This window comes from Rhodoblastus acidophilus (assembly GCF_009720655.1).
Classification (GTDB): domain Bacteria; phylum Pseudomonadota; class Alphaproteobacteria; order Rhizobiales; family Beijerinckiaceae; genus Rhodoblastus; species Rhodoblastus acidophilus_A.
Genome location: NZ_WNKS01000001.1, coordinates 55,120 through 168,429 on the forward strand (window position 1 = coordinate 55,120; position 113,310 = coordinate 168,429).

General features: G+C 63.6%; 101 protein-coding genes and 1 pseudogene (2 of these 102 cut by a window edge). 53 read left to right on the forward strand and 49 right to left on the reverse strand.

Annotated elements, in window-relative coordinates:
- Positions 1–328: the final stretch of a type II secretion system F family protein gene (locus GJ654_RS00285; protein WP_155444098.1), read on the forward strand. 653 nt of this gene lie to the left of the window's left edge; only the last 328 of its 981 coding nucleotides appear in the window; its start codon lies beyond the left edge, outside the window; its stop codon occupies positions 326–328.
- Positions 329–487: 159 nt separating this feature from the next.
- On the opposite strand, the gene GJ654_RS00290 is transcribed toward GJ654_RS00285, so the two are convergent.
- Positions 488–1,288 (reverse strand): tetratricopeptide repeat protein, encoded by an 801-nt coding sequence (locus GJ654_RS00290; RefSeq protein WP_264586073.1) that lies wholly within the window; start codon positions 1,286–1,288, stop codon positions 488–490.
- A 96-nt stretch (positions 1,289–1,384) separates the two neighbouring features.
- Here GJ654_RS00290 and GJ654_RS00295 point away from each other — a divergent pair, with 96 nt between their 5' ends.
- The 3 genes from GJ654_RS00295 to GJ654_RS00305 all read left to right on the forward strand — a co-directional run bounded on the left by GJ654_RS00295 (position 1,385) and on the right by GJ654_RS00305 (position 5,639).
- Entirely contained in the window at positions 1,385–2,779 is a 1,395-nt protein-coding gene (locus tag GJ654_RS00295) for a leucyl aminopeptidase family protein (RefSeq protein ID WP_155444099.1), read from the forward strand.
- A 40-nt stretch (positions 2,780–2,819) separates the two neighbouring features.
- Positions 2,820–3,668 carry an NlpC/P60 family protein gene (locus GJ654_RS00300; protein WP_155444100.1) on the forward strand — a complete coding sequence of 283 codons (849 nt, stop codon included), beginning with the start codon at positions 2,820–2,822 and terminating at the stop codon, positions 3,666–3,668.
- Positions 3,669–3,941: 273 nt separating this feature from the next.
- On the forward strand, positions 3,942–5,639 hold the full coding sequence (locus GJ654_RS00305) for a methyl-accepting chemotaxis protein (protein ID WP_155444101.1): 1,698 nt from the start codon (positions 3,942–3,944) through the stop codon (positions 5,637–5,639).
- 526 nt (positions 5,640–6,165) lie between these two features.
- Here the strand turns inward: GJ654_RS00305 and GJ654_RS00310 are convergent.
- From GJ654_RS00310 to GJ654_RS00330, 5 genes are all read right to left on the reverse strand, one after another.
- Positions 6,166–7,149 carry a branched-chain amino acid ABC transporter permease gene (locus tag GJ654_RS00310; protein WP_155444102.1) on the reverse strand — a complete coding sequence of 328 codons (984 nt, stop codon included), beginning with the start codon at positions 7,147–7,149 and terminating at the stop codon, positions 6,166–6,168.
- Entirely contained in the window at positions 7,146–8,033 is an 888-nt protein-coding gene (locus GJ654_RS00315; protein WP_155444103.1) for a branched-chain amino acid ABC transporter permease, read from the reverse strand. Before GJ654_RS00315 ends, GJ654_RS00310 begins: the two co-directional genes overlap by 4 nt.
- A gap of 238 nt (positions 8,034–8,271) precedes the next feature.
- Entirely contained in the window at positions 8,272–9,477 is a 1,206-nt protein-coding gene (locus GJ654_RS00320) for an ABC transporter substrate-binding protein (protein ID WP_155444104.1), read from the reverse strand.
- A gap of 43 nt (positions 9,478–9,520) precedes the next feature.
- Positions 9,521–10,225, reverse strand: coding sequence for an ABC transporter ATP-binding protein (locus GJ654_RS00325; protein ID WP_155444105.1), 705 nt, complete (start codon positions 10,223–10,225; stop codon positions 9,521–9,523).
- Positions 10,218–10,982, reverse strand: a complete 765-nt coding sequence (locus tag GJ654_RS00330) for an ABC transporter ATP-binding protein (protein WP_155444106.1) — start codon at positions 10,980–10,982, stop codon at positions 10,218–10,220. The genes GJ654_RS00325 and GJ654_RS00330 overlap by 8 nt, the downstream gene beginning before the upstream one ends.
- A gap of 394 nt (positions 10,983–11,376) precedes the next feature.
- Here GJ654_RS00330 and ccoN point away from each other — a divergent pair, with 394 nt between their 5' ends.
- From ccoN to GJ654_RS00385, 11 genes are all read left to right on the forward strand, one after another.
- A complete protein-coding gene (gene ccoN, locus GJ654_RS00335) occupies positions 11,377–13,044 on the forward strand; it encodes a cytochrome-c oxidase, cbb3-type subunit I (protein ID WP_425540364.1) in 1,668 nt (555 codons plus the stop codon).
- Between the two features lie 11 nt (positions 13,045–13,055).
- The gene (gene ccoO / locus GJ654_RS00340; RefSeq protein ID WP_155444107.1) at positions 13,056–13,784 is read left to right on the forward strand and encodes a cytochrome-c oxidase, cbb3-type subunit II; all 729 of its coding nucleotides are present in this window, start codon (positions 13,056–13,058) and stop codon (positions 13,782–13,784) included.
- A gap of 9 nt (positions 13,785–13,793) precedes the next feature.
- Positions 13,794–13,943 carry a cbb3-type cytochrome c oxidase subunit 3 gene (locus GJ654_RS00345; protein WP_155444108.1) on the forward strand — a complete coding sequence of 50 codons (150 nt, stop codon included), beginning with the start codon at positions 13,794–13,796 and terminating at the stop codon, positions 13,941–13,943.
- Between the two features lie 3 nt (positions 13,944–13,946).
- Positions 13,947–14,828, forward strand: a complete 882-nt coding sequence (gene ccoP, locus GJ654_RS00350) for a cytochrome-c oxidase, cbb3-type subunit III (protein ID WP_155444109.1) — start codon at positions 13,947–13,949, stop codon at positions 14,826–14,828.
- Between the two features lie 232 nt (positions 14,829–15,060).
- Positions 15,061–16,533 (forward strand): cytochrome c oxidase accessory protein CcoG, encoded by a 1,473-nt coding sequence (ccoG, locus tag GJ654_RS00355; RefSeq protein WP_155444110.1) that lies wholly within the window; start codon positions 15,061–15,063, stop codon positions 16,531–16,533.
- A gap of 19 nt (positions 16,534–16,552) precedes the next feature.
- Positions 16,553–17,056: a FixH family protein gene (locus tag GJ654_RS00360; RefSeq protein WP_155444111.1), complete on the forward strand. Its 504-nt coding sequence runs from the start codon at positions 16,553–16,555 to the stop codon at positions 17,054–17,056.
- Positions 17,057–17,061: 5 nt separating this feature from the next.
- Positions 17,062–19,269 carry a heavy metal translocating P-type ATPase gene (locus GJ654_RS00365; protein ID WP_155444112.1) on the forward strand — a complete coding sequence of 736 codons (2,208 nt, stop codon included), beginning with the start codon at positions 17,062–17,064 and terminating at the stop codon, positions 19,267–19,269.
- Complete coding sequence (ccoS, locus tag GJ654_RS00370; RefSeq protein ID WP_155444113.1) at positions 19,266–19,418, forward strand: cbb3-type cytochrome oxidase assembly protein CcoS; 153 nt, start codon at positions 19,266–19,268, stop codon at positions 19,416–19,418. The genes GJ654_RS00365 and ccoS overlap by 4 nt, the downstream gene beginning before the upstream one ends.
- On the forward strand, positions 19,415–20,599 hold the full coding sequence (locus GJ654_RS00375; RefSeq protein ID WP_246664515.1) for an MFS transporter: 1,185 nt from the start codon (positions 19,415–19,417) through the stop codon (positions 20,597–20,599). Before ccoS ends, GJ654_RS00375 begins: the two co-directional genes overlap by 4 nt.
- The gene (thiD, locus tag GJ654_RS00380; protein WP_155444114.1) at positions 20,596–21,399 is read left to right on the forward strand and encodes a bifunctional hydroxymethylpyrimidine kinase/phosphomethylpyrimidine kinase; all 804 of its coding nucleotides are present in this window, start codon (positions 20,596–20,598) and stop codon (positions 21,397–21,399) included. Before GJ654_RS00375 ends, thiD begins: the two co-directional genes overlap by 4 nt.
- Positions 21,396–22,490 (forward strand): alpha/beta fold hydrolase, encoded by a 1,095-nt coding sequence (locus GJ654_RS00385; RefSeq protein WP_155444115.1) that lies wholly within the window; start codon positions 21,396–21,398, stop codon positions 22,488–22,490. The genes thiD and GJ654_RS00385 overlap by 4 nt, the downstream gene beginning before the upstream one ends.
- Position 22,491: 1 nt before the next feature.
- Here the strand turns inward: GJ654_RS00385 and hisG are convergent, their stop codons facing one another.
- The 4 genes from hisG to hisS all read right to left on the reverse strand — a co-directional run bounded on the left by hisG (position 22,492) and on the right by hisS (position 26,476).
- Positions 22,492–23,454, reverse strand: a complete 963-nt coding sequence (gene hisG / locus GJ654_RS00390) for an ATP phosphoribosyltransferase (RefSeq protein ID WP_155444116.1) — start codon at positions 23,452–23,454, stop codon at positions 22,492–22,494.
- Between the two features lies 1 nt (position 23,455).
- Positions 23,456–24,529 (reverse strand): ATP phosphoribosyltransferase regulatory subunit, encoded by a 1,074-nt coding sequence (locus tag GJ654_RS00395; RefSeq protein WP_155444117.1) that lies wholly within the window; start codon positions 24,527–24,529, stop codon positions 23,456–23,458.
- An 82-nt stretch (positions 24,530–24,611) separates the two neighbouring features.
- Complete coding sequence (locus GJ654_RS00400; protein WP_155444118.1) at positions 24,612–24,965, reverse strand: DUF4087 domain-containing protein; 354 nt, start codon at positions 24,963–24,965, stop codon at positions 24,612–24,614.
- A 17-nt stretch (positions 24,966–24,982) separates the two neighbouring features.
- On the reverse strand, positions 24,983–26,476 hold the full coding sequence (gene hisS, locus GJ654_RS00405) for a histidine--tRNA ligase (RefSeq protein WP_155444119.1): 1,494 nt from the start codon (positions 26,474–26,476) through the stop codon (positions 24,983–24,985).
- Between the two features lie 110 nt (positions 26,477–26,586).
- Between hisS and GJ654_RS00410 the strand changes: the two genes are divergently transcribed.
- The 4 genes from GJ654_RS00410 (at position 26,587) to GJ654_RS00425 (ending at position 31,203) form a co-directional block, all read left to right on the forward strand.
- Complete coding sequence (locus GJ654_RS00410) at positions 26,587–27,489, forward strand: TIGR01459 family HAD-type hydrolase (protein ID WP_155444120.1); 903 nt, start codon at positions 26,587–26,589, stop codon at positions 27,487–27,489.
- 69 nt (positions 27,490–27,558) lie between these two features.
- On the forward strand, positions 27,559–27,996 hold the full coding sequence (locus tag GJ654_RS00415) for a MaoC family dehydratase (RefSeq protein ID WP_155444121.1): 438 nt from the start codon (positions 27,559–27,561) through the stop codon (positions 27,994–27,996).
- 76 nt (positions 27,997–28,072) lie between these two features.
- Positions 28,073–29,068, forward strand: coding sequence for a bifunctional riboflavin kinase/FAD synthetase (locus tag GJ654_RS00420; RefSeq protein WP_155444122.1), 996 nt, complete (start codon positions 28,073–28,075; stop codon positions 29,066–29,068).
- A 38-nt stretch (positions 29,069–29,106) separates the two neighbouring features.
- Positions 29,107–31,203 carry an ABC transporter ATP-binding protein/permease gene (locus GJ654_RS00425; protein WP_155444123.1) on the forward strand — a complete coding sequence of 699 codons (2,097 nt, stop codon included), beginning with the start codon at positions 29,107–29,109 and terminating at the stop codon, positions 31,201–31,203.
- Between the two features lie 14 nt (positions 31,204–31,217).
- On the opposite strand, the gene GJ654_RS00430 is transcribed toward GJ654_RS00425, so the two are convergent.
- From GJ654_RS00430 to GJ654_RS00440, 3 genes are all read right to left on the reverse strand, one after another.
- Complete coding sequence (locus GJ654_RS00430; protein WP_155444124.1) at positions 31,218–31,784, reverse strand: NnrU family protein; 567 nt, start codon at positions 31,782–31,784, stop codon at positions 31,218–31,220.
- Between the two features lie 180 nt (positions 31,785–31,964).
- Positions 31,965–32,870, reverse strand: a complete 906-nt coding sequence (locus tag GJ654_RS00435; protein ID WP_155444125.1) for a hypothetical protein — start codon at positions 32,868–32,870, stop codon at positions 31,965–31,967.
- A 101-nt stretch (positions 32,871–32,971) separates the two neighbouring features.
- Positions 32,972–33,724 (reverse strand): OmpW/AlkL family protein, encoded by a 753-nt coding sequence (locus GJ654_RS00440; protein ID WP_155444126.1) that lies wholly within the window; start codon positions 33,722–33,724, stop codon positions 32,972–32,974.
- A 410-nt stretch (positions 33,725–34,134) separates the two neighbouring features.
- On the opposite strand from GJ654_RS00440, the gene dnaK reads away from it, so the two are divergent.
- From dnaK to GJ654_RS00475, 7 genes are all read left to right on the forward strand, one after another.
- Positions 34,135–36,036 (forward strand): molecular chaperone DnaK, encoded by a 1,902-nt coding sequence (gene dnaK / locus GJ654_RS00445; RefSeq protein WP_155444127.1) that lies wholly within the window; start codon positions 34,135–34,137, stop codon positions 36,034–36,036.
- Between the two features lie 209 nt (positions 36,037–36,245).
- Positions 36,246–37,379 (forward strand): molecular chaperone DnaJ, encoded by a 1,134-nt coding sequence (gene dnaJ / locus GJ654_RS00450; RefSeq protein ID WP_155444128.1) that lies wholly within the window; start codon positions 36,246–36,248, stop codon positions 37,377–37,379.
- Positions 37,380–37,561: 182 nt separating this feature from the next.
- The gene (locus GJ654_RS00455; RefSeq protein WP_196305384.1) at positions 37,562–38,335 is read left to right on the forward strand and encodes a class I SAM-dependent methyltransferase; all 774 of its coding nucleotides are present in this window, start codon (positions 37,562–37,564) and stop codon (positions 38,333–38,335) included.
- A gap of 360 nt (positions 38,336–38,695) precedes the next feature.
- Positions 38,696–39,385 (forward strand): orotidine-5'-phosphate decarboxylase, encoded by a 690-nt coding sequence (gene pyrF / locus GJ654_RS00460; RefSeq protein ID WP_155444129.1) that lies wholly within the window; start codon positions 38,696–38,698, stop codon positions 39,383–39,385.
- Between the two features lie 123 nt (positions 39,386–39,508).
- Positions 39,509–39,796 carry a DUF1330 domain-containing protein gene (locus tag GJ654_RS00465; RefSeq protein WP_155444130.1) on the forward strand — a complete coding sequence of 96 codons (288 nt, stop codon included), beginning with the start codon at positions 39,509–39,511 and terminating at the stop codon, positions 39,794–39,796.
- Between the two features lie 49 nt (positions 39,797–39,845).
- Positions 39,846–40,652 carry a 4-hydroxy-tetrahydrodipicolinate reductase gene (gene dapB, locus GJ654_RS00470; RefSeq protein ID WP_246664516.1) on the forward strand — a complete coding sequence of 269 codons (807 nt, stop codon included), beginning with the start codon at positions 39,846–39,848 and terminating at the stop codon, positions 40,650–40,652.
- Between the two features lie 15 nt (positions 40,653–40,667).
- Positions 40,668–41,300 carry a 2,3-bisphosphoglycerate-dependent phosphoglycerate mutase gene (locus GJ654_RS00475; protein WP_155444131.1) on the forward strand — a complete coding sequence of 211 codons (633 nt, stop codon included), beginning with the start codon at positions 40,668–40,670 and terminating at the stop codon, positions 41,298–41,300.
- A 35-nt stretch (positions 41,301–41,335) separates the two neighbouring features.
- On the opposite strand, the gene GJ654_RS00480 is transcribed toward GJ654_RS00475, so the two are convergent.
- The 7 genes from GJ654_RS00480 to GJ654_RS00510 form a co-directional block, all read right to left on the reverse strand.
- The gene (locus GJ654_RS00480; RefSeq protein ID WP_155444132.1) at positions 41,336–41,875 is read right to left on the reverse strand and encodes a hypothetical protein; all 540 of its coding nucleotides are present in this window, start codon (positions 41,873–41,875) and stop codon (positions 41,336–41,338) included.
- Positions 41,876–41,902: 27 nt separating this feature from the next.
- Positions 41,903–42,508, reverse strand: coding sequence for an alpha-ketoglutarate-dependent dioxygenase AlkB family protein (locus GJ654_RS00485; protein WP_264586074.1), 606 nt, complete (start codon positions 42,506–42,508; stop codon positions 41,903–41,905).
- A gap of 156 nt (positions 42,509–42,664) precedes the next feature.
- Positions 42,665–43,240, reverse strand: a complete 576-nt coding sequence (gene grpE, locus GJ654_RS00490) for a nucleotide exchange factor GrpE (protein WP_155444134.1) — start codon at positions 43,238–43,240, stop codon at positions 42,665–42,667.
- Between the two features lie 88 nt (positions 43,241–43,328).
- A complete protein-coding gene (locus GJ654_RS00495) occupies positions 43,329–43,772 on the reverse strand; it encodes a CopD family protein (protein ID WP_155444135.1) in 444 nt (147 codons plus the stop codon).
- A gap of 18 nt (positions 43,773–43,790) precedes the next feature.
- The gene (locus tag GJ654_RS00500) at positions 43,791–46,589 is read right to left on the reverse strand and encodes a [protein-PII] uridylyltransferase (protein ID WP_246664517.1); all 2,799 of its coding nucleotides are present in this window, start codon (positions 46,587–46,589) and stop codon (positions 43,791–43,793) included.
- Positions 46,586–47,551, reverse strand: a complete 966-nt coding sequence (gene gshB, locus GJ654_RS00505) for a glutathione synthase (protein ID WP_155444136.1) — start codon at positions 47,549–47,551, stop codon at positions 46,586–46,588. Before gshB ends, GJ654_RS00500 begins: the two co-directional genes overlap by 4 nt.
- Before the next feature lie 130 nt (positions 47,552–47,681).
- Positions 47,682–48,953, reverse strand: coding sequence for an acyltransferase family protein (locus tag GJ654_RS00510; protein ID WP_155444137.1), 1,272 nt, complete (start codon positions 48,951–48,953; stop codon positions 47,682–47,684).
- 147 nt (positions 48,954–49,100) lie between these two features.
- Between GJ654_RS00510 and GJ654_RS00515 the strand changes: the two genes are divergently transcribed.
- From GJ654_RS00515 to GJ654_RS00525, 3 genes are all read left to right on the forward strand, one after another.
- Entirely contained in the window at positions 49,101–50,366 is a 1,266-nt protein-coding gene (locus tag GJ654_RS00515; protein ID WP_155444138.1) for an O-antigen ligase family protein, read from the forward strand.
- Positions 50,367–50,523: 157 nt separating this feature from the next.
- Positions 50,524–51,966 carry a lipopolysaccharide biosynthesis protein gene (locus GJ654_RS00520; RefSeq protein ID WP_155444139.1) on the forward strand — a complete coding sequence of 481 codons (1,443 nt, stop codon included), beginning with the start codon at positions 50,524–50,526 and terminating at the stop codon, positions 51,964–51,966.
- Between the two features lie 86 nt (positions 51,967–52,052).
- Positions 52,053–54,392 (forward strand): Orn/Lys/Arg decarboxylase N-terminal domain-containing protein, encoded by a 2,340-nt coding sequence (locus tag GJ654_RS00525; RefSeq protein ID WP_155444140.1) that lies wholly within the window; start codon positions 52,053–52,055, stop codon positions 54,390–54,392.
- A 303-nt stretch (positions 54,393–54,695) separates the two neighbouring features.
- Here the strand turns inward: GJ654_RS00525 and GJ654_RS00530 are convergent, their stop codons facing one another.
- Positions 54,696–55,205, reverse strand: coding sequence for a DUF721 domain-containing protein (locus GJ654_RS00530; protein WP_319802116.1), 510 nt, complete (start codon positions 55,203–55,205; stop codon positions 54,696–54,698).
- A gap of 17 nt (positions 55,206–55,222) precedes the next feature.
- On the opposite strand from GJ654_RS00530, the gene mutY reads away from it, so the two are divergent.
- From mutY to ypfJ, 3 genes are all read left to right on the forward strand, one after another.
- Positions 55,223–56,320, forward strand: a complete 1,098-nt coding sequence (gene mutY, locus GJ654_RS00535) for an A/G-specific adenine glycosylase (protein ID WP_264586075.1) — start codon at positions 55,223–55,225, stop codon at positions 56,318–56,320.
- Between the two features lie 21 nt (positions 56,321–56,341).
- Entirely contained in the window at positions 56,342–56,611 is a 270-nt protein-coding gene (locus tag GJ654_RS00540; protein WP_155444142.1) for an Imm74 family immunity protein, read from the forward strand.
- A gap of 63 nt (positions 56,612–56,674) precedes the next feature.
- A complete protein-coding gene (ypfJ, locus tag GJ654_RS00545) occupies positions 56,675–57,583 on the forward strand; it encodes a KPN_02809 family neutral zinc metallopeptidase (protein ID WP_155444143.1) in 909 nt (302 codons plus the stop codon).
- 42 nt (positions 57,584–57,625) lie between these two features.
- Here the strand turns inward: ypfJ and minE are convergent, their stop codons facing one another.
- From minE to GJ654_RS00565, 4 genes are all read right to left on the reverse strand, one after another.
- The gene (gene minE / locus GJ654_RS00550) at positions 57,626–57,922 is read right to left on the reverse strand and encodes a cell division topological specificity factor MinE (RefSeq protein WP_155444144.1); all 297 of its coding nucleotides are present in this window, start codon (positions 57,920–57,922) and stop codon (positions 57,626–57,628) included.
- Positions 57,919–58,737: a septum site-determining protein MinD gene (gene minD / locus GJ654_RS00555; protein ID WP_155444145.1), complete on the reverse strand. Its 819-nt coding sequence runs from the start codon at positions 58,735–58,737 to the stop codon at positions 57,919–57,921. Before minD ends, minE begins: the two co-directional genes overlap by 4 nt.
- Before the next feature lie 13 nt (positions 58,738–58,750).
- Positions 58,751–59,491 carry a septum site-determining protein MinC gene (minC, locus tag GJ654_RS00560; RefSeq protein ID WP_155444146.1) on the reverse strand — a complete coding sequence of 247 codons (741 nt, stop codon included), beginning with the start codon at positions 59,489–59,491 and terminating at the stop codon, positions 58,751–58,753.
- Positions 59,492–59,713: 222 nt separating this feature from the next.
- Positions 59,714–59,992: a hypothetical protein gene (locus GJ654_RS00565; protein ID WP_155444147.1), complete on the reverse strand. Its 279-nt coding sequence runs from the start codon at positions 59,990–59,992 to the stop codon at positions 59,714–59,716.
- Positions 59,993–60,228: 236 nt separating this feature from the next.
- On the opposite strand from GJ654_RS00565, the gene GJ654_RS00570 reads away from it, so the two are divergent.
- Together GJ654_RS00570 and GJ654_RS00575 are read left to right on the forward strand one after the other, a co-directional pair.
- Positions 60,229–62,076, forward strand: coding sequence for an acyltransferase family protein (locus GJ654_RS00570; RefSeq protein ID WP_196305385.1), 1,848 nt, complete (start codon positions 60,229–60,231; stop codon positions 62,074–62,076).
- Positions 62,073–63,131 carry a glycosyltransferase family 4 protein gene (locus GJ654_RS00575; RefSeq protein WP_155444149.1) on the forward strand — a complete coding sequence of 353 codons (1,059 nt, stop codon included), beginning with the start codon at positions 62,073–62,075 and terminating at the stop codon, positions 63,129–63,131. Before GJ654_RS00570 ends, GJ654_RS00575 begins: the two co-directional genes overlap by 4 nt.
- A gap of 4 nt (positions 63,132–63,135) precedes the next feature.
- On the opposite strand, the gene GJ654_RS00580 is transcribed toward GJ654_RS00575, so the two are convergent.
- Both GJ654_RS00580 and GJ654_RS00585 read right to left on the reverse strand, forming a co-directional pair.
- The gene (locus tag GJ654_RS00580; RefSeq protein ID WP_155444150.1) at positions 63,136–63,576 is read right to left on the reverse strand and encodes a cupin domain-containing protein; all 441 of its coding nucleotides are present in this window, start codon (positions 63,574–63,576) and stop codon (positions 63,136–63,138) included.
- A complete protein-coding gene (locus GJ654_RS00585) occupies positions 63,576–64,100 on the reverse strand; it encodes a transposase (RefSeq protein WP_155444151.1) in 525 nt (174 codons plus the stop codon). The genes GJ654_RS00580 and GJ654_RS00585 overlap by 1 nt, the downstream gene beginning before the upstream one ends.
- 104 nt (positions 64,101–64,204) lie before the next feature.
- Here GJ654_RS00585 and GJ654_RS00590 point away from each other — a divergent pair, with 104 nt between their 5' ends.
- Positions 64,205–65,296, forward strand: coding sequence for a PA0069 family radical SAM protein (locus tag GJ654_RS00590; RefSeq protein ID WP_155444152.1), 1,092 nt, complete (start codon positions 64,205–64,207; stop codon positions 65,294–65,296).
- Between the two features lie 535 nt (positions 65,297–65,831).
- Here the strand turns inward: GJ654_RS00590 and GJ654_RS00595 are convergent.
- A pseudogene (locus tag GJ654_RS00595) lies at positions 65,832–67,271 on the reverse strand (NAD-dependent succinate-semialdehyde dehydrogenase); the annotation flags it as partial.
- 8 nt (positions 67,272–67,279) lie between these two features.
- A complete protein-coding gene (locus tag GJ654_RS00600) occupies positions 67,280–67,648 on the reverse strand; it encodes a hypothetical protein (RefSeq protein ID WP_155444154.1) in 369 nt (122 codons plus the stop codon).
- 144 nt (positions 67,649–67,792) lie between these two features.
- Between GJ654_RS00600 and GJ654_RS00605 the strand changes: the two genes are divergently transcribed.
- Together GJ654_RS00605 and GJ654_RS00610 are read left to right on the forward strand one after the other, a co-directional pair.
- A complete protein-coding gene (locus tag GJ654_RS00605; protein ID WP_246664518.1) occupies positions 67,793–68,473 on the forward strand; it encodes an HAD-IA family hydrolase in 681 nt (226 codons plus the stop codon).
- Between the two features lie 134 nt (positions 68,474–68,607).
- Complete coding sequence (locus GJ654_RS00610; protein ID WP_155444156.1) at positions 68,608–68,952, forward strand: hypothetical protein; 345 nt, start codon at positions 68,608–68,610, stop codon at positions 68,950–68,952.
- Position 68,953: 1 nt separating this feature from the next.
- Here GJ654_RS00610 and purD read toward each other — a convergent pair whose 3' ends face one another.
- A complete protein-coding gene (gene purD, locus GJ654_RS00615; protein ID WP_155444157.1) occupies positions 68,954–70,213 on the reverse strand; it encodes a phosphoribosylamine--glycine ligase in 1,260 nt (419 codons plus the stop codon).
- Positions 70,214–70,264: 51 nt separating this feature from the next.
- Positions 70,265–70,546, reverse strand: coding sequence for a hypothetical protein (locus tag GJ654_RS00620; protein WP_155444158.1), 282 nt, complete (start codon positions 70,544–70,546; stop codon positions 70,265–70,267).
- A gap of 88 nt (positions 70,547–70,634) precedes the next feature.
- Here GJ654_RS00620 and xseA point away from each other — a divergent pair, with 88 nt between their 5' ends.
- The 3 genes from xseA to GJ654_RS00635 all read left to right on the forward strand — a co-directional run bounded on the left by xseA (position 70,635) and on the right by GJ654_RS00635 (position 73,698).
- Positions 70,635–72,209 carry an exodeoxyribonuclease VII large subunit gene (gene xseA, locus GJ654_RS00625; RefSeq protein WP_155444159.1) on the forward strand — a complete coding sequence of 525 codons (1,575 nt, stop codon included), beginning with the start codon at positions 70,635–70,637 and terminating at the stop codon, positions 72,207–72,209.
- A 1-nt stretch (position 72,210) separates the two neighbouring features.
- Positions 72,211–72,954, forward strand: a complete 744-nt coding sequence (locus GJ654_RS00630) for a metallophosphoesterase family protein (protein WP_155444160.1) — start codon at positions 72,211–72,213, stop codon at positions 72,952–72,954.
- 102 nt (positions 72,955–73,056) lie between these two features.
- The gene (locus GJ654_RS00635; RefSeq protein WP_155444161.1) at positions 73,057–73,698 is read left to right on the forward strand and encodes an HAD-IA family hydrolase; all 642 of its coding nucleotides are present in this window, start codon (positions 73,057–73,059) and stop codon (positions 73,696–73,698) included.
- Here GJ654_RS00635 and GJ654_RS00640 read toward each other — a convergent pair.
- Positions 73,652–74,401: a sulfite exporter TauE/SafE family protein gene (locus tag GJ654_RS00640; RefSeq protein WP_210350789.1), complete on the reverse strand. Its 750-nt coding sequence runs from the start codon at positions 74,399–74,401 to the stop codon at positions 73,652–73,654. The genes GJ654_RS00635 and GJ654_RS00640 overlap by 47 nt on opposite strands.
- Positions 74,402–74,516: 115 nt before the next feature.
- On the opposite strand from GJ654_RS00640, the gene GJ654_RS00645 reads away from it, so the two are divergent.
- Entirely contained in the window at positions 74,517–74,855 is a 339-nt protein-coding gene (locus GJ654_RS00645; protein ID WP_155444163.1) for a Rieske (2Fe-2S) protein, read from the forward strand.
- Here the strand turns inward: GJ654_RS00645 and GJ654_RS21385 are convergent, their stop codons facing one another.
- From GJ654_RS21385 to ubiT, 7 genes are all read right to left on the reverse strand, one after another.
- Positions 74,856–75,563 (reverse strand): DUF2147 domain-containing protein, encoded by a 708-nt coding sequence (locus GJ654_RS21385; protein WP_196305386.1) that lies wholly within the window; start codon positions 75,561–75,563, stop codon positions 74,856–74,858.
- A gap of 56 nt (positions 75,564–75,619) precedes the next feature.
- A complete protein-coding gene (locus tag GJ654_RS20715) occupies positions 75,620–75,847 on the reverse strand; it encodes a hypothetical protein (RefSeq protein WP_196305387.1) in 228 nt (75 codons plus the stop codon).
- A gap of 64 nt (positions 75,848–75,911) precedes the next feature.
- Positions 75,912–78,515, reverse strand: a complete 2,604-nt coding sequence (locus tag GJ654_RS00655) for an MMPL family transporter (protein WP_155444165.1) — start codon at positions 78,513–78,515, stop codon at positions 75,912–75,914.
- Positions 78,516–78,669: 154 nt separating this feature from the next.
- The gene (locus GJ654_RS00660; RefSeq protein ID WP_155444166.1) at positions 78,670–80,211 is read right to left on the reverse strand and encodes an acetolactate synthase large subunit; all 1,542 of its coding nucleotides are present in this window, start codon (positions 80,209–80,211) and stop codon (positions 78,670–78,672) included.
- A gap of 158 nt (positions 80,212–80,369) precedes the next feature.
- The gene (ubiV, locus tag GJ654_RS00665) at positions 80,370–81,278 is read right to left on the reverse strand and encodes a ubiquinone anaerobic biosynthesis protein UbiV (RefSeq protein ID WP_155444167.1); all 909 of its coding nucleotides are present in this window, start codon (positions 81,276–81,278) and stop codon (positions 80,370–80,372) included.
- Between the two features lies 1 nt (position 81,279).
- On the reverse strand, positions 81,280–82,278 hold the full coding sequence (gene ubiU / locus GJ654_RS00670; protein ID WP_155444168.1) for a ubiquinone anaerobic biosynthesis protein UbiU: 999 nt from the start codon (positions 82,276–82,278) through the stop codon (positions 81,280–81,282).
- A complete protein-coding gene (ubiT, locus tag GJ654_RS00675; RefSeq protein WP_210350790.1) occupies positions 82,275–82,844 on the reverse strand; it encodes a ubiquinone anaerobic biosynthesis accessory factor UbiT in 570 nt (189 codons plus the stop codon). The genes ubiU and ubiT overlap by 4 nt, the downstream gene beginning before the upstream one ends.
- Positions 82,845–83,030: 186 nt before the next feature.
- On the opposite strand from ubiT, the gene GJ654_RS00680 reads away from it, so the two are divergent.
- Together GJ654_RS00680 and GJ654_RS00685 are read left to right on the forward strand one after the other, a co-directional pair.
- Complete coding sequence (locus tag GJ654_RS00680) at positions 83,031–84,545, forward strand: UbiD family decarboxylase (RefSeq protein WP_155444169.1); 1,515 nt, start codon at positions 83,031–83,033, stop codon at positions 84,543–84,545.
- Positions 84,542–85,117 (forward strand): UbiX family flavin prenyltransferase, encoded by a 576-nt coding sequence (locus GJ654_RS00685; RefSeq protein WP_155444170.1) that lies wholly within the window; start codon positions 84,542–84,544, stop codon positions 85,115–85,117. Before GJ654_RS00680 ends, GJ654_RS00685 begins: the two co-directional genes overlap by 4 nt.
- Here GJ654_RS00685 and GJ654_RS00690 read toward each other — a convergent pair.
- Positions 85,114–85,779 carry a DUF2161 domain-containing phosphodiesterase gene (locus tag GJ654_RS00690; RefSeq protein ID WP_155444171.1) on the reverse strand — a complete coding sequence of 222 codons (666 nt, stop codon included), beginning with the start codon at positions 85,777–85,779 and terminating at the stop codon, positions 85,114–85,116. The genes GJ654_RS00685 and GJ654_RS00690 overlap by 4 nt on opposite strands.
- Positions 85,780–85,929: 150 nt before the next feature.
- On the opposite strand from GJ654_RS00690, the gene GJ654_RS00695 reads away from it, so the two are divergent.
- From GJ654_RS00695 to GJ654_RS00740, 10 genes are all read left to right on the forward strand, one after another.
- Entirely contained in the window at positions 85,930–86,103 is a 174-nt protein-coding gene (locus GJ654_RS00695; protein WP_155444172.1) for a hypothetical protein, read from the forward strand.
- Between the two features lie 23 nt (positions 86,104–86,126).
- Entirely contained in the window at positions 86,127–87,188 is a 1,062-nt protein-coding gene (locus GJ654_RS00700) for an HlyD family secretion protein (protein WP_246664519.1), read from the forward strand.
- Positions 87,189–87,363: 175 nt separating this feature from the next.
- Entirely contained in the window at positions 87,364–90,102 is a 2,739-nt protein-coding gene (gene rbbA, locus GJ654_RS00705) for a ribosome-associated ATPase/putative transporter RbbA (RefSeq protein ID WP_155444174.1), read from the forward strand.
- A complete protein-coding gene (locus tag GJ654_RS00710) occupies positions 90,102–91,241 on the forward strand; it encodes an ABC transporter permease (RefSeq protein WP_155444175.1) in 1,140 nt (379 codons plus the stop codon). Before rbbA ends, GJ654_RS00710 begins: the two co-directional genes overlap by 1 nt.
- A gap of 539 nt (positions 91,242–91,780) precedes the next feature.
- Positions 91,781–92,719, forward strand: coding sequence for an ABC transporter ATP-binding protein (locus GJ654_RS00715; RefSeq protein WP_155444176.1), 939 nt, complete (start codon positions 91,781–91,783; stop codon positions 92,717–92,719).
- The gene (locus GJ654_RS00720; RefSeq protein ID WP_155444177.1) at positions 92,716–93,936 is read left to right on the forward strand and encodes an ABC transporter permease; all 1,221 of its coding nucleotides are present in this window, start codon (positions 92,716–92,718) and stop codon (positions 93,934–93,936) included. The genes GJ654_RS00715 and GJ654_RS00720 overlap by 4 nt, the downstream gene beginning before the upstream one ends.
- 463 nt (positions 93,937–94,399) lie before the next feature.
- A complete protein-coding gene (gene crtY / locus GJ654_RS00725) occupies positions 94,400–95,602 on the forward strand; it encodes a lycopene beta-cyclase CrtY (RefSeq protein ID WP_155444178.1) in 1,203 nt (400 codons plus the stop codon).
- Positions 95,603–95,635: 33 nt separating this feature from the next.
- Positions 95,636–96,355, forward strand: coding sequence for a fatty acid desaturase (locus GJ654_RS00730; protein WP_155444179.1), 720 nt, complete (start codon positions 95,636–95,638; stop codon positions 96,353–96,355).
- A gap of 1,005 nt (positions 96,356–97,360) precedes the next feature.
- Positions 97,361–98,641, forward strand: a complete 1,281-nt coding sequence (locus tag GJ654_RS00735) for a glycosyltransferase family 4 protein (protein ID WP_155444180.1) — start codon at positions 97,361–97,363, stop codon at positions 98,639–98,641.
- Positions 98,642–98,672: 31 nt separating this feature from the next.
- The gene (locus GJ654_RS00740) at positions 98,673–99,434 is read left to right on the forward strand and encodes an ABC transporter ATP-binding protein (RefSeq protein ID WP_155444181.1); all 762 of its coding nucleotides are present in this window, start codon (positions 98,673–98,675) and stop codon (positions 99,432–99,434) included.
- 33 nt (positions 99,435–99,467) lie between these two features.
- Here GJ654_RS00740 and GJ654_RS00745 read toward each other — a convergent pair whose 3' ends face one another.
- The 9 genes from GJ654_RS00745 to GJ654_RS00785 form a co-directional block, all read right to left on the reverse strand.
- On the reverse strand, positions 99,468–100,616 hold the full coding sequence (locus tag GJ654_RS00745) for a polysaccharide biosynthesis/export family protein (RefSeq protein WP_155444182.1): 1,149 nt from the start codon (positions 100,614–100,616) through the stop codon (positions 99,468–99,470).
- Between the two features lie 166 nt (positions 100,617–100,782).
- On the reverse strand, positions 100,783–101,988 hold the full coding sequence (locus GJ654_RS00750) for a hypothetical protein (RefSeq protein ID WP_155444183.1): 1,206 nt from the start codon (positions 101,986–101,988) through the stop codon (positions 100,783–100,785).
- 4 nt (positions 101,989–101,992) lie between these two features.
- Positions 101,993–102,820 carry an ABC transporter permease gene (locus GJ654_RS00755; RefSeq protein WP_246664520.1) on the reverse strand — a complete coding sequence of 276 codons (828 nt, stop codon included), beginning with the start codon at positions 102,818–102,820 and terminating at the stop codon, positions 101,993–101,995.
- Positions 102,817–103,974, reverse strand: a complete 1,158-nt coding sequence (locus GJ654_RS00760) for a hypothetical protein (protein ID WP_155444184.1) — start codon at positions 103,972–103,974, stop codon at positions 102,817–102,819. Before GJ654_RS00760 ends, GJ654_RS00755 begins: the two co-directional genes overlap by 4 nt.
- Positions 103,964–105,382 (reverse strand): glycosyltransferase family 4 protein, encoded by a 1,419-nt coding sequence (locus GJ654_RS00765; RefSeq protein ID WP_155444185.1) that lies wholly within the window; start codon positions 105,380–105,382, stop codon positions 103,964–103,966. Before GJ654_RS00765 ends, GJ654_RS00760 begins: the two co-directional genes overlap by 11 nt.
- 132 nt (positions 105,383–105,514) lie before the next feature.
- Positions 105,515–106,555, reverse strand: a complete 1,041-nt coding sequence (locus GJ654_RS00770) for a hypothetical protein (protein ID WP_155444186.1) — start codon at positions 106,553–106,555, stop codon at positions 105,515–105,517.
- A 19-nt stretch (positions 106,556–106,574) separates the two neighbouring features.
- Complete coding sequence (locus tag GJ654_RS00775; RefSeq protein ID WP_155444187.1) at positions 106,575–107,594, reverse strand: SAM-dependent methyltransferase; 1,020 nt, start codon at positions 107,592–107,594, stop codon at positions 106,575–106,577.
- A gap of 1,313 nt (positions 107,595–108,907) precedes the next feature.
- Positions 108,908–112,687: a hypothetical protein gene (locus GJ654_RS00780; protein ID WP_155444188.1), complete on the reverse strand. Its 3,780-nt coding sequence runs from the start codon at positions 112,685–112,687 to the stop codon at positions 108,908–108,910.
- 41 nt (positions 112,688–112,728) lie between these two features.
- On the reverse strand, positions 112,729–113,310 hold the 3' portion of the coding sequence (locus GJ654_RS00785) for an FkbM family methyltransferase (protein ID WP_155444189.1). Its footprint extends 378 nt past the window's final position; 582 of the gene's 960 nt are visible here — the last part of the coding sequence; its start codon lies off the right edge, out of view; its stop codon occupies positions 112,729–112,731.

Consider the following 113,310-nt stretch of genomic DNA (forward strand, 5'->3'; position numbering starts at 1 on the left):
CGCGGAAGAATTCACCCTGACCACGGCGGAATTGTCCTATCTGCCCGACCGGCGCACGGCCTATGACAATTTTTACGCGCGCACCGGTCTCGACGACGTGAAGAACGTGGTGACCTCGCTGGTCCAGGCGGAAAAATACGGCACGCCGCTCGGCACGGCGCTGCGCACGGTGTCGCAGGAAGCGCGCGACACCCGCATGATGGAGGCGGAGAAGAAGGCGGCGTCGCTGCCGCCCAAGCTGACGGTGCCGATGATCATCTGCTTCCTGCCGGTGCTGTTCGCGGTGATCATGACGCCGGCGGTCATTCAAGTGATGGCGGTGCAATAGGGGGGCGACCCTTGGACCGCCCTCGTCCTTCGAGACAGCCGCCATAGGGCGTCTGAAGACGCCCTATGGCGGCTTCCTCAGGATGAGGGCTTTGTTGTTCCAAAAAAAGAAGGGGCCGAAGCGATCTGCTTCGGCCCCTTTTGTGTGAGTGCGAGAAGATCAGCGGACGGCGGTCTTGCCGCGCGTCGCGGCGGCCTGGATGTCGCGCCAGCCGTTGTTTTGCGAAATCATCTGGCGGATCGACGCGACATTCTCGCGCGCCTGCTGGGGCGAGAGGTCGCGCTGCGAAACCTGCTCGGCTTCCGCAAACTTGCCTTGCAGCGCCAGCACCAGCGCGAGATTCTGGCGCACCCGCATGTCGGCGCGCGGACTGGCGGCGGCTTCGCGCAAGACTTGCTCGGCCTGTCGCAGGTTGTTCGACAAAGCGTAGGACAGGCCGAGATTGGAGAGCACGGAGGGCTCGTCGGGGGCCAGTTTCAGCGCCGTCTCGTAGAGCGCCTGCGCCTGACGGTGATCGCCCATCTGGTCGGCGATCGAGCCGCGAGTCGAAATCACCGACCAGTTCGGGCTGTCCGGGGCGTCGGCGTTCTCCAGCGCGGCGCTGGCCTCCTGGAGCCGGCCGGCGTCGGCGAGCGCCTTGCCATAGGCGGCGAGCACCTCGCGGTCCCTGGGATATTTGATCGCGGCGTTTTGCAGCACCGCCGCCGCCTGGTCGTTCAGTTCGCGGGAGCGCAGCGCGCGCGCATAGGCCAGCGCCACCGTCTTGTTTTCGGGATGGGCCTCGTAGCGCGCCTGCAGGCCCTCCGAATAGCGGCGCAGGTCTTCCGGCGAATGGGAGTCGGGCGCGGAGGGCATGCCGATCGAGCTGGTGACGTCGCCCATGCTCTTGCAGCCGCCGAGGGCGACGAGGACGCTCAGGGCGATTCCGGCGAGAAAACGCTGAGATGATCGGCTGTGCACGGCGCATCCCCACAAATTTCGGACTTCTAACGTAACGAATAATTCGTTAACCCTAACGGACTGTTAATGCCCGCCTGCTTCGTCGAAAGACCGTTCATGCCCCAGCTTCCCGAACTCACATTCGCCGGTGACGACGAGGCCGCCACGCCGGTCTGGATCGCGCCCGTCGCCACGGTCAAGGCGGCGTTGGCCGGGGAGGGGGGCGGCTTGCCCGCCGAGGCCGTGGCGCTGGCCGGCGCGACGGGATTTGAGCCGCGCGCGGGAAAACACCTGTTTTTCGTCCAGGACAGCGGCGTCGCCGCCGTGCTGTTCTGTGTGGAGGAGGACGGCGAGCCCTTCCAGCTCGGCGCCTTGGCGGGACTGCCCGAAGGGGTTTATCGGCTGGTCGGGCCGCTGGACAACGCCGCGCTCGCCTCGTTGGGCTTTCTGCTCGGCTCCTATCGCTTCACCCGCTACAGGACGGCGAAACCGGGACCGCGCCTTGTCGCGCCCGAAGGGGTTTTGCGCACGGAGATCGAGGCCGTGGCTTCCGCTGTCGCGCTCGCCCGCGATCTCGTCAACACGCCCGCCAATGACCTTGGCCCGGATGAGCTTGAGTTTTTTGCGCGCGCGGTCGCCGAAAAATTTGGCGCCGGGATCAGCGTGATTCGAGGCGAGGCGCTGGAGCGCGAGTTTCCGCTGATCCATGCGGTCGGCAAAGGCTCGCCGCGGGCGCCGCGCCTTGTCGAATTGCGCTGGAAGCCCGAGCGGGTTCGAAAACTGTCCCTGGTCGGCAAGGGGGTTTGTTTCGATTCCGGCGGACTCGACATCAAGCCCGAGAGCGCCATGGGGCTGATGAAAAAGGATATGGGCGGCGCCGCGGCGGCTTTGGCGGCGAGCGCCATGATTATGGCCGCCGACCTCGACGTTTCGCTGCGCCTGCTGCTGCCGATCGTGGAAAATTCGGTGTCCGGCGAGGCTTTTCGCCCGGGCGACGTCTATCGCAGCCGAAAAGGGCTGACCGTCGAGATCGGCAACACCGACGCCGAGGGGCGCCTGATTCTGGCCGATGCGCTGGCGCTCGCCGATGAGGAAAAGCCGGATTTGCTTGTCGACTTCGCCACGCTGACCGGGGCGGCGCGCGTCGCGCTCGGCCCGGATCTGCCGCCTTTTTATACCGAGGACGAGGGGCTCGCCGAGGCCATCGCCCGCCACGGCGTCGCCAGCAACGATCCGGTCTGGCGGCTGCCGCTGTGGAAGGCCTACGACCAGAAACTCGACAGCAAGATCGCCGATCTCAACAACGCCCCCGCCGGCGGCATGGCCGGGTCGATCATGGCGGCCTTGTTCCTGAAGCGATTCGTTTCGCCGGGCGTCTCCTGGGCGCATTTCGACATCTACGCCTGGACCCCCGCCGCGCGGCCCGGCCGTCCCGAGGGCGGCGAAGCGCAGGCGGCGCGGCTGATCTACAGCCTCGCCCGCGAAAAATTCGGTTTGGCAAAGCTTTTGTAATGCCGCAAGGTTAGATTGGGATCGCAACACGAGCCGAACCTTGACCTACGATACGCGACTGACTCCGGCGCGGCCCGATCTGGCCGCGGAACATCTTCGGGAGACCATCCAGGCCGACGCCTATGCGCCGGGCCGGCGCATGCAGGTCGTGCGCTCCTTCGTCGACGTGAAGCGCGCGCCCGCCGACAGCGCGCCGACCGACACCCAGGCGCTGTTTGGCGAGACGCTGATCGTCTATGAGCAGAAGAACGGCTTTTGCTGGGGGCAGCTCGATCGCGACCGCTATGTCGGCTATATCGACGAGACGGCGCTCGCGGAAAAGAGTTTCAAGCCGAACCATCGCGTGCGCACGCGGCACACGATGGTCTATCCCGAGCCCAGCATCAAAGCGCCGCCCGTCGAGGCGCTGCCGTTCGGCGCGGAAGTGAATGTGGTCTCGGCGAGCAAGGATTTTTCGGAAATTCAGGGCGGCGGGCACATCTTCAGCCGGCACCTCGCGCCGACCACGCGCCCGCTGAGCGATTTCGTCGGCCTCGCCGAAATGTTTTTGCACACGCCCTATCTGTGGGGCGGCAAGACCGACATGGGCATCGACTGCTCGGGGCTGGCGCAGCTCGCGCTGAACGCCATCGGCGTTCCCGCCCCGCGCGACACCGACATGATGGAGGCCGCGCTTGGCCGTCCCGCCGACATCGACGACCGCATGCGCGGGCTGCGCCGGGGCGATCTGGTGTTTTGGCGCGGCCATGTGGCGATCATGCGGGATGAACACACCATCATTCACGCCACCGCGCATTCGATGACGGTGATGATCGAGCCGCTGCAAACGGCGCGCGACCGCATCAGGTCGAACAATTTTTCCGAGATCACGGCGGTGCGGCGGGTTTAGGCGACGCCGCCAATCAACCGCCCGTCGTGGGGGGCGCGCCCCCCTCATCCGGCCCCTTCCACCTTCTCTCGCCGCAGGGCGTTCGTCAGAACGCCCGTCTGACGACGGGCTATGGGGAGAAGGAGTAGGCGCCCCATTCGGAAAATCAACTTCTGCGTATAAGCCGCAGCGCTTGCGGGGGCATGCTTAAGCCTCGGTCAAGGCTTCAATCGGAAGTTGTCTTTAGTCAGCAGCAAACTTGCGACGAAAGCCAACCGGTTGGGAGACGAATCCATGAATGCCTGGCGCGACATGAAAATCGGCGCGAAAATCGTCGCGGCGCTCGCCGCTCTGCTCTTGCTGGCGGCGGCCGTTGGTGGCGCGGCCTTCGTGCAAATGAGCGAAATGAACGCCCGAGCGGCCGAAATTCGTGACAATTGGCTGCCATCGGTCGCCCGACTCGCGGATATTCGGGTGGGAATGGCGCGTCTCTATCGCGCGCAATCCGATCTGTTGGTCGCCACGGCGATCCAAAGCGGCCAAACCGAAGCGCAGGCCATGCTCGACCAAACCATGCAGGAAGTCGAGCAGGCTTATCAGGGTTACAAGCCCTTGATCACGCCGAACAGCGAAGACGTCATCCTGATGAAGCAGTTCGCGCAGATTTGGTCCGAAATTCGCGACGCGCAGCAGCGCTTGCGCGATGTCGCCCAAAAAGGCGACGCCACTGGCGCGGTCAAGATTTATCGGGATGAGCTGGCGCCGCTGCGGCTGAAAATGGGCGAGGTCCTTGTCAAGGATTCGGCCTTCAATGAAGACGGCGGCAAGAAATCCGCAGCGGCCGGCGAAGCCGCCTACAATTCCGCAAAACTGGTCCTCGCGGTCGTCCTCCTGCTCGCCGCCGGACTGGGCGTGCTCGCGGCGCTCGCGCTGATCGGCGGCGTGTCGCGGCCCCTGGGCCGCGCGACCGAAGCGGTCGACACCCTCGCCCGCGGCGACCTGAATGTCGAAATCGTCGATGACGGCCGCAAGGACGAGGTCGGCGCCTTGATGAAGGCCCTGGCGGTGTTCAAGGCCAAAATGCTGCAAGCCCGCACGCTCGAAGCCGAGGCCGCCGCCAGCCAGGCGCGCGCGCGAGAACAGCGGCGCGCGGAAGCCCTGACCTTGGCCAATGAATTCGACCGCAACGTCAATTCCATTGTCGCCGAAGTGGCCAAGGCCGCCGCCGAATTCCAGGGCGCGGCGCGCATCCTCAGCGATTCCGCCGTCGAAACCGCGAGCCAGGCCAAGGTGGTCGCCGAAGCCTCGGAGAGCTCCTCGGCCAACATCGGTTCGGTCGCCTCCGCGACGGAGCAGCTCACCTATTCGGTGCAGGAGATCAACGGTCAGGTCGATCAGTCCAGGCAAATCGCCAGCGAGTCCGCGACGCAGGCGGAAAAGACCGACGCGCAGATGCGCGAACTCGCCGTCGCCGCGGAAAAAATCGGCGGCATCGTCAGCCTGATCTCCGACATCGCCGGACAGACCAACATGCTCGCCCTGAACGCGACCATCGAGGCGGCGCGCGCGGGCGAGGCGGGACGCGGCTTCAATGTGGTGGCGCAGGAAGTGAAATCGCTCGCCGAACAGACGACGAAAGCCACCTCCGAGATCGCCGGCCAGATCGGCGACATCCAGGCCACCGCCCAGCGCGCGGCGCAGAACATTTCCGCCATCGTGCGCACCACGGAGGAGACCAACCGCGTCGCGCAGACCATCGCCGCCGCCGTCTCCCAGCAGGGCGAGGCCACCTCCGAAATCGCCCGCAACGTGCAGCAGGCGTCGAAAGGGGCGCAAGCGGTGACCGAAAACATCGGCGGCGTGCTGTCGGCGGCGCAGCATTCCTCCGCCGCCTCGACGCAAATGCTCGCGTCCGCGCAGACGCTGTCGCAGCAATCGGATCGGCTGCGCAGTGAGGTTGATTCGTTCCTGGCCTCTGTCCGCGCCGCGTGAAACCCAGGTCTCGGGCCGGTTCGGCGAACGGAGGTTCGTCGATCCGGCTCTCGCCTCCATCCTCGCGGCGTTTCGCGAAACGTGCGACCTGAGGTTGTAATCGGGGCGATCAAACCGTCAAAAAGGCGTGAAATTTGTGTGATTTTCGCACGAATTCACGCAAATTTTCATGCGATTCTTGCCGGTGCAATCGCGCGGTTGCGTACGAAATACGGTGGGGGCGCCGGCGTCCGCTGGCGCCGCGTCGCCGTCGAGAGAGCTATTAGTGTTTAAAATCAAGATTTTGAGGACGGGTGTGGCGCCCCGGCGTTTCACGTGGAACATAGCATGAACAATATCTTGTGCGCGCCGCGTTTTCACTTTTGACCGCGACATGAACGCCGCTCGGGAAGGGGACAGGAACGCATCGCGCTCCTTTGGCCCAGTTGGCTTATGCTGTCGGGGCGCGTCGAGGCTCATCTCGGAGTCCCCCTCACCCTAACCCTCTCCCCGCAAGCGGGGCGAGGGGACAGGTCCGTCGCGCGCCCTACAGAGTTCGCCTCAGCCGCGCCGCGATCTCGCCGATCAGCCCGCGCCGGAAGGCCAGCACGCAGACGACAAAAATCGCGCCCTGGATCACCGTCATCCACTGGGCGAAATCCGGGCCGCCGATGCGGTTCAAGACTTCCGGGATCGCCACGACGAAAATCGCGCCGATGACAGGCCCCGTCATCGTCCCCATGCCGCCGAGCAGGACCATCAGGATCACTTCGCCCGACATCGACCAGTGCATGTCCGTGAGCGTCGCGCTTTGCGTCACCAGCGCCTTGGTTCCCCCGGCGAGGCCGGCGAGCGCCGCCGACAGGCCGAACGCCGCCAGCTTGTAGGAGTCCACGCTGTAGCCAAGCGAAATCGCGCGCGGCTCGTTCTCGCGGATCGCCTTGAGCACGGCGCCGAACGGCGAATGCACGATGCGGTAGATGGCGAACAGCCCGGCGAGGAAAATCGCCAGCACGAAATAATACATCACGCGGTCGTCGCTGAGCGGAATCAGCCCGAAAAGCTTGCCGCGCGGCACGCCCTGGATGCCGTCCTCGCCATGGGTGAACGGGACTTGCAGCGCGATGAAATAGCCCATCTGCGCCAGGGCGAGGGTGATCATGGAGAAATAGATGCCCTGGCGGCGGATCGACAACATGCCGGCGCCCAGGCCCAGCAGACCGGCGAAGGCGGTCGCGGCGAGCAGGCTGAGCTCCGTCGGCCAGCCCCACACTCTGGCGGCATGGGCGGCGACGTAAGCCGCGCCGCCGAAAAACAGCGCATGGCCGAAGGACAGCAAGCCGGCATAGCCGACCAGCAGGTTGAAGGCGGCGGCGAACAGCGCGAAGCACAGGGCGGTGGCGAGGAAGAACGGATAGAGGGCGAAGGGCGCGACGACGAGCAGCGCCGTCAGCACGGCGAAGGCGATGAACTCGGCCGGTTTTGGCCGGGCCGCTGTGGGCCCCGAGGCTGAGAGCGCTTGGGCCTTCATAGCTTTTTCCCAAAAAGTCCGGTCGGCTTGACCAGCAGGACCGCCACCATGATGACGAAGACGACGATGTTCGCCGCCTGCGGATAAAACACCTTGGTCAGGCCCTCGACGACGCCGAGCATGAAGCCGGCGCCGATGGCGCCGAGGATCGAGCCCATGCCGCCGATCACCACCACCGCGAAGACGACGATGATGAAATCGGCGCCCATCAGCGGACGCACCTGGTAGATCGGCGCCGCCAGGACGCCGGCGAGCGCGGCGAGGCCGACGCCGAACCCGTAGGTGAGCGTGATCAGGCGCGGCACGTTGATGCCGAAGGCGCGGGTGAGTTCGGGATTCTCCGTCGCGGCGCGCAAGACGGCGCCGAGCCGGGTCTTCTCGATCATGAACCAGGTGAACAGGCAGACACTGAGCGAAAACACGACCGCCCAGGCGCGATAGGTCGGCAGGTACATGAAGCCGAGATTGGTGCCGCCCTTGAGCTGCTCCGGCAGCGGATAGGGCTGGCCCGAGGCGCCGAACTGGTTTTGGAACACCCCCTGGATGATCAGGGCGAGGCCGAAGGTGAGCAGCAGGCCGTAGATGTGGTCGAGCCCGGCGAGGCGTTTCAGCATCGTCCGCTCGATGATCATGCCGAACAATGCGACGCCGAGCGGCGCGAGGATCAGCGCCGGCCAATAGCCGATGTGGAAGGCGGAGAGCAGGAACCAGGCCGCGAAGGCGCCGACCATGTAGAGCGCGCCATGGGCGAAATTGACGATGTTCAGCATGCCGAAGATCACGGCGAGGCCGAGGCTCAGCATGGCGTAGAAGGCGCCGTTGATCAGCCCGAGCAGGAGCTGGCCGAACAGGGCTTGGGTCGAAATGCCGAGCAGGGGGATCATCTCCCTCTCCCAGTCTTAGGGCTGTCCGGGCAAACGGCCGATTCCACAATCACGCGAACATCCCGCTGGCCATGCAACTTGATGTCGTCATGGCCGGGCTTGTCCCGGCCATCCACGCGGCGCCGCAGCGCGACTTCTCGGGAGATGATCTCTTGCGGCTCGGCGTGGATGCCCGGCACAAGGCCGGGCATGACGTCCGTGAGCATCTTCCCGCTTGCGGGGAGATGGAACCAGTCTGTCACTTCTTCACCAGCGGGCATTCGCTTTGGGACAGGGGTCGAAAAGCCTCGTCGGCGGGGATGGTGGCGATCACCTTCGCGTAATCCCACGGATATTTCGATTCCGCCGGGGTCTTCACCTGCAACAGGTAGGCCGGGTGGATTTTGCGGCCGTCCTCGCGGATCGACCCCTTGCCAAAAGCCTGGTCGTCGGTGGGCGTCGCCTTCATTTTCGCGACCACCGCCGCGCCGTCCGCCGGCGAGCCCAGCCCGTCCACCGCCTTGAGATAATGGAGCACCGAGGAATAGACGCCGGCCTGCACCATGGTCGGCTTGGCGTGATTCTTCGCCTTTTGCGAGAAACGGTCGGCGAAGGCGCGGGTGTCGTCGTTGAGGTCCCAGTAATAGGTCTCGGTGAACTCCAGGCCCTGGGCGACGGGAAGGCCGAGCGCGTTGACGTCGGAAATGAAGATCAGCAGCGCCGCGAGTTTTTGGCCGCTCTGGGTGATGCCGAATTCCGCCGCCTGCTTGATGGCGTTGGCGGAATCCGCCCCGGCGTTGGCGAGGCCGATCACCTTGGCCTTGGACGACTGCGCTTGCAGCAGTTGCGAGGAGAAGTCGGCGTTGTTCAGCGGCGCGTAAACATTGCCGATGATCTTGCCGCCATTGGCGCTGACGACCGCCGTGGTGTCGCGCTCCAGCGCCTTGCCGAAGGCGTAGTCGGCGGTGATGAAATACCAGCTGTCGCCGCCGGCCTTGGTCATGGCCTTGCCCGTGCTGTTGGCCAGCGCGTAGGTGTCATAGGTCCAGTGAATCTGGTTCGGCGTGCAGGCCTTGCCCGTCAGGTCGGAGGACGCGGCGCCGGAGTTGAGAAAAACCTTGTTCTTGTCCTTGACGATCTGGCCGACCGCAAGCGCGACGCCGGAATTCAGCGTGTCGACGATCACGTCCGCCTTGCCCTGGTCGAACCATTCGCGGGCGATGCTGGTGCCGACGTCGACCTTGTTGAGATGGTCGGCGTAAACAAGTTCGACCTTCCAGCCTTTTCCGGCCATCCCGGATTCGTCGATGGCCAGTTGCGCGGCGATCTGCGAGCCGACGCCGCCGACATCGGCATAGGGGCCGGAACCGTCGGTGAGCACGCCGACCTTGACCACCTTGTCGGCGGCAAAGGCGTAAGCGGTCATCACTCCCAGCGCCACGCCGGCCAAAACAATCTTTTTCATAAGCTTCCTCCCATTCCATGCCCGTTCCGGGCTATTTGAAAATTCAGACGCCGAGATAGGCGTGGAGCTTGTCCATGTTGTCGGGCAATTCGGCGGCGGCGAAGGCGTCGATCACCTGGCCGTGCTCCATCACGTAGAAACGGTCGGCGAGCTGCGACGCCCAACGGAAATTCTGTTCGACCAGCAAAAGGGTGAAGCCGCGCGGCTTGAGCTTTTGGATGGCGTGGCCGATCTGCTTGATGATGATCGGGGCCAAGCCTTCGGTCGGCTCGTCGAGCATGAGCAGGCGGGCTCCGGTGCGCAGGATGCGGGCGATCGCCAGCATCTGCTGCTCGCCGCCGGACAATTTGCCGCCCATGCTGGTCGAACGCTCGCTGAGGTTCGGGAAAAGCTCGTAGATTTCGTCGAGCGACAGGCCGCCGTCGGCGATTTTCGGCGGCAACAAAAGATTTTCCAGCACGGTGAGGCTGGCGAACACGCCGCGCTCCTCCGGGCAAAGCGCGACGCCGCGCCGGGCGATCTTGTCGGACGACAGCGCGATGGTCTCGTCGCCGTCATAGATGATCGAGCCCTGGCGCTTGCCGATCATGCCCATCACGCATTTCAGCGTCGTGGTTTTGCCGGCGCCATTGCGGCCGAGCAGGGTGACGACTTCGCCCGGGCGCACCTCGAAATCCACGCCATGCAGCACATGCGATTCGCCGTACCAGGCCTGGAGCCCGGACACTTTGAGCAGAGGCTCAGCCATGCGGAGTCTCCTGAGTCTCGCCGAGATAGGCCTGCTGGACCGCGGGATCGGAGGACACGGCGGCGTAATCGCCTTCCGCCAGCACCTTTCCGCGGGTGAGCACGGTGATGACCTCGCACAGGCTGGCGACGACGTTGAGATTGTGCTCGACCATCACCACCGTGCGCCCCTGGGCGACGCGTTTGATCAAAGCGGCGATGCGCTCGATGTCCTCTTGGCCCATGCCGGCGAGCGGTTCGTCGAGCAGCAGCACTTTCGGGTCGAGGGCGAGGGTGGTCGCCAGCTCCAGGGCGCGCTTGCGGCCGTAGGGCATTTCGCCTGCTGGCGTCTCTTCCCAGCCGGCGAGGCCGACCTCGTCCATCAGCGCGCGGGCGTCGGCGTCATATTTGCGCAGAACGCGGTCGGAGCGCCAGAAGTCGAAGCTCTCGCCGCGCTTGCGCTGCAGGGCGGCGCGCACGTTTTCAAGCGCGGTCAGGTGCGGAAAGACGGCGGAAATCTGGAACGAGCGCACCAGCCCCATGCGCGCGACCTCGGCGGGCCGGGCCCTGGTGATGTCCTGGCCCTCGTAAAGGATGGTGCCGCGCGTCGGGACCAGAAACTTGGTCAGCAGATTGAAGCAGGTGCTCTTTCCCGCTCCATTGGGACCGATCAGCCCGTGAATCGTGTTCCGCCGCACGCGCAGGCGGACATCGCTCACCGCTGTGAAGCCGGCGAATTCCTTCGTCAACCCGGATGTTTCCAGGGCATAAACCGTCATAAGGCGGCATTCCTCCCACGGAGCGTTCGCCCCGCATTCCATTAGGTCCCTTTGGCGGGACTCTGTGGGGCGAAGTGTAGGCGCCGCGGCGTCAGGGAATCAAGCGGCGATCAAGGTTTTTCTCGTTCTTTAGTCCAAAGTCGCAGGAACGATTTTTCGTATTTCAAGCCCAAAGCTCCGCCAATTAGGCGAAAGTCGGCGTGACACTTTGACGCATATTCTCGGTCTGTGCCCTTCCTGGCTCTCGCCACAGCCTCCGTTTGGCGCTATGGGAGGCGCCTGCATGGTTTATTTGACATTTGTCAATGAACGCACGGCAGGAGCGGGCAATGGCCCGCGCAATGGCAATCTGGTAGGCTTTGTGGCGCCGGATTGATTTCATTGGGGCGAAAACATGGCGCAAGCAGACTCCTTCACGACAGCGCCGCCCGAGGGCGGCAAATCCATTACCTTGGGCGAAGTGACGATGATCGTCGTTTCCCTGTTCGGCGCGATCGGCGCGCTGTACATCGCGGCGAACGCCTACACGGCGCCCTACGCGTTCCACATGGTTCTCTTCGCCCTCGCCGGCTTTGGCGGCGTGATCGCGACCCTCAAGCGCTACAAGAACCGCCCTGCGGTCATCCCTCAGGAAATCAACGGCAAGCCCAACTACAACTACGGCCCGATCAAGTTCACCTCGATCGCGGCTGTGTTCTGGGGCATAGCCGGGTTTCTGGTCGGCCTGATCATCGCCACCGAACTGGCCTTCCCCGATTTGTCGATGGGTCTGTCCTGGCTTAACTTCGGCCGGCTGCGTCCGTTGCACACCTCGGCGGTGATTTTCGCCTTCGGCGGCAACGTCCTGCTTGCGACCTCGTTCTACGCCGTGCAGCGCACCTGCCGCGCCCGTCTCGCCGGCGAGATCGCGCCCTGGTTCGTGGTGCTGGGCTACAACCTGTTCATCGTCATCGCCGGCACCGGCTATCTGATGGGCATCACCCAGGGCAAGGAATACGCCGAACCCGAATGGTATTCAGACCTCTGGCTGACCATCATCTGGGTGGCCTATTTGCTGGTGTTCCTGGTGACGTTGTGGAAGCGCAAGGAGCCCCACATCTACGTCGCCAACTGGTTCACCCTGGCGTTCATCATCACCATCGCCATGCTGCACCTCGGCAACAACGCCTCCGTTCCGGTGTCGATCTTCTCGCCGAAATCCTACATCGTCTGGTCCGGCGTCCAGGACGCCATGTTCCAGTGGTGGTACGGCCATAACGCCGTGGGCTTCTACCTGACCGCGGCCTTCCTCGCGATCATGTATTATTTCGTGCCCAAACGCGCGGAGCGGCCGGTTTATTCCTACCGCCTGTCGATCATCCACTTCTGGGCCCTGATCTTCATGTACATCTGGGCCGGCCCGCACCATCTGCACTATACGGCGCTGCCGGACTGGACGCAGACGCTGGGCATGACCTTCTCGATCATGCTGTGGATGCCCTCGTGGGGCGGCATGATCAACGGCCTGATGACGCTTTCGGGCGCCTGGGACAAGCTGCGCACCGACCCCGTCCTGCGCATGCTGGTCGTGTCGATCGCCTTCTACGGCATGTCGACCTTTGAAGGTCCGCTCATGTCGATCAAGGTGGTCAACTCCCTGTCGCATTACACCGACTGGACCATCGGCCACGTGCATTCCGGCGCCTTGGGCTGGGTGGGCTTCGTCTCCTTCGGCGCGCTCTACTGCCTGATCCCCTGGGTCTACAACAAGAGGCTCTACTCGCTGAAGCTCGTGAACTGGCACTTCTGGATCGCGACCATCGGCATCGTGCTCTACATTTCCGCCATGTGGGTGTCCGGCATCCTCCAGGGTCTGATGTGGCGCGCCTATACCGCCAACGGCTTCCTTGAATATTCCTTCATCGAGACCGTCGAAGCCATGTTCCCCTTCTACGTCATCCGCGCGGTGGGCGGCGGCCTGTTCCTCGTGGGCGCGCTGATCATGGCCTTCAACTTCTACAAAACTATTCGTTCGCCTGAACTGGCGGCCGCGTCCGAAGCCGCCCTTGCGCCGGCCGAGTGAGGAGATCGAACATGTCCCTGTGGAGCAAACACGCGATCTTCGAGAAGAACTCCCTGGTTCTTCTGATCGGCATCCTCATCGTGGTCGCCATCGGCGGCCTCGTGGAGATCGGCCCGCTCTTCTACCTGAAGAGCACCATTGAGACCGTCGAGGGCGTGCGTCCCTACACGCCCCTCGAACTCGCCGGACGCAACATCTACGTGCGCGAAGGCTGCTATCTCTGCCACTCGCAGATGATCCGCTCGCTGCGTGACGAGGTTGAGCGCTACGGCCATTACTCGGTGGCCGCGGAGTCGAAATACGACCATCCCTTCCAGTGGGGCTCCAAGCGCACCGGTCCCGATATCGCCCGCATCGGCGGCAAGTATTCGGACGACTGGCAGCGCGGCCATCTGAACAACCCGCGTTCGGTGGTGCCCGGCTCGGTCATGCCGCGCTACGGCTTCCTGGAGAACGCGCCGCTCGATTTCACGCACATTCAGGACGACATGAAGGTGCTGCGGATCGAAGGCGTCCCCTACAGCGACGACATGATCGCCAAGGCCAAGGACGACCTCAAGGCCCAGCTTGGCGACGAGACGACGGTGGCGGATCTCGCCAAGCGTTATCCCAAGGTGGTCGGCCACGTCAGCAATGGCGCCAACGGTCCGACCGAACAGGATGCGCTCGTCGCCTATCTGCAGATGCTGGGAACGACGGTCGACTTCAAACTCTACAATGAAAAGGCCAACTGGCGCTGAGAGGGCGACATGGACGTCGAGACTTTCTTCACTCAGATGAAAATCGTGAGCATCCTTTCGGTCGTGGTCGCCTTCCTCGGCGTCATCGCCTACGCGCTCTGGCCATCGAAGAAGAAAAGCTTCGACGAAGCAGCTCGCCTGCCGCTCAACGAGGATTGAACGATGGTTGATCACACGCACCAAGACATAGATGCGGCCACGGGCACACCGACCACTGGCCACGAATGGGACGGAATCAAGGAACTGAACACGCCGTTGCCGAGATGGTGGCTCTGGCTGTTCTACGCCTGCATCGTCTGGGCTTTCGGATACTGGATTTTCTATCCGGCGATTCCGCTTCCCGGCGGCCACACGCCGGGTATTCTCGGCTGGACGTCGCGCGGCGCGGTGAACGCGGACGTGCAGGATTTGGTGCGCCAGCGCGCCGAGTTCGTCAGCAAGATCGAAAAGGCGTCGCTGCAGGAAATCAGCGCCGATCCGAAGCTCGCTGAATTCGCCCGCGCCTACGGCCGGTCGGCGTTCGGCAACAATTGCGCGCCGTGCCACGGCTCGGGCGGCCAGGGCGCCGTGGGCTATCCGAACCTCGCCGGCGACCGCTGGCTGTGGGGCGGCTCGCTCGACCAGATCGCCGCGACCATCACCCATGGCGCGCGCAGCGGCGATCCCGAGGGACACGATCCCACCGGCGCGGCGGGCATGCCGGCCTGGTCCAAGATGGGCCTGAGCTCGCAGCAGATCGAGGAGGTCGCCGCCTATGTGGCGTCGCTTGTCAACCCAACCAACGCCGACGTTTCGGCGGGCCAGAAAATCTTTGCCGAAAACTGCGCCGCCTGCCATGGCGAAAACGCCAAGGGCAATGCCGAGATGGGCGCGCCCGACCTGACCTCCAAGTCCAAGTGGCTCTACGGTTCGGACAAGGCGACCATCGTCGAGACCGTCGCCAACGGCCGCGCCGGCCAGATGCCGGCCTGGGGCGCCAAGCTCGACCCCGCGACCATCAAGTCGCTGGCGATCTTCGTCCACTCGCTGGGCGGCGGCAAGTGAGCGTGGCCTGATGGCCTGAGTCAAAACGGCGAAGCTCATTGGCTTCGCCGTTTCCTTATGCGCCTTTGCGCGCCTACCACCTGGGCCTTGATTTAAATCAAATGAAATCGAAATAATCATCGACTCCGCAGGTTTCGGGGCCATATAGACAGGCGATGCTCCCCCCAAACTTCGACGTCCGCGCCAAGCCCGCCATGGGTTCCGCGCCGGGGCGATGCAACGGACAAGCGACATGACGCTCAGCGTGGAAAAAACTCCCAAGGCCAGACATCCGCTTCCGGAGCCGGAGGAATCCGACGCGCTCTATGAGGCGCGCAAGCAGATCTATCCGCAGAGTGTGTCGGGCACATTCCGCAACATCAAATGGGGCCTGCTGGTCGGCGGCATGCTGCTCTACTATTTCCTGCCCTTCGTGCGCTGGGACCGGGGCCCCGACCAGCCGGGACAGGCGGTGCTCATCGATCTCGCCAACGGTCGCTTCTATTTCTTCGGCATCGCCATCTGGCCGCAGGAAGTCTATTACATCACCGGCCTGCTGATCCTCGCCGCCTTCACCCTGTTCCTGATGAACGCGCTGGCGGGCCGGGTCTGGTGCGGCTATCTCTGCCCGCAGACGGTGTGGACCGACCTCTACCTCCTGATCGAACGCTGGACCCAGGGCGAGCGTCGCGAGCGCATGAAGAAGGCCGGGCTGCCGTGGACTCCGCGCACCCTGGCCGAAGCGGGCGCCAAACATGCCTTGTGGCTGCTGGTCGCGTGGTGGACCGGCGGCGCCTGGGTGCTCTATTTCGCCGACGCGCCGACCCTGGTGAAGCAGCTCGCCACCTTTGACGCGCCTGCGCAGGCTTACATCTGGATCGGCATTTTCACCGCCACCACCTATGTGCTGGCCGGCTTCGCCCGCGAGCAGGTCTGCCTCTACATGTGCCCCTGGCCGCGCATCCAGGCGGCGCTCACCGACGAATGGGCGCTCAACGTCACCTATCGCGTCGACCGCGGCGAGCCGCGCGGTTCCTTCAAGAAAGCCAGGCTCTTGCGCGAGGCGGGTCAGCCCGCCGGCGACTGCGTCGACTGCAACCAGTGCGTCGTCGTTTGCCCGACCGGCGTCGACATCCGCAACGGCCTGGACATGGGCTGCATCCAGTGCGGCCTGTGCATCGACGCCTGCGACAGTGTCATGACCAGGATCGGCCGACCCAAGGGCCTGATCGGCTATGACACCGACCTCAACGTCGACCGGCGCGCCCAGGGGCTGGCGGCGCTCAAGCCACGAGTCTTTCGCGCCCGCACCATCGCCTACATGGTGCTGATCCTGGGCGTCGCGGCGGCCATGGGCTACAGCCTCGCCACCCGCCACACTCTGGGCGTGGACGTGATGCACGACCGCAATCCGATCTATGTCGCGCTGTCCGATGGCTCGCTGCGCAACGGCTACACCATCCGCGCGCTCAATAAGACCGGTTCCGCGCGCGATTTCAAATTGACCCTCGACGGCTTGCCTCGGGGGCAGTTGGAAGTTTTGGGACGGAAAAGCAGCGGCGCCCTCGACGTTCGTGTGGAAGCTGACCAGACGCTGGAACTGCGCGTGATGGTCACCACGCCGCCGGACGCGACGCCGCCACAGAGCACGCCGATAAAATTCGTCCTGACCGACCCGAAGACGGGCGAGCAGGCCTCGCGCGCGGATTTCTTCAAGGGACCGTGACTTCATTGAGGAGAGATCGATGACTGAAGACAGCGACTACCAGCCCAAGGGCCGGCCCCTCACCGGGCGCAAGGTGCTGGTCATGCTCCTCGGCTTTTTCGGCGTGATGGCGGCGGTCAATTTCTACATGGCGCGCGAGGCGATCGCGACGCATCCGGGCCTCGACCACAAGAACCCCTACGACGCGGGCGTCGCCTACAACAAGGAAATCGCCGCCGCCAGGGCGCAGGACGCGCTGGGATGGTCAGTGGGCTTGACCCGCGCGAAAAACGGCGCGGCGACGGAGGTGACCGCGAGCGTCAAGGACAAGGCGGGCCAGCCGGTGACCGGCCTCGAGGCGGCGCTGCATTTCGACCATCCCTCCTCCAGCAGGCTGGACGTGGATGTCGCCGCGCCGGCCAAGGCCGCCGGCGTCTATGCTGGCGCCGCCGACCTGCCCCCCGGCCACTGGCAGGTGGAGATCGAATTCAAGCGCGCCGGCGAGATTGTGTTCCGCTCCAAAAACACGCTCAACGTCGAGTAAGCGTCATGGGCGCGGCGCCAGATTTTTCGCATTTCGTCAGGACCGACGAGGACGGACGGTCGCGGCTCGACCTCGCGATTGACGGCATCACCTGCGCCGCCTGCCTGCCCGACATCGAGACGGCGATGAAACGCCTGCCGGGCGTAAAACTGGCGCGGCTCAATCTCACCAGCCATCGTCTCGCGCTCACCTATGACCCGAGCCAGGTGGAGCCGGCCCGCTTCACCGGCGTGCTGGAGGCGATCGGCTACCGCGCCTATCCCTACGAGCAGCGGCAGGTCGAGGCCGACGAGCAGGCGCGCTTCACCCTGCTGCTCAAATGTTTGGGCGTCGCGGTGTTCGCCGCCATGAACATCATGCTGTTGTCGATTTCCGTTTGGTCGGGGCAATCGACGTCGCTGCCGCCCGAAACCCGTGACTTTTTTCACCTCGTCTCGGCGGTGATCGCGCTTCCCGCCGCCGCCTATGCGGGACAGCCGTTTTTCACTTCGGCCTGGGCGGCGATCCGCCAGCGCCGGCTCAACATGGACGTGCCCATCACCATCGGGGTGACGCTGGCGCTGGGCCTGTCGGTCTATGAAACCCAGCATCACGCGGACCATGCCTATTTCGATTCCGCCATCATGTTGCTCGCCTTCCTGCTGGCGGGGCGCGTGGTCGATCAGGCGATGCGCCGCCGCACCAAGACGGCGGCGGGAAATCTCGCCGCGCTCAAGGGCGAGAACGCGCTGCGTTTTGACGGGGCGGAGTGGGGGCTTGTGCCCGTCGCGGCGCTGGCGACGGGCGACCGGCTGCTGGTGCGCGCCGGCGAGCGGGTGCCCGCCGATGGCGTGATCGTCGAGGGGAAAAGCGCCGTCGATGAAAGCGCCATCACCGGCGAAACCGATCCCAAGCCTGTCGAAGCCGGCGACCACGTTTACGCCGGCACGGTCAACGGCGAGGGCGCGCTGACCGTCGATGTCACGGCGGCCGGCCATTCCGCGCTGATCGACGAGGCGGCGCGGCTGATCGAACAGGCGGGCGCCGCGCGCTCGCGCTACATGCAGCTTTCGGATCGGGTGTCGCAACTCTATGCGCCCGCTGTGCACCTCACGGCGCTGGTCACCGGCCTGAGCTGGTGGCTGTTTTTCGGAGCCTCCGCGCATGATGCGCTGGTGATCGCCATTTCGGTGCTGATCATCACCTGCCCCTGCGCGCTGGCGCTGGCGGTGCCGACCGTGCAGGCGATGGCCTCCGGCGCCTTCTTCCGCTCCGGCCTGTTTTTGAACGACGCGCGCGGCTTGGAAAAACTGGGCGAGATCGACACGGTCGTGTTCGACAAGACGGGCACGCTCACCCTGCCGCAGCCCGGCGTCGCCAATGCCGACGAGATCCCGGCCGACCTGCTTGAACTCGCTGGCCGTCTGGCGCGCTCCAGCCATCATCCTCTCGCCCTGGCGCTCGCGCGCAGCCTGCGCGCCGGCGCGCCGCTGCCGGATGCGCGGGAAACGCCGGGGCAGGGGGTGTCCGCTCCGCACGAGGGCGGCGAGGCGCGGCTGGGCTCCGCCGCGTTCTGCGGCGCGGAGCCTTTGGCGACGGAGACCGAGGCCAGCTCCATTTACATCCGTGCGGGCGGGCGCGTGGCGCGCCTGTCGATCCGCCAAAACCTGCGGCCCGATGCTGTGAAGATCATCGAGCATCTGCGCGGGGCCGGTCTCGGCTTGCACATCCTTTCCGGAGACCGCGCCGAGGCCGTGGCGCCGGTGGCGGAAAAACTTGGCGTCGCCGATTGGAGAGGCGGGCAAAAGCCGGCGGAAAAGATCGCGTTTGTGGAAGCCCTGAAGGCGCAAGGCAAAAAGGTTTTGATGGTCGGCGACGGGCTGAACGACGCCCCGGCGCTGGCCGCCGCCCATGCCTCGATTTCGCCCATTGACGCGGTGCATCTCACTCAAGGACAGGCCGACGCCGTGTTTTTGGGAGACCGACTGCTGCCCGTCGCCGCCGCACTGGCGATCTCGAAACATGCTCGCGCCCTGATGACCCAAAACCTCACCTTCGCCATCGTCTACAACGCCATTGCGGTTCCTGTCGCCATGGCGGGGCAGGCCTCGCCCCTGTTCGCCGCGCTCGCCATGTCCGGCTCGTCGATCCTGGTGACGCTGAACGCCTTGCGCTTGCGCGGACCGGGCAAAACCGTCAATCTGCTGGCCAAACCTTTGCGAGATCAGCCATGAACGTTCTGGTCTTCCTCATTCCCCTGGCCATCGCCCTCGGCCTTCTCGCTCTCTACGGGCTGTTCTGGTCGCTCAGGCGCAACCAGTACGAGGACATGGAAGGCGCGGCCTACCGCATCCTGCTCGACGACGACATCGAGAAGAAATGACGGCGATCGAGGATAGCAGCGGGCCGGAGCCGGAGGGCATGGGGGTGGCCCGCGCGGGGCGGCTTGCCTGCTTTTGCCCGCCCGGCGCGCCTTCGCCGGGTTCGGCTGGTCTCGAGGTCGAGGGGCGCTGGAGCCCCGGCGTGCTCACGTTGGCGGCGGGCTTCGCGCTGTCGGTTCTGTCGCAAAGCCTGACCCTTGGCATGCTGCCTCTGGCGGGCCGTTTGCTGGCGCCGTCGCCGCACCTCATGTCGGCTCCTTATATCGCCATGCTGCTCGGCGCGGCGTTGGCGACCTTTCCCGCTTCCTTCCTTCTCGACGCTTTTGGCCGACGCGCGGCGCTGGCGCTGGGCGCGAGCCTCGGCGTCGCCGGCGGGCTGATCATGGCCTGGGGCCTGAGCTTTTCCCAGTTCGCGCCGTTCTGCCTCGGGGCGTTCTGGCTCGGCGTCGCCCAGGGGTTTTCGTTCTTTTATCGCCACGAGGCCGCGCTGGGATCGAGCCCCGGCGGTCGCGCGGGCGCAGCTCTGCTCGTGTTCGGCAGCGGCGCGCTGGCGGGCCTGATCGGTCCGGCGCTCGCGGGCTTCGTCGCCCAGCACGCGCCCGAAAAACTGTTTGCCGCGACGGCGCTGGCGGCGGCGGCGACACAAGTTTTGGTTCTGGTCCTCGCCGTGCTCACCACGGCGCGCGCGCCCATCCTGCCTTCGGCCGCGCCACGTGAAAGCGCCGCGCCGGACTGGGGCGCGTTTATCGCGCCCAGCCTTATTGCCGCTCTGGCGTGGTTCGGCATGACGCTGGCGATGGTCGGCGCGCCCGGCGCCATGGCGGGCTGCGGCATCGCCGTTTCCGATATTTTCTCCGCCGTGTCCTGGCACATCATCGCCATGTACGCCCCGGCCTTTTTCGCCGGCGCGCTGGCGCGGCGTCTGGGCGCCGATGCGACCGCCGGACTCGGCCTCGCGCTGATCGCGGCGGCCTGGGCCATTGAGGCCTATGCCGGCGACTACTGGCGTTTCGCCGCCGCGCTGATTGTGGTGGCGGTCGGCTGGAGTTTGGCGACGGCGGGCGCATCGTTGCGCCTTTACCGCGCAAAACCCTCACGGGCGATGCTGGCCGCTCACGACGCGCTGCTGTTCGTCTCCGCCATGGGCGGCGCCTTCGCCGCCGCGTTTTTGCCTGTCTCATGAGGGCGGGGGGCGCCAAAATCCTGTCGATCGCGGGCTCGGACCCCTCCGGCGGCGCCGGAATCCAGGCCGATCTGAAAACGTTTGCGGCCTTCGGTTGCTACGGCATGGCGGCGATCAGCGCGCTCACCGCGCAAAACACCCTTGGCGTGCAGGCGGTGAGCGTGGTTCCCGCCGATTTCGTCGCAAAGCAGATTGAGTCCGTCTTCGCCGACATTGCGGTGGATGCCGTGAAAATCGGCATGGTCGGCGCGCCGGAGAACGCAACCGCCATCGCCGAGGCGCTCTCCCGCGCCAAAGCGCAAAACATCGTGCTCGATCCCGTGCTGGTGGCGACCAGCGGGCATGAACTCGGCGGCGATGTCATGGCGGCGCCGCTTCGAAAAATATTTTCGCTGGCGCGAGTCGTGACGCCCAATTTGATCGAAGCCGCGCGTCTGGTGGGCGGCGGAGAGGCGCGCGGCTTGGAAGACATGCGGAATTTGGCCTTGCGGCTGCACGCCCTCGGCGCCCCGACGGTGCTTGTCAAGGGCGGACATTTGGATGGCGACGCGCTCGACCTGCTCTATGATGGCGCGCAGTTTCACGAATTCACCGCGCCGCGTGTTCCCACCCGCAACACCCATGGCACCGGCTGCGCCTTGTCCTCGGCCATTGCGGCGCTGCTGGGGCAGGGTTTCCTGCTCGCGGAGGCGGTCGGCGGCGCCAAGGCCTGGCTGACGCGCGCGCTGCAAGCCGGCGCGGAGATTCACATTGGCGCGGGCCACGGCCCGCCGCATCACTTTTGCGATTTATGGACATGATCGTCGAAAAACAACGCATCACCATTCCCGAGCTTCGGCTGCTCTGCGGTGCGACGCTCGAAAACGTGCCGGCCGGCTACGAGACCTACGGGCGGCTCAATGCCGCGCGCGACAACGCCATTCTCGTCTGCCACTATTTTTCGGGAACCAGTCACGCCGCCGGGCGCTACCGCGAAGACGACGCCAAGCCGGGCTATTGGGACGAGATCATCGGCCCGGGCAAGGCGGTCGATACGGACAGATTTTTCGTCATCTCCGTAGACAGCCTTTGCAATCTCAACGCCTTCGACCCGAATGTGGTCACGCTGGGCCCGGCGAGTCCTGACCCCTCGGGCAAACCCTATGGCTTGCGTTTTCCCGCGGTCGCCATCGCCGATTTCGTCCGGCTGCAAAAGGCCGTGATCGACGCGCTCGGCATCGAGCGGCTGCATGCGGTGATGGGGCCGTCGATGGGCGGTTTGCAGACTTTTGAATGGGCGGCGTCCTACCCGGAAAAGGTCGGGCGCATCATTCCGGCGATCGCCGCGCCGAATTTCGGCGCCTGGCTCACCGGCTGGCTGTCGCTATGGGCGCAGCCGATCCGGCTCGACCCCGCTTGGCGCGGCGGCGATTACTATGCGACCGGAGCGCCGCGCGCGGGACTTGAGGCGGCGCTCAAACTGATCACGCTGCACGCGCTCGACGCGGAATGGGCGGAGAGCATCGGGCGGGGTCTTGCGCCCGGCGGCGATCCCGCCGACCTCGCCAGCGCGCCCTATGCCATCGAGCAGGCGCTGACCGAGGCCGCTTGCGATCGGGCGGCGTTGGTGGACGCCAATCATCTGCTCTATCTCGTTCGAGCCAACCAAAGCTATATCCCCGGCGCGGGCGCCGGGGCGCGTGACGCCGATGAGGGCTTGAGCCGCATCACGGCGCCGGCGCTGATGCTTTACGCGCCTCTGGATCAGGTTTTCCGCGCCGAATGGATCGCGGCCGCCGCGCGCAAAATTGGCGCGGAAACGTTTCCGCTTCACGGCCCCTACGGCCATTACAACGGCATCCAGAACATCGCCGACGCGGCGGAGCGCATCAAAACTTTTCTGGAACGATAAACTACGCCCCCAGGCGCGCGATCAGTTTTTCGTAGAGCGGGTTTTTCGCCGTGAACACGTAATCGCTCTGGCGAATGATCACATCCTCGGCGCCCTGGCCGATCAGCCAATCGGCGAGCGCCGGCGCCTGCGCCTTGGCGGCGAACATGGTGATGCGGCCGTCGGCGTTGCGGCGACGCAACCGAGCGCCAAAACCGTCGAGTTTGGCCGCAAAGCCCTCGGGCTCCGCATGCAGGGTGGCGATCAATTCACGGGTGGTGCGCGCCTCTTCCTCCGCCGCGATTCGGGCGAGGATTTGCCGGGCGGTTTCGCGCAGGGCCGGGCTCCAGGGCGCGGCGAGCGAAGCCACCAGATTGGCCTCCGAGCGCAGGATCACGCCGTCTTCCAAAACCTTTAAACCGTTGGCCACTAGCGTCGCGCCCGTCGAGGTGATGTCGACGATCACCTCGGCCTGTCCGGCGGCGGGCGCGCCTTCGGTGGCGCCCAGGCTCTCGACGATGTGGTAGTCGGTCACTCCCTTTTCGCGGAAAAAGGCGCGCGTCGTGTTGACGTATTTCGTCGCCACCCGCATCCGCGCGCCGCGCCGGGCGCGAAACCCCATGGCGACATCGTCGAGATCGTCCATGTCGCGCACGTCGATCCAGGCCTGCGGCACGGCGACGACGACATTGGCGTGGCCAAAGCCGAGTTTGGTCAACAGCTCGACCTTGTCCTGCGCTTCCGCCTCGACGACGAGGTCTTCGCCGGTGACGCCGAAATGTGCGGCGCCGGAGGCGAGATTGCGCACGATTTCGGAAGCCGAGAGGAAGGCCACCTCGACATTGTCCACGCCGGCGAGCACGCCGCGATAATCCCGGGCGCCGCGCGCCTGCTGCACGGAGAGGCCGGCGCGGGCGAAAAAGGCGTTGGCGTTTTCTTGCAGGCGGCCTTTCGAGGGAACCGCCAGGACGAGTTTGTCGCTCATGTCACAGCCGCTCCATCCAGATCGCCGCGCCGACCGCGGGTATGTCGTTTTGTGCGCCCAGAATTTTCAACAGACGGTCGTAACGGCCGCCGGCGATCACCGGCCGTCCATTCGCCTGATCGGCTTTGAAAGCCTCGAACACGAAGCCGGTGTAATAATCGAGATTGCGAGCGAAACCGGCGGAAAACTCGAGGCTGTTCAGGTCGATGCCTCGCGCGGCGAAAAAATTCAGGCGCTGATCGAAGGCGTCCATGGCCGCCTGGAGATCGAGCTGTGCGGCGGCGAACAGGGCGCGCAATTCCGCGGAGGCCTGGTCCGGCTGTCCCGATATGGCGAAGAATTGTTCGAGCAAGCCGCGCTTGGCGGCGTCGAGGCCCGCGTCCGAGCGCAATTCCGCCTGTTCCAGAAAACGTTCGGCGATTTCGTTCGCGGTGCGGCCGCCGAGCGCGGAAATATCGGCGATTTTCAACAGGTCTTCGACCAGGGCGCGCGCGCCGGCCTTGTCGGCGCCATCGAGCGCCGCCAGCACGCCGGAGTGATCGGCCCGGCCCTGTTTGGGCGTCAAAATTTCGGCGATGGGCTGGCCCTTGATCAGGCCGGAATGGATGCGCCGCAGCCAGACGGCAGGCAAGTCGAGTTTTTCAAGCAGCGCGGCGACCAGCGCGGCGTCGCCCATGCGCACGATCCAGGGGCCGGGACCGGCGGTCTCCAGCGCCAGGGCCAGGATTTCGGAATCGGCCGCCTCACGGTCGGTGCGACCAAAATTTTCCAGGCCGGTTTGCAAGAATTCCGTCTTCTTGCCGGGGGACAGCCGGAACACCGGGCCTCCGGCGCACATCGCGGAGGGTTCGCCGGCTTCGGGCGAGGCCAGATAGGCGAGCGACAGCGGAATGGTGAATTCCGGCCGCAGGCAATATTCGCGCGCGCCGTCGGAGGCGAGCATCAGGTTGCCCCGCATGTCCTCGCCGGACAGGTCGAGAAAGACGGAAGCCGGCTGCAGAATGCCGGGGTCGCAGATGCGATAGCCCGCGCCCTCGAGTCTGTGCAAAATGTCCTCGTCCTGACCGGCGCTCATGCCACGCTCCGCGAATTTTGCCTCGCTTTAGCAAGTTCGCGTCGCGAAAGCACTTGCTTTTGCAGGTCAGGGTGAAGGGCGCTCATTCCGGGACCTTCAGCTTCTTGTCCTTGCGGCAGGCCGACAGCACTTTCTGCTTGAACGTGTCGATCTTCACCACCTGCATGGACTTGACATCGAAGGCGCCGCCGATGCAGCCGCAAGCATAGCCGTATGCGCCGTTGGTCTTGACGTAATCATGTTCGGAGAGGTCGGGAACCTGGTCCATGCCGGGGTCGCGGTCATCGCCCTGCGTGGTCATGATCCAGTCGCCCTGGCCGTCGGTGAGCCAATAATTTCCCGGCGTCGGGTTGACCACATAGCCGCAGCGGGTTTCGGCGAGCGCCGAGCCCGCGCAGGCCTGGACGACGCCAAGGGCGAGGACGATGCGGCGCATGAAAATTCTCCCAAAGCTCACAGCCCGTGGCGCTCCAGGATTTCCTGCACGCCGGCGACCATGTTCTCCTCGCTGACGGAAATCTGCGCGGGACGCGCCGCCTTCCATTCCTCGTTGGAGGCGATGGCCGCCGCCGCCTGGGCGCCCTCGATCAAATCCTTGATCTGCACCTCGCCCTTTTCGCGCTCGTTGGAGCCCTGGATGATCACGCAGGGGCTTTGGCGGCGGTCGGCATATTTCATCTGCGCCTTCATGCCGGCGCCGCCGAGATAGAGTTCCGCGCGAATGCCGGCCCCGCGCAATTGCGCGACCAGGGTCTGGTAATGCGCGAGATGGTCGCGGTCCATCACCAGCACCACGACGGGGCCGCGATGCGGCTTGGCCGCCACCAGCGGCGAGTTGATCGCCTTCAGCGCCGCGAACAGGCGCGAGACGCCGATGGAAAAGCCGGTGGCCGGCACATCCTGGCCCCGGAAGCGGGCGATCAGGCCGTCGTAGCGGCCGCCGCCGCCGATGGAGCCGAAGCGGATCGGCTGGCCCTTGTCGTCCTTGGCGGCAAACGTCAGTTCGGCCTCGAACACCGGGCCGGTGTAATATTCGAGCCCGCGCACCACCGAGGGGTCGATCAGCAGCCGGCTTTCATTGTAGCCGCAGGCTTTGGCCAGTTCGTCCATGGCCCGGAGCTCGTCGACGCCTTCGGAGCCGCGGGGCGAATGGGCCACCAGGGCGGCGAGCGCCTCGAGGGTTTGCGCATTGTTGCCGCGCCGCGATTCGGTGAAGGCGATCACGGTCTCGATGGCCTCGGTGGGCAGGTTGGCCCCCTTGGTGAAATCGCCGGATTCGTCCTTGCGCCCGGCGCCGAGCAGGTCGCGCACGCCGGCGCCGCCGAGCCGGTCGAGCTTGTCGATGGCGCGCAGCACCACGAGGCGGCGCGCGGCCTGATCCTCGCCGCCGAGCCCGATGATATCCATCACGCCGTCGAGAATTTTGCGATTGTTGATCTTGAGAAGATAGTCGCCGCGGGCGATGCCGAGCTTTTCCAGCGTGTCCGCCGCCATCATGCACAGTTCGGCATCGGCGGCGGGGCTGGCGGCGCCCACCGTATCCGCGTCGAACTGCATGAACTGGCGGAAGCGACCCGGTCCCGGCTTTTCATTGCGGAACACGAAGCCCGAGCGATAGGAGCGGTAGGGTTTTGGCAGGCTTTCGAAATTTTCGGCGAAATAGCGGGCGAGCGGCGCCGTCAGATCGTAGCGCAGCGACAGCCATTGCTCGTCGTCGTCCTGGAACGAGAACACGCCGGCGTTGGGGCGGTCCTGGTCCGGCAAGAATTTGCCCAAAGCCTCGGTGTACTCGACCGCCGGGGTCTCCACCGCCTCGAAACCGAACAATTCGTAGGACTCGCGAATGGCGTCGAGCATGGCGCCGACGGCGCCGATCTCGTCGGCGCCGCGATCGACGAATCCGCGCGGCAGTCGGGCTTTTACGAGCGTGGGCTTGGCTTCGGTCATCAAAAACTTTCCTGTTTGGCGGTTTCATAGGCGGCGCGGCCTGTCGAGACAAGCCTGCGCGTCAAGCGCCCAAGCTTGACTTGATCCCGCGCGCGCTTTAGCCGCAGTCCATGACTGAATGCGCCGCGCCCCAAACGCCGAAAACCCTTGTTGGGCTCTCGGAGATCATCGACCGCTACGATGCGGTTCTGTGCGACATCTGGGGCGTGCTGCACGACGGCGCCCGGGCGTTCCCGGCGGCGGCCCAGGTTTTGCGCGCTTTGCGCGACGCTGGCAAGGCGGTGGCGCTGGTCACCAATGCGCCGCGCCCGGACTATGAAGTGGCGGCGCAGCTCGAATTTTTAGGCGTAGAGGCGGCGTGTTACAACGCCATCGCCACCTCCGGCGACGTCTGCGCCCGCCTGATCGTCGCCAAGGCGCCGCAAAAACCGTTTCAGATCGGTCCGGAGCGCGACTTTCCCGTTTATGACGCGGCCTCGGCCATGGCCGGTTTTGATATAAAACCGGTGGCGCTGGACGAGGCTGGTTTCGTCGTCTGCACCGGACTGGTCGAGGACACGATCGAGACCCCTGCCGATTACGAGGCGATTCTGCAGGCGTGCCGTTCGAAAAATCTGCCGATGATCTGCGCCAATCCGGACCTTATCGTCTATCGCGGGGATCAGCTGGTCTATTGCGCTGGCGCGCTCGCCGAACGCTACGAGCAGCTGGGGGGCTTGGTCGAGCAGGCCGGCAAACCCTACAAGCCGATCTATCACGCCGCGCTGGCCGTGCTCGAACAGGCGGGCGGCGCCCCTTTGGCGCCGTCGCGGGTGCTCGCCATCGGCGACGCCATGCACACCGACATTGCGGGCGCGCAGGGCATGGGCCTGGATTGCGTTTGGATCACCACCGGCATCCACCGCGAGGAATTGCATGGCGTCGGCGGCGAAATCGACGCGGATGCTCTCAAACAGTTCTTCGAGGACCATGCGCAGCCGCCGACCTGGCGCATGGACCGGCTGGTCTGGTGAGCCCTTCGGCCAATGGACATTCGGTCGCGCTCGCGCTTTCTGGTTGCTTCAGCAAAGAAAGGGAGCGCGATGACCGCCAAGTGGAAAATCCATTATCTTGAGGATCTCAGCCTCGGCATGCGGGCGACCATCACCCGGACCTTGACCGAGGAAGATGTGGTGAAGTTCGCGGAGGTTTCGGGCGACCACAATCCGATTCATCTCGACAAGGATTTCGCCGCCGGAACCCTGTTCGGCCAGCGCATCGGCCATGGCCTGTTCACCGCCAGCCTGTTTTCCGCGGTGATCGGCACGTCCTTGCCCGGTCCTGGCGCGGTCTATCTGAACCAGACCTTGAGCTTCAAGGCTCCGGTGCTGATCGGCGACGAGATCGTTGTCACCGTCGAAGTGGCCGAACTGACCGAGCGGGGCAATCGCTGCAAGCTGCATTGCCAGGCGAGCGTCGCCGGAAAGATTGTCCTCGAAGGCGAAGCGCTGGTGAAGGTTCCCTCGCGGGCAAAAGCCTGACGCGCCCCAGGACTTGACGGCCATAGCCCGGCGCCGGTTTAAAGGCGCCGGCCCAAAATCGTGGCCGGATGGAACAATGGCGACTTCAAGATTCATTCTCAGCGTCGACCCGAAGGCGCCGCCGCCGGGTCTCGCCGGCGCCGTGGTCGCCATCGGCAATTTCGATGGCGTGCATCGCGGCCATCGCGCGGTGATTTTTCGCGCCAAGGCGCTGGCGCAAAAACTCGGGCGGCCCTGCGCCGTGCTCACCTTCGAGCCGCATCCCGCCGATTTCTTCGCCGGGGTTCCCACCATTTTCCGGCTCACCTCGCGCGACGCCAAGGCGCACCGACTGCGCGAACTCGGCCTCGACGGCATGGTCGTGCTGAGTTTTGACGCGGGGCTGGCCGCGCTCGACGCCGAAAATTTCCTTGAGGACATTTTGCTGCGCCGGCTCGGGGCGGCGGGTGTGGTGGTCGGCTATGACTTCCATTTCGGCGCCAAACGCTCGGGAACGCCGGACTTTTTGAGGCGGCGCGGCGCCGAACTCGGGCTTTTCGTCGAAATCGTCGAAAAGGTCACGGCCGATGAGGAAGGCTCCATCGAAGCCGTGTCCTCGACAGCGATCCGCGAGGCGCTCATTGCGGGCGACGTCGAGACCGCCGCCGCGCTGCAGGGCCATCCGTGGTCGGTGACCGGCGAGGTGGTCCACGGCGCCAAGCTCGGCCGGACGCTCGGCTATCCCACGGCGAATCTCGCCCTCGACCAGAACTGCGGCTTGCGCCACGCCATCTACGCGGTCGGGGTCGAACTCGACGGCGCGCTGCTGAAGGGCGTGGCCAGTTTCGGCCGGCGCCCGACGGTGGAGGATAACGGGCCGCCGCTGCTCGAAATCCACATCTTCGACTTCGACGGCGATCTCTACGGCCGGGAGATCGAGGTCTATTTCATCGCCTTCCTGCGCCCGGAAGAGCACTTTCCCTCGCTCGACGCGCTGATGGAGCAGATCCGCCGCGACGAGGCTGAAGCACGTCGAATCCTTGACGCGCATGACCAAAATTTAAGTCGCAATTTCGCCCCGCCCCTGCGCTAATCGGCGCCTCCCCCCTTCGATCCGATGCAAGGACAGCCATGAAAATCCTGGGCCTCGCCGTCGCCGTTTTCGCTTTCCTCGCCTTCGGCATCGGCATCCAGCAAGGCGACACGATTCTGGAACTGCTCGGCGGTTTCAGCCTGGTCGCCGCCCTGTGTTGCTGGCGCAGCGAAAATGTCTCCGTCTTCCTGAAGATTTTCATTGCCTTATTCTGCGTCGAAATCATCGCCTTTGGCCTGGGCGATTTCGCCGCCCGTTTCGGCTATTGGCCGCAGGCTCTGGCCGACGCCAAATTCCCGCCGACCCTGCCGCTCACCGTCGCCGTCTTCGCCATTCTGGTGTTCGCGGTTTCGCATGTGCCGGTGGTCCGCAAACTGACCCGGATCGCCGACCGCTTCTTCCACGCCACGAGCGCGACCGTCGCCAAATACGGCCCGTTCCAGTTCAGGGCCACGGAGCGGCGGCTGGCGACCGGCATGGTGGTGTTCCTCGTCCTGATCAACCAGGCGCAGGTGGCGATCACCGTGCGGCTGAATTTCTTCAACCGCGACTGGTTCAACGCCATCCAGGAGAAGAACGCGCCGGAATTCTGGAACCTGCTGCTCTACGTTTTCATGCCCTGGGCCTTCGTCTATGTGGCCAGTGCGGTGATCGAATTTGTCGTCACCAGCTATCTCGTCATCCGCTGGCGCCGCTGGCTCACCCAGTTCTACATTTCCCACTGGCTGGCCGGGCACGCGCATTACCGTCTGTCGCTTGCCGGCGGCGGCGCCGACAACCCCGACCAGCGTATTTCCGAAGACGTGGCGCGCTTCATCGACGGCGGCGCCGAGGGCGGCACTTACGGTTTCGGCGTCTACAATTATTCGATCATGCTGATCGCGACGCTGTCGTCGCTGGTGTCCTTCGCTTTGCTGCTCTGGGGGCTCTCCGCCAATTTCACTGTTCCCGGCACCGATATCGCCATTCCCGGCCTGCTGTTCTGGGTGGCGTTGCTCTATGCGGGCGCCGGCACGCTGATCACCCACCTGATCGGCCGTCCCCTGGCGCGCATCCTGTTCGCGCGGCAGAGGGTGGAGGCGGATTTCCGCTTCTCGCTCGCCCGCTTGCGCGAATATAGCGAGCAGGTGGCGCTGCTGAAGGGGGAGAAGGCCGAGGCCTCGAGCCTGAAGGACAAATTCGGCGCGCTGATCGCCAACTATCTGGAACTGGTGGACCAGCGGAAAAAGCTCACCGCCTTCACCAGCCTCTACGGCCAGATCAGCCCGATCATTCCTTACATCTTCGCCGCGCCCTATTATTTCTCCGGCAAGATCGCGCTGGGGGTGATGACGCAAACCGCCTCCGCCTTCGGTCGGGTCGAGGGCGCGCTGACCTTCTTCATCAACTATTATACCTCGCTCGCCGGTTTCGGCGCGGTGCTCGAACGTTTGTCCGGTTTCGACGCGGCCATCGAGGCGGCGCAGACGCCGGGGGGATTCAAGGTCGCGCATACGCAGACGCCCGGCCTGCGCGGCGCGGCGATCCGTCTGCCGGACGGCCGCGTGCTGCTCGACAAGGTCGATCTGGTTGTGCAGCGCGGGAAAAACCTGCTGGTGACGGGGGCGTCAGGCTCGGGAAAATCCACCCTGTTCCGGGCGATGTCGGGTCTTTGGCCCTATGGCTCAGGCGAGGTCGACCTGCCCGCGGACAAGATGATGCTGCTGCCGCAAAGGCCCTATCTGCCCGTCGGCCCTTTGCGCGACGCCGCCGCCTATCCGGCCGAGCCGGAGAAATATGGCGACGAGGCGATCAAGGCGGCGCTCATCGACGCGCAACTGCCGCAGCTCGCGGACAAGCTGGATGAAAGCGACAATTGGGGGCAGCGGCTGTCTGGCGGTGAGCAGCAAAGGCTCGCCATCGCCCGCGCGCTGCTGGCCAAGCCCGAATGGCTGCTTCTGGATGAGGCGACGGCGGCGCTCGACGAGGACACCGAGGCCGCCATTTACAAGATGCTGGCCGAACGCCTGCCGCAGACCACGCTGGTGTCGATCGGCCACCGCTCGACGCTCAACGCCTGGCACACGGAACGGGCCAAGGCGCAGAGCGACGGGGTGCTGGTCGTTTCACACGCCGGGAAAGACGCGGCGCTCTGAGAGAAGCGCCGCGTTTACAGCAGCGGCGCCCCCGCAAGGCCATGCAGCCAGAATACGGTCGCGATCCACAGGATGGCGCCGACGACGATCGCCTTGATGTCGCCGCCGAAGCCTGTCGCCGGCGCCCTGAGCGGGACGCGGCGCACGGCGAGTGAGATTCGGTCGAAGATCGCGAACAGCAGCAGCCCGCCGAACAGCAGCAGGGCCAGCAGGTCTCCGTTGGAGATGAGATGCGCCAGCGCCCAGACCGCGAGCGCGGTGACCTGCGGATGCTTAACCGCGTCCCGGATTTTTGAGGGAAAATTGGCGGCGGCGAACAGCACGAAGGCGATGAACATCAGCACGAAGGAGAGGTGGCGCGCCCCCGCCGGCGGCGTCCAGAGTTTTATGTCGCCGGGCGCGCCGCGAAACGCCGAGGTCCCGACAACGATCAGGATCATGCCAATGAGGGAAGGCAGCGCGACGAAGCCGGCATAGCCGTTGAGCCCGAACCGCGCGATCAACTTGTCGCGAAGGCCGGGAACGCTCGGAATGAGATGGCCGCCGATAAAGAAAATCAAACCAAGGATGAGCCAGACCATGTGTGCGTCCTTTAGTGTGACGATGGTCCCACTCTAAGCAAACATTCGTCGGTCGCCCAACGAATGTTTGCTTAGGTTTCTTTGTCTTGCAGGATTTTCATCCGAAAACCGGCGGCCACTTTTCGGAAATCCTGCTTAGCGGAAATCATGCAAGGGGGAGACCCCTTTCGCGGGGGCTCCTCAATCCGCTCCCGGTTGCGGCGTCGGGGCGGGCGCGGGGGCGGCGGCCGGGCGCGGCGTTGCAGGCTTGCGCTTTTTCGTCTCGGCCTTGCGCGCCTCTTTGTCCTCGCCGGCGTCCGCGATCCGCGTCTGGAGCGCGAGGTCGCGCGCCTCGGTGAGACGCAGGGCGCAAAACCCGTGCGTCTCCTCCCTGTCATAGTCGCGGCAGGTCCGCGCGCGCATGGCGCCGAAATCGGCCTGATCCTTCACCAGGTCCTTTGCGAGGTCAGGCTGCTTCTTGTATCTGGCCAGCAGCGCCCGGAAGCGCGCCTGCGCCGATTTTTCCAGTCCGGCGCGCTCGCGGTCGAAGGTCTTGTTCTGGCTGTCGCTGAACGCGCTTCCGGGGGGACCCCAGAGGCCGGCGACATCGGCGCGGCAATCCGCCGCGAAAAAGACGCAGGCGCCGAACGGCGTGGTGACGCGCAGCGCGCCGCCGAGCACATCGATCAGCATCGGACAGGCGGAGGATTGCAGTTCGAAGCGGTTCGCGCCTTCCGGCGCGCCGAGCGCTTTCAGCTTGATCGGCCCGTCGTCGCCCATCGAGACTTCGCAGGACTGATTCGGATGGGAGACCTTGGCGCCACTCAGGACCAGACGCGTCACCCGCAATTCGTCGCCGACCTTGTCGAGGGTCAGGGCGCCGCGCGCCCCGTTGAGGCCAAAGGTCTGGCCGAGCACGGCGCTCTCGGCCGGGGGCTTCGGCTTGACCGGCGCGAAGTGCTCGCGCGGTTTGGCGGGCGCGGACGGCTTCGGCGCCGCCAGCGCCTGTCCTTCAGGAGTCGGCGCCGTAACGGCTCCAGGGAGGGCGAGTTGCGCCGACGCCGAAACGGGGATCACGAGGGCAAGGAGAAGGAGACAGGCGCGCATCGGAAAAAATTTCAATCGATTTGACCTTCATACCCCACGCGGCCCCAGAAAAAAAAGCCCCCCGGTCGTCCGGAGGGCCTGGTTTTCGCCGGCTGCGCGGCTCAGTAGCTGGCGACGACGGGAGCGGCGTCCGCGCCGCCGAAGCGGTAGACGATGCCGGTCGAAAGCAGCCAGGGATTGAAGTGGGCGTGCTGGTCGACGGAAATCAGCGCCCCCGGGTAGAACTGAGTCACGTAGCCATGGCCTGTGACGTAGGAGAACGCCTTCTTCACATCGAAGCTCAGGCCCCAGCGCGGGGTCAGCATGTAATCGGCGCCGAACTGGATCACGGTGTTCATGGTGCCGCTGACCTTCACGTTGGTGAGGAGGGCGTCCTTGTTCGAGAACGAGAAGCCGGGGGCGAGGCCGACGCCGACATAGGGCTGGAAGGCGCCGAAATTGTCGAAGTGCCACACGACCGTGACGGGAACGATTCCGGGGTACAGCTTGGTCAGGACGAGGCCGTTGTAAGGGCCGTTCTTGATCCTGTCGTTGGCGCTCAGCGGAATTCCGCCGGACACATTGATCGAAATGTTCTTGGTGAAGAAGACGCCCGCTTCGAACCCGACGGTGGCGACGTCGGAGATCGTCGCGTTCCAGCCGGTGTCCATGCCCCTCTCGTAGAGGTGCGAGCTCGACTCGTTGATCGCGTAGGTGAAGCCGAGCTTCAGGAACATCGGCTGGAAGGTGTCGACGACCGGCGGCGGCGCGAGCGGCGCCTTGTCGGAGGGCAGGTCGCCGGCCTGGGCCGTGGCGGCGCAGGCGCAGATGAGGGCGGTGGTTCCGAGCGCTGTGCTCAACAGATTGAATTTCATTGTTGGTCTCCCCAGTTCAGTTGTGAACTTTTTTGTTGAAGGTGTCGTTCGGAGCCAAAAAAGTCAACGCAACATAGCACCGTTCCTGTTTTGCGCGCGGCCATGCCCGAATCCCGCGAATTCAGTGCAACTTATTGTGTAAAAATACAAAAATGCCGTTTTGACTTCTCTGCGGGCGCGCAAGCTTCAGCAATTTGCCGCGCGCGTGGCGGAATTGTCACAATTTCGAGGCGGCGCCGGCATTTCCGGCCTTCCGTCTTGCGGGCAAAAATCCGCGCCCCTATATCAGCCACGCTCTTGCATAAGCGCGTCGCGCTCCCAATCTCACTCATCGTCGGGGACCGGGCGAATCAGACGCCCAGGCCGGACCGCTCCGGGGTCCGGCGGTTCTGCGAGGAAAGGACAAACACATGGCTAAAGTTATCGGCATCGATCTCGGCACCACCAATTCCTGCGTTGCGGTGATGGAGGGTTCGACTCCCAAGGTGATCGAAAACGCCGAGGGCGCGCGCACCACGCCGTCGATCATCGCCTTCACCGACGATGGCGAGCGCCTCGTCGGCCAGCCCGCCAAGCGCCAGGCGGTCACCAATCCCGAAAAGACCTTCTTTGCGATCAAGCGCCTGATCGGCCGCACCTTCGCCGATCCGATGACGCAGAAGGACATGGGCCTCGTTCCCTATCACATCGTCAAGGCCGGCAACGGCGACGCCTGGGTCGAGGCCGCGGGCAAGACCTATTCGCCCTCGCAGATCTCCGCCTTCACCCTGCAGAAGATGAAGGAGACGGCGGAGGCTTACCTCGGCCAGACCGTCACCCAGGCGGTCATCACCGTTCCCGCCTATTTCAACGACGCCCAGCGCCAGGCCACCAAGGACGCCGGCAAGATCGCCGGCCTCGAAGTGCTGCGCATCATCAATGAGCCGACGGCGGCCGCGCTGGCCTATGGCCTGGACAAGAAGGGTTCTGGAACGATCGCGGTCTACGACCTCGGCGGCGGCACTTTCGACGTGTCGATCCTCGAAATCGGCGACGGCGTGTTCGAGGTGAAGTCGACCAACGGCGACACCTTCCTCGGCGGTGAAGATTTCGACATGCGCCTCGTCGAATATCTGGCGGACGAGTTCAAGAAGGACAACGGCATCGACCTGAAGAAGGACAAGCTCGCCCTTCAGCGCCTCAAGGAAGCGGCGGAAAAGGCCAAGATCGAACTGTCCTCCGCGACCCAGACCGACATCAACCTGCCCTACATCACCGCCGACGCCTCCGGCCCGAAGCATTTGACGCTGAAGCTGACCCGCGCCAAATACGAGGCGCTGGTCGACGACCTGATCCAGCGCACCGTCGAGCCCTGCCGCAAGGCGCTCAAGGACGCGGGTCTTTCGGCCGGAGAGATCAACGAGGTCGTTCTCGTTGGCGGCATGACCCGCATGCCCAAGGTGCAGGAAGTCGTAAAGCAGTTCTTCGGCAAGGAGCCTCACAAGGGCGTCAACCCTGACGAAGTCGTGGCCATCGGCGCGGCGGTCCAGGCCGGCGTGTTGCAGGGCGACGTCAAGGACGTTCTGCTGCTCGACGTGACCCCGCTGTCCCTCGGCATCGAGACGCTCGGCGGCGTGTTCACCCGCCTGATCGACCGCAACACGACGATCCCGACCAAGAAGAGCCAGGTGTTTTCCACTGCCGAAGACAACCAGACGGCGGTGACCATCCGGGTGTTCCAGGGCGAGCGCGAAATGGCCGCCGACAACAAGGCGCTCGGCCAGTTCGATCTCGTCGGCATCCCGCCGGCCCCGCGCGGCATGCCGCAAGTGGAAGTCACCTTCGACATCGACGCCAACGGCATCGTGTCGGTGACGGCGAAGGACAAGGCGACCGGCAAGGAGCAGCAGATCCGCATCCAGGCTTCCGGCGGTCTGTCGGATTCCGACATCGACAAGATGGTGAAGGACGCCGAGGCCCATGCGGCCGAGGACAAGGCGCGCCGCGCCCTGGTCGACGCCAAGAACGAGGGCGAAGCCATGGTCCATGCGGCGGAGAAGTCGCTGGCCGAATTCGGCGAAAAGGCCTCCGAAGCCGACAAGAGCGCGATTCAGGCGGCGGTCGCCGCGCTGAAGACCGCGCTCGAAAGCGACAATGTCGACACCATCAAGGCCAAGACCAACGAACTGGCTCAGGCGCAGATGAAGCTCGGCGAGGCCATGTACAAGGCCGAACAGGCGGCGGCTGCGGCCGGCGGCGGCGCGGCCAAGCCTGAAGAGGACGTGATCGACGCCGACTTCAAGGAAGTCAAGGACGACAAGAAGGGTCACTGAGACCTGGGCCGGCGCGCGAAAAAGGCGCGCCGGCTTTTTCATTCCCTGAAACGGCGCAGCTTGCTTTTCGTGCGCGCAAGATTTAGCTCGCCGCAAACCTGCATAGCGTTTTCAAGCGAAGTGGTTTTCGGTTCGCGTGAAGAAAACGCGCAAAACGCAAAACGCAAGGCGTCACCGCGCGCCGCGAAAGAAATCTGGATCACGCCGATATGGCCAAGCGCTGTTACTACGAAGTCCTTGGAGTTTCCCGCACCGTTACGGAAGTCGAGCTGAAAGGCGCCTTCCGCAAACAGGCGATGCAATATCACCCGGACAAGAACCCGGGCGACCATACGGCGGAAGCCAAGTTCAAGGAAGTCAACGAGGCTTACCAGGTCCTTTCCGACGCTCAGAAACGCGCCGCCTATGATCGCGGGGGACACGCGGCCTTCGAGCAGGGCGGCGGCGGGTTCGGCGGCTTTGGCATGGGCGAAGGATTTGCGGCCTCCATGGCCGACATTTTCGACGACCTGTTTGGCGACGTCATGGGCGGCCGGCGCGGCGGCAGGGGCTCGGGACGCGAGCGCGGCGCCGACCTGCGCTACAACATGGAAATCACGCTGGAAGAGGCCTATCGCGGCAAGTCGGCGGCGCTGAAAATTCCGACCTCCGTCACCTGCGAAACGTGTTCCGGCAGCGGCGCCAAGACCGGCTCCAAGCCCAAGACCTGCACGACCTGCGCCGGCCACGGCCGCGTGCGCGCGCAACAAGGATTTTTCTCCATCGAGCGCACCTGCCCGACCTGCCAGGGGCGCGGCGAGGTCATCGACAATCCCTGTCCCGCCTGTTCCGGCGGCGGCCGCGTCACCAAAGAGCGCGCGCTTTCGGTCAACATCCCCGCCGGCGTCGAGGACGGCACCCGCATCCGGCTGGCCGGCGAGGGCGAGGCGGGCTTGCGCGGCGGGCCTGCGGGCGACCTCTACATCTTCCTGTCGATCAAGCCGCATCCGTTCTTCCAGCGCGAGGGCGCGGACCTCTATTGCCGCGTGCCGATCTCCATGGTGCAGGCGGCGCTCGGCGGCGAGGTCAAGGTGCGCGGCGTCGACGGCGTCGAGATCAAGATCAAGGTGGACGAGGGCACTCAGTCCGGCCGCCAGTTCAAGATCAAGGGCCGGGGCATGCCGGTTTTGCGCGCACGAGACTACGGTGATCTGTACATTCAGGCCAATGTCGAAACGCCGCAGAATCTGACCAAGCGCCAGAAGGAGCTTCTGGCCGAGTTCGACCACGAGTCGACCAACAAGACCCATCCGGAATCCTCTGGCTTCTTCGCCAAGATGAAGGATTTTTTTGATCTGGCCTGATCGCTGACAGGGAAACGCCGCTCCCGCTCAGAACGGCGGCGCGCGGCGCCCTGACGTGGCGTCGCAGGGCTGGGAGATCAGCGTAAATCCGCTTGCAATATGTTGCGGATGACGCTTTCTTGACGCTGCCTGCTTTGTCACTATTTAATGACAGGCTTGTAGTCCAATTGATAGGCATCGCCGTGAACGCGCAAAAAAGTCCGGTTTCGAAAAACGGGACGCGGTCCAAGAACTCTCTGGACGCGCATCTGGGCGACGAGGCGCGGTTCATCCGCTCTTGGCTGGAAAATCCCAAGATCGCCGGCGCCATCGCGCCGTCCGGACGCTTTCTGGCGCGCGCGCTGGCGCAATGCGTCAATCCCGTCGCGCCGGGCCCGATCATCGAACTCGGCCCCGGCACTGGGCCCGTGACTCAGGCGCTTTTGGCGCGCGGCGTGCCCGCGTCAAAACTGATCCTCGTCGAATACGAAAAGAGCTTTTGCACGCTTCTCGCCCGCAAATTTCCGGGCGTGAAGATCGTGCGCGGCGACGCTTATCGTCTCGCCGACACGCTCAAGGGGATCTTGACCGAAAAGCCCTCGGCGGTCGTGTCCAGCCTGCCGCTGCTGACCGCGCCGGAGCATGATCGTCTCATGCTGGTGCGCCAGGCCATGGAGCTGATGGGCGAGAATGGGCGGTTCGTGCAGTTCACCTATGGGGTGAAATCGCCGGTGCCCACGCATCTGGGCGACAGCCTTCATGTCCGCATCCAGGCGCTGGCGCCGATCTGGCTGAACATTCCTCCGGCGCGCATCTACATCTATCGTCCCGCCAACGGCCCGACGAGCTTCAAGGAGCCGCCGGACGTGATCGACGAATTGCTGCGCAAGTCGCGCCGGGCCGCCCAGGAAATCCGCGCCGAGTTTTTCGAGGCGCGGGCGCGGATCGTGTCCAACGGGCGCAGGGCGGGGCGGTAAAGCAGGTCCGTCCATGACCGGGCTTGTGCCGGTCATCCGCGCTGTTCGGCGCGACGGCGGGCGTCGGCTCCGCGCAAACCCTTGCCGAAAACACTCAAACCCTTGGCGAAGACATCTGCGCGGCGGCTTGGCGCGGCTGGCCGGGACGACGCCGGGCCGTGACGGCTGATACGATTTCCGAAGGATCAGTTCGGAAATCGTATTCCGCTCGCGCGGAAATCCGCCCTTCGCTTGAAGGATTTCCGCGCGATTTCGTTTTCGCGGATCGCGAAGCGATCTTGCGGAAACCGTATGAAACACATTTTGCGCTTGCGGCCGCCGGAGCTATAACGCCCGGCAAACAGAAACCGGACGCCGCCAATGCCCCAAACCGACCGCCTGATCGTCGCCCTCGATCTTCCCGATGTCGCGCAAGCCCGCGACATGGTCGCAACGCTTGGCGACGCCGTGTCCTTCTACAAGATCGGCATGGAGCTGGCCTATGGCGGCGGGCTCGCCTTGGTCGAGGAATTTTCGAGGGCCGGGAAGCAGGTCTTCGTCGATCTCAAACTGCACGACATCGGCGCCACCGTCGAAAAGGCGACCGGGCAAATCGCCAAACTCGGCGCGCGATTTCTCACCGTGCACGCCTTTCCCCAGACGCTTGCCGCGGCGAAGCGCGGCTCGGAACATTCGCGCCTGCAAGTGCTGGGCGTCACCGTGATGACCTCTTACGACGACGCCGACCTCGCCGCCTGCGGCTACCGGCTCAATGTCCGCGACCTCGTCGCCCTGCGCGCGCAACAGGCAAAGGTGGCGGGCATCGCCGGGCTGATCCTGTCGCCGGACGAACTTTTGGCGACACGCGAAGCGGTCGGAGGGTCGCTGTTGCTGGTCACCCCGGGCGTGCGCCCCGCCGGCGCGGCGCTGGGCGACCAAAAACGGGTGGCGACGCCCTCGGAAGCTTTCGCAAGAGGCGCAGATTACATTGTCGTGGGCCGGCCCATCCTGGCAGCGGACGATCCGCGCCGCGCGGCCCTCGCCATACAGGCGGAGATCGCAAAAAAGTAACGCCGGGCGTACCTCCGGCCCGGCGTCCATCCGCTGGACTGTGGGGGACAGCGCCCGCGGACACATGAACGGTAACGCTACATTGTGAATTGCAATTGACGGAATAAGGACGAGAACAAGACAATGCCCAAGGCCTATATCATCGCCAGCGTGACCGTGAACGATTCCGAGGCTTACGCGAAATATGCGGCGCTCGCCCCCGAAGCGATGAAGAAGTTCGGCGCGCGGGTGCTGGCGCGCGGCGGCCGCTCGGAAGCGCTCGAGGGCACGGCGCGCGCGCGCAACGTCATTCTGGAATTCGACGATTACGAGACCGCCAAGGCCTACTATCATTCGGTCGAATACCAGCATGCGCGCTCGCACCGCATCGGCGCCGCCGACTTTCATATGACCTTGGTTGAAGGCGCCTGACGCTTTCGGAGCCGGGCCAAACGGCCTATAGCACGCGCAGGAGTTTTCCATGGAACAGATGCGGCTTGTCGTGGTCGGCGCCGCCGGCCGCATGGGGCAGATGCTGGTCAAGGCGATCGCGGCCACTGAAGGCGCGACGCTCGGCGGGGCTTTGGAGCGGCTGGGGTCGCCCGCGCTCGGCCGCGACGCCGGCGAGGTGGCGGGGATTGGGCCGCTGGGGGTCAAAATCACCGACGATCCCTTAAACGCCTTGCTCAACGTCGATGGCGTGATCGATTTTTCGGTTCCCGCTGTGACGGTGGAGATCGCCGCGCTCGCTGCGCAGGCGCGTATTGTTCACGTCATCGGCACGACGGGGCTTTCCGCCGCTGATTTCGAAAAACTCGACGCCGCCGCGCGCCATGCGACCATCATCCGTTCCGGCAACATGAGCCTCGGTGTCAATCTGCTCGCGGGTCTGGTGAAAAAAGCGGCCACCGAACTCGGCGCCGACTGGGACATCGAAATTTTGGAGATGCATCACCGCATGAAGGTTGACGCGCCCTCCGGCACCGCTCTGCTGCTCGGCGAGGCGGCGGCGGCGGGGCGCCAGGTGGCGCTGGCCGAGCACAGCGTGCGTGTGCGAGATGGCCACACCGGGGCGCGCAAGGCGGGCGACATCGGTTTTGCAACCCTGCGCGGCGGCACGGTGGTCGGCGATCACAGCGTCATTTTCGCCGGCGCCGGCGAGCGCATCGAACTGGTTCATCGCGCCGAGGATCGCAGCATCTTCGCCAATGGCGCGGTGCGCGCGGCCCTGTGGGGGCGCGGCAAAAAGCCCGGGATCTATTCCATGGCCGACGTGCTCGGCCTGTAAGCCAAGGAGTTTTTCATGTCCGAACGTCTGCTGGTTCTGGTCCGTCACGGCCAGAGCGACTGGAACCTCAAAAACCTGTTCACCGGCTGGAAGGACCCTGACATCACCGAACTCGGCGTGTCCGAGGCCAAAGCGGCGGGACAGCGGCTCAAGGCGCTCGGCCTGACCTTCGATACGGCCTTCACCTCCGATCTCACCCGCGCGCAGAACACGCTCAAACTGATTCTCGGTGAACTCGGTCAGACCGGCCTGCATGTGGAGAAGGATCAGGCGCTGAACGAGCGCGACTACGGCGACCTCTCCGGGTTGAACAAGGACGAGGCGCGGAAAAAGTGGGGCGAGGAGCAGGTGCACCTGTGGCGCCGCTCCTATGACGTGCCCCCGCCCGGCGGCGAGAGCCTGAAGGACACCGTGGCGCGCGTGCTGCCCTATTACAACCAGCACATCCTGCCGGCGGTGCTGCGCGGCGAGCGTGTGATCGTCGCCGCGCATGGCAATTCGCTGCGCGCGCTTGTCATGGTGCTCGACGGCCTGACCCCCAAGACCATCCCGAGCATGGAGCTGGCGACCGGCGTGCCGCTGGTCTATCGCCTCAAGGCGGATTCGACCGTGGAGTCGAAGCAGGTTCTGGAGCCGGTGAAGGCGTGAGTTTTCTTGGACGGGCGCGCTCGCGCGCCCGTCCGTCAGGCGACGGGCTCGGGCTCCGGTTCGAAGGCGTCGAGCAGATCGGTCTTGACAAAACCCAGGGCGGTCGCGCGCGTCGACTCCAGGCCCGGGTGGAACACCCAATAGGTGCGGCGGTCCTCGGGGTCGCGTTCGAGCCAGAGATTGATCTGGCCTACGGCGGTCGCGACAAACGCCTTCAGCGGCGTCTGCGCGTGCGGATGCGGCGTCGCGGGATAGCGCAGGGTGGACAGGTCCGCGATGAGCGCGGCGACGTCGACGTGCTCGCCATTGACCACGGCGGAATGGGGCTTTCGCGCGAGCACGCGCATGATCTCGCGGCGCGCCGCCCAGGCGACGCCTTGAGGGTCGGCGCCCTCATACGGTTTCAAGCCAACCGGTCTCAACGAATCGAGCTTGTCCGCGTCGCGGGCGGCGGCGGCGGCGCGCTCGGCCTTGCGGCGCAGGTGCAGATTGTAACCGGCGCTGACAAAAAACAGCAGGGCGACGAGGCTCAAGACCGTCGTGATCACCGCGCCAAGATTATCGAATGAAAACATGACCGTCCCGCATCAAGTTGGCGCTTTTTATCGCGCGCGTCGCAACGTCAGATTAATCCGTCCGGGCGGGTCCAGCAAAGTCGAAGTTTTGGGAAGGATGCGATCGACGCCGTGAAACATTTTTCGCGCGGGGCCGCCGAAAATCAGGACGTCGCCGGATTCGAGGATCAGCGACTGCGTCGATCCGCCGCGCGTGTCGCCGCCGAAGCGGAAGCGGCAGGAGTCGCCGAGTGAGACCGAGAGGATCGGGGCGTTGAAGTCCTGCTCGTCGATGTCCTGATGTGCGCCCATTTTGGCCGTGGCGTCGTAATAATTGATGAGGCAGGCGTCGGGGGCCTTGGCGTAGGCGGCGAGATCGCGCCAGAGCCGCAGCAGCGTCTCCGGAATGGGCGGCCAAGCCTGGCCAGTGTCGGGGTGGTCGGGCTGGTAGCGGTAGCCGGCGCGGTCCGAAACCCAGCCGAGCGGGCCGCAATTGCTCATGCGCACGGAGAACGGTTTGCCGGTGCGCGGCATCACCGGTTGAAACAGCGGCACGGCGCGCAAAATTTCGCGGACTTGGTCGCGCAGGCTTTCTTGCGCGGCCCGGTCCAACGCCGTTTTGTAAAGACGCAGGCCGGGGCGAATCTCAACCACCGTCAAATCAGCCTCGCACTTCGTCCTCTCCCCGCGGGCGGGGAGAGGGGGAGCCAAAGCACTAGCTTGGCGGGTTCGTCGAGGTCAGCGCCCGAGTCCCCCTCACCCTAACCCTCTCCCCGCGAGCGGGGAGAGGGGATGGATTGCGGCCTTCACTCAGTTCTTGGGGCCGCCTCGGGCGACGCCGACTTTTGCCGGGCGCAGCACGCGCTCGCCGATCGCAAAACCGTCTTCGACCACTTGCGCCACCGTGCCGGTGGGGACGCTCTCGTCGGGAATTTCGAACAGGGCTTCATGGAAATTCGGGTCGAATTTCTGGCCCTTGGGCTCCAGCTTGCGCACGCCATGGCGTTGCAGGCGCGAGAGGAAGTCGCGCTCGGTGAGTGCGATGCCCTCAACAAAAGTCTTCAGCGCGGGATCGCTCTCCATCACGTCCTTGGGCACATTGTCCAGGGCGCGGCGCAGGTTGTCGGCGAAGGTCAGCATGTCCCGGGCGAAGGAGGTCACGCCATAGACCTTGGCGTCCGCGACTTCCTTCTCCGTGCGTCGCCGCAGGTTTTCCATTTCCGCCATGGTTCGCAGCAGCCTGTCCTTGAAACTGGCGTTCTCGGCGATCAGGGCCTGAACGGCGGCGGCGTCGCGCTCGGCGTCGGACTGCGGCGCGGCCTCGGCGGGCGTCTCGGTCGCTTTCGGCGATTCTGCCTCGGTCTGCGGGGTCTGTTCGTCGCTCATGGGTCTCTCATTTTCGAAATCTGGCCTGCATTTGGGACGGGAGGTCCCAAAAATCAAGCCAAGTCCAAGGGGGCGGCGCGTGTCGCGGTCAGAATGGCCGCACGATCACGAAAATCACAATGGCGATTGTCGCCAGCGCCGGCGCCTCATTGGCGATGCGCAGGGTTTTCTCCGCGACGGGACGCTGGCCCAGGCTCATCTTCTTGCCCAGGCGCACCATCCACATGTGGTAGATCGACAGCAGCACGACAATCCCGATCTTCCAGTGCAGCCAGATGTTGCCGGAAAAACCGATGTTGAAGGCCAGCGACAGGCCAAGGATCCAGGACAGGATCAGCGCCGGCGTCAGGATGATGTTGCGCAACCGGTTGCAGCGCGACGTCCATTGCGCCTCCTCCGCCGAGCCCGGCTTGGTCGAGTGCATGTAGATGAGATAGCGGGGCAGGGCGAACAGCCCGGCGATCCAGAAAAACACAATCGCAACATGCGCGGCCTTCACCCAAAGATAGCCGTCACCCAACCAACCGATCATTTCGAACTCCAGTCATTCCTATGCCGTCTTCACGGCGCGCGTTTTTGGGGCGAACACCTCGATCAGGTGTCGCCGCAAGGCCGCTTGCCGGGCGGGATTGGTCACCTTCGCCCCCGTCAGGTCCGTGACATAGAAGGTGTCCACCGCCTTTTCGCCGAAGGTGACGATATGGGCGGAGGCGATGTTCAAATTCAACTTCGACAGGGCGAATGTCAAATCGTGCAGCAGGCCGACGCGGTCGAGGCCGGAAACCTCCACCACGCTGTATTTCCGCGACAGGCTGTTGTCGATGATGACGTCCGGCGGCACCGAAAACGTTTCGGCGCGGTTGGGCGCGGTCTTGGCCTTGTCAGCGAGCAGTTCGGTGACGCGAATCTCGCCGCGCAGCGCCTGCTCGATGGATTTCGCCACTCTTTTCGCGCGGCGCAGCTCGTCCTCGTCGCGGTCAAAGGCGCGGCTGACGCTGATCGTGTCGAGCGCGAGGCCGTCGGCGGTGGTGAACACCTGGGCGTCCACGATATTCGCGCCGCAGACGGCGCAGGCGCCGGCGATGATCGACAGCAGGCGCGGATGGTCGGGCGCGACCACGGTGAGTTCGGTGACGCCCCTGAAGGCGTCGGTGGTGTATTCGGTCGCCAGCGAATTCAGCTCGACCGCCGAGGCGTAGAGCAATTGCGCGTGCTGGATCTTGTGGGCTAAGTCGACCTTCAGCCAATAGGCCGGATAATGCCGCGCGACATAATCGGCGAATTCCGGATCGGACCAGGCCGGTAGCTTTTCGCGCAGTTCGCGTTGCGAGCGCTCCACCCGCGCCTTGCGATCCACCGAGGAATGGCCGCCGGCCAGCACCAGCTCGGTTTCCCAGTAAAGGGTGCGCAAAAGCTCGCCCTTCCAGCCGTTCCAGACGCCGGGTCCGACGGCCCTGATGTCGCATACAGTGAGAATCGCAAGCATCTTCAGCCGCTCGATGCTCTGCACCTTGTCCGCAAAAGCCTGGATCGTGCGGGGGTCGGCGAGGTCGCGGCTCTGCGCGATGTTCGACATGGTGAGGTGTTCTTCCACCAGCCAGGCGCAGGTCTCTGTCTCGGCGTCGTCGAGGCCCAGGCGCGGCCCGATCTTGCGCGCCAACGCCGCGCCGGCCACCGAATGGTCTTCCGGGCGGCCCTTGGCGATGTCGTGCAGCAGCACCGCCAGATAGAGCGCGCGACGGTGGGTGATGGTCGGCATCAGCTCGCTGGTGAGCGGCAGCTCCTTCTTGTGGTGGCCGAGCTCCACCGAAGCCAGTTCGCGCAAAGCCCGCAATGTGTGCTCGTCCACCGTATAATGGTGGTACATGTTGAACTGCATCATCGCGACGACGCGGCCGAATTCGGTGATGAAGCGGCCGAAAACCCCGGCTTCGTTCATCAGCCGCAGCGCCCGTTCGTTGGACTGCGGATTGACGAGGATTTCCAGAAACAGCCGGTTGGCCTCGGGATCGGCGCGCAGTTTGGCGTCGATGCGCGGCAGGCTCTGCGTCACCAGCCGCAGCGCGTCCGGGTGGATCGGCAGCTCGTTGTGCGCGGCCACCCAGAACAGGCGGATGAGGTTGACGGGATCGCGCTCGAAAATGTCGTTGGCGGCCACGGTGACGCGGTCGGTCTCGATGGCGAAGGGGCCGAGGTCGCGCGGCTTTTTCCGGCGCAGCGAGCCGAACACGCGGTCGAACATGGCGCGCGGCTTGGCCTGACGCTCCTCCAGCGCGGCGCAGACAATGTTGGTGAGGTCGCCGACATGTTTGGCGGTGACGAAATAGCGCTTCATGAAGCGCTCGACGCCGGGGACGCCGGCCGCCGGCTTGAAGCGCATTTTTTCCGCCAGCACCCGTTGCAGGTCGAAGCTCAGCCGCTCCTCGGCGCGGCCGGTGTAAAAATGCATGTGGCAGCGCACCGACCACAGAAAATTCTCGCAGCGGTGGAACAGGCGCAACTCCTGCTCGCTGAACAGGCCGGCCGCGACCAGGGAATCGACGTCGCGGACCCGATAGGTGTATTTGCTGATCCAGAACAGGGTGTTGAGGTCGCGAAGGCCGCCCTTGCCCTCCTTGACGTTGGGCTCGACCAGATAGCGGGACGAGCCGGCGCGGCGCACACGTTCCTCGCGCTCGGTCAGTTTGGCCTGGACGAATTCCGGCGCGGTGTTGCGCACGATCTCCTGGTCGAAACGCGCGCTGAGCTGGTCGAGCAGGGACTCGTCGCCGAGGACGTAGCGGGTTTCAAGCAGGGTGGTGCGGATCGTCATGTCGGCGCGGGCCTGCTTCAGGCACTCTTCGACGCTGCGGGTGGCGTGTCCGACCTTCTGCTTGAGGTCCCAGAGGAAATAAAGCATGGCCTCGACCACGCCCTCGGCGCGGGCGCGCCCCTTGCCGTCCAGCAGGAACAGCAAATCGATGTCGGAACCCGGGGCCAGCGCCCCGCGTCCGTAGCCGCCCACCGCGACGACGCAGAGTTTTGAAGTCGAAGGCGCGATATATTTGACCACGCAGTCGTGGATGGCGCGCAAAACCTCATCCTCGACAAAGGCGAGATGCGCGCCGCAGGCGAGGCCGCCGCCGCCGGCTTCCAGCTCCGCGCGCGCCACGGCGGCGCCCTTGGCGAGCGCGTCGGCGAATACGTCGACCGCCGCCTTTCGAAGGCTCTGCGTGTTGTCGCCGTGAAGCCCCGCCAGCCCCGCGATTTTCACTTCGATTTCGGCGCGGTCGATCAGCGCCTTCATCGGCAGGTCCATGCGGGGCCCGTTCCATTTGCCGTGGGCGGACGGCGCCGTCTGCACGTTCATTGTCCCTTCCTCACCGCCGCTTTCCTGGCCGCGATCGCGTCCCAGATCGCCGCCGCGAGGTCGGGGCCGCCGGTGCGCTTGATCGCCCTGACGCCCGTGGGCGAGGTCACGTTGATTTCCGTGAGCCAGCCGTCGATCACGTCGATGCCGACGAAAACCAGGCCGCGCCGCTTCAGTTCCGGGCCGATGGTCGCGCAAATCTCCTGTTCGCGCGCGGTCAGTTCGGTCGCCTCCGCCGCGCCGCCGCGCACCATGTTGGAGCGGATGTCGTTTTCGGCGGGCACGCGGTTGATCGCGCCGCGCGGCTGGCCATCGACGAGGATGATGCGCTTGTCGCCTTTTTTGACCTCAGGCAGGAATTTCTGCACCACCCATTGCTCGCGGAACGATGTGGCGAACAGGTCATAGAGCGAGCCGTAATTGGCGTCCTGACGTTGCAGACGGAACACCGCCGCGCCGCCGTGGCCGTGCAGCGGTTTCATCACCACTTCGCCATGCTCTTCGCGAAACGCGTCGATCGCCGCGCGGTCCCGGGTGATCAGGGTGGGCGGCATCAGCTCCGGGAAATCCATGACGAACAGTTTTTCCGGGGCGTTGCGCACGCTCGCGGGATCGTTGACGACAAGGGTTTCGCCGCCCACTTTTTCCAGAAGATGGGTGGAGGTGATGTAGGAGAGGTCGAAGGGCGGGTCCTGGCGCAGCAGCACCACGTCCATGTCGCGCAGAAAAATTTCGCGCGGCGTGCCCAGGGTAAAATGGTCTCCGGCGATGTCGCGCACGGCAAGCGTCTGCGCGGTCGCCACGACATCGCGGCCGCGCAGCGAAAGCTTTTCGGGCGTGTAGTAGAGAATCTCAAAACCGCGCGCCCGCGCTTCCAGCAGCAGGGCGAAGGTGGAGTCGCCGGCGATGTTGATCCGCTCGATCGGGTCCATCTGTACGGCGATGCGGGCGATCTCAGCCATTTAATTCCCTCGTCAGGGTCAGTCATTCCCAAGTCCAGGCGCTGAAACATGGCTATGGCGCCGGCCTTTTTCGAACCGCGACTCTCGCGCGGATCCCGAACCGCGCACCCTATCCGATATTCGTTACCGATCAACCGTTGCCGGCGACCGTGACATTTTCACGCGACCGATTCGCCCGCAGCGCACGCCTGAACCGGGACGGCCAGTCCTTGATCATGAACGTGCGTTCGATCACCGCGTAATAGGCGAGGCCGACCACAAGAACCACGAGCATTTCCCCCGCGCCGAACAGGGCCACGGCCGCGACCGGGCTGCCGGCGGCGTGTTTGGCGATCTGGCTGGTCAGGAACTGGATGGTCTGCAAATGGGTCAGGTAGATCGAATAGCAGGCGCCGCCGATCAGGCTGATCCAGGGATTTGCGCAGAATTCGTGGAATGAGGTGGGCGCGAACACGCAGGCGAACATGGTCGTCGTCGCCAGAAGGGCGAGGCCGCGCAAGGCCAGCGCGCCGGCGAGACTTCCGGCTGTGGACGGATTGTCGAGGGGCGCGGGGGCCGCGATGAACACAGCCAGCGCCAGAAAACCAGCCGCGCCGACCAGCGTCCGGGGCAGGCGGCGCATCGCCGCGGCTATGGTCTCGCGGCCGTCGGCCAGCAGGATGCCGAGCCAGAAGAAATGGAAGAAGCGCAAAATGCTGTCGAACACGTACACTCCGCCCAGCCGGTGCGGCGTGTAAAGCGACAGGAGAACGCCCAGCGCCAGCAGCGCCCCGCCGCACAGCCGGCGCCACCAGCCGCGAAGGCGGAAATAAGAGAAGAACAGCACGGGCGCGAGCAGGTAGAACTGCACCTCGATCTCGAGCGACCAGCCCGGCGGGAACAGGCGCGGACTCGTCCCCCACAGCAAGCCGTGCGCATAGACGACGGAGCCGAGCAGGCTCACGGTCAGCGAGTCCGGTCGTGTGGCGAAATGGTTGGTGTGCTCCGGATGATAGCCCGAAACCATGAGCGCCGCCCAGGTGGCGACGAGCAGGATCAGGTAGGGCGGCTCGATGCGCAGGACGCGACGGGCGAAATAGCTGCGCAGAAAAGCGCCGCTGAGCGGACTGTTCGAAGACCGCATCGCCTGGCTGGCGAGGATGAAGCCGCTGACCGCGAAAAACAGCATGACGCCCAGGCCCGGGCGGGTGAGCAGGTCGGCCGCGAGGGAGTCGCGGTGGTCGGCCACATTGGGGAAAAAGCGCAGGGCGCGTTCACAGAAATGGCCGACGACGACAATGGCGATGGCGATGAAGCGCAGGCCGTCCACTTCCGGCCGATAGGTCCCGCCCGACAGCCGCCTTTGCAGGCGCGTGGGGAGGGAAGCGGCCAAAGCCGCCAATCGACCGGGAAAGGAAGGCATGACGCGGCGCCCATCGGATAAAAAATCGACGCATCATCCCACAAAACCTTTATCGATCCCGGAACATTCCGCATCCAGGCTTAATGGCGGAATGTTAACCTTTACTCTTTAGAGTCTCTTCACTTTCATTGATGCTCGACCGGACTCATGAGCGAAACAGCCGCCGCACAAGGTTTTGGGGGCGCGCCGTCGGCGCGGCGTTTCACGTTCGAATACGCCAAGCTGCTCGACGTCGTGTTCTGGCTCACCATGTTTTCCGGCTCGGTGGTGTTCATCGAGCCTTCGCCCTACGACTTCCTGATCCTGATCACGCTGGTGCTTTGGGCGATCCGCGAGTTTTATGTCCCGCGCTCCGTCCTGCCGTTCCTGCTCGTGCTGTCGCTGTGGGTGGTCGGCGGCCTGTTCTCGCTCATCCCCTACTGGAACGAGCCGGACCCGGTCACCTATACCTATCACACGCTGTTCATCACCGCGACGGGCATGTTTTTCGCGCTTTTCACCGCGCGGCGCACCTCGCGGCGGCTCGATCTCCTGCTGAGCGGCTATGCCGCGAGCTGCGTCTTGGCGGCGGCCATCGCGGTGACGACCTGGGTGCTGGGCTATGGCGAGGACGGAGAATGGACCCTGAGCGGCCGCGCCATGGCGCCGTTCAAGGACCCCAACGTGCTCGGCTCCTATCTCGTCACCGGCGTGCTCTATCTCGCTCAGGGGATCATTCTGGGGCGCTGGCGCTATCTCTGGCTGACGCTGCCGAGCCTCGCCCTGATCCTCACCGCCCTGTTCCTGTCGTTCTCGCGCGGCTCCATGGGCGCCTGCGTGATCGCGCTGGTGATGATGGTCGCCTTCCTGTTCTGGACGGCCGACACGGCGCGGATGCGCCGGACCATCATGGCCGGCGCGGTGGCGTTCGTGCTCATGGCCGGCGCGGGCCTCGCCGCCGCCCTGTCCATCGACAGCGTGCGCGAATTCTTCTTCCAGCGCGCCGCCGTGCAGCATGACTATGACGAAGGCCCGACCGGCCGGTTCGGCAACCAGATTCGCGCCATCCCCATGCTGCTGGAGCGTCCCAACGGCATGGGACCTCTGCGCTACCGGCTCACCTTCGATCTCGACCCGCACAGTTCCTATGTCAACGCCTTCGCCTCCAACGGCTGGCTGGGCGGCTTCTCCTTCATCGCCATGGTGGTGCTCACGACCTTTTTGGGATTTCGCCAATGCCTGACCCGCCATCCCTGGATGCGGCAGGCCCAGATCGTCTTTCCCGCGACCTTCGTGTTTTTCCTGCAGGGCTTTCAGATCGACATCGACCACTGGCGCATGTTCTATGTGACGCTCGGGGCGGTCTGGGGCATAGAGGCGGCGCGGCGGCGCTGGCTGGCGGATCGCCCCGCGCGTGACGCCCGTTCGGCTTAAACCTTCCCACAACATCTCGGCCTAAGCAGGATTTTCGAAAAGTGGCCACCGGTTTTCGGATGAAAATCCTGCGAAAACAAAAGAACCTAAGCAAACATTCGTTGGGCGACCAACGAATGTTTGCTGAGGGTTTTGCGCGCAAGCGGACCCTTCCTTCATGCTGATCGTCGTCACCTTCATCGTCAATGCCGCGCTGAACTTTTTGCTCGGCCTCGCGGTCGCGGCCGGCCTTGGCCCCGAGGCCTATGGCCGGTTCTCCATCGCCTTCGCCGCCGCGCTCACCCTCGCCATTCTCGCCTTCGAATGGCTGCGCCTTTCCGCGACGCGCTTTTACAGCGAGGACAGCCGGACGCACGCGCCCGAAACCCGCGCTTCGCTGGACGCTGCCTATGTTTTGGGCGCCGCGCTGATCGCAGGCCTCGCCCTCGTGTTTTTCGCGCTCGGCTTCGACGCCGGGCTCGGCGCGCCCATGATCGGGGCCATCGCGCTGCTCGCCATCGCCAATGGCGTGTTCGATTATCACAGCGCCCTTTTGCGCGCGCGATTCCGCAATCGGGCCTATGCCGGCCTGGTCCTTCTGAAGAATATGTTCGCCTTCTCCGCCATGGTCGGGGCGGCCTTCTGGACGAAAAATCCTCTTGTGGTCATGGGGGTCGGCGGCGTCGGCGTCGCTCTGGCGACCCTCGCCCTGCGCGGCCAGACGGCGGACCGCGTGTCGCCAGGATTGGCGCGGGGTGGAAAAGTCGCGCTTTATCTGCGCTATGGCGCGCCGATCCTTTTGGCGAACCTGTTCTATCAGGCCATCCTGCTCGCCAACCGCGGTTTTGTGGCGTCCCGGCTTGGGTTCGCGGAGGCCGGCGAGCTGTCTCTGCCGACCGACGTGACCTTGCGCCTGATGCTGGCCGTTGGCGCGGCGCTCGACATTTATCTGTTCCAGCTCGCGGTGCGCCGCAAGGCGGAGAGCGAGGCGGCGGGGCAGGCGCAGATGCGCAAGAACATTTTGCTGATCTTCGCCGCCTACACCCTGATCTGCGCCGGCAACATGGCCGCCATGACCGCCTTCGCCGCGCTGGTCGCGCCGGCGAAATTTGCCTCCTCCTTCGGCGAACTCGCCTTCATCCTGGCGCCGGGCGTCGCCCTGTTCGGACTCGCGCAGTTCTGTCTCAATCCGATCCTGCAACTGGAGGGGCGCACCGGCGGCCTGTTTTATGCCGGCCTCGCTTGCGCCGCGCTCGATCTCGGCTGGCTCACGCTGTTTCCGCCAGCGGACATGCGCGGCTATGCGCTGGTCCATTCCGTCAGCCTCGCCGCGAGCTTCGTCTTCACGCTCGGCCTCACCTGGAGGCTGCGCGCGTGCTGGCCCGGCTTGCGTGATCTCGCCGGCGTCGTGGTCTCAGGCGTCTGCGCCAGCGCCGCGATGTTCTTTACGCGAGACATCCAGCCCGCCTTGCTCGGCCTGCTGCTCAACGCCCTGGTTGGCGCCGGCGTGTTCGGCCTCGCCCTGCTGGCGCTCGACCCCGGCGGATTGTTCCGCCCGGCCTTGGCCCGCTTTGTCGCCTTTCCGCCATTCCGCAAAAGGCTTTTCAACAGGCTTGGATAGATTTACGCGGGTTTTGCTCTATACGGCTTCATCACACGGTCACGTGGGTTGACCATAGACGCCCGATCATGCCTCCAGGGATCGCCATGGACTATTTTCGCCGGTTCAACTTCTTGCTCTGCGCGCCCTCGTTCGATCCGGACGAGCTGGAAGGCACGCGCCTCGACCAGATCGTGCTGGCGGTCGAAAAATCCGGCTTTGAAGTCACCCGCGCCCGACGCGTCGAAGACGCGGAGCTGGCGATCAAGACCGACGCCGCCATCGGCTGCATGATCGTCGACTGGGGCAAAAAGGGGATGAACTCCAAGACGGCGGGGCTCATTTCCTATGTGCGCAAGCGCGGCCTGGAAATGCCGATCATCCTGCTGGTGCGCCGCAAGCGTTTTGAAGATCTGCCCATCGACGTGCTCGACAATGTCGACGGCTATGTGTTTTTGGCTGAGGAAACGCCTGAATTCATTGCCAAAAACCTTGTTTCGCGGCTGAAGCAATATGCCGAGACCATGAAGACCCCGTTCTTCGGCGAACTCGTCGATTACGCCGAAGAAGGCAACATGCTGTGGACCTGCCCCGGCCACAACGGCGGCGTATTTTATAGCCGCAGCCCGATTGGCCGCATTTTTGTCGAGCATTTGGGCGAAGCGATTTTTCGTGATGACCTCGACAATTCCGTGCTCGACCTCGGCGACCTGCTCACCCACGAAGGCCCCGCGCTTCGCGCGCAAAAAGAGGCGGCCAAGATTTTTGGCGCGGAGCGCACCTATTTCGTGCTCAACGGCACCTCGACCTCCAACAAGGTGGTTTTGTCCGCACTGGTCGCCCCCGGCGATCTCGTCCTGTTCGACCGCAACAACCACAAGGCGGCGCATCACGGCGCGCTCATGCTCGGCGGCGGCGTGCCGATCTATCTGGAAACCGACCGCAACGCTTTTGGTTTGATCGGCCCCATCGATTATGAGGCGCTGGACGAAAAGGCGATCCGCGAAAAAATCCGCGCCAATCCGCTGGTGACCGACCCCGAGGCCTGGGAGCGTGAGCGCCCGTTCCGCGTCGCGGTGATCGAGCAATGTTCCTATGACGGCACGATTTATAACGCCGAGCTGATCCTGGAAAAAATCGGCCACCTCTGCGACTACATCCTGTTCGACGAGGCCTGGGCCGGCTTCATGAAATTCCACCCGATCTTCGCCGGCCATTTCGCCATGGGCCTGCAAAATCTCGGGCCGAACGCGCCGGGCATCATCGCCACGCAATCGACGCACAAACAGCTCGCCAGCTTCTCGCAGGCGTCGCAGATCCATTTCAAGGACCGCCACATCAAGGGCCAGACCCGCCGAGTCGAGCACAAGCGTTTCAACGAAACCTTTCTCATCCACGCCTCGACCTCGCCGTTCTATCCGCTGTTCGCCTCGCTCGACGTCGGCGCGCAGATGATGAAGGGGAAATCCGGCGTGGTGCTGTGGGACGACACCATTCGGCTCGGCATCGAAATTCGTAAGAAAATCCGCGCTCTGGGTCGGGAATTCGGCGAAAAGGCCAAGGACAAGGCCAATGCGTGGTTTTTCGATCCCTTCGTGCCCGACGAGGTCGAGACGCCCGACGGCTGGAGCGCCTGGGAGGATGTTTCGACCGACGATCTCGCCGAAAACTCTTCTTACTGGACGTTCGAGCCCGGCGCCCGCTGGCATGGGTTCCAGCACGTTTCGGAAAATTACGCGCTGACCGATCCCTGCAAGCTCACGCTGATCACGCCCGGTTTCAACCGCAAGACCGGCGAATATCTCGACCACGGCGTCCCCGCGCCCATCGTCGCGCAATATTTGCGCGAAAACCGCATTGTCGCGGAAAAGAACGACCTGAACTCGCTGCTGTTCCTGCTCACGCCGGGCGTGGAATCCTCCAAGGCCGGCGCGCTGATTTCGGCTTTGGTGGCGTTCAAGACGTACCATGACGAAAACGCGCCGCTGGAAGAGGTGATTCCCGAATTCGTGGCCAAGCGCCCGCAGAAATATGCGAAAATGCGCCTGCGCGACCTCTGCGGCCAGATGCACGCCTTTTACAAGGCGGCGAACACGTCGGATTTGCAGCGCCGCCAGTTCCGGCCGGAGCATCTGCCGACAAAAGTGATGCGCCCGCAGGAGGCGGTGCAAAAACTGACCCGCAATCAGGTGCGCTACCTGCCGCTCGACGAGATGTATGGCAAGATCGCCACCACTTTGTTCGTGGTCTATCCGCCGGGCATCGCCACCATTGCGCCGGGTGAAATTCTGGATGATCGCGCCAAGCCGATGCTGGAATATCTCAAGACTTTTGAGCGCGGCGCGAATCTCTTCCCCGGATTTGAGGCGGAAATCCAGGGCCTGCACCGCGAGGTCGACGAGAACGGGGTGATCCGGTTCCACGCCTATGTGGCGGACCCGGAGTGAGATAGAGGGCGAGGCGGCTAGAGCTGTTTCACGTTTCATGGAAACATGAAACAGCTCTAAATTCTTGTTTTGACGCATTTTCTTCACGCGAACTGGCATCCACCTCGCTTGAAAATGCTCTAGAGTCGCGCCCCGCCATTTCCATCGTCATTGCGAGCGCAGCGAAGCAATCCAGAAAGCCTGCGATTGCATCGCCTTGCTTTTGTTCTGATCGTTCTTCGCGCGAGGGGCCTGGATTGCTTCGCTGCGCTCGCAATGACGACATCAAGGCGCTGAGCATGGATATAGAAAGCGCGCGCTGTGCTACACGCTCCCGGCGCGCCCGCGTATCGCCCGGGCGCCGAGCAGGACGAGCGCCTTTCGCAAGCCTTCGTCGTCTATTCCTTCCGTGGCGAGGCGCGCCTCCGCGACGGCTTCGGGGTCGGGCGGGGCGACCAGCGCAGGGCCGGCGGCGCGCTCCAGCGGTCCCTGGCGAATCGCCAGACGTCCCACCGCGCGCCAGCCGAGATGGGCGTTGACCCGCTCCAGAATCAGCGGCGCCATGTGCTGGACCTCGATCGCCATCGCGCCGATCACCCGCAGCACCAGGGTGGCCGGCTCGACGGCGGCGTCAGGGGCGCGCTCGCGCGGGCGCGGCGGCCATTGCAGTTTGATCGGCTCGCAGCACTCCGCCAGCCTTTGGCCGACAATGTCGTCCCAGTGCAGGATCAGGCTCGACTGGCCAAATCCCTGTTTCGCCAGCACGGGATCGACGGCCGCGCCGACGAAATCGGCCAGCGGCTTGGGGAAGGAGGCTTTCTTTCTCTTGATCACCAAGCCATTGTGAGGCCGTGACACGCAAAAGCAAGACTGAAATCGGCCCGGCGCTGCTCGCCTGGTACGACATTTCGCGGCGCGACCTGCCGTGGCGCGCGCTTCCGGGGGAAACGCCCGATCCCTATTCCGTGTGGCTGTCGGAAATCATGCTGCAACAGACCACGGTTGCGGCGGTGAGGTCGTATTACGCCAAATTTTTGGCGCTGTGGCCTCGCGTGGACCATTTGGCGGCAGCCCCGCTCGAAGAGGTTTTGCAAGCCTGGGCGGGCCTCGGCTATTACTCTCGCGCGCGAAACCTGCACGCCTGCGCGCAAGAAATCGTCGCGGAGAACGGCGGCGCCTTTCCCGCAGATGAGGACAACTTGCGCCGTCTGCCGGGGATCGGGGCCTATACGGCGGGAGCTATCGCCGCCATCGCCTTCGATCGGCCGACGCCAGCCGTGGACGGCAATGTCGAGCGCGTGGTCGCGCGGCTGCTGGCGCTGGAGACGCCGCTGCCGGTGGCGAAAAAGGAGATTTCGGATTTCGTCGCCGCGATCCTGCCGAAGAAACGGCCGGGCGATTTCGCCCAGGCGATGATGGATCTGGGCGCGACCGTCTGCACCCCGCGTTCGCCGCGCTGCCTGATCTGTCCGCTGGCGCGTTTTTGTTGCGCGGCCTCGGCGGGAAATCCGCTGGAATTTCCGAAAAAGCCGCCGAAGAAGGCGCGCCCGTTCAAGCGCGGCGCGGTTTTCGTGCTGCGCCGCGCCGATGGGGCGGTGCTGGCGCGCCGTCGGCCCGCGCGTGGGCTTTTGGGGGGCATGACCGAATTTTTCGGCACGGATTGGCGCGAGGGGCGGGGAGAGGATTGGGCTGAGGCGGCTCTTGCGTCCGCCCCTTGCACGCGCGCCAATTGGCGGCTTGCCGGCGAAATCGACCATGTCTTCACCCACTTTGCCTTAAAACTCAGCGTGTTCGTCGCGGCTGCGCCGGCCGATTTCGCGGCGCCCGAGACGGGGTTCTGGATCGCGGCGCAAGACTTGAGCGCCGCGGCCCTTCCGAGCGTGATGCGCAAGGTGGAGACTTGCGCGTTTAAGGCAATGGACTTGCGCGTGGCCGGAAAGCCGGCATGATGGGATCAGGGGGAATACGGCATGACCAGGAAACGCGGCGACAGGCCGGAGGTCGCGCTGACGGAAGGCGCGATCCGCGTGAGCTGGAAGGGGAAGGTGCGCACCATTCTGCCTTCGGCCAAGCCGCCGGACGCCGAGGATGAGGCGGATTTTTTCGTCGACCTCGACGACGTCGTCTGCTGGGACCCTCCCGACGATGACGCCGAGATCGAAATGGACGAATTGCAGCGCATCTTGGAGGCGATCGACGAGGCGTTCGAGCGCATGGGGCTGGTGGTCGCCTATGAGTGACGCCCCTTTCCCAATGCCGATTTAGCCTGCTAGAACTGCGGTGAAACGACGGAGCGCGCCGCCATGAAATGGGAAGATTTCCGCCAGTCCGAAAACATCGAGGATCGTCGCGGGTCCGAGTATGCGGACGCCGGCGGCGGCGGTTTTGGCGGCGGCTCCTCCGGCCATCTCGGGCTCGGCGCCATGGTCGTGCTCGGCATCATCGGCTATGCCCTGGGCATTGATCCCCGCGTGCTGATCGGCGGCGCGGAAATGGTGTCGCATATGTCGTCGGGCGGGTCGCAGCAAAACCAGAGCGCGCCGCAGGGCAAGGTCGGCGCCCCCAAGGATCGCATCGGGCAATTCGTCGCCGCCATCATCGCGCAGAACGAGGATGTGTGGAAAGTTGTGTTGCCGCAGCAGGCGAACGTCCGGTTCACGCCCGCCACCGTGGTGATGTTCAACGGCGCGACCCGCTCGGCCTGCGGCAAGGCGAAGTCGGCCATGGGTCCGTTCTATTGCCCCGAGGACAGAAAGATCTATCTCGACACGTCGTTCTTCCGCGAGATGAAACAGAAATTCGGCGGCGGCGGCGATTTCGCCTATGCCTATGTGATCTCCCACGAGATGGGCCACCATATCCAAAATCTGCTCGGCGTCCTGTCGAAGTACCAGGACGCACAGCAGAACGCCGACGACCCCAGCCAGGCCAACGCCATTTCCGTGCGCATCGAATTGCAGGCCGACTGCCTCGCCGGAGTCTGGGCCGCCAACGCCAACCAGAAATGGCAAATTTTGGAGCCCGGCGACATTGAAAAGGCCGTCGCCACCGCTCAGGCGATTGGCGACGACAAGCTTCAGGAAAGCTCGCGCGGTTATGTTGTGCCAGACTCCTTCACGCACGGCTCTGCGGCCCAGCGCGTGCAGTGGCTGCAACGCGGATTGCAGTCGGGCCGCATTGACGCCTGCAATACGTTCGGGCGGCAGGGCTGATCGAAAACGTGCGGCGCCAGGCGGTGCGCCTGGCGCTGCCGATTACGCCACGGCCTTGGCTGGCGCCTGACGCGCGAGGCCGGCGGCGATCTTTTCGGTCGGAATATCCACATCGATTTCCAATGTGGAAACCGCGCCCTGTTGACCCATCGTGACCTTCACGGCGTCGGGGGCGATCTCGACATGCTTGGCGATCGTCGCCAGAATTTCATCGCGCAGGACGGCGATGAGGTTGTCGGGCCCCAGGGCGACGCGTTCGTGAGCCAGGAGGATCTGCAGGCGTTCACGCGCGACCGGCGCCGTCGCGTTGCGCGGCTTGAACAGGCCGAACAAGCTCATGCCGCCGCCCTCCGACCGAGAATGCGGTTGAGGAGGGATTTTTTCTCGCCGGGGACGAGCATGGGCACGGATTCGCCCATGAGCCGGCGCGCGGCGTCCTCATAGGAGCGTCCCGCCTGGCTGGTCGCGGCGTTGATGGTGATGGGAGCGCCGATATTGGAGGCGCGCAAAATCTCTTCGCTTTCCGGAACGATCCCGAGCAGGGGAATGGACAGGATTTCCAAGACGTCGGCGACGCCGAGCATTTCGCCGCGGCTGGCGCGCCCCGGGTCGAAACGGGTCAGAAGCAGTTGCTTTTGCAGGCGCTGGCCCTGCTCGGCGCGCAGGGTTTTCGAATCGAGCAAGCCGATGATGCGATCGGAATCGCGGACGGAGGAGACTTCCGGGTTCGTGACCACCACCGCCTCGTCGGCGAAGCGCATCGCCAGCAAGGCGCCGCGCTCGATGCCCGCCGGGCTGTCGCACAGAACGTAATCGAACAGACCGCGCAATTCGTCGACGACGCGCGCCACGCCCTCTTCCGACAAGGCGTCCTTGTCACGGGTCTGCGACGCGGCCAGCAGGCTCAGCGTGTCCACGCGCTTGTCGCGGATCAGCGCCTGCGCCAGCTTGGCGTCGCCGTTGGCGACATTGATGAGGTCATAGACGACCCGGCGCTCGGCGCCCATGACCAGATCGAGATTGCGCAGTCCCACGTCGAAATCGACCACGCAGACCCGGTTGCCAGCCCTGGCGAGCGCCGCGCCGAGCGCAGCTGTCGAGGTTGTTTTGCCAACTCCGCCTTTTCCCGACGTCACCACAACGACTTTGCTCATTGCACGCCCCTGTTCAATTCAAGATCCTAATTTCGAGATCGGTTTCGGCCAGACGGACCTCGATGCTCTTGCCCTCGGTCTTCGGGTCCATGCCTTCGGCGGTGACATAGGCGCCGCCAACGCAAAGCAGCTCCGCGCGCGCTTCCGCGCAGAAGATGCGCGCGTCCCGGATGCCGGAGACGCCGGCGAAGATGCGGCCCTGGACGGCGCCATAGACATGGACGGAGCCGCCGGCGATCACTTCGGCGCCCGACGCCACGCGCCCGATGATGGTGATGTCGCCCGCGAGATTGGAGATCGACTGGCCGGAACGCACGGGCGAATCGATGAACAGGGTCTGGCTGCACCCCGTATGTCTTGCCGGCGCCTGGGGGAGCGCCTCGGTCTTGGGTTGCTCCGCCTTGGGAGCGTCGCCCTCGGCCGCGGCCTCTTCCGGCTTGGTGGGCACGCCTCCGGTCACGGTCGGCGGCAAATGCGGGCCGACCAGCGCGGGGTTGGGGTTTTCGACCCCCATGACGCGAATGTGACGGCGCGTCAGCTGGCCAAGAAAATCTCGGTACGCCCGCAAGGGAATGTCGAGCAGGGACAAGTCCAGGATGATCGGCTTGTTGGCGAAGAAATTCGGCGAGCGCGACAGCCATCCGTCGAGCACGACAAACCAGTCGTCCAGGGGTTCCACGGGCTGCAGGACGAACGCAATCAGCGAATGCGTTCGCAGGTTCAGCGTGTTGGTGGAGCGCACGTGGGCGTTCATCGATTCATCCCATTGACGATTGGTTAACCATGATGAGGAAACGTTGATAAAAGATTAACGATTGCAACCTTTCGCGAGTGACTTCAGGAAACGGCAGCCGCGCATGTTTCTGAGTATAATGAATTTCAATGAGTTAACTGGAGCGGCGCCAGGGTCAGGCCCGCCGTCTTGCACGGCGCGGCGCGAAACCGGGTCCGGCGGGAGCGAAGGCGGCGCTGCGTTTCAGTCTCGGGAGGCGGCTGAAGCGCCGAGGAGACCGGATCTCATGAACAGGGCGTTCACGTCCGTGACCGCGCCAAGCACCGAACCGAGCGCGTCGAGTTTGCCCTCGACGAGCACGCCCGAAGCGCCATGGACGCGATTGAGCAGATTGGTCGAACTGGTCTGAACCGGGTGATTCGCCCCGCTCTCCATGTCGCGCAGGAATGATTCGACGATGATGTCCTCGTTGCGCTGGGCGCAGCTCTCGCAGATGCGCGTCGGAATCGGAGCGTTCTCCACGGCGAGGCGCCGGCATTCGCGCTGGATGAAGGGAATTTTCGAGCGTGTATCGCATGGTGTCCCCCGATGCGCGTCGGCCAGGGCACAGGCGCGCTCTCCCGGCTTTTAGAGGGATTCGCTTGTGCTGGGCTTATGGGGGGCGCATCCTTTGGCGCCGCCAGGCTTAAGATTTTTGGAAGCGGCGCCGAAGTAAGGTCGGCGGAGTCTCGCCGCTGTGGGCGGACGGTGGAGGCAAGTTGAAGTACAGACCGGATATCGATGGCTTGCGCTCGATCGCTGTCGTGCCGGTCGTGCTCTATCACGCGCATTTCTACTTCATGCGCGGCGGCTATGTCGGCGTCGACGTGTTCTTCGTCATTTCAGGCTATCTCATCACCGCCATGATCGCGCCGGACATCGAGGCGGGCCGTTTCAGCATCGCCGGCTTCTATAAGCGTCGCGTCCTGCGCATTTTTCCCGCGCTGTTCGCCATGCTGCTCGCGACCGCAATCGGCGCCTGTTTCGTCCTGACGCCTCCGGAAATGAAGGATTTCGCCTGGTCGCTGGCGGCCGCGGCGACCTCGGTCTCCAACATTTTCTTCTCCGGGCAGTCCGGCTATTTCGACGCGCCGGCCCTGAGCAAGCCGCTGCTGCACACTTGGTCGCTCGGGGTTGAGGAACAGTTCTATCTGGTCTTCCCGCTGTTTCTGCTGGCGGCGCAAAAACTCGCGCCCCACCGGATGAAGGCGGCGCTCGCCCTGCTTTCGGCCCTCTCGCTGGCGGCGGGCGCATGGGTGTCGCTCTCCCATCCGGTCCAGGCCTTTTACTGGATGCCGTTCCGTTTTTGGGAGCTTTCGCTGGGGGCGCTCGGCGCGCTCGGCGCCTTTGGGCGAATCGACGGCGCCCTGCCGCGCAATGTCTTGGGGCTGGCCGGTTTTGCGGCGATTCTGCTGGCCGCCTCGCATTTCGACGACAACACCCCCTGGCTGTTCGCCACCACCGTCCCCGTCTTTGGCGCGCTGGCGGTGATGGTCGCGGGCGCGGGCGGCGAGACTGTTGTTGGCCGCTTCCTGTCGCTGCGGCCGATGGTGTTCGTCGGGCTGATCTCCTATTCCTTCTATCTCTGGCATTGGCCGCTGATCGTGTTCCAGCACGAGACCGGCGCGCTGTTGCTGAACGCGCCCTACAAACTGGGGCGTTATGTCATCGTCTCGCTGTCCTTCGTCGTCGCCGCGCTCTCCTGGCGCTTCATCGAAACGCCGTTCCGGCGGGGTTTTGGGCTCAAGCCTCCGCGTGCCGTGCTTCAGGGCGCGGCGGCCGCCATGGCGACGTCGGTCGCCGCCGCCGGGGCCATGCTGGCGTCGGAAGGGCTAGCCTGGCGCTATCCGCCGGGCGCCGCGGCGGTCGCCGAATTCCTGAACGATTCCGGGCATGCGCGCATAAAACGTCACGGATGTTTCGCCGAAAGCTGGAGCCAGTTCCAACCCGAGGCGTGCCTCGCGCCCAAACCCGGCGCCACACTGGTGCTGGGCGACAGTCACGCCGCGCATCTGTGGATGGGACTGAGCGACGTCTATCCCAACCAAACCTTCCTGCTTGCGGCGGGGCCGTCCTGCAAACCGCTGGTGAACGACGGCGCCTTCGCCCTGCCGGTGTGCCGGTCGCTGATGGACTATGTTTTCGAAGACTATTTGCCGAAACACCCGGTTTCGCGCGTCATCCTGCAAGCGCGCTGGACGGATGCCGAGATTTCGCGATTGCCGGCGACCTTGGCCCGCTTAAAATCCTTGGGGATCGAGACGATTGTCGTTGGTCCCGTCGTTGAATATGACGTCGCGCTGCCGCGCTTGCTCGCGGAATCGATCCGCCTCGACGACCCGAAGCGGGTCGATGAAGGCCGCACCGCCGCCATTTTCGCGCGGGACCGCGCCATGGCCGCGAAAATGGCGGAACTCGGCGTCGATTACGTCTCGCTCGTCGATCTGACCTGCCCGAACGGGGCGTGTGTCCTTTACGCGGACGGCGTCGCGCCGCTTCTGTTCGATCGCGACCACCTCACCGAGGCCGGCGCGAGGTTCCTCGCGCGGAAAATGGGGTTTCAATGAAGCCGGATTTTCTGGTCAACGGGCGCTTTTTGACCCAGCGGACGACCGGCGTGCAGCGCTATGCCCGCGAGATTCTTTTTGAACTGGCGCGGCTCGCCGGGGACGACGGCAAGACGGTTGAACTGCTCGCGCCGCCCGGAACGCCGCCCGCCTTCGCCGCCATTGCGCAAGAAAACGTCGGCTTTGGCGCCGGCTATGCCTGGGAGCAACTGGCGCTTCCGCTTTTGGCGCGGGTGCCGCTGCTGAATCTCTGCAATCTCGGGCCCGTCGCTTTGCGCCGTCAAATCGTCTGCCTGCACGACGCCAACGTCTTCACCATGCCCGAGGCTTACAGTAAGGGGTTTCGCGCCGCTTATGGCGTGCTCCTGCCGCTGCTCGCGCGCCGCGCCGCGCGGGTGACCAGCGTTTCGCATTTTTCCGCCGCTTCCCTGGCGCGCTTTCTGCCGGTGGAGGCGAAGAACATCGTCGTCCTGCCCAACGGCCACGAACATGTCTTCCGCTGGAAGCCCGAAAATTCTTCCTGGCGCGACAAGCTGGCCGACCGCCGCCCCTTCATCCTGCTGATTGGCAGCCGCGCGCCGCACAAGAATGTCGGCCTGATTTTTCGAATGGCCGAAGCGCTCGACGGTCTCGGCCTCGACGCCATCGTCGCCGGCGGCGGCGATTCCATTTTCGGCGCCGAGCAGCGCGCGCAGGCGCGCAACGTCGCGTTCGTTGGCTATGTCAGTGACGACGATCTGGCCGCGTTGATGGAAAAGGCTCTGGCCCTCGCCTTTCCCTCGCGCACCGAAGGGTTTGGCTTGCCGATCGTCGAGGCCATGGCGCTGTCCTGTCCCGTGGTCAGCTCCAACAGCGCCTCCATGCCGGAGGTGTGCGGCGAGGCCGCGCTGATGGCGGATTGCGACGACCCCGGCGCGTGGCTGGCCCATTTCAAGGCGCTGCGCGACTCGCCCGGTTTGCGTGAGGATTTGATCGTGGCCGGGCGCGAAAGGGTGAAGCGATTCTCCTGGGCGCGCTCGGCTGCGGGCTATCTGGAACTGCTTGAAGGCTTGTGACGGGTCAGGGGGACCACCCCTCCGGCGCCATTTCAAAACCGGCGAATTCGAACGCCGGCGCCACGATGCAGGAGACGAGAGTCCACGCGCCAAAACTTTGCGCCTCCTGCCAGTCGCCGGCCGGAACCGTCGCCTGAAGCGTCTCGCCCCCGAACAGGTTCGGGCCGAGCCGGTGTTCACACCGCCCCGCCGGACCAGCGATGCCGAGCCGCAGGGGCGCTCCGGCCTGCCACAGCCAGAGTTCCGCCGCATCGACGCGATGCCAGCGCGAAAGCTCGCCCGCCGCCAGCAGGAAATAAATGCTGGTCGCGGCGCCGCGCCCGCCGTTTTCGGGCGCATCGCGCCAGATTTCCCGGTAATGCCCGCCTTCCGGATGCGGCTTCAGCCCGAGCGCGGCGATGATGTTCGGGGCCGCGAGGGTTACGTCGCGCAGGTCGAGGCCCATCAAATGGTCCGGATGGCTTGGCTGTTGAGGGTGCGCGACGGTTTTGCCGCGCGAATCAGCGCTGCCAGATCGCGCGGTTGCGCCCCGCGCAGGGCGGCGCGCTGCGCCAGCAGGCCCACGGGCTTTGCGAGGCCCGGCGCGAACCGCGTCGCCAAACTGTAGGGCGCGCGACGCAGCAAGGCGCCGGAAAATGTCGCGCCTTCCAGCAGCAGGTCGCTCGCCTCCTCGATAAAACCGGTCGGCGTCGCATAGCCGCCTTCGAGCACGAAGATGATTTCGCCGCGCGTTTCGCTCACGGCGCGGGCAAAACCCTCGGCGAGCGTCGCGGTTTCGACATAGGCGCAACCGGCGTAATCGGCGACGCCGGCGAGGTCGTCTTCGGCGCGTCCGATCAGGGCGGCGTCGCGCACCACGCCCTCCATGGTCGCGCGCACCAGCGAACCCAGGCTGCGCGCCAAAGCCTCGGCCGCGCGCGGGTTGGGCGCGGCGCCGAGAGAGGGCGAGAGCAGCAGGGCCGAGATCATGGCGAAGCTTTAGTCCCTTTTTCTCCGGCGCGCAAAAGTCCTTGAAAATGGGTTAATGTTCCCATATTGTTCTCTTTCGTGATTTGTTCTCTCCGGAGACTGAAATGACCGCTCATTCCTCGCTCTGCAGCATCGCGCCGCCGCGCCGGCGCGGGCGTGGCGCGACGGCCAACCGCAGCGGTCGTTTCGAGCGCGAGGTTCGCGAGGATTTTGACGACGGCTGGGGCGCGCTGGAGGATTTGCCCGCCTTCGCCACCCAGATCGCCCACGAGCGCCCCAAAAATCTGATCACGCGCAATGACTCGCCCGACATCGGTTTCGAGCGCTCGATCAATCCCTATCGCGGCTGCGAGCACGGCTGCGTCTATTGCTTCGCCCGACCGACCCATGCGTATCTGGGCCTGTCGCCGGGGCTGGATTTCGAAACGCGGTTGACGGTGAAGGACGGCGCCGCCGAGCTGCTGCGCCGGGAGTTTTCGGCGCCGGGCTATCAAGCGAAGACCATCGCGATCGGGACGAACACCGATCCCTATCAGCCGATCGAACGTCGCCACAGGGTGATGCGCGACATCCTGCAGGTGCTGGCGGACACGAACCATCCCGTGGCCATCGTCACCAAATCCGCCCATGTGCTGCGCGACCTCGACCTGTTTGCGCCCATGGCCGCCAAAGGGCTGGTCAAGGTCGCGCTGTCGATCACCACGCTCGACCGCAAGCTCGCCCGGGTCATGGAGCCGCGCGCCTCCACGCCCGAGCGCTGCCTGGATGCGATCGCACAACTCACCGCCGCCGGCGTGCCCACGGCGGTGATGGTCGCGCCGATCATTCCCGGCGTCACCGACCACGAGATGGAGACGATTCTGGCGCGCGCCCAGGCGGCTGGCGCGAGCGAGGCCGGCTACATCTTGCTGCGCCTGCCGCTGGAGACCCAGGATTTGTTTTCCGCCTGGCTTCTCGAAAATTTCCCCGACAAATATCGCAAGGTTTTGGGGCTGCTGCGCTCGACCCGCGAGGGCAAGCTTTATGAGTCAAGCTGGGGCAAGCGCATGACCGGAACCGGTCCCTATGCCTGGACGCTGGGCCGGCGTTTCGAACTGGCCTGCGAGCGGCTCGGCCTCAGCGCCCGCAAGGCCAAGCTGCGCGCCGACCTTTTTGTTCGCCCGCAGGCGGGCGGGGTGCAGCTGAGCCTTTTCTAGAGCTTTTTTTACGTTTCATGGAAAGATGAAAAAGCTCTAGATTCTTGTTTTAACGCATTTTCTTCACGCGAACCGGCATCCACTTCGCTTGAAAATGCTCTAATCAGTCATCATCCTTGGGCTCGGGCGGCAGCGGCCATTCGACATCGGTCACGCGCGGCAGGCGCGGCATCGGCTTGGCTTTGGGCAGGGACGGCGCCAGGCGGAGAGGGGCGGGCGGCGTCGGGGGCGCCGCCTCGGCCGGCTTGGTCCCGGCCGGCGCGGCTTGGACGGGCTCCGGCTCCTGTGGCGCGACCTCAACCGGCGTCGACTCCGCTTTTTCCAAATCGGGCGTCGGGGCTTGGACTGGCTCGGCTTGAAACGGATCGGCTTGGGTCTGCGCGGGTTGCTCCGGCGGAGCCTTCACCGGCGTAAACGCAACCGGCGCCGCACTGGCGGGCGCGTCCTCGGAGGGGTGAGCCTCGGCCGGCGCCACCGTGGAGGTCGCAGCCTCCGTCGGCGCCACCTTGGCCGGGGTGGCGCCGACCGGCGCGTTCAGCCCGCCGAGCAGTACATATTTGAGCTCCAAAAACTCTTCGATGCCGTGTCGGGAGCCTTCGCGGCCGAGCCCCGACTGCTTGACGCCGCCGAACGGCGCGACTTCGGTGGAGAGCACGCCTGAATTGACGCAGACCATGCCATATTCCAGCGCCTCGGCGACGCGGAAGACGCGGCCGAGGTCGCGCGCGTAAAAATAGGAGGCGAGGCCGTATTGCGTCGCATTGGCCTGGGCGATGACGTCCGACTCGTCGTGAAAACGGAACAGCGGCGCCACCGGCCCAAACGTTTCCTCGCGCGCCATGACCATATCAGGAGTGACATCCGCGAGCACGGTCGGCTGGAAAAAAGTGCCCCCCAATTCGTGGCGCTCGCCGCCGGTGAGCACGCGCGCGCCCTTTGACAGCGCGTCGGCGATATGGGCCTCGACCTTTTGCAGCGCGCGGGCGTTGATCAGCGGGCCCTGCGCCACGCCTTCCTGCGCGCCGTCGCCCACCTTGAGCTGGCTCACGGCGAGGCTGAGTTTTTCCGCGAAAGCGTCGTAAATCGCGTCCTGCACATAGAGACGGTTGGCGCAGACGCAGGTCTGGCCCATGTTGCGATACTTGCTGAGCATGGCGCCCGCGACCGCCGCATCGAGGTCGGCGTCGTCGAAGACGATGAACGGCGCGTTGCCGCCGAGCTCCAGCCCGACCTTCTTCACGCCGGAAGCCGCCTGCCGCATCAAGAGCTTGCCGACCTCCGTGGAGCCGGTGAAGCCGACGAAGCGCACCGCCTCGTGTTCGCAAAACACCTGGCCGATGGCGGCGGCGTCGCCGGTGACGAAATTGAGCACGCCGCGCGGAAAACCGGCGCGCTGCGCCAGTTCGGCCAGGGCGAGCGCGGTGAGCGGCGTTTCCGGCGCCGGTTTGATCACGCAGGCGCAGCCGGCGGCGAGCGCGGGCGCGCATTTGCGGGTGATCATCGCCGCAGGAAAATTCCAGGGCGTGATCGCCGCCATCACCCCGATCGGCTGGCGCAGCACGATGATCCGCGCGTCCGGCCATGGCGAGGGAATGGTCTCGCCATAGATGCGCTTGGCCTCTTCGGCGTAGAACTCAATAAAGCTGGCGGCATAGTCGATCTCGCCGCGCGCCTCCGCCAGCGGTTTGCCCTGCTCGCTGGTCATGATCAGGGCGAGATCCTCGCGGGCGGCGAGGATCAGTTCGAACCAGCGGCGCATGATCGCGCCGCGCTGTTTGGCCGACAACGCCGCCCATCCCTTTTGCGCCGCGCGCGCCGCCTCGACCGCCGCCGTGGCCTGCTCGGCGCCGCCATGCGGAACTTTTCCCAGCAGCGCGCCGGTCGCCGGGTTGCGGATTTCGCTCACGCCCTCGCCGCGCCAGTCTCCATTGACGAGGTTCTGGCTGCGCAAAAGGCCGGAATCGTTGAGACGCATCGAAAAACCTACTTGTTCGGCGGCGTGCACACCACCGCCTGTTTCAGCACATAACAGATCGACATCGCGCCGGTGCGCAGGTCGACGCGGAACACGCCGCCTTCGCGTTCATGACGCGAGGCGACGAGGCCATATTCGCTCGGCGCCTGCGGACCCGCCCCGTCGCCCGGCTTGTAGCACAAGGTGACGCCGATCGAGCCCTCGTCGGTGAGGCCGTACTGGCAGGCGCCGACTTCGCCGGTCGCCTTGTCCAGTCGGAACACGCGGTTGAGATCGGTCGCCGGCGCGGCCATGAAGTCGTAATTGGCGGCGTGGGCGCCCGCGCCGAACAGGGCGCACGCGGACAGGACAACAGAAAACTTCAAAACCTTCGCCATGTTCCGTCGCTCCACGCGAATCGCCTTGAGGGCGTAATTTTACCCCGGGACGCAAGAGATTTCTGCTGAGGCCGGCGTTGTCAACCAAACACGTGACGGAAGCGGAAGGTCGATGCTATGAGGAGACAAATTGGGAGGCGCAAATTGGCGGATCAGGCGGGCAAAATTCTCTACGTGTTCGATCTTGACGGCACCCTGGCCGATACCGCGCTCGATCTGATGGGCACGCTTGACTACATCATGATCAAGCAAGGTTTTGGCCCCACGCCCATCGACGACGCCCGCGCGCTGCTCGGCGCCGGCGCCCGCGCCCTGATCCAGCGCGCGTTGCGCCAGCAGGGGGTGACCATCGCGCCCGAGCGCGAGGAGGAGATGTTCCGCGCCTTCCTCGATCATTACGAAAGCCGCATCGCCGACGAATCCACCCTTTATCCCGGCGTCGAGGCGGCGCTGGACGAGCTGGAGCGGACCGGGGGCGTTTTCGCCGTCTGCACCAACAAGATCGAGCGCCCGGCGAAGCTTTTGCTGGAAAAGCTCGGGGTGATCGATCGCTTTGCTTTTGTCTGCGGTCAGGATACTTTTGGCGTCGCAAAGCCCGATCCGACGCCGCTGCTTCGCACCATCGAAGCGTCCGGCGGGACGCCTGCGAAAACCATCATGGTGGGGGATTCAAAGACGGACATCGCCACCGCCCGGGCTGCGGGCGTGCCGGTGATCGCGGTCGATTTCGGCTATACCGACCGCCCCGTCCAGGAATTTTCGCCAGACCGCGTGATCTCGCATTTCAATGACTTGCCCGGCGCGGCCGCGTTGTTGATCGGATAAGCCTCGCCAAGGTAATCGGTAAAATCCTGCCTGATTTATTGGGCGGGAATTCACTCCCTATGGCAAATTAAATCCGGGGATAATTGCGTTGATGTAAGTATTCGCGTAATGAATATTGGTGTTTCCGGGAAAGCTTGGAGCGCGAGATGTTGTTTCCATCGAACTGGCCTTCCGCTCAGGCCACGAACAGGATAGCTGCACAGCCATCGATCCCGCCGACGAACGATCACGCGGCCGCGCCCGCAAGCGACGAGGCCGGTCTTCTGGATATGGCGACGGTCAATTACTCAGGTTCCGAGAAGGCGCCGGCCGAAACGGTCAACGCGATGCTGGTCGCCGGCTTTCAGGCCGCCGCCGCAGGGACCGGCGCCCCGCAAAGCGCGGCTCTCAGCGCCAGCGCACAGCTCGCCCGTCTGGCGATGAACATCGCTGGCGCCGCGACCGAAATCAGCCCTTACAAGATGGGCGCGCCATCATAGCTCAGCGATTCAGCGCCCGCCAGCCGATGTCCCGCCGGCAAAACCCGTCGGGGAATTTCAGCGCGTCCACGGCGCGGTAGGCCCGTTCCCGCGCTTCGCTGACGCTGTCCGCCAGCGCGACCACGTTCAGCACGCGCCCGCCATTGGCCACCAGGGTTTCGCCGTCGATCTTCGTGCCGGCGTGAATAATTTTTGCGCCTTCGGCTTCGGCCTCGGCGATGCCGGCGATGCCGCCGCCCTTTTTCGGCGTCCCCGGATAGCCTTGCGCCGCCATCACCACGGTCAGCGCGGTTTTGGGCGACAGGTTTACCCGCTCGGGGAGGCGCCCTTCGGCGCAGGCGAGCAGCAGGTTCAAAAGATCGTCGTCGAGCCGCGCCAGCATCACCTGGCATTCGGGATCGCCGAAACGGGTGTTGAATTCGATCAGCTTCGGGCCGTCCTTGCCGATCATCAGGCCGGCGAACAAAACCCCCTTGAACGGACAGCCTTCCGCTTTCATCGCCGCCACGGTCGGGTTGACGATCTCGTCCATCACCCGCTGGGCGATCGCCTCCGTCACCACCGGCGCCGGCGAATAGGCGCCCATGCCGCCGGTGTTCGGCCCGGTGTCGCCTTCGCCGACCCGCTTGTGATCCTGCGCCGAGGCGAAGGCGAGGGCTTTGTTGCCGTCGCACAGGGCGAAGAACGAGGCTTCCTCGCCCTGCAAAAACTCCTCGATGACGCATTCCGCCCCGGCCGCGCCAAAGGCGCCGCCAAAAAGGTCTTCAATCGCCTGTTCCGCTTCGAAAATCGTCATGGCGACGGTCACCCCCTTGCCGGCGGCGAGCCCGTCCGCCTTGACGACAATGGGCGCCCCCTTTTCGCGCGCATAGGCCAGCGCTGCCTCGCGCTCGGCGAACTTTTGATAGGCGCCTGTGGGGATGTTGTATTTGGCGCACAGGTCCTTGGTAAAACCCTTGGAGCCCTCGAGCCGCGCCGCCGCTTTCGAGGGTCCGAACGCTTTTATGCCCGCCGCCTCGAGGGCGTCCACGAGGCCGTCGACCAAAGGCTGTTCCGGCCCGATGACAACAAAATCAATGTGCTGGACGTGGCAGAAGGCGATCACCGCCTGCGCGTCGGCGACGTCGAGCACGACATTTGTCGCGATCTGCGCCGTGCCGGGATTGCCGGGCGCCACGAACAATTTTGTTGCCGGGTTTTGCGTGAGCGCCAGGGCCAGCGCGTGTTCGCGCCCGCCGGAGCCGATGAGTAGAACGTTCATGTGCGCCTCGTTTCGCCGCTGTCTTTAGGCGAGGCGTGGCTTTAGTTCAACTTACCAGCGGATTTCGGCGTTGAGCCGCGCGCGCACATCTTCCAGCGTGATGCTGTGAAAGAAATCGTGCCAGGGCTGGGGGACGAGATAATCCATGCGGCCGCCGACGTCCCAAACCAGCGCGACCGTTCCTTTGAGCCCGCAGGCGTTGCTGCGCGCCTGCAACTGGCCGATGGTCGCCTCTTGCAGGTTGGGGTTGGCCTGGGCAAAGGCTTTGTCCATGATGACGATCACCATGTCCTGACCCTGTTCGGAAAAATTTGCGACGGCGATCGACGGCATGGGCGCTCCTTTGTCCAACAAGAAGCAGGATCGGCGCCAGCGGCAAAAAATCTCGCCAAGGCGGGGGCGAACGCATTAACTTGGGGCAATGGTCGAATCCCCCCGCTCCAACGCCCTAGAACTCAGCGTTTCCGAACTTTCGGGCGCTCTGAAGCGCGCCATCGAGGACCAGTTCGGCCATGTGCGGCTGCGCGGCGAGATTTCGAACTATCGCGGCCCGCATTCTTCGGGACACGCCTATTTCTGCCTGAAGGACGCCAACGCGCGCATCGACGCCGTGGTGTGGAAGGGGACGTTTTCGCGGCTGAAGACCAAGCCTCAGGAGGGTTTGGAGGTGATCGCCACCGGCAAGATCACCACGTTTCCGGGAAAAAGTTCTTACCAGATCGTCATCGAGCAGATGGAGCCGGCGGGCGTCGGCGCGCTGATGGCGCTGCTGGAGGAGCGGCGGAAAAAACTCGCGGCGGAAGGGCTTTTCGATGAGGCGCGCAAGAAGAAACTGCCGTACCTGCCGCGCGTGATCGGCATCGTCACCTCGCCGACCGGCGCGGTGATCCGCGATATTTTGCATCGCTTGAGCGACCGTTTTCCGCGCCATGTGCTGGTCTGGCCGGTGCGCGTGCAGGGCGAAACCTCGGCCGCCGAAGTCGCGGCGGCCATCAGGGGTTTTAACCTCCTGCCGCCCGGCGGCGACATTCCAAGGCCGGACCTGCTGATCATCGCGCGCGGCGGCGGGTCTTTGGAAGATTTGTGGAGTTTCAACGAGGAAGAGGTTTTGCGCGCGGCGGCGGATTCGATAATTCCGCTGATTTCCGCCATCGGCCACGAGACCGACACCACGCTGCTCGACCATGTCGCCGACCTGCGCGCGCCCACCCCGACCGGCGCGGCGGAAAAGGCCGTGCCGGTCCGCTCCGAGCTTTTGGCGAACATCAACGCGCTGGCGCGCCGCCACGACGAGGCGGCCTTCCGCCTGCTCGACCGCCGGCGCGGCGATTTGCGCGCTTTGGCCCGCGCCCTGCCGCAAGCGGAAAACCTGCTGGCCATCCCCCGGCAGCGGCAGGACCGCGCGGCGGAGCGCCTGTCCGCCGCGCTGCGCTCCTTTGTCGGGATGCGGCGGCTGGCGCTGGCGGAAGCCTCGCGCCTGCTCGCCCGCCATGCGCCGCAAGCGGAATTGCAGCGGGTGACCGGACGGCTGAACACGCTGAAATTTCGGCTGGAGGCGGCGGGGCGGGCGTTTTTCGAGCGACGTCGCGAACGGTTCGAAACCCTTGGCGCGCGCTTCGACGCCGCCTTCGCGGGACGCGTCCGGCTGCTTGGCCAGGACCTTCAGGGCCGCCGCGAGCGCGCCCAAAATTTTTCGAAGCGGCTCGACGGCGCCTTCCTCGCCGCTTTGGCGCGGCGCCGCGACCGGTTGGTTCATGCCGAAAAGCTTCTGGGCGCGGTCGGTTATGAGGCAGTCCTCAAGCGCGGTTTCGCGCTGGCGCGCGATAACGAAGGCGGCATCATCCGCTCCGCGAAACAACTTGGCCCCGGCGACGCCCTCAACCTGCATTTCGCCGACGGCAAGGTGGCGGCGACCGTGAACGGCGACGCGCACCCGAAAAAACCCGCGCCTGTGAAAAAAGCGCCGCCCCCCGGCGGGCAGGGCAGTCTGTTCTGACATGCTGCTCGCCCTGTTCACCGACATTCACGGCAATCGCGAGGCGTTCGACGCCTGCCGCGCCGAGGCGCGGCGGCTCGGCGCCGAAAAATTCGTCTATCTCGGCGATCTCGTCGGCTATGGCGCCGACCCGGCTTACGTGGTCGAGCGCGTCGCCGAGGATTTTGAAAAGGGCGCGCTCTGCGTGATGGGCAACCACGACCTCGCCTTGGTCGATCCCAAGGCGCGGCGCATGTATGACGACGCCCGCCATGCCGTTGAATTCGCCGAAGGTCAGCTCGACGCCGCCCAAAAAAGATTTCTGGCGGATCTTCCGTTCACGGCGCAGCTTCCCGACGGCCCTCTGTTCGTCCACGCGGACGCGAGCGCGCCGCGCCGCTTCCGCTACGTGCAATCGGTGGAGGACGCGACGATCTCCATGGATGCGACGCGCGCGCCCGTCACCTTCTGCGGTCACGTCCATCGCCCAAGACTTTATCATCGCAGCGGCGACGCGCCGGCCATTTCCTTTGCGCCGACCGAGACGCCGACGCCGCTCGCGCGCAGCCGGCGCTGGTTGGCGACGCTGGGTTCGGTCGGCCAGCCGCGCGACGGCGATTCCCGCGCCGCCTTCGCGCTTTTCGATCTCGACCGGGCCGTGCTGAGCTTTCATCGCGTCGATTACGACGTGGAAACGGCCTCGCGCAAAATTTTGCGCGCGGGATTGGCGGCGTTTTTTGCTGAACGCCTGTTTTTGGGACGCTAGAGCTTTTTCACGTTTCGTGGAAACGCGAAAATGCTCTAGTTGTTTGTTGTTACGCGTTTTCTTAACGCGGACCGGTATCCACTTCGCTTGAAAACGCTCTAAATGCCCTCCCTCGTCATTTTCGATCTCGACGGCACGCTCGCTGACAGTTTTCCTTGGTTCTGCCGCCATGTGAACGATGCGGCGGACACGTTCGGCTTTCGTCGTGTGGAAAATTTCGAGGCGCTGCGCCACGCCGACTTCCGCCAGATTTTTCGAGATCTCCAGGTTCCCAACTGGAAGCTGCCGGCCATCGCCCGGCACATGCGCGCGGTGAAATCACGGCATCTCGACGAAATCGCCCTGTTTCCGGGCGTCGAGCCGATGCTCAGAACCTTGTCGGGCTCTGGTCTGCGCCTCGCCCTGGTCAGTTCCGACAGCGAAGCCAATGCGCGGCGGCAACTCGGCGGTCTTGCCGATCTCTTCGAAACATTCGATTGCGGCGCCTCGGTGTTCGGCAAGGCCCGAAAATTCCGCCGTGTCGTCAGGCGAGCCGAGCTTGCGCCCTGCGATGCGATTTCGATTGGCGACGAGGTCCGCGACATCGAGGCGGCGCGCGAGGCGGGGCTCGCTTGCGGGGCCGTGACCTGGGGCTATGCCGCCTCCGAGGTTTTGAGGGCGATGCGTCCCGATGTCCTGTTCGAAGGCGTCGGAGACATCACCCGTATTGCCGCCAGAACACCAGCGCCACGATCACGCTGTTGAGCACGGTGATGATGACGCGCGCCTTGGCGGGGTCGAGACGGCGCCCGTAATGCCCGGTGACATAGCCGCCAATGGCTGCCGCGACCAGCAGCACGCCCATCTGCTTCCAGTGGATGAGGCCGCCAAAGATGAAGAACAGCGACGCCGTCGTGTTCATCGCGGCGTTGAGCAGGTGGCGCGAGGCCTGCATCATGTTGATGCTGGCGTGGGTGAGCACGCTCCAGGTCGCCAGCATCATCACGCCCACCGCGCCGCCGAAATAGCCGCCGTAAATGCCGAGCGCGAATTGCGCGACGGGCAGCGCCGCCGGGTGAACGTTTATGCGCGCACGCAAATAATCGCCCAGCTTTCTGCCTAAGGCGAACACGGCCACGCCGAACAGCAGCAGAAAAGGAAAAATGTGGTCGAAGACGCGCTGCGGCGTCGAAATCAGCAGCAACGCGCCCAGGATTCCGCCGACCACGCTCACAACGGCCATGGTCGAGAATTTCACGCCTTCAAAGTTCTGGAAATCTTTTCGATAGGCGAAGGCGGTGGCGAGCGCGCTCGGCACCAGCGCGACGGTCGAGGTGGCGTTGGCGCTGAGCGAGGGCACGCCGGCCGCGACCAGCGCCGGCAGGGTGACGAAGGAGCCGCCGCCGGCGATGGCGTTCATGGCGCCGCCGAGAAGGCCGGCGCCGGCGATCAGAACAAAATCCTGCAAAAAATGCATCCTGCTTGAAGGGGTTATCGCAGCCTAGCCGATTCCCGGCGCCGCGCCAGCCCCTGGCCCGCAACTTGCGTCATGGGGGCGTTGTTCGCTGACGCGAGGCTGTCCCATGAGTTTTTTCGTCGTCTGTCCCACAAGCGCCATCGCCGAGGGCGGGATGGGCCTGTTCAAGGCAGGCAAGAAGAGCGTGCTGCTGGTTTGGCCGCACGGCGGCGCTATCAAGGCGTTTCGCGGACGCTGTCCGCATGCCGACGTGCCGCTCGACGAGGCGTGTTTCGATGGCGAGACCGTCACATGCCCCATCCACAACTGGCGATTCGACGGCGTGAACGGCAAGTGCGTCACCCACGCCGCGCAAAAAGCGTTGCATCCTTACCCGCTGCGCATCGTGGGCGAGGCCATCGAGGTCGATCTCGGCCCGGCGCGGCCGGCGCGCGCGCCGGCCTGATTACTGGGCCGGCGCGTCCGTCTTGACGGGGGCGGGCTTGGGCGCGGCGGGTTTGGCCGCCGGCTTGGCCGGGGTCGCGGCGGCTGGCTTGGCCGGCTCGGGGCTGGCGGACGCATCTGGATTGGCCGCGTCCGGGGTCGTCGCCGCCTCCGGCTTGGCGGCCGCCGGCTTGGCCGCGGGCTTGGGCTTGGGCGCCAGGGGGTCGCCGGGCAGTTCGGCGGCGGGGATGGCGTCGTCGGGCAGGCGCGTCCAGGTCTGTGTCTGCCCGAAAATCTCCAGGCCGAGATAGCCGCGCAGCAGCAGTTTCTGGCCGTCGGGGGTCACCTCGGCCTCAGCGTTGTAAATATTGCCGTCGCGCGGATCGAGAATGTTGCCGTTCTCGTATTTTGCGGCGGCGCCGTCCTTCTTGAGGTTATAGACGATGACCATGCCCAGCATCGGCTTGCCCTTCTTCTCGCCGGGGCAGGCCGTGCAGGTCGTCACGTTTTTCGTTTCGCCCTTCTTCTTGTACATTTTCACGAGACGGCCTTCGTAGAAACCGTTCTTCTCGTAAAAATAGAACCAGCCGCTGGGCGTTCCGTCCTCGAAATAGGCCTGCCAGAACCCGGTGAGGGGCGCGGCCTGGGCCGCGCCCGTCAAAGCCAGCGCGCCCAAGGCCGCGACGACAAGGCGTTTGCGAAAGAACTTCGGAAGGAAATAAGCGGGCAAAGGAAAACTCCTTTTCGCTGAAGCGAGACGGTCTTCGCAAGATCGGGAGGAAGCGGTCAGACGCCGTTGTCGTCGAGCACCTTGCGGCATTTCGGCGACAGCCTGGCGCGATACGCCTGGAGGCAGCTCAGGAAGGCGTTGTCGCCGGCGTCGGGATGCAGTTGGTGGCAGAAGCGGCGCACGTCCGAACGGCATGCCGCCTCGTCCGACGCCCGGTCGCCCGCCAGCGCCGTTGAGGCGCTTGCGCCGCTCAGCAGGAGGGCGATCAGAACAGCGTTTTTCATCTAGGTCCCTTTCTTCAGGGCCCCTTGTCTAGCGCAAAAGGGCCAAAATGATAAAGTCCGTCGCTCAGGATTGAGCTTCCTGCTTTTCGCGCGGCTTGCCCATCAGGATCGGCTGGAACAGCACGGCGGCGGCGAGGGTGCTGACCAGCGACAGAGCCAGGAGCTCGCCCATGCTGGACGTGCCTGGATGGCTGGAGAAATACAGGCTGCCGAAGGCCGTGGCGGTGGTGGCGGCCGAAAACATCACCGCGCGGGTCAGGCTGGTCTGCAACAGGTTGGTCCCGCCCTCGCGCCACGCCATGATGTAGTAGATCTTGAAGGCGACGCCCACGCCGAGCAGCAGCGGCAGCGCGATGATGTTGGCGAAGTTGAGCGGCATGCCGAGCAGCACCATCAGCTCCATGGTCACGACCGCCGCCAGCATCAGCGGGATCAGGGTCAGCAGCATGTCGCTGACCCGGCGCAACATGATGATCAGCAACAGCGCGATCGAGGCCAGCGCCCAGCCGGCCGCCTGGAAGAAGGCGCGGATGATGGTCTGGCTGGCTTCGAGAATGGACACCGGACCTTCCGTCGCGTTCGGCTCGACCTTGAGCACGGCGCGGGCGAAGGCGCGCAGCGATTCCTCCGACCCCGACTGGTCCTTCGGCGCGATGGACAGCCGCTGCTGGCCGTCCGGCGTGCGCCATACCGCGACGAGTTCGGGCGGGAGGTCGGCCAGCGTCACCTTTTGCGCGGTCAGGAGGTCGCGGAACTGTTCGAGATCGTAGACCAGCGGCCCGACCATCACATCGTCGGCGGTGAGGCGCTTTTCGCTGGGCGCCTTGGCGAGCGCGCTCAGCGCCGCCGCCAGCCGCCGCGCGCCGGCAATGCCCTTCTCCTGGCCCGCGTTGAAGGAATCCTTGGCGGCTTCCTCCAGCCGCTGCGCCGCCTCGTTCAGGGAGTCGACGATTTCGGCGTCGGTCGGCGCCGGCTGGATTTCGTCGGGGTCGAGCGACGCCTTGAGCGCCGCCGCGGTCTTGGCGATCAGGGCGAGCTTTTCGTCCTGCTGCGCCGGGACCATGTCCATGAGCGTGCGCACAGAGGCGACTTCGGGGATTTGCGCGAGCCGCTCGGCCTTCTTTTCCGCCTCGGCGGTGTTGGGCGCGAGCAACTGGATGTTGTCGATTTCCAAATTCCGGTCGCGCTTCAGGTCGAGGTAGGTCGCCACCGACTCCGTGTTGGCGTCGCGCAGATGGATCGGGTTGAAATCGAACCTCAGATGGTAGAGCAGCGGCAGGCCCGCGCCCACGGTCAGAGCGACGCCGACGATGATCGCCTTGCGGTGGCGCGACATGAATTCGTCGACCGGGGCGAGGGCCGCGTAGCCCATCGGCTCCGGTTCGCCCGCGGGATTGAACAGCGCGATCAGGGCCGGCAGCAGGGTGATGCTCACCGCGAAAGCGATGATCATCCCCAGGCCCGCGATGATGCCGAGTTCGGAAACGCCCTTGAAGTCGGTGGGCGCGAAAGACAGGAATCCGCAGGCGGTGGCGAAGCCGGCGAGCGTCAGCGGCACGCCGAAATGATAGGCGGCGCGGGCGATGGCCTCGTGGAGATTGTCGAACTCGTGGCGCTCGGCCCGGTAGCGGACGCTGAACTGGATGCCGAAATCGACGCCGATGCCGACGAACAGCACGAAGAAATAGACGGAAATCAGGTTGAGCGAGCCCACCAGCGCCAGACCGGCGGCGGCGGTGACGGCGAGGCCGGCGACGATGTTCAAGACCACCGCGCCGATCAGCCGCCACGAGCGCAGCGCCCGCCACAGGATGAACAGCACGATGGCCCCGGTGATCGCGCCGTTGCGGCCGGCGTTCTCCTTGATGGTGCCGAATTCCTCGTCGGACATGGCGACCGGCCCGGTGAGGCGCAGCCGCGCCTGATAGCGCGGCAGCAATTCGTCCGCCGCCGCGCGCAGCGCCGTGCTCGCTCTGAGGCCCGCCTGCACCTCCTTGTAGTCGAGCACCGGGCGCACCGCGATGACGCCGCGCAGATCGGCGGGCGTGGCCGGTTGGCCCTGGGCCAGCACGCGCCAGGAAAACGAGGCGGGACGACCGGCGAGGATGTCCTCGACCGTTTGCGACGCGGCGTTGAACACCGGCGCCATGTCGTCGAGCGTCATCTTTTTCGAATTTACGCCGATCAGGCCGTCCTCCAGGGCGGAAACCATGCCGCGCAGGCTGGGGTCGGAGGCGAGGTCCTGGATGAGGGGCGCGCCCTGCGCCAGTCCCTTGGTGGTGCGCTCGAGATCGGGCAGGGGCATGAACAGCAGCCCCTCGCGGGAGAAGAACGGCAGCCCCGCTATATTGGTGACGCTGATGAAATTGGTCTTGTCCTCGGCGAGTTTCGCCGTGAGGGCGTTGGTCGCCTGCGCCGCCAGCTCCGGGGTCGGCGCGTCCACCACCGCATAGAGCGTGTCGAAGTGGTGGAACGCCCTTTCAAACGTCTGCTCCGACTTTCGCCAGCTCAGATCGGGCGACAGCATGGCGTTGATGTCGGAATTGATCTTCATATGCGCGGCGGCGTAGAGGCCGCACAGCACGGTGATCAGCAGGAAGGCCGCGACGACCGCGCGCGCATGGCGCACGCAGAACTTGACCAGACGAACGATAGCGGATGTAAGCATTTGCGCCCAATAACCTCAATGTCTCGCTATCGTCGGCGAGCAACGTATTTTCGCTGACCCTTTTAGCGCCCGTTGTCGAGAAAGAGAACCCTTCATTCGGCGGGGTCTGGGGCGCCATGCAGGCGGGCCGCCGTCTTGGGAGCCATGGGGGGCGTCAGAGGCAGACTTCGATCAGCATCGGGCCGGGTTCGGCGCAGGATTTTTTCAAGACGCGGTGAAACGTGTCCGCGGTCGCGACCCTGAAGGCGGGAACCCCCATGCCTTTCGCCAGCGAGACAAAATCGAGGGTGGGACGGTCGATCTCCATCATCGCCAGCGCCTGCGGGCCGATCTCCTGAAAACCCATATTGGCGTATTCGGCCTTGAGGATCTGGTATTCGCGATTGGCGAAGATGATGGTGGTGATGTCGAGGTTTTCGCGGGCATGCGTCCACAGCGACTGGATCGTGTACATGGCGCTGCCGTCGCCGGTCATGCAGATCACGCGGCGGTCCGGGCAGGCCAGCGCCGCGCCGGTGGCGACCGGGGTGGAAAAACCAATGGAGCCGCCCATATTCTGGATCATGTCGTGCGGCGCGGCGCCAAGGGTCAGGCCCATGGAGTTTCGGCCCGTGGTCAGCGATTCGTCGACCACGATGGCGTTTTCGGGAATGGCGGCGGCGAGCGCCAGCGCGATGCTTTGGGGGTCGAGCTTTCCGTTGGGAACGACGGGTTCGGCGCGCTCCTGCTTTCGCGCCGCGACGTTTTGCGCGCCCAGCGCGCTCAGCAACATGCCGAGCGCCGCCGCGCCGTCTTCGTCCTTTTCCGCCAGCATGTGCAGGGCGCAGCCTTCGGGTTTCAAAAGGCTCGGGCTCTCGGGATAGCTGAAGAAGGCGACGGGCTCGCCCGTCTCGACCGTGACGATGTGCCGGAAATTCTTGAGAAACTCCAGCGCCGGCGCGACGAAATAGGGGATGCGCTCCAGCGGCACGCGGCCGGCGCCGCGCTCGATTCGCGCGGAAAAGAATTGCGTCGCCAGCCGGCAGCCGGTGGCTGTGGCCAGCTTGCCGGCCAGCTCCAAACCCTCGCCCCGGCAGGCGCGTCCGCCGAGGACGACGAGAACCGGTCCCTCCGCCTTTTTCAGGGCGCGCGCCACGCTCTCGATGCGTTTGGACGGCGGGGTTTTGGGCGTCGGCGCTTCGACTGGGAAATTTTGGGGCTCGCCCGCCTCGCCCCAGGAGGCGTCGCCGGGCAGGATCAACGTGGCGATTTTACCTGGCCGCGCCGCCGACACCGTTCGCGCCGCCTCGGGCGCGACGGATCTTGGGCTGTTGGCGCGCCGCAAAAAATGGCTCAGGGGGCGGGCGATCCCATCGAGATCCGAGGCCAGCGGCGCGTCAAATTGGAGGTGATGGCTGGCGTGGTCGCCGACGATGTTGACGACGCCAGATCCGGCCTTTCGGGCGTTGTGGAGGTTGGCGAGGCCGTTGGCGAGGCCCGGCCCCAGATGCAGCAGGGTCGCGGCCGGCGCGCCCTTCATGCGGAAAAAGCCGTCGGCGGCGCCGGTGGCCACGCCCTCGAACAGGCAGAGCACGCTGCGCATCGCCGGATCGTCCAGGGCCTTCAGAAAATGCATTTCCGAGGAGCCGGGATTGGCGAAACAGGTTTGCACGCCCTGGGCGACCAGGGTTTTGACGAGGCTTTCGGCGCCGTTCATCTGGGCCTCGCAGAAAAAATCCGTGGACCGCCCCCGCCCTTCGAAACGGCGCTGACGCGCCTCCTCAGGGTGAGGGCTAATCCCAGGCTTCAGGAGCCCTCACCCTGAGGAGCCCGCCTTGGCGGGCGTCTCGAAGGGCGGGGGCGGTCCACGCAAACTCAGGCCGGCGCCAGTTCCGCGGCGCCACAGGAGCCGAACAGGAAACCGTTGGAGAAATCGGCGCCCGGCGCCAAGACCTTGAGCCGCGCCAACCCCTCGGCGCCGGAGATCGCGCCCGAGGCCGCGTCCGCAAACGTCTTGCAGACCGCGACGAAATCGCCGGTGTGGGGCGACAGGCGCAGCGAGCGCACGCCGGCCGCCGCGAGACGGTCGAGGTCGCCGATCAGGTTGCAGTAATTGTGCGACATGGTCTGCACGCCATTGACCGCCAAAAAGTCCTGGCCGTCGAGCGTGTTCACGGTGAGGCCGTCGGGGTCCTTGTCGCAGACGAACTGACACGAATCCTTGCTCAGCCCATGCACGCGCGCATGGTAGCAGCGCGCGGAAATGGCGAGCGGAATGCGCCCGTAGGCCCAAAGCTCGGGCACGGCGCCGCACTGGTTGGCGGCGTGAGCCAGTTTTTCCACCGAGGCGAACGGGATTTCCGGCGGCAGGCAGAACAGTTTCGCCCCCTGTCCCGCGAGATAGGCCAGCGTCGCCTCGTTATAGACGTTGATCAGCGGGCCGATGGAGAAGGGCGGGCGCGCCCAGTTCATCAGCGTGAGGTCGTTGATCTCGACCTCAAGGGCCGTTTGTTCAAATAATTCTCGCGCGGCGCGCTTTTCACGCTCCAGCGTCACCATGGCGAGCGAGCCGAGCACGACCGTCTTGCCGCCGGCTTGCAGGCGCTCGATGGCGGCGGGGATGCGGTCCTCGTAGAACGGCGTGCGCTTCGAACAAACGGTTTCGCCGATCACCACGCGATCCACCGGCGCCTCGTCGGCGATCCGGGCGTAAAAGTCGGCAAAAGCGTCGGCGCTCCAGTTGAACTGCAGGGGTCCAACGGTCAGCGAAAATCTTTGTGTCATCTTACCGCCAAGTTTTTCGGTACGAGCCCGCGGTCGTGGTCTGGCCCTCGGTGAGGTCGCGCAGGGCGCCGCCGACGACCGGGCGTCCCGCCGCGTAATCGTCCACGGCTTTTCGAAAATTGCGCACCACGGCTTCGGTGTAGGAGCGGCTGCGCTGCCGGCCCTCGATCTTCAGCGCGGTGACGCCGGCTTCCGCCAGTTGCGGGATCAGCGCACCGGCGTCCAGGCTCGACGGGTCCTCGAACACATGGCCCTTGTACTCGCCGGCCTCGAAACAGCCCTTGCACAGCGTGGGGTAGGGGGCGGCCTCCTTGGCGCCGACGCGATGGATGGCGAAGCCGCCCAGACGCGACACCAGTTCGTCGTCTTCCTCGCGATATTCGACATGGCTGGCCGGCGAGCAGGCGCCGTTCATGTTGGGCGATTTGCCGGTGGCGTAAGACGACAAGGAGCAGCGCCCCTCCGCCATCACGCACAGGCCGCCGAAAATGAACACTTCGGTCTCGATCTCGATGTCGCGGTTGACCGCCGCGATTTCCTGCACGGTGAGCACGCGCGGCAGCACCACGCGCTTCACGCCGAAGGCGCGGGCGTAGAAGGAAATGGCGTCGGCATTGGCCGCCGCCGCCTGCACGGAGAGGTGCAGCCGCAGGTTGGGGTGCTTTTTCGACGCGTAATCGAGCAGGCCGATGTCGGCGAGGATCACGGCGTCGGCGCCGACCTTGGCCGCGTCATCGACGCGCTTGTGCCACAGCTCGACCGCGCCGGCGCGCGGAAAAGTGTTGATGGCGACCAGGGCGTGCGCGCCCTTTTTATGCGCATAGGCGACGGAGGTCGCGAGCTCCTCGGTGGAAAAATTCAGACCCGGAAAATTGCGGGCGTTGGTCTCGTCGTTGAACCCGCAATAGACCGTGTGGGCGCCGGCGTCGATGGCCGCGCGGAACGCCGCGGGGGTGCCGGCGGGGCAGACCAGCTCAAGTTTTTTTCCGCGCGCGCTCATGCGTGGTTCTCATTCTCGCGGGTGAGGGCGACGCCGAAGAAATGGCCGACGGCGGAGGAGACTTTTCGCGCCGGCGTCGCCGCGACATGTTCGAACGGGCCGAACAGGGCGGCGATTTCGCTGGCGAGGTCAATTTCCTCGTTGTCGATGGCGTTGCGCAGCGCCAAAACCGCTTCCGTATCGCCCTCGATGACGAGGTCGCGAGAGAAGAACAGCGCGTCGCCGTCATAGACGCCATGGACGAGGCCGAGCAGGGCGGCGAGCGGGCCGCCGATGCGGGCGTCCCAAAGGCCGGCGTCCTCGCGGCGGACGGCTTCGAGCGTGGGCGCCTCCAGATGCGGCTGCAGGCGGAAGGCGAAGGGCAGATCGGTCGGATCGATCAAAAAAACCTTGTCGGCCTGCTCGCCGAGGCGCGAAAACAGCGAGGGGTGGCGGCGAATCAGGGTTTTCACCAGATGCGCGCCGGCCATGGACAGCGGGGTCAGCGGCGCAAACCGCAGCATGGCCGCGCCCACGGCGGGAAAAAGGGGTATGTCTTTAGCGTTCCACATCGTCCCAACATTCATGCGGTTTCGCGAGATCGCTTCGCGATCCGCAGAAACGGATCGCGCAAAAATCCTCCGACGAGGCGGATTTTCGCGCGAACGGAATACGGATTTCGAACCTATCGTTCGCAATCCGTATCAGAACATGTTCAGCGTCACATTGACTTTCGTCAATGCGCCGGCGCGGCCTCTAGAGCACGACAGAGCATGACTTTTCGAGAACTGCCGCCGTTTCGCGATCTGCGCGCCTTCACAAAATACCTTGAGCAGGAGCGTCTCTTAGCACGCGTCGGCGAAAAGGTCAGCCTCGTTCACGACATGACCGAGCTGCACCGCCGCGTGCTCGCGGCGGGCGGGCCGGCGCTGTTGTTCGACAAGGCGTTTTCCCCCCACGGGCCGGCGGCGATGCCGGTGCTGACAAACCTTTTTGGAACGCAGGAGCGCGTCGCCGCCGGGTTCGGCGTCGCTTTGTCGCGCATCAGCGAACTGGGCGAAATGCTCGCCGCCTTGCGCGAACCGGCGCCGGTCGACGGTTTTAAGGACGCCTTGAGCCGCTGGCCGATGGTGCGGGCGGCTTTGTCCACGCGGCAAAACGTGGTTTCAAGGCCGCCTTGCCAGGCCGAGGTTTGGCGCGGCGACGATATCGACCTTGCGAAAATTCCCGTCCAAACCTGCTGGCCCGGAGAGCCGGCGCCGCTGATCACCTGGCCGCTGGTGATCACCCGCCCGCCGGACACCCCCGCCGACGAGACGGGAAAGATCAATATCGGCGTCTATCGCATGCAGGTTTTGGGAAAAGGCCGGGCGATCATGCGCTGGCTCGCCCATCGCGGCGGCGCCGCCCACCATCGCCTCTGGGCGAAGCAGGGCAAGGACATGCCGGTCGCCATCGCCATCGGCGCCGATCCCGCCACCATTTTGTCGGCGGTGCTGCCGCTGCCCGAAACCGTGTCGGAGCTGCGGTTCTCCGGCGTGCTGCGCGGCGAGCGGCCCAATGTGGCCCAGGCCCTGACCGTGCCGATGATGGTTCCCGCCGACGCCGAAATCGTCATTGAAGGCTATGTATCCGCGACTGAGACCGCGCCGGAAGGGCCTTATGGCGACCACACCGGCTATTACAACAGCGTCGAACAGTTTCCGGTCTTGAAAATCACCGCCATCACCACGCGGCGCGACCCGATTTACCTCAGCACCTTTACCGGACGCCCGCCGGATGAGCCCTCCGTGATCGGCAGCGTGCTGAACGATCTGGCGCTGCCCACCATGCGCCGGCAATTGCCCGAAATCGTCGATGTCTGGCTGCCGCCGGAGGCGTGTTCGTACCGCATGGCCATTGTTTCGATCAAAAAAACCTATCCGGGACAGGCGCGTCGCGTGATGATGGGGCTGTGGGGCATGCTGCCGCAGTTCAGCTACACCAAGACCGTCATCGTCGTGGACGAGGATATCAATGGCCGCGACTGGAACGATGTCGCCTGGGCCCTGGCGACGCGCATGGACCCGTCGCGCGACCTCATGCTGATCAAGGACACGCCGATCGACTATCTCGATTTCGCCTCGCCGGAATCGGGGCTGGGCGGCAAACTCGGCATTGACGCCACCAACAAGATGGGCCCGGAAACCCACCGCGAATGGGGCCAGAAGCTCGACACCACGCCGGAAGTGAAAAAGCGGGTGGACGCGCTGTGGCCGCAGGTCACGGCGGGATTCAAGTTTTCATGAGGCCGCGCGTCGTCGTCGGCGTCAGCGGCGCGTCGGGCGCGGCCATTGCGTTGCGCGTGGTTGAAATTCTGGATGAGCGCGGCGCGGATGTGCATCTGGTCGTGTCGCGCGCGGCGGAATTGACGCTGGCCCATGAAGTCGGGCCGGATGCGCTGTCGCGGCTGCGCGGATTTGCGAAACATGTGCATGACATCGACAGCGTCGGAGCCGCCATCGCGTCCGGGTCTTTTCCCACGCGCGGCATGATCGTCGCGCCCTGCTCGATGCGGACGCTCGCGGCAGTCGCCAACTGCCTCGCCGACAATCTCATCACCCGCGCCGCCGACGTGCACTTAAAAGAGCGACGCAAGCTCGTTCTGGTGGCGCGCGAAACGCCGCTGCATCTCGGGCATTTGCGCGCCATGACGGCGGCGACCGAGGCCGGGGCCATCGTCATGCCGCCGGCGCCGGCGTTTTATCTGAAGCCGCAGAGCGTCGACGACATTGTCGACCAGATCGCGCGGCGCGCCATCGATGTGCTGCATCTGTTCGAGCCGCTGGCGGCGCAATGGGGCGGGGAGCCAAGCGCTTAGCTGGGTGGCAGGTGCTCCGCCCAGGTTTTCAGCGCGGCGTGGCCTGAGGGGGTGAGCCCGTACACCCCGCGCTCGATGCGCTCGAACCAGTCGTAAACATTGCCTTGCAAAATCTTGGCGGCGTCCGGCGCCACCTCGCGCAGGTCGCGCGGACGGCACGGGGCTTCCGAAAGTTTTTGCGCCACGGTGAGCGCCTGCTGGCGATAAGCGGTCAGTTGGGGCTTGCGCGTCGAGCCGCCGACGACCGGATCGCCCCTGCGGCGGCGATGCTCTTCGACAATGCGCGAACGTCGCTTGGGGTCGCGCCTTGGCTTCCACGGCGCCGGCTCCACCATCACCTCGACCCGCCCGTCGGCGGCCACGGTGAGCAGGCCGAAACCCAGCAACCGGCAGAGTTTTCGCGCTCGCGAATCGTGTTCGCGCCCGCGGCCCCGCTTGGAGGCGGCGACGGCGAGCCAGACCTCGTCGCAGGCGCTTGCCCGATCCACCCCCTGCAACACCAGTTCGAGCGTAAAACTCTGCTTGAGTTCGCCAATCACCACGCGCTCTGTCCCTTCGGACAGGGCGACGAGATCGCAGCCGCACACCTCGCCCTTCACCTCAAGACCGAGCGATTCCAGGTGGCGTTTGATCGGTCGGTAAAGATCGGATTCGAAAACCATGGGCCAAACTGGCAAGGCGTGGTTAACAAAAGTTTTATGCGCGCGCGCCGCCGCCGCGGCCCTCGAAACATTTGCCATTCCGGCGCGTTGAGGGTGCTTCATGGAGGGATTTTTGATGCGAGCGCAGGTTTGGCGCGGCGGAGACGGCGCTTGATCAACGACGTCGCGCAGGGGCGGCAATCGTCCGCTGGATATTCTGAAATTATTGCCTTTTTCTGGTGTGGGCGCGAAGCTTTCGCGGCGATGGCGGCAGATCAATGCGCTGATTTCGCACCTCGGCTAAAATCCAAGCCAGCTCTTTCCTCTTGTCAGGTCATCCCATGACGGAACGGCAAACGGGCGAAAGGATGGTTGCTGCGCCGGCATTGGCGCAAAATCTCGTCCCGGCGCCGCAAGCGAAGGCGGTGATCGAGCATCATCCGCCGGGCCGGGCGAGGGTATGGACGCGCAGGCTGCTGATCCTTGGCCTGCTTGGCTGCGCCGCCGGCGGTCTTTACTGGCGGGCGCATCGCGTCGCGCCCCTGCCAGCCTGGATCGCGATGGGAAATGGACGGCTTGAGGCCGATCCGATCGACATCGCGACAAAATTCGCGGGCCGCATCGCGCAATTGCGCGCCGACGAGGGCGACAGGGTGACAGCAGGGCAGGTGGTCGCGCTGATGGACACGCGTGACCTCGAACAAAGCCTGAAGCGCAGCGAAGCCCAGGTCGAACAGGCCAAGCGCGTCGTCGAGCAGACCATGGCGACGCGCGCGCAGACGGAGAGCTCGACAAAGCTGGCGCAGCAGGAACTCGCGCGCAGCGAAAAGCTGGCCAAGAGCGGCTACGCCACCCGTGAACTGCTCGACCAGCGCCAGCAGGCGCTGGACGCCGCGAAAGCCCTGCAGAACGTCGCGGACCATCGTGTGGCCGAGGCCGAGAAGGCGCTGACCGCGGCCGAACACGACGCCGAACTGGTGCGGGTCAACATCGCCGACAACGCGCTGGCCGCGCCGCGCGACGGCCGCATCCAGTACCGGCTCGCCAATGCCGGCGAGGTCCTGGGCGTCGGCGGCAAGGTCTTCACCATGCTCGACACGTCCTATGTCTATATGGATATCTACCTGCCCACGCTCACCGCCGACCGGGTCAAAATCGGAGCGTCCGCGCGCATCCTGCTCGACGCCTACCCCGACCGGCCCATTCCGGCAAAAGTGAGTTTTCTGTCGGATCAGGCGCAGTTCACGCCCAAAATGGTCGAGACCAAGAGCGATCGCGACAGGATGATGTTCCGTGTGCGCGTGAAGATCGACGCCGACAAGGCGCGCGACCACGCCGACGAGGTGCGCAGCGGCTTGCCCGGCGTCGCCTATGTGAAGCTCGACGAGAAACAGGACTGGCCGGAGGCGCTGAAGGGCGCGGAACGATGAAACGCGTCGTTGCCTCCGATTTGGCGTGGATCATTCAACCGCGTCATGGTCGGGCTTGTCCCGGCCATCCACGCCAAGCCGTTGCGTCGGTGGCGCAGCGTGGGACCGAAGCGCTCGCAAACCTCGCCACTCCTCGCGCGCCATGTCGGCGTGGATGGCCGGGACAAGCCCGACCATGACGGTGGAATCATATTCCTCGCCCGTCGTCCGCTTGCGCGACCTGCGCCACGACTATGGCCGCACCCGCGCGCTGGACGGCCTGTCGCTCGACATTCCCTCCGGCTGCATGGTTGGATTGGTCGGGCCGGACGGAGTGGGCAAATCCACGCTGCTGGCCCTGATCGCCGGCGCGAAAATCCTGCAAGACGGCGGCGTCGAGGTTTTGGGCGGCGACATCGCGCAAAAAAGCTGGCGTAACGAAATCTGCCCGCGCATCGCTTATATGCCGCAGGGGCTTGGCAAAAATCTCTATCCCGATCTGACCGTCGAGGAGAACATTTCGTTCTTTTCGCGCCTCTACGGACAGAGCGCGGCGGAAGGGGCGGCGCGGGTCGCCGGGTTGATGCGCGACATCGGCTTGCGCCCCTTCGCCAAACGCCTGTGCAGTCAATTGTCGGGCGGCATGAAGCAGAAGCTTGGCCTGTGCTGCGCCCTGATCCACGATCCCGACCTGCTGATCCTCGACGAGCCGACCACCGGCGTCGATCCGCTGTCGCGGCGGCAATTCTGGGAACTGGTCGACGCCATGCGCGTGACCGCACGCGGCGCGGCCGGCGAGGGTCCCGCCATGAGCGTGATCGTCGCCACGGCTTACATGGAGGAGGCCGAGCGGTTCGATTTCCTGATTGTCATGAACGACGGAAAGATCCTGGCGACCGGGGCGCCGCGCGAAATCATGGCGACGACATCGACGCAAACGATCGAGGACGCCTTTGTCGCGCTGCTGCCCGAGGGCGGGGCGCGGCCGAAACTCAGCATCCCCCCCCGCAAGGACGACGGCGGACCGCCTGTGATCTCCGCACGCGGTCTGACCAAGAAATTCGGCGATTTCACCGCCGTCGATCACGTCGATCTCGACATCGCGCGCGGCGAAATTTTTGGCTTCCTCGGCTCCAACGGCTGCGGCAAGACCACCACCATGAAAATGCTCACCGGCCTCACGGAGGCGAGCCGTGGCGAGGCCCTGCTGTTCGGCCAGTCCGTGCAGGCCGGCGGCATCCAGGCGCGGCGGCGGGTGGGCTACATGTCGCAAGGCTTTTCGCTCTACAGCGAATTGACGGTGCGGCAAAATCTCGATCTGCACGCCAAGCTGTTCGGCCTGGCGCCACAGGCGGGGCGCGAAAGAATCGCGGAGCTGATGGCGCGTTTCGGCCTCGACGGCCACAGCGACGCCCTGGCCGCCGACCTGCCGCTCGGCCTGCGCCAAAGGCTGTCGCTGGCGGTGGCGCTGGTGCATGACCCCGATCTGCTCATCCTCGACGAACCGACCTCCGGCGTCGATCCGTTGGCGCGCGACGATTTTTGGCGGCTGCTGATCGACCTGTCGCGAGACCAGGGTGTGACCATTTTCATGTCCACCCATTTCATGAACGAGGCGGCGCGCTGCGACCGCATCTCGCTGATGGATTCCGGCAAAGTGCTGGCGACGGGGACGCCGGCGCAGATCGTCGCCGCGCAGGGCGCGAAAAATCTCGAAGACGCTTTCGTTTCGCTGCTGGAAAAGGCCGGCGCGGCGCGTCCGCCGCCGGTCGCCCGCATCGCCGCGCCAAGAACGCCGCCGAAAAATCCCGCCTTCAGCCTGCGCCGGATGATGGCCTATACCATTCGCGAAATCCTGGAACTGTCGCGCGACCCGATCCGGCTGTCCTATGCGGTGCTCGGCCCGGCGCTGCTGTTGCTGCTGCTGGGCTTCGGCATCACCACCGATGTCGATTCCCTCACCTTCGCCGCGCTCGACCGCGACAATTCCTTCCACAGCCGCGCCTATCTGAGCGAGGTGCGCGGCTCCTCCTATTTTCTGGAACAGCCGGAGATCGCCAGCGCCAGCGACCTGATCGACCGCATGAAAGGCGGAAAAGTCAGCGCCACAATCGAGATCCCGCCGGGGTTCGGGCGCGACATCAAGAAGGGCGAGCCGACGGAAGTGTCGGTGTGGATCGACGGCGCCATGCCGTTTCGCGCCGAAACCATCCACGGCTATCTGAGCGCGGCGCATCAGCAATTCATCAGCGACCCCGCCATTCGCGGCATGAAACCCGCCTCGCCCACGCCGGCGAACATCGAAACCCGATTCCGCTACAATCAGAGTTTTGACTCGATCTACGCCATGGTTCCCGCCTCGATCGCGCTGCAACTGGCGCTGATGCCGGCCATTTTGATGGCGCTGGCCATCGTCCGCGAGAAGGAGCTGGGCTCGATCACCAATCTCTATGTCACCCCGGTGACGCGGCTGGAATTTTTAGCTGGCAAGCAATTGCCCTATATCGCGCTGGCCTTCGCCGATTTTTTCGTCATGTTCCTGATGGCGCTGTATATTTTCGGCGTGCCGCTCAAGGGTGGCTTTTCCGCGCTGGCGCTGGGCGCGCTGGTCTATGTCGCCGCGACCACCGGCTATGGCATGGTGATTTCCGCCTTCACCAAAACCCAGATCGCCGCCTTGTTCGGCGCGACCATCCTGACCATCCTGCCCGCCACGATGTTTTCCGGCATGTCCACGCCGGCGGCCTCGATCACCGGCTTCGGCCGCATCATGGGCCAAGTTTTCCCGATGACCTATTTCCTGCCGATTTGCGTCGGCGCCTTCACCAAGGGGCTGCATTTCGCCGATCTCGCCGGACATCTGGCGAAGCTCGCCCTGTTCTTCCCGGCGCTGGTGGGTTTGAGCCTTCTGCTGCTGCGCAAACAGGAGAAATGATGCAGAGCTCGATCTGGCGGACTTGGCGCAACATTTTTTGGCTTGGGACCAAGGAGCTGCGCAGCTTTTTCCGCGATTACGTGCTGCTCGGGCTGGTGCTCTATTCCTTTTCCATGGCCATCCTCGCGCAGGCGCAAAGCCACGGGCAAGAGCTTTACAATGCCGCGATCGCGGTCGCCGACGAGGATGGTTCGGAATTGTCGGGCCGGTTGGCGCGGGCGTTCCTGCCGCCCTATTTCCTGCCGGCGCAAAATGTTTCGGTGGGCGAGATCGACCGCCTCATGGATATCGGCGCCTTCACCTTCATCCTCGACATTCCCCCCAATTTCGAGCGCGATTTTTTGGCGGGCCGGCGCCCGACCGTGCAGGTCAATGTCGACGCCACCGCCATGATGCAGGCGGGGATCGGCTCCGGCTACATCCAGCAGATTCTGGCCAGCGAAATGGCCAAGTTTTCCACGCGGCAGGACAGGCCGCCAGCCGCCGCCATCGCCCAGAATGTGCGGTTCGCCTTCAATCCCAATCTGGTCACAGCGTGGTTTTCCAGCGTGATGGGCATCATTTCCTCCACCACCATGCTCGCCATCATTCTTGCCGGCGCGGCCGTCGTGCGCGAGCGCGAGCACGGCACGGTCGAGCATCTGCTGGTGATGCCGGTGACGCCTTTCGAAATCGCATTTGCCAAGATCTGGGCCAACAGCCTGATCATCCTCGGCGCGGTCGGCCTGTCGCTTTATTTTGTGGTCGAGCGCCTGCTGGCCATTCCCATCGCCGGCTCCGTGCCGCTGTTTCTGTTCGGCGCAGCGCTCTATCTGTTTTTCGCGACCTCCGTCGGGGTGTTCCTCGCCACCATCGCGCGCACCATGCCGCAACTCGGCCTGCTCTATCTGCTGGTCGCCGTGCCGCTCAACCTGCTGTCAGGCGGCAATACGCCGCTCGAATCCATGCCGCCGCTGCTGCGCAATCTTATGCAACTGTCGCCCGCCACCCATTTCGTCGCCGTGGCCCAAGCGGTTTTGTATCGGGGCGCGGGTTTCGATCTGGTCTGGGAGCATTTTCTCGCCATGACGGCGATCGGCGGCTTGTTTCTGTCGCTCAGCGTTTGGCGCTTCCGCAGCGTGTCCGGGCGGAATGGGTGACGCGCGCGCCGCGATCCGGCGCTTCGCGGGAACAACGGACAATGGCGGATTGTCCCCGGCTGGCGATGACAAAATAGCAGTAGCTGTTGTTCGGAAGCGGCGGCCGTGGCCGTGGCGCGTAAACATCAGCGCAGTCGGCATCAGCGTGTCGGCCACATCCGTCAGAACACGTGTTGCGTGCAGGCCGATGATCAGCCGCACGATCCGCGCGACCTGCGCTCGGCCTCTCGCTTCAAATACGACTACGATGGGCGCTATGCGGCGAACGGTTTTCGGGTCGCGCGCTCTCCCTGAAACAGGGTTCGAGGAAAGGCCGCAGCGACAAGCCGAGCGCCGACCTCTCGAGCATTTTCAAGAGAAGTGGATCGAATAATTCTAAACGAAATCAAATGCCTACCGTTGATCGCGGAAAAATTCCAAACTCGGCGGGAACCCTGGGGAGAGCTTCCGGTTTAGCTAGCTTATCGAAGTCTATGCTGTGCGTTCCAAACACTTTCGCTTTGACTTTGAAATGACCGAATTGTTGGAGGGCTCTCGACATGAATGGCTTGGCGCCGGTCGTCCGGGTGCGGAACGCTGTTCACGCCTTCAAGGGCCGCAACGTCTTCTCCGGCCTCGACCTCGATCTGTTCAAGGCTGAAATCTTCGGGCTTCTCGGGCCGAACGGCGTTGGCAAGACCACGCTGATGAAAGCGATCTCGGGTCGGATTCGCCTGGCGAGCGGAGACATTGAGGTCGATGGCGGGAATATTCTGCGCGAGCCTTCGCGGCTGTCGGCGATCAGCTTTGCGCCGCAGGAAATCTCGCTCTACCAGCATTTGACGGTGAAGGAGAACTTGCAGGTTTTCGCCAGCGCGGCCGGCGCCCCGGAGGCGGAACGACTGATCCGGACCCTCATGGCCGAAACGGGCCTTCAGGACCGCGCCGATCAGATCGCCGCAACGCTTTCGGGCGGATATCAACGCCGCGTCAACATCTGCATCGCGCTTTTGAAGCGCCCGCGAATCCTGCTGCTCGACGAACCGACCGTCGGCATCGACATCGATGCGCGCGAATCCATTCATCGCCTTCTCGAAGACCTGAGGCGAAAAGGGGCGACCATTGTGGTCTCGACCCATGACCTCGATCAGGCGCAGCGGCTCTGCGACCGCGTCGGCCTGATCCAGAACGGACGCATCAGCCTCCAGGGACGCCCCGAGACCCTCGTGCGAGACGCCTTCGGCGATCGGCTTGAAGTCGTCGCCGAACTGCGCGCGCCCGCCAACGATGGGCAACGCGCCGCGCTGGAAGCGGCCGGTTTCGCCACCCATGCGTCCGACGTTCAATGGCTGGGCCACTTCGATCCCCAACACATCGACGTCGCGGAGCTGAGAAGCCGGCTGACACGGAGTGGATTGCGCGTCCAGGAAATCCGGGTCCATGAGCCCGACCTCTCCAGCCTGTTCCTGCGCATGGCGCAACAGGAGCTTGCGGCATGATCCTCTCCATGATGCGCGTGATGTTTCTGGATCTGCTGCGCGATCGCGGCGCTTTGGTCATGGCCTTCGTCTTGCCCGCCGCCATTTATCTGATCTTCGCCTCGATCTTCTCCGGAACGGGCGGGGAAAAGCTTCAGCTGAGCGTCGCCGTTCTCGATCAGGCGGAGGACGGCGTATCGCGCCGGCTGGTCTCGGCGATCGCGGAGGACCCTCGGCTTTTCGTGGCGCCTTCTCCGTCCACGCGCGCGGGGCTGGAACGGGCGATCCGGCGCGGCGACGTGGACGCCGGCATCGTCATTCGCGGTGATCCCGTCCAATCGGCGAAGGAGGCGCCCATTCTCGTGCTCGGCGACACGAGCCGCCCGGTGGCGGCGCCTGTCGTCGCCGGCCGCCTGCAAAAAATCCTCGGCGAAACCCTTCCCGACGTCGTCTATCGCCGGAACATCGTCGAATTCGATCAGAACCTGGCCCCTTTGACGCCGCAGCAGCGCATGCGGGCGGAAGCGGCGGCGCAGGCCATCGAAAAGGCGGTCCAGGAAAAGGGCGCGGGAGGGCGGCTGGACGCCCCGGCGCCTATGGTCGAGTTGGCGCTGGTCGCGCGCAGCTCCCAGGCCGACGCGCCGACCGTCTACTATGCGGGCGCTGTCGGCGTCCTGTTTCTGCTGATTTCGGCGGGGCAGGGCGCCATGCTGCTCATTGATGAAAGACGCAACAACATTCTCGATCGCCTGACCTCCAGCGCGGGCGGACTGGCCAAGGTGGTGGGCGGCAAATTTCTGTTCCTGACCCTGCAAGGGACGATTCAGGTCGGGATCATCTTCCTCGTCGCGGCGGCGCTCTATGGCGTCGCGGTCATGGATCGGGTGCTGTCGTGGAGCCTTGTGACCTTGGCCGCCGCGGCCATGGCGGCTGGCGCCGCCTTGCTGCTGTGCGCCCTCTGCCGCACGCGGCAGCAGGCGCAAACGCTTTCGGCCTTTCTCGTTCTCATGGTGTCCGCCGTCGGCGGATCGATGATCCCACGCTACCTGATGCCGCGCTGGCTGCAGGATGTCAGCATGCTGACGCCCAACGCCTGGGCGATCGAAGCCTACCAGGATCTGCTCTGGCGCGACGCCGACGGCGGCAGGGCCTTTCTCTACGCCGCCATGCTGGTCGGCGTCGGACTGGTCGCCATGACCTTCGCCTGGGCTTTCCTGCTGCGGGAACGTCGCAGTTAGCAGATTTCCAATGTGGCCCCTCGCGCTTCGAGACGCCATTGCCGTCATCTGACGCGTCATACGGTTTCCGCAAGATCGCTTCGCGATCCGCGAAAACGAAATCGCGCGGAAATCCTCCAGGCAAAGGGCGGATTGCCGCGCGAGTGGAATACGATTTCCGAACTGATCGTTCGGAAATCGTATCATCCTTCAATGCCCCTGCGGCATAGGAGGCTGCGCAACCCCTGGCGCGATCGACGCAACGCCCACAAGCAAATCCCGCTTAAAGCAGCAGAGATAAAGAGCAGCAAACGTCGCTCTTGATTGGGAGAACGTTAATTTCTCGTAATCTTCAGGGCATGATGGAACATAATGTCGTGTACGGCGATTTCTTCTACGAAAATTTGCTCAACCTATGCCTTTGAAAGGGCGTGTTCATGACGAACTTGCTCGGTCTTGTCCTGTCCAACGAAGCTTGTCGCTGATGGACGCCGATCTGATCCTGGTCGGGGGCGGCCTCGCCAACAGCCTGATCGCACTGGCGGTAGCCGCGCGCGATCCGTCCAGGCGAATCCTCATGGTCGATGCGGGCGCGCCGGCGGGCGGCCACACCTGGTCTTTCCACGAGCCCGATATGAACGAAGGGCAAAGGAGATGGATCGCGCCGGCCGTCGCCTGCGCATGGCGCGGCCAGGAGGTGCACTTTACCAAATTCAGCCGGCGGCTGCGGACCGGCTACGCGAGTTTGACCAGCCAGTCGCTCGCCGGCGCGGTCGCCGCTTGCCCGTCCGTGACCCGCATTCAGGCCAGAGCGGACCGGATTTCGGCGGAATGCATCGAGACCGACGGGAACCGGACGTTGCGCGCGCCCTGCGTCGTCGACGGCACAGGCCGGGTTCCGGAGGCCTATATGGCGCTGGGATGGCAGGTCTTCGTCGGGATCGAACTGGAGTGCGAGGCGCCGCACAACCGCGCCATTCCCATCATCATGGACGCGCGCGTGCCGCAGCATGGCGGCTATCGTTTCGTCTACACCTTGCCCTTCACCGACCGCCGCATCCTGATCGAGGATACGCGCTACACGGACGGCGCCGTGCTCGACGACGCCGATTGCGCCGCCGCGGTCGGCGCCTATGCGGCCGCGCGCGGATGGTCGGGCGCGGAGGTGCGGCGGGAGCGCGGCGTCCTGCCCGTCGCCATGGCCTTCGACGCCCCCGCCTTTTGGGCCGCCGCCGCCGGCGGCGCCGTCCCCGTCGGGATGCGCGCCGGGCTTTTTCATCCGGTGTCCGGCTATTCGCTGCCGCTCGCCGCGCGCGTGGCCGAAGTCGTGGCCGCACATCCCGGAGACACCGAGATCGTGTTCGCGGCGGTAAGGCGTTTCGCGCTGGCCGAGGCGCGGCGGCAGTCCTATTTGCGCTTCCTGAGCCGCCTGTTGCTTCGCGCCGCCGCGCCGGAAGAGCGACGCAAGATCATGGAACATTTTTATCGCCTTCCGGATGCGCTGGTTGAGCGGTTTTACGCCGGCCGACTCACGCTCGCCGACCAGGCGCGCATCCTGATCGGAAAACCGCCCGTGCCGATCGCCAATGCGCTCGCCTGCCTGCGCGAGCGCCCCCTGCTTCACGACGCGCGCCGCAAACGCGGTTATGACGGTCCGGCGGTGTTGGCCGAAGAGCAAGCGCTTTGACGGGGCGCGCCCAAGCCGCCGCGAGGAAATCGAATGCTTGATGCTCAACAAGATGTCGCGCGCCAGACGCTGATCGGCCTGACGCTGGCTGGACTGGTTTTCGCGGCCTGGATCGTCTTGCATGTCCTTGCGGTCTGGAGGCTCGACGCGACAGTTCATCCTTTGGCGGCGCTCGCCTGCCTGCTCGGCCTAACCTGGCTTTCCGTCGGTCTGTTCATCGTCGCGCACGATGCGATGCACGGTTCGCTGGCGCCGGGACACGCGGAAATCAATACGGCCATCGGAACGCTCGCGCTGGTTCTCTACGCGGGATTTTCCTTCCAACGGATCATCGTCAAGCATCGGATGCACCATATCGCGCCCGGAACCGACGACGACCCCGATTTCGCGCGCGCGGGCCCGTTTTCCTGGTATCGCGCCTTCATAGACCGCTATTTCGGCCGACGAGAGGCGCTGATCCTGATCGGCGCGACCGCTCTCTATGCGCTGCTGCTCGGCCCGCGCTGGCCCTACGTCGCCTTCTGGACGATTCCGTCCCTGCTCGCCTCGTTCCAGTTGTTCTGGTTTGGAACCTATCTGCCGCATCGCCCTGGCCCTGAGCCGTTTCCCGACCGCCACAACGCCCGCTCCCCACACATGAGCAAATGGGCGTCTCTGCTGACCTGCTTTCACTTCGGCGGCTACCATCACGAACACCACCTGTCCCCCGGTTCGCCCTGGTGGCGGCTACCGGCGGCGCATAGGGGGGCATGATCAGCGGCTGGAACAGAAGTCCCGCAGCGACAGCTCAATGTCGCGCTTACAGAAAGCCGGCAGGCGCAGTTCACCGAGGCCGTCTCGCCTGCCGGTTCGGATTCGGACCCGCACATCCGCGACACAGCGGCTATAGAATGCGTGGCAACGTCGCGCTGAGCGCCGAGAGCGCCTCTTTTTACGCCCAAGGCTGGGGCAAGGAAGAGCATCCGCTCCGGACCAGAGAGACGGAGACCTTGTAACCCGTTTGCAACCGAGCAACCACGCTTACGCTTCGCCGGTCCTCTGAACGCGTCAACAAGCGTCTCGTGCGTTCACGAGAATACGCTCTGATGCGCTTCTGTGTATCAGAAACGGTGCTTGAGAATGGCGCGCCACTCAGGATAGACCTGCGAACACGTATATTATTGAAATTTCAACGTATTGAGAATCGCCAGCGTCAATATGGAAGCGCGCGAACCGTTCTGGGACCACGACCAAGCGACCGTGCCGGAATGAAACCCTATGTGGGCGCAGGCTCAGGCTTGGTTCATTTTGCCTCGGCCGGCAAAATCCGCGCTATCGGTGCGATCAGCGGTTCGGCGCGGTTTTCTGTCGTCCCGCGTGCCGCAGATCTGGCGGCCTCAGCGACTGTCCAGGCTTCCTTCAATCTTCGCCTCAAGAAAACTCTTGCCGCCTACGCCCGAAAGTTGACATTAGACAGTCCAATGCCCGTCGTCTCCGGCAGAACATGACTTGGTTGTTCTCCATCCCGTATGCCGGGAGTTGGCCTCAACCAAAACCCCGTTTCGCCATGACACGGGGACAAGCTGCCGTCCAAGCTTGTCTGCCTCGGCGCGAGGGCAATAGGTATTGGGTGGCTCAGTCGCAACGAAGCAGGACGGTCAATGTGCCATATCAACGTGAATGCCCCCGAGTTCGGACACCCCTCACGGTGGCCGTCGAGCGCTTTCAGGCGAAGACAGCTAAGCGGGAGATGGCGGATGTCATCGTCGGTTCATCGGTATGATGCGACCGATCGTTTACGATTTGACGCGGCTATTTCTTGGTCCGCTGTTCCGTACGCCAAGGGGCATTGATCGGGTGGAATTTCTGCTTGCGCGTCACCTCGTCGGAGAACGCGCTGCTGATTTTCATGGTCTGCTGCCGACGCCATGGGGTATGCGGCTTTACGACGCCGCCCGCGTCTCGCGGGGGCTAACGCGATTGGAATCGCTTTGGGCCGAGAATGGCGAAGTCGCGGCCGACGCTTCTTGGGAGAATTTCGTCGCGCGCATGACGAACAAGCCGGCTGTAGCGCCGACTCGTCCGAGCATGGGCGCCGGACAGCAGATATTTCGGATGCTCGACCTGCTCACGGCGACGGGCGTCGCTCCGGGCCGGTCGGCGATTCGCGACGTGCCGCCCGGCGCTGTTTATCTGAACGTGGGGCATTACAGTCTCGGTTTTCCATTTCTGCTGCGCTGGCTGCGTCGTCGTCCCGACGTGAAGCCAATTTTTATGCTGCACGACGTCATTCCACTGGAAACGCCAGAGTATGTATCGGAAAAGGGCGCGGCGCTCCACGCGGCCATGGTGACGTCGGCGGCGCGTCTGGCCAAAGGCGTGATCGTTTCCACCGAACACGCGCGAGAGACAATATCTGCCGCGCTCCAGCGCGCCGGAGGCGTGAACATTCCAAGTTTCGGTTGGCCGCTCCCACTTGCGGAAAGTTTCGACGAACCGGCGGATCCTGATCCGAGACTGGCTCACATGCGCTATTTTGTCGTCTGCGGCGCCATCGAACCACGAAAAAACCATCTGTTCCTGCTCGATCTCTGGCGCCATCTCTGCGCCGAGTTGCGTAATCCGCCCCATTTGCTGGTGATCGGGTCGCCCGCTTGGCACGGTGACCACATCCTCGATGAAATACAAAGATGCGAACTCACAAAGGGCCGCATTCATATCCTCAGCGGGTTGTCGACGGTGTCACTCAAAATTGCCCTTGCCGGATCTTTGGGGTTGTTGTCGCCCTCGTTGGCGGAAGGCTTCGGGCTGCCCGTGATCGAGGCGGCTCACCTTGGCGTTCCCGTTATCGCGTCCGACATTGCGGCCCATCGCGAAGTCGCGCGCGAGGGCGCGATCTTGTGCGATGCGATGGATGCGCCGTCCTGGCTAAGGGAAATTCGCACGCTCATGGAAACGTCGCCCAGACGCGCGCCGCTCGGCGTCGCGCGCGCCAGAGAAGAACGAAGGGCCTATTTCGCAGCTATTTCCTCATTTCTTGACGATATCAGAACGAATTGAGATCATTCCGGATAAGCGAGGATTTTGCCGGATGAGCGGACACGCGAGCGACCGGCTGCACGCTGAAAGCGGCGGCTCCATCTATGCTGGGCGCACCATCGCTGAGCCCGGTCCGCACAGCTGCGCGACCAACCAGCCGGCGCGCGAAATTCGTCTCGAGAGTATCGTCAAAGAATATCATACCCCCATCGGGGTCCGGCGCGTGCTTGATGGTCTCTCCTTCAGCGTCAAAGAGGGGGAGAAAGTCGCGGTGCTCGGGCGTAACGGCTCGGGCAAATCGACGCTTGTGAAGCTGATCGGCGGGGTCGAACATCCGACCGCGGGCGCCATTCACAAGGGGCTGTCATTGTCCTGGCCGCTGGCCTTCGCCGGAGGCCTGGAAGGCAACATGAGCGGCGCCGACAATGTTCGGTTCATCGCGCGGCTTTACGATAAGCCACTTGCGGACATGCTCGCTTTCGTCGACGACTTCGCTGAACTTGGCCGGCAATTGTATATTCCCGTCCGCAACTATTCGAGCGGCATGAAGATGCGTCTGGCCTTCGCCCTGACGCTCGCGATCGATTTCGAATGTTTTCTGATCGACGAGGTTCTGTCCGTCGGCGACCAGCGTTTCCATCGCAAATGTTACGACGCCCTGTTCAACCAGCGCAAGCACAGCGCGATGATCCTGGTCAGCCACGATGTCGCGATCATCACAAAATTCTGCGACAAGGCGCTGGTGCTCAAGCATGGACGCAGCAGATTGTTCGACGATGTCGAATTCGCTGTGTCGATCTACAACACGTTGTGATCGGATCGGGTTCGCGGTTGCTCTGCCGCGTCGCTATTTGACCACATTATAAAGGCTTGCTCCCGTCGCGGCGGGCGACAACGCCGTGCTGAACACCTGCATCACCTTATGCACCTCCGTGAACGGCGCATTCGAGATGTAGACCAGATCCTTGTTGAAGATTCTGAAGCGTTGTTCGAGGAACAGGCTGTTGGGTTCGCGCAGGTTCAGACGATAGACCACCGGCCGCATCGCGCCCTGGCCGGCAAGAGGACTGTCGGGCGCGATGTCGCGCGCGATCGCCTCGGGCTCGAAGCGGAACACGAAGACGCCGGCTGGATCGGCCCGGGAATCCAGTAATCCGCCCGCCTTGGCCAGGGCTTGCGCCAGATTGACTCCTTCGGCGTCGAAGCGGATTTCCGCGTTCGCGCCTGCCGCGCCCTGCACGATGAAGCTCTGGGGATCGCGGATGATCGTGAGCACGTCGTTGGGGCGAATGAAAATATTCTGCCGCGCGTCCGAGGTGACGCGAGTCATGGCGACGCGCGCCGTGCGCGAACCGCGCGTCAGCTGAATGAAACTTTCGTTGACCGGCGCGCGCACGCCGCCTGCTGTGGCGATCACATCGAGCACACGGTCGCCACGCACCGATAGTGGCACGCGCGCCCCAGCGGTGACCTCGCCGAGCACAGTGACGGAATTGGCAAGGGAACGGGTGACGTTGACCATCACTTGCGGCTGGATGGCCTTGCCCTCCAGCGCGTTCTGGATGACCCGCTCGACCTGCTGCGGCGTGCGGCCGGCCACCTGGATGCGGCCGGCATAGGGCATGGTGATCGCGCCGTCGCGACCGACCACTTGGTCAGGAAAGACGGCGGCCTTTGAACCGGTGGAAAACCGATCGGTCGAGGGCGGCGGCGAGAAAAGACCGCCGGCGCTGGCCTCGAACACCGAAATCGTCAGCGCGTCGCCGACAGATATGTGCGGTTCGACCGCCGGGCGAAAGTCGGCGAAACCGGACAGCGAAGCGTCGGGGCGGCGTCGCGCAAGGATATCGACAACGGCAGGGCTGATGTCCACAACATCGTAACGGGCGAAAGAACTCTCTTCACTGACAACATTTTGGGCGCTGGGCCCCGAGGTTGGCAAGGTCGAGCAGCTTGCCAGAAGCCCCGCAGCCGCCAAGGTCAAAAAAATCCGCATTACGCCTTTTCCAAAACGCCTACCGTGCGGCGCGTTTATAGCACAACTTCTGATCGGTCTTAGCCGAACCATGGACGCGGGAGTTTAATTTCCCGTTCTTGTCGCCAAGCTGCAACAGTCGAAACTGGGGCAATTCAATGCGCTGCGTTTGCCAGTGGGCTTAGGGTCAACGCCGCGTGACATGTTCCGACGCGATGCTGAACACGGAGCGCAGCGTTGTATAGAGAAAAAAGCTCAACAGCGCCGTCGCAAGAAAATAGAGCATGCGCCGCGGATATTTGGCGTGATCCGACAAGTTCGGACGAACGATCGTTTGCAGATAGAGGTGCTGTTGTTCGGCCTCCTGCCTCGCCTTCTGGCGGCTTATCTCAGCCTGTTCCAGTCTCTTTGCCGCGATGGTGCGCTGCAGCGTCAATTTTTCGAATTCGCCGAGGCGCGAGGCGATCGAATTGTCGCCGCCCGCGAGCCGTCCGCGCAAGCGGTTGATTTCGCCGCGCAAGGAATTGATCTGTTCCTGCACCGCCTTGAGGCTTGGGCTTTGAGGCGTGACCGCCGCCGTCTGTTCATGTACGACCTGCAGCTTGGTCACTTCCAGCATGAGCCGGCTGATCGATTCCATCGTCGAGGCGGTTTCCTTGGCGGCGTCGACCATGCCCACCTCGTTGCGGTAACGGGTGAACAGGTTTTCAACCTGCGCCAACTCCGCGGTGGCCTCCGCGACCTGCTGGTTGGAATAGGCGAGGGCGTCCTCGCGGGCGCGGGCGTTCAGGCGGTTGACGAACGCCTCGGCGTAACGCAGCAGCGCCTCATTGATCGCCTTGGCGTCTTCGGGACGAAACGCTTCGACCTCGACGGTGGTGATGCCGCTGGCGCTGTCGATCGTGGCGGTCACCATTTGCTTGTAATAGCGAAACAACGCCTCTTTGTTGGTGTGCGAATGGAAATTGGGGAACACATTGATGAAGTCCCCCTCCGGGCGCGCAATGACCGCCCTCAGGTTCTCGTTCTCCGCTAGCAGTTCAAGCGCGTCCCGCGAGGCGATGTAGGCGGAAACGGCGAAATTTTCGTCCGTGGCGCGCGTTTGTCCCTGCGTTTGGAGCAGCGCCGCGGCGGTTTCCATCCCGAGTCCGACGGACGAGCGCACCACGAACTGCGCTTCCGAGACATAGCGGTCGGCGGCGATCACGCCCAAGTAGAGGCCTGAGAGCAGGAGCGGCAGGACCAAGGCGAACAGCAGTAGCCCATGGCGGCGAAGGAAGGATGGCTTGGCCGGCGCGACGACAAAGCAATCCGCCGCGACCAACTGGCCCTGCACGTCGAGCGTCTTGAGTTCGATCTCTTTGATCGGCGGCGGTTGCAGCTGTTGAGCCATGCGATCAACTGTATTCCACGTGGGTTTGCGCGTAGTGCACCAGCGGCATGCCGATTGCCGTCAGCACAAAAGCGCAAACTGCGATATAGGGCGCGCTCCATTTCATACCGTATTCCGGCGGGAACAGGCCGCTGCGAAACATTTCGAAGGCATGGACGAGCGGCGACCACAAGACGATGTCGTGCATGGTCGTGGGCAACCATTCGACCATGTAGAACGCGCCGGTGAGCGGGAGAGTGATATACATCACGGGGGCGACAAAGCGGTCGGCCGCCTCGCTGAGTTCGGTGAGGCCGGCGAGAACAAGGCCGAACCCGAATGCAAACCATGCGCCCAGCAACCAGCCGCCGCACAGCGCCAGGGGGTCGTGGATGACGGGAACGCGGCCGAGCAAGGCCAAGGGCGCATAAGCGATCAGAAAGGCCGCGAAAACGCCGATGGTTTCGAGCAGCGCGCGGGCGATCAGAATGTCGAGAAAACGGATATGCGCGTGAAAGATCAGCGACGAGTTCTGCCGCATCGCGTGGACCGACCTGCCCACAATGTGACGCCAGAGCGTCAGCAGCGAATAGCTCGACAGGGCGAAGGGAATGACGTCGACCGCGCCGCCATGCGTATTGCCGACGGCCGTCCACATGACCATCACGCCGACCGTGAGCAGCAGCGGTTCGCCCATCAACCAGAAGAAACCGAGATTCTCGTGGCCGAAGCGGCTCATCGCCTCACGGATCATCAGAGCGCCGATGACGCGGCGCTGAATGGCGAATCCTTCCACAATTCGCGCGGCCGGCTGGAGATCGGCGAATGTCGCGACGAAGTCCGGAATCTTCAATGCGCGTGCTCCTTGGTTCCCGCGTCGAGAATCCAGATGACCGCGCCGAGCATGAAACTGCAGACGAACACCGTGGCGATCGCCCGAAGCCGCTGCGGTTCGGTCGATTCGTCGGCGCGGTTGGGCGCAGCGACGGTTTCGATGTAGATCTGCTGCCGGCGCGCCTCCTGCCGCGCCAACTCAAGCGAGGCATAGGCCGAGGCTAGGTTCTTCTGGGCGAGTTCACGCGAAAGGGCGAGCCGGTCGAAATCGCCGATCTGGTCGGAAAGCGCGCCCTTGGGCCCCGCAATGAGCGCTCTCTCTTCCGCGATTCGCTGCTGCAGCGCCTGAACGCGCTCCCTGCCGCCCTTCAGCGCAGGGTTGGCGGAGGCCGAGGCCTCGATTTCGACGACCTCCGCCTTGGCGCGCGCCGCCTCCGTGGCCAGGGCGGTGATGGTCTGCATGGCGGCCGTGGAGTTCAGGGTCGGATCGATCAGCAAAGCCGCATTGCGAAAATCGGCGAGGGCCTGCTGCGTCTTCAACACCCGCTCTTCCGCCAGCGCCAGTTCGTCGGCCGCCTTCTTGACTGTGTCGCTCTGCGCGCGCGCATTCATGGAATTGACGAGTTTCTCGCCCAGTTGCAGCAGGGCGCTGGCGATCGCCTGCGCGTCCTCGGGCGCGAAGGCGATGACTTTCAGCGTCGTCAGGCCGGTATGTGAATCCTGGACGACCGAAATCCTGTCGAGATAGTAATCGTACAGGCGCTCGAACGAATCACTCGTCCAGAAATGCGGGAAGATCGTCAAAACATCGACGCCGTTGCGCGCGAACATCTGGCGTATGGGCAGGATCGCTTCGAGTTGCCGCAGCGCGTCGCGGGACAACATGAAGTTCTCAACCGCGCGGGTGTCGTCGGCCGCGCGCGAAATGCCGAAGGTTTGGAAGAACATGGCCAAGCCTGACATGCGCGCGCTGGACACGCTCCGCACAACAAACACGGACTCGGACACATAGCGTTTCGATGCGTAGAGCCCATAATAGAGCGTCGCCAGCACGGTCGGTACAATGATCAGGGCCGTGATGAACAGCTGCAGCGGCGTCTTGCGCGCCAGGAGGAACCTGAGCCCGCCTGCAGCCATGCGCTGACCCGCCAGCAGCCGCGTTTCATGCAACATCTGCGGCTTCTTTCGTCTCGACGTCCAGGGGGGCGGACGCGGGGCTATTGGACGCGAGCGCCGGAGACGCGAGGGGCGCTCGTCGCAGCAATTTCGCGTAAAGCGCGTCGAGGCGCTCGACATAGCGCTCAGGCGAAAATTTCTTCGCCTGTTCCCGTCCGCGCCACGATAGATCGCGTCGCAACGCCTCGTCGGCGTCCAGCGTCCTGATCGCCTCGGCGATCTCGTCGGCGCGGAAGGGATTGACGGTGAGGGCGGCGTCGCCCGCGACCTCGGCCAGCGCGGAGGTGTTTGAGGTGATGACCGGCGTCCCGAGCGTCATCGCTTCCAGGACCGGCAGGCCGAATCCCTCGTAAAGCGAGGGAAAGATCAACGCGCGTGCGCCGCGGATGAGCGCGACCAGATGATCCTGCGGCACGCGCCCGACGCGCCGGATTTTTTCGCGGGGAACGATTTTCTGCTCCACCATCTGATAGTAGGGCGATTTGACGGCCTCCAGCCTTTCAAGCTCGGCTTGGTAATCCCAACCTAGGCCGCCCGCGATCACCAGCGGGCATGGCGAACCCGACCCGACATAAGCATCGATGATCCGGCCGAGATTTTTCTTCGGTTCGATGGCGCCGAAGAAAAGATGGTAGCCGCGCATGTCGAGATTAAAGGCGTTACGCAGGATGTTCGCCACTTCGTCGTCGGCCATGGCCGCGAGTTTGGGTGGGATCGAGACCGCCTGATACGTGTTGGTGATCTTTTCTTCTGGAATTCCAGCGATGTCGATCAGGTCGCGCCGTGAGGCCTCCGATACGGTGACGATGTGATCGGCGGTCGCGCCGAGGCGGCGGACCATGTTGAGGAAAAACTTCTTGTCATCCAGCGTCGCGGACGGCAGCCGCAACGGCACGAGATCGTGGATTGTGTAGATGTTCAGCGCGCCGGGCACGCGCAACGGAATCGGTTGCGTGGCGTGAAAAATGTCCGGCCGCACCGGGGGGCGAATGCGTATCGAGCGGCCGAAACGCTTGAAGTGGAATCGCGACAGGTCCATGAAACGCCGCGCCACGTAAACATTCCGGTAAGCGGAGAAGAGGCTTTTCGGGTTGGCGAGATCGAGCACGACGCCGGTCTTTGCGAGTTGGTGAAGCGTCACGCCGTCGATGGCGCCGAACAGATAGCGCAGCGCATTTTCGGCGCCCCGAAAGGTCGGAGAGGTCCTTTGGCTGCGTCGGTCGAAGAACGCCACCTCCGCCATAACGGGATCCTTGCGGCTCAACTGCGTTTCGCTGTGAAACAGCCCATCGACCGCGTATCCCGCCTTGGTCGCGCTTTGCACTGTATTGCGCGCATACGTTGCGATTCCGGTCCCCTCGGCGAGGCCGAGGTTATAGAGTTCGTACAAAATGGAGGGCGGCATCCGTTCGTCCTCATCGTCGCGGCTGTCGCCGCAGAAACATGAAACAATGGCGCTTTGCCAATTCGCGGCTTTTTACGACATTGCGCCGCGCGTTAATAGTCACGAGAATTTGGGCGCCATGCTCGTCCCGCTTCAGGCCGCCTCCAACCTGTCGAGCGTCAGGGAGATCAACAGCAATCTCCCTTCGATGGCGCCTTCGGCGATCCCGACATAAACCTGAACCGGGAAAAAGCTGTCCTGCACAACGAAGTCCATTTCGTATTGAAAAACGCCACTTTCGGGTAAGGTCGCCGTGACCTGTTGAAGAAGGTCGGCGCCAACGTAAACCTGGGACAATAATCTGTTGCCGGAATGGTTCTCGGCAATTTCCAAAGTAACAGCCGCTTTCCACGCGCCCGCCGGCAAATGTAGGAGATGTCCTCCGAACATCAGCCTGGCGGGTCCGGTCATCTCGCGCGGGCCGTCCAGCATAAGGTCCGGGTTGTCGCGGTCGAGCACAAGTTCAGGACGCCAGTTGATCTTCTGAATTTGCCGCGACGCCATAAGCGCGCCATAGCTGCGGATCGTGTCGTTGATGATCGAGAGTTCGGTTGCGCTGTAGAGGTTCGCATAGGAACCGGGGTAACGGGCCTTTGGAAATTCTTGCAGCACAAGATCCAGAACTTTTGTGGAGGCGTAGTCCGCGCCCCGCAATACCGTGCGATGGATGCGCTCCATATGGGATGCGTTGGCGGTTACATTGAAATGATGAACGATGGCCTGAATTGCGTCGGTTGCGTACACGTCATAGCAAAGCTCATCCAGGTAGAGCGCGTGCGGCGTGTGACGCAACTGGGCGAGTATTGATAGACTTTGGGATGCAAAGCGTAGGGCATCGCGAAAACCGAGGTCGCGCGTCAGGGTCGCATACCCAACGATATCCAAAGCGGCATCGCTGCTGACGAGATAGGGAAAGTTCGATTGAAGGAAAAGCTCGACTATTTTCCCTTGAGGAATGTCTGCATGAAATACGACCGCGCGACCGTCGCGTTCTGACCAGGCTGCGCGCATATCCTCCAGACTCACGGCCGAGATGTAATGATGCCCACCAAAGATGACGTTGGCGGCGCTGCGCGCGACGTGAATCAGCCAATAGGTCAGCGGAGAGGGCGTGCCAAAAATCGTGAGCAGCATATCGCCGCCGCCTTGCGCGTCAGTCAGCCTTCGTGATGATCAAGCCAAAACACGTCGAGGGGAAGCCATCTATGCTGAGTTTGAGGTGCGCGCAGTCATTTTGGCCCCAAGAAGTCTGCATATCTGCGTGCCAGTCGTGGCTGTAGGGAGGAACGTCGATGAACTTGTCGAGGGGCTTGTCGCCGACGTGGAAATCCAGCGGAGCCACGCGGTGTCCCTTGGATTCCAAACGCTTCGCAATTTCCATGAAGTGACTCTTCTGGAAAAGCACTGTCGGCCAGTTGTCGATTGTCGCGCCAGTATTGAAGAAGCTGAACTCCGTCGTATGAACCGCCAGCCCCCCGGGCCGCAGCGTTTCAAGTGAGTTTTCGATGAAATCCAATCCCTTTGCGATCGATCCGAGATGTTCGAGCGCACAGATCGACCAGCAAAAATCGTAGCCCCTGATGTCGTCATTGATCGCGTTCATGTCGACGTAGCGCAGTTTGACGTGCCGATCGAATTGCTCCCGGGCGACCAGGTTTGGAAGATAGAGAGCGTCTATGCACTCGGAGAACTGTCGCGATGAGGCCCAGCCCTTCGCTTCCATTTCCTCGGGCGGCTGGTCTGTGGCGGTGATTTCGACGCCGCGAGACGCCAGATAGCTCGGAATCGGTTCGCGCCCGCAGCCAAATCCAAGACCTCGCGCGCCTGAGCGCAAGCTGCCGTGATCGTGGATCGCTTGCAGTACGTAGCTCAGTTCCCAGAGCTTGCGGTGAAAAATCACGGGCGCCTTGAGCTGGGAACACCAATAGGCCGCCCAATCGCTCTCCAGGTCCGTCTGTGTTGAGGGCTTGCTTGCCAAATTCTGCCGGCGCGCGACAAGTCCCTCACGAACCGGCAAGGCCGCGGCCAGCGCCCGCGCCAGTTCATAACCGAAAAATTTCACGCTCAGGCAGAGCGGTTCGATGTTGCGTACGAGCAAGGCCAGCTCGTTGAGATTGGGTTGAGCGTTCTCATTGGTGAGAGAGACAATGTCTTTTAGCTGTGCGTCGTCCATCCAAACCTCACTTGCCGCAGCATTTAACGCTCTACGGCCGGCACGGCAACCTGCACAGCAGTCATGGCTGCGGATAGACCAATTTGCTGTCGGGTAAAGATCGGCTTATCTGCACCCATCGATCACCTCGGGGTAGAGATAGTGATTATTGATTTTGCTTACTCTCTGGCATTGAACCTCCTTTATGCCGCAGTTAATGCCTGTGCCAAAAAAAATCTGAGATAAATCTATATCGCTGCATCTATCGAGGAAGATTCCTGTATTGTCAGATTGAAACTGTCCGGCGCTATCATCTACTTGGAGGCGAACCTTATCTATCCAAGTTTTTGTCGCAGATTGCAGATATATACCGGTCCAGGGACCTTGCTTGAAGCCAGCTTTATGTCGGTTGATTGCGACTCCAGACAGCCCCCTCCAACTCGAATGATGAAGTCCGACGCCGACATGTTGTGCGTTTATGAACGTGTCTCGAACTCTTCCCTCAGAGAATCCATCGCTAGCTCCATGTGTTGAAATAATCCCATCGTAACAAAATGCTAGATCACAATCAGAAATGAAAAAGAAAGTTCTAGAACCAATCTCAACGCCTACTTTGAACGAGGCGACAGTGACTTCCGTAAGTCGTAAAGATAGTATTCCGCCCAAAGCCGAAGTACGTAAAAAGACGGACCCATCTGACTGGGAAGGAGGCAGCTGAATGTCATAACCACCGATTGCGTCCACCCGGCTTATATAGCAGCCCCAGGAATCTCCTACTTCAATGCAGGTGCTCCAAGCGGGAGAACTCCGCCAACCCGCAGGGCTCTTTGTAACCTTAGCGCCGCGAAACGTTATATTATCGATCAACACTCTCCTTTGTGAGTCAAAATAACAAGCCTTGCTGGGCTTTATCGAGATTGCCGTTCCACCTTCCGAAACTGCTCGTATCAAAGTCAAATCTCGGATCTCGACCGATGTGCCTGGAGAGCAATCAAAAGTGAACAAAGCGGATTCACTAGGTCCAGTATAAATAATTTCTGTCAGGCTCGCTCCAGAACCCCGTATCGATTTTCCATTCAAGCTCAGGGGGCGGCAGATTTTGAAAGTCCCTGCAGGCAAATTTATCAATTTATCAGCGGACAACAGTCGGTTCTCGAGCCAAGCGGTACATTCTTTTGCCGAAACAGTTGCGCCAATCTCGTCGAACGGTTGTGCTCTCGAAAAGGCCGTGTCGCCCGCCAAGCCGCCTACAGCCCCTATCGACCAAACGCAGAATGATCGACGATCCATACGTAGATTCCTGATAGTGTTTGAGAGAAGCTTTCGGGAAGGCGTCATCGCTCGCGTTTCGCCAGAGTAACTTCACGGATACGCACAGCGTTGCGTCCGTCGGTCCAAACGCGGACTTCAAACGGCATCTGCTTGCCTTCAGGAATTTCGAAGTCAATCTCCTGCAGGGCGGTTCTATTCTTAAGATCAGCGGTCGTCAGCTGAAGGGCGGCAAGAACGTCACGTCCGCCGTTGGCCACAACGTCGACAGCTAACTTTGCGGTGCGCTGGAACAAGCCGTTGCTAAGCGCGTCCAAGCCGATGCTGATCCGATAGAGACCGGCATCGAGCGGTAGATAGGGTCCGTAAACGCCGTGGCCCGGCAATCCCTTGCCAATCTCGATTATGTTGTCGCCGCTTCGCGACGCATGAGACGCCAGCTCCAATTGCGCACGAAGATCCTTGGGCAAGACTATTGCCTTTGCCTTCGCCTTGGCAGGCCCGGCTGGTGCCTTGGCAGGCCCGGCTGGCGCCTTGGCTGTTGAGGCAGAGGCTTTGTTGGCTTGCTTGGCCAAGACTGCTCCTCCCTCGTTCCACACGCCTTTCTCTGACGCATTCGAAGGCACCAGAACCCGATTCTGGTGGCCCGCAAAACCATTATCAAAGACCACCTCTTGTAAAAGCGAAGCTTCTTGAATGGTCGGATTCTTGAGAACGGCATGCAGTGTGTTAAGCAGCAAATTTGGCTCGAAGAACGGCAACGCTCCTCCAAAACACGTTTCTAAACCGAGCCAGTCTCTGAAAAACCTCTCCGCTCCATCGTGAATCTCAGCAATTCTCTGGGAGTGCGACTCCGGAACATTCTCACGCACAAACGCAATTTCCTGACTAGATCCCGAAAGATTCGCGATGAGCGCTAAGCTTCCGACACCCTCGTTCAAGAGCGTTTCGATTATCAAATTATACTTGAGAAACGGAGTGGATTCGTGACTGACGGACTTAAAGCGATGCCCCAAGAACGCGCGGGCATTATCAAGCGGCGACCTGCCTAATTCGTTCGCATAAGTCATCATAAACAAGGGCTCAATACCACCTTTGAAGAGCCCCGAAAGCGCTTTCGTAATTGTGCCTGTATAGCCAATGTCGATGAGAGCCGCTTTGTGCTCCAATACACCACCTTGCTCGACAATATGGCGTCTATAAAGATTACGAAGCTCAGCAAACTTGCGCTCCAGCACCGACCAATGCCTCACCAAGAGCAATCGTGCGACCTCATACACTTGACCCACGGCTAACGCACCAACCGCTTTGTCCGGATCAGAAATTCCACATTGCTCTAAAATATCAGCGTCGGGCTCAATACCAGCCAGCGAAAACCGTTCCTGGAGGACGTAGCGTAAAGGCGTGTCTGGCAATACATCATCGAGTCCGACCGTGAAAACAGAGTTAGGCGAATCGAATTCAACACCCCGAACAGCGGATCGAGACACGTTCAAGTAGGCGACCGTTATCCCAATATATCGCGGATCAGTCTCCTGCAAAAGTTTCGCCGCCCGGTAAGGAAGATAACAGTCTCGTGCGAAGAATAGAGCTTGCGATGTAGCGCTCGCTCTGCATTCCTCAAGCACCCATTCCGCAAACGACATGACGAGCGGTCCAAGCCCGAGATATCCGAGTTCCTCCCGACTACTGAACAAGCTTGGATCACGCTCGAAATCAAATCCCAAGTCCTTGTAGCGGCAAGAAAACAGATTCAGTGCGGTGCGATAAGCGAATGATGACAGCATGCTGGTTTCGGGAATGCCACGCGACGCGATATGTTTAGCATATCGCACACGGGGCACGCTTATATGCATAGCACGCCAACCAGCCTCCCGAGGCTTGGCAACGTCTCCTGTCCGATTATCCCCAATGTGAAGAATCGACGAGCGCTCGATTCCAAGCTCCGCTGCCACGTGGTTAAACAATGAACCCGTGTGCTTCTTCAGTCCCACCCCGGACGAGACATAAAGGCGTTCGTAATTCTTGACTCCGACGAGTTCGAGCGCAGCTTCCACGAATGACGGCGGGTGAACGAAATCACTCAGGATCAGAATGCGTTTTTGCTTAGCATGCGCGCGAGATAGCAAAAGTGCGCCGAAACGAGTCGGCCTGATGACACTCAATTCGACAGCCTGTTCAAGCTCTATCAGTAATTGGACCAAGTCGCTTGATCCCGACCAACCGTCGACAACTTGCGTATAGATCTCCTCAATCGTGATTTCTTCGCTGAGAAAGTTCTCCCCGCGTCCTAGAGGAGCGTCCATGTTGCTCGCCAAATCCGCGTCGCGAGCACGCCGCACGGCTTGCTCGGCGGATACTCTCATTTCCGCAAATAGCTTCGCATTCAGCCATGACGGAACTTTTTCTCGGTGGCCCTCCAGCAATCGGCGACCGACAATTAGAAAAACATCCCGTGGATGGTAGACGGATCGCGTAAGCAATGTATCGAATACGTCAAACGACACGCACTCAACGCGATCGATGCTCTTTAAGTGCGCGTCGAAAAGTACAGGGATCGGCTTCGAGGCTTGAGGTGTGACAACTGACGCAAACTGTTCGTCAGCGCGCGAAAGATTGCACCTTGACGCCAACTCGCTCGGTTTGGGATTAAACTGCCAGTCATTGTAGAAGTCTGATCCGCCTTGGTTCAAGCGCTCCTTGAAAACGCTTGCCAGTCGGAGCAGGAATTGCTCTTGATCAACAAGTTCGTCCCACGAAAAAGAATAGCGAGACATCATCAATGCTGCTTTTTGGCCGCGATCGAGTTGGCATCTCTCGAGATACGACAGATGCGACCGGCCAGGACACCTAACCTCCTTTTCGTAGAAGGCCGCCTGAAGGCCAATCGTGCTTGATACGGACCAAGTTACATCTGCCCACGGCACCACATATTGGGAAATATTGTCAATTCTGTCAAACGACTCGGAATACAAAAGATTTGGCCAAAATTTTCGGTAAAATGCCAGCTTAGACCTTGATATTGCGCGCTCTGATGTTAAGGCGCTGACATATTGCGTGACGATAACCCCCGTGTCAGGCGAAATAGTCTGCATGACATTTTCGAGAAAAGCGTCTTGAGATCTATATTCGCAATTGGCGTAAAATCCAAAATAATCAGAAATTTGAAGCGGAACTAATGCAAATGTACCATAATTGCGGGGAGCATTTAGCAGTTCGAGCAATTTAGCCTTGGCGTTTATCGCGCCATAAAAGCTTCCGAAATGCTGCATGAGAAATCGATGCGCGTCCATTTCCGCGCCAGTAGGGCTGTGGCTTCCATCAAGAAGAAATTGCAATCCAGAATTCTTGTATACACCGCACGGATCCACGGCGACAGTTCGCGGATACGGAGGACGCATAAAGGGGCCGGGCATAAGATCAAGAACAACTGCTTCCGGATAAAGCGCCCTCAGGAACTGAGTGGGAAATTCCCAGCTGATGATTAAATCTGGAACGAAGCCACCAAGGAGCTCATCAAAATAGAGGCGTAGAGCTTCGATTTCGTCGTCGGCCAACGTTCCGTAATAATTGCGGAGTACGAAATTATCGCCGCTGCCAAATAAATCCTGTCGGTGCAGATGATCGATCACCACAAAATCCGATTCAAAGTCTCGGTGACGCGGATCTCGCATTACTTTCTGCCATACAGCATGATTCATTAGAAAGCGGATAGATATGAATTGGTGGTCTGTTTTTAGCCTGCGCGCGAGCGGAAGCAAGTATCCCATATAGCTGCCAGCTCGAAAATCGGGAAGGCCCATATCGAAGGCAAAATTGGACAGAAGTAGCGCTTTATCGAACATCACGACCTCGGCTTCCACGGCGACCAGCAGTGCGGCGCACGTTATTGTGGAACTGCGATTAGATTGAATTCGCCAAAAAAACTAGTCAGTTGCGGGTGCAAGTGGCGCACCATCAACGTGTATCCTAGGTCGAGGGAGGCGATGTATGGAGCAAGCTCCAGGAAGTCGACGGGATTGTGATAGATTGCAATGGAGAGAATGGGCCGTTGGGTGCGAAGTGTTTCAAGCGCGCCTTTCACGGCAAGGGTCTCTAATCCCTCGATGTCCATTTTAATCAACCCAACTGAGATGCCAGTGGCGGCCACATGCTCGTCGATTGACATGACTTCAAGCGCTGTTTGGCTCGCTGCTACGCTTCGAATCAACTTAGTCCCATGACCGCCACGAATTGATTCTACTCGATAACTAGTGTCGGCCAAGCCTCGGTTTACGGGATTGACCCCCTTGCCGAAACGGGTTGAGGCGGCGACTTGGCACAACACGTTGAAATTGTAAGGATCTGGTTCGAATGCGTAAACTGAAGATTCTGGGAAAAGTTTATGCAATACAACAGCCGACTCGCCACGATAAGCGCCACCATCAATTACAGCTCGATCGGAAATTAACTCCTTTGCGCGAGGTAC

What these genes read in the sequence shown, in the direction of transcription:
- GJ654_RS00575 (WP_155444149.1), top strand. Translation starts at nt 62,073, where the DNA reads ATGAAGCCGGATTTTCTGGTCAACGGGCGCTTTTTGACCCAGCGGACG.
- GJ654_RS00310 (WP_155444102.1), bottom strand. Translation starts at nt 7,149, where the DNA reads ATGAAGGCCCAAGCGCTCTCAGCCTCGGGGCCCACAGCGGCCCGGCCA.
- GJ654_RS00630 (WP_155444160.1), top strand. Translation starts at nt 72,211, where the DNA reads ATGCTGCTCGCCCTGTTCACCGACATTCACGGCAATCGCGAGGCGTTC.
- GJ654_RS00540 (WP_155444142.1), top strand. Translation starts at nt 56,342, where the DNA reads ATGACCAGGAAACGCGGCGACAGGCCGGAGGTCGCGCTGACGGAAGGC.
- ccoN (WP_425540364.1), top strand. Translation starts at nt 11,377, where the DNA reads ATGGCGCAAGCAGACTCCTTCACGACAGCGCCGCCCGAGGGCGGCAAA.
- GJ654_RS00475 (WP_155444131.1), top strand. Translation starts at nt 40,668, where the DNA reads ATGTCCGAACGTCTGCTGGTTCTGGTCCGTCACGGCCAGAGCGACTGG.
- hisG (WP_155444116.1), bottom strand. Translation starts at nt 23,454, where the DNA reads ATGAGCGACAAACTCGTCCTGGCGGTTCCCTCGAAAGGCCGCCTGCAA.
- GJ654_RS00495 (WP_155444135.1), bottom strand. Translation starts at nt 43,772, where the DNA reads ATGATCGGTTGGTTGGGTGACGGCTATCTTTGGGTGAAGGCCGCGCAT.
- GJ654_RS00775 (WP_155444187.1), bottom strand. Translation starts at nt 107,594, where the DNA reads ATGGACGACGCACAGCTAAAAGACATTGTCTCTCTCACCAATGAGAAC.
- GJ654_RS00600 (WP_155444154.1), bottom strand. Translation starts at nt 67,648, where the DNA reads ATGGCGAAGGTTTTGAAGTTTTCTGTTGTCCTGTCCGCGTGCGCCCTG.
- GJ654_RS00700 (WP_246664519.1), top strand. Translation starts at nt 86,127, where the DNA reads ATGGTTGCTGCGCCGGCATTGGCGCAAAATCTCGTCCCGGCGCCGCAA.
- GJ654_RS00655 (WP_155444165.1), bottom strand. Translation starts at nt 78,515, where the DNA reads ATGCTTACATCCGCTATCGTTCGTCTGGTCAAGTTCTGCGTGCGCCAT.
- GJ654_RS00515 (WP_155444138.1), top strand. Translation starts at nt 49,101, where the DNA reads ATGAGCGAAACAGCCGCCGCACAAGGTTTTGGGGGCGCGCCGTCGGCG.
- GJ654_RS00345 (WP_155444108.1), top strand. Translation starts at nt 13,794, where the DNA reads ATGGACGTCGAGACTTTCTTCACTCAGATGAAAATCGTGAGCATCCTT.
- GJ654_RS00745 (WP_155444182.1), bottom strand. Translation starts at nt 100,616, where the DNA reads ATGCGGATTTTTTTGACCTTGGCGGCTGCGGGGCTTCTGGCAAGCTGC.
- GJ654_RS00715 (WP_155444176.1), top strand. Translation starts at nt 91,781, where the DNA reads ATGAATGGCTTGGCGCCGGTCGTCCGGGTGCGGAACGCTGTTCACGCC.
- GJ654_RS00395 (WP_155444117.1), bottom strand. Translation starts at nt 24,529, where the DNA reads ATGAGCGCCGGTCAGGACGAGGACATTTTGCACAGACTCGAGGGCGCG.
- GJ654_RS00760 (WP_155444184.1), bottom strand. Translation starts at nt 103,974, where the DNA reads ATGTTGCATGAAACGCGGCTGCTGGCGGGTCAGCGCATGGCTGCAGGC.
- GJ654_RS00480 (WP_155444132.1), bottom strand. Translation starts at nt 41,875, where the DNA reads ATGTTTTCATTCGATAATCTTGGCGCGGTGATCACGACGGTCTTGAGC.
- GJ654_RS00590 (WP_155444152.1), top strand. Translation starts at nt 64,205, where the DNA reads ATGACCGCTCATTCCTCGCTCTGCAGCATCGCGCCGCCGCGCCGGCGC.
- GJ654_RS00375 (WP_246664515.1), top strand. Translation starts at nt 19,415, where the DNA reads ATGACGGCGATCGAGGATAGCAGCGGGCCGGAGCCGGAGGGCATGGGG.
- ccoG (WP_155444110.1), top strand. Translation starts at nt 15,061, where the DNA reads ATGACGCTCAGCGTGGAAAAAACTCCCAAGGCCAGACATCCGCTTCCG.
- ccoP (WP_155444109.1), top strand. Translation starts at nt 13,947, where the DNA reads ATGGTTGATCACACGCACCAAGACATAGATGCGGCCACGGGCACACCG.
- GJ654_RS00325 (WP_155444105.1), bottom strand. Translation starts at nt 10,225, where the DNA reads ATGGCTGAGCCTCTGCTCAAAGTGTCCGGGCTCCAGGCCTGGTACGGC.
- GJ654_RS00525 (WP_155444140.1), top strand. Translation starts at nt 52,053, where the DNA reads ATGGACTATTTTCGCCGGTTCAACTTCTTGCTCTGCGCGCCCTCGTTC.
- ccoO (WP_155444107.1), top strand. Translation starts at nt 13,056, where the DNA reads ATGTCCCTGTGGAGCAAACACGCGATCTTCGAGAAGAACTCCCTGGTT.
- GJ654_RS00750 (WP_155444183.1), bottom strand. Translation starts at nt 101,988, where the DNA reads ATGGCTCAACAGCTGCAACCGCCGCCGATCAAAGAGATCGAACTCAAG.
- GJ654_RS00400 (WP_155444118.1), bottom strand. Translation starts at nt 24,965, where the DNA reads ATGCGCCGCATCGTCCTCGCCCTTGGCGTCGTCCAGGCCTGCGCGGGC.
- GJ654_RS00635 (WP_155444161.1), top strand. Translation starts at nt 73,057, where the DNA reads ATGCCCTCCCTCGTCATTTTCGATCTCGACGGCACGCTCGCTGACAGT.
- GJ654_RS00305 (WP_155444101.1), top strand. Translation starts at nt 3,942, where the DNA reads ATGAATGCCTGGCGCGACATGAAAATCGGCGCGAAAATCGTCGCGGCG.
- GJ654_RS00645 (WP_155444163.1), top strand. Translation starts at nt 74,517, where the DNA reads ATGAGTTTTTTCGTCGTCTGTCCCACAAGCGCCATCGCCGAGGGCGGG.
- hisS (WP_155444119.1), bottom strand. Translation starts at nt 26,476, where the DNA reads ATGACCGAAGCCAAGCCCACGCTCGTAAAAGCCCGACTGCCGCGCGGA.
- GJ654_RS00465 (WP_155444130.1), top strand. Translation starts at nt 39,509, where the DNA reads ATGCCCAAGGCCTATATCATCGCCAGCGTGACCGTGAACGATTCCGAG.
- GJ654_RS00765 (WP_155444185.1), bottom strand. Translation starts at nt 105,382, where the DNA reads ATGCCGCCCTCCATTTTGTACGAACTCTATAACCTCGGCCTCGCCGAG.
- GJ654_RS00510 (WP_155444137.1), bottom strand. Translation starts at nt 48,953, where the DNA reads ATGCCTTCCTTTCCCGGTCGATTGGCGGCTTTGGCCGCTTCCCTCCCC.
- GJ654_RS00365 (WP_155444112.1), top strand. Translation starts at nt 17,062, where the DNA reads ATGGGCGCGGCGCCAGATTTTTCGCATTTCGTCAGGACCGACGAGGAC.
- GJ654_RS00620 (WP_155444158.1), bottom strand. Translation starts at nt 70,546, where the DNA reads ATGCCGTCGATCGCCGTCGCAAATTTTTCCGAACAGGGTCAGGACATG.
- pyrF (WP_155444129.1), top strand. Translation starts at nt 38,696, where the DNA reads ATGCCCCAAACCGACCGCCTGATCGTCGCCCTCGATCTTCCCGATGTC.
- GJ654_RS00330 (WP_155444106.1), bottom strand. Translation starts at nt 10,982, where the DNA reads ATGACGGTTTATGCCCTGGAAACATCCGGGTTGACGAAGGAATTCGCC.
- GJ654_RS00415 (WP_155444121.1), top strand. Translation starts at nt 27,559, where the DNA reads ATGACCGCCAAGTGGAAAATCCATTATCTTGAGGATCTCAGCCTCGGC.
- GJ654_RS00360 (WP_155444111.1), top strand. Translation starts at nt 16,553, where the DNA reads ATGACTGAAGACAGCGACTACCAGCCCAAGGGCCGGCCCCTCACCGGG.
- GJ654_RS00690 (WP_155444171.1), bottom strand. Translation starts at nt 85,779, where the DNA reads ATGGTTTTCGAATCCGATCTTTACCGACCGATCAAACGCCACCTGGAA.
- gshB (WP_155444136.1), bottom strand. Translation starts at nt 47,551, where the DNA reads ATGGCTGAGATCGCCCGCATCGCCGTACAGATGGACCCGATCGAGCGG.
- dnaK (WP_155444127.1), top strand. Translation starts at nt 34,135, where the DNA reads ATGGCTAAAGTTATCGGCATCGATCTCGGCACCACCAATTCCTGCGTT.
- GJ654_RS00685 (WP_155444170.1), top strand. Translation starts at nt 84,542, where the DNA reads ATGAGGCCGCGCGTCGTCGTCGGCGTCAGCGGCGCGTCGGGCGCGGCC.
- GJ654_RS00780 (WP_155444188.1), bottom strand. Translation starts at nt 112,687, where the DNA reads ATGTTCGATAAAGCGCTACTTCTGTCCAATTTTGCCTTCGATATGGGC.
- thiD (WP_155444114.1), top strand. Translation starts at nt 20,596, where the DNA reads ATGAGGGCGGGGGGCGCCAAAATCCTGTCGATCGCGGGCTCGGACCCC.
- GJ654_RS00425 (WP_155444123.1), top strand. Translation starts at nt 29,107, where the DNA reads ATGAAAATCCTGGGCCTCGCCGTCGCCGTTTTCGCTTTCCTCGCCTTC.
- GJ654_RS00710 (WP_155444175.1), top strand. Translation starts at nt 90,102, where the DNA reads ATGCAGAGCTCGATCTGGCGGACTTGGCGCAACATTTTTTGGCTTGGG.
- GJ654_RS00410 (WP_155444120.1), top strand. Translation starts at nt 26,587, where the DNA reads ATGACTGAATGCGCCGCGCCCCAAACGCCGAAAACCCTTGTTGGGCTC.
- minC (WP_155444146.1), bottom strand. Translation starts at nt 59,491, where the DNA reads ATGAACGCCCACGTGCGCTCCACCAACACGCTGAACCTGCGAACGCAT.
- GJ654_RS00500 (WP_246664517.1), bottom strand. Translation starts at nt 46,589, where the DNA reads ATGAACGTGCAGACGGCGCCGTCCGCCCACGGCAAATGGAACGGGCCC.
- rbbA (WP_155444174.1), top strand. Translation starts at nt 87,364, where the DNA reads ATGACGGTGGAATCATATTCCTCGCCCGTCGTCCGCTTGCGCGACCTG.
- minD (WP_155444145.1), bottom strand. Translation starts at nt 58,737, where the DNA reads ATGAGCAAAGTCGTTGTGGTGACGTCGGGAAAAGGCGGAGTTGGCAAA.
- ubiT (WP_210350790.1), bottom strand. Translation starts at nt 82,844, where the DNA reads ATGAATGTTGGGACGATGTGGAACGCTAAAGACATACCCCTTTTTCCC.
- GJ654_RS00295 (WP_155444099.1), top strand. Translation starts at nt 1,385, where the DNA reads ATGCCCCAGCTTCCCGAACTCACATTCGCCGGTGACGACGAGGCCGCC.
- dnaJ (WP_155444128.1), top strand. Translation starts at nt 36,246, where the DNA reads ATGGCCAAGCGCTGTTACTACGAAGTCCTTGGAGTTTCCCGCACCGTT.
- GJ654_RS00680 (WP_155444169.1), top strand. Translation starts at nt 83,031, where the DNA reads ATGACTTTTCGAGAACTGCCGCCGTTTCGCGATCTGCGCGCCTTCACA.
- ccoS (WP_155444113.1), top strand. Translation starts at nt 19,266, where the DNA reads ATGAACGTTCTGGTCTTCCTCATTCCCCTGGCCATCGCCCTCGGCCTT.
- dapB (WP_246664516.1), top strand. Translation starts at nt 39,846, where the DNA reads ATGGAACAGATGCGGCTTGTCGTGGTCGGCGCCGCCGGCCGCATGGGG.
- GJ654_RS00720 (WP_155444177.1), top strand. Translation starts at nt 92,716, where the DNA reads ATGATCCTCTCCATGATGCGCGTGATGTTTCTGGATCTGCTGCGCGAT.
- GJ654_RS00440 (WP_155444126.1), bottom strand. Translation starts at nt 33,724, where the DNA reads ATGAAATTCAATCTGTTGAGCACAGCGCTCGGAACCACCGCCCTCATC.
- GJ654_RS00730 (WP_155444179.1), top strand. Translation starts at nt 95,636, where the DNA reads ATGCTTGATGCTCAACAAGATGTCGCGCGCCAGACGCTGATCGGCCTG.
- GJ654_RS00430 (WP_155444124.1), bottom strand. Translation starts at nt 31,784, where the DNA reads ATGGTCTGGCTCATCCTTGGTTTGATTTTCTTTATCGGCGGCCATCTC.
- GJ654_RS00315 (WP_155444103.1), bottom strand. Translation starts at nt 8,033, where the DNA reads ATGATCCCCCTGCTCGGCATTTCGACCCAAGCCCTGTTCGGCCAGCTC.
- GJ654_RS00420 (WP_155444122.1), top strand. Translation starts at nt 28,073, where the DNA reads ATGGCGACTTCAAGATTCATTCTCAGCGTCGACCCGAAGGCGCCGCCG.
- minE (WP_155444144.1), bottom strand. Translation starts at nt 57,922, where the DNA reads ATGAGCTTGTTCGGCCTGTTCAAGCCGCGCAACGCGACGGCGCCGGTC.
- GJ654_RS00385 (WP_155444115.1), top strand. Translation starts at nt 21,396, where the DNA reads ATGATCGTCGAAAAACAACGCATCACCATTCCCGAGCTTCGGCTGCTC.
- ypfJ (WP_155444143.1), top strand. Translation starts at nt 56,675, where the DNA reads ATGAAATGGGAAGATTTCCGCCAGTCCGAAAACATCGAGGATCGTCGC.
- GJ654_RS00320 (WP_155444104.1), bottom strand. Translation starts at nt 9,477, where the DNA reads ATGAAAAAGATTGTTTTGGCCGGCGTGGCGCTGGGAGTGATGACCGCT.
- GJ654_RS00435 (WP_155444125.1), bottom strand. Translation starts at nt 32,870, where the DNA reads ATGCGCGCCTGTCTCCTTCTCCTTGCCCTCGTGATCCCCGTTTCGGCG.
- purD (WP_155444157.1), bottom strand. Translation starts at nt 70,213, where the DNA reads ATGAACGTTCTACTCATCGGCTCCGGCGGGCGCGAACACGCGCTGGCC.
- GJ654_RS00580 (WP_155444150.1), bottom strand. Translation starts at nt 63,576, where the DNA reads ATGGGCCTCGACCTGCGCGACGTAACCCTCGCGGCCCCGAACATCATC.
- ubiU (WP_155444168.1), bottom strand. Translation starts at nt 82,278, where the DNA reads ATGAGCGCGCGCGGAAAAAAACTTGAGCTGGTCTGCCCCGCCGGCACC.
- GJ654_RS20715 (WP_196305387.1), bottom strand. Translation starts at nt 75,847, where the DNA reads ATGAAAAACGCTGTTCTGATCGCCCTCCTGCTGAGCGGCGCAAGCGCC.
- GJ654_RS00520 (WP_155444139.1), top strand. Translation starts at nt 50,524, where the DNA reads ATGCTGATCGTCGTCACCTTCATCGTCAATGCCGCGCTGAACTTTTTG.
- xseA (WP_155444159.1), top strand. Translation starts at nt 70,635, where the DNA reads ATGGTCGAATCCCCCCGCTCCAACGCCCTAGAACTCAGCGTTTCCGAA.
- crtY (WP_155444178.1), top strand. Translation starts at nt 94,400, where the DNA reads ATGGACGCCGATCTGATCCTGGTCGGGGGCGGCCTCGCCAACAGCCTG.
- grpE (WP_155444134.1), bottom strand. Translation starts at nt 43,240, where the DNA reads ATGAGCGACGAACAGACCCCGCAGACCGAGGCAGAATCGCCGAAAGCG.
- GJ654_RS00735 (WP_155444180.1), top strand. Translation starts at nt 97,361, where the DNA reads ATGATGCGACCGATCGTTTACGATTTGACGCGGCTATTTCTTGGTCCG.
- ubiV (WP_155444167.1), bottom strand. Translation starts at nt 81,278, where the DNA reads ATGACACAAAGATTTTCGCTGACCGTTGGACCCCTGCAGTTCAACTGG.
- GJ654_RS00585 (WP_155444151.1), bottom strand. Translation starts at nt 64,100, where the DNA reads ATGATCTCGGCCCTGCTGCTCTCGCCCTCTCTCGGCGCCGCGCCCAAC.
- GJ654_RS00740 (WP_155444181.1), top strand. Translation starts at nt 98,673, where the DNA reads ATGAGCGGACACGCGAGCGACCGGCTGCACGCTGAAAGCGGCGGCTCC.
- GJ654_RS00770 (WP_155444186.1), bottom strand. Translation starts at nt 106,555, where the DNA reads ATGCTGCTCACGATTTTTGGCACGCCCTCTCCGCTGACCTATTGGCTG.
- GJ654_RS00660 (WP_155444166.1), bottom strand. Translation starts at nt 80,211, where the DNA reads ATGAACGGCGCCGAAAGCCTCGTCAAAACCCTGGTCGCCCAGGGCGTG.